This window comes from Hoeflea sp. BAL378, assembly GCF_000759435.1.
GTDB lineage: Bacteria > Pseudomonadota > Alphaproteobacteria > Rhizobiales > Rhizobiaceae > Hoeflea.
In genome coordinates this window covers 1-82,626 of sequence record NZ_JRJG01000002.1, presented here as the reverse complement: position 1 = coordinate 82,626, position 82,626 = coordinate 1, and the positions used below count along the sequence as shown (strand labels likewise).

Here is an 82,626-nt window from a genome sequence, read left to right as displayed (position 1 = left end):
GGCGGGGCGAGGTGGTGGACGATTCGGAACTCGCCCTCGAACCGGTCGGAGAGGCTTTTGGCAAAGGCCTTGTCGCCGTGCAGGCGCGCGACTTCATACTCGTCCTTGTAGGACATCAGCTTGAACAGCGACCGGGCGGCGGCCGAGGCCAGCAGATCGCGGTGCGCGGACGGCATCTTCTCGGCAAAGGCGGCGATGCCGGTCCGGTAGCGCTCCGCCCAGGCGGCATTCTGGTAGCTTGTCAGAAACTCAGCCCGCCGCGCGACGATGTCCGCGAGCGAGGTGGCGATGTCGGTCCTTGGCGAGAGATGGGGCGCGAGGATCTGCGCGTCCGCCGCCATCAGCCGTCCGAGCGCAAAGGCGCGCTTGTTGGCGTCGACGGCGACATTGTTGAGCTCGACCGCCCGCATCAAGGGCTCGAACGAGACCGGCACCAGCCCGCGCTGCCAGGCAAAGCCCAGCATCATCACATTGGCGAAGACCGCGTCGCCGAACAGCGCCTCGGAGGCGGCGTTGGCGTCGAAGGCCGCGACATTGTCCGCGCCGACGGCCGCCTCGATGGAGGATCTGCGGCCGTCGATTTTGAGGTCGGCGTCGCGCCGGAGTACCAGATCGCCGGTGGGCATCGGAGCCAGGTTCAGCGCCAGCCTTGTGCCGCGCCGGTAGGTGCCCGACGCCTTGGGCGAGGAGGAGACGACGACGTCGCAGCCGATCACGGCGTCGGCGGCGCCCGTATCGATGCGCACCTGGTTGATCTGATCGGGATCGGCGCCGACCCGCACGAAGCTCAGCACCGCGCCGAATTTCTGGGCAAAGCCGGTGAAATCCAGGAGGCTCACGCCCTTGCCCTCGAGATGCGCCGCCATCGAGATCAGCGCGCCGACCGTCACCACGCCGGTGCCGCCGACGCCGGTGACGAGCAGGTTGAACGGCCGTTCGAGCGGCGGCAGAGCGGGCAGGGGGACAGACGACATCAGCGCGTTCATGTCGAGGTCGGCCGGCTCGGGCTTGCGCCGCTCGCCGCCCTCGACGGTGACGAAGCTCGGGCAGAAGCCGCCGAGGCAGGAGAAATCCTTGTTGCAGTTGGACTGGTTGATCTGCCGCTTGCGGCCGAACTCGGTCTCTTTCGGCTCGATGCTGAGGCAGTTGGACTCTGTCGAACAGTCGCCGCAGCCCTCGCAGACGAGCTCGTTGATGACGACGAAGCGCTTCGGGTCGGTCATCTCGCCGCGCTTGCGGCGGCGGCGCTTCTCGGTGGCGCAGGCCTGCTCGTAGATCAGCACCGACACGCCCTCGACCTCGCGCATTTCCCGCTGCACCGCATCCATCTCGGCACGCGCGTGGATCGTGGTCCCGCGCGGCAAATCGGCGACACTGAACTTGTCGGGATCGTCGGAGACGAGGGCGATCCGCTCCACACCCTCGGCCCGGCAGATATGGGCGATGGCCTGAACGCTGACCGGCCCGTCGACCGGCTGGCCGCCGGTCATGGCGACCGCGTCGTTGTAGAGGATCTTGTAGGTGATGTTGGCCTTGGCCGCGATCGCCTGGCGGATCGCCATCGAGCCCGAATGATACCAGGTGCCTTCGCCGAGATTCTGGAAGATGTGGCCCTTGCCGGTGAAGCGCGAGGAGGCCGCCCAGTTGACGCCTTCGCCGCCCATCTGGATCAGCGACGAGGTCTCCCGATCCATCCAGCTCGCCATGAAATGACAGCCGATCCCGGCGAGCGCCTTCGAGCCTTCCGGCACCTTGGTCGAGGTGTTGTGCGGGCAGCCCGAGCAGAAATAGGGGGTGCGGGTGGCGCCCGGATCGGACAGCGCGATCGGCGGTTCGGCCCCGATCTCGGCGGCGCGGGCGGCAAACTCGGTGCCGCCGAAGACGCCGTCGAGCCGCCTGGCGATCAGCGGCGCCAGGTGCCGGGGCGAGAGCTCCCCGGTCCAGGGGATCAGCCGGCGGCCGGTCTCGTCGTTCTTGCCGACCATGCGCTGCGGCTTGTCGCCCGGCCAGTCGTAGAAATACTCCTTGAACTGGCTTTCGATGATGCCGCGCTTTTCCTCGACCACCACCACCTCGCGCTTGCCGCGGACGAAATCGAGCGCCGCCCGCCGCGCCAAGGGCCAGACCATGCCGACCTTGTAGATGTCGATGCCGAGCGCCCGACAGCGCGCCTCGTCGAGCCCCAGCAGCATGAGTGCTTCCATCAGGTCGAGATGCGCCTTGCCGGTGGTGACGAAGCCGAAGCGGGCGTCCTTGATGCCGTAGATCGCCCGGTCGATCGGGTTGGCTTCGGCGAAGGCCAGCACCGCGTGCTTCTTGGCCTCCATCCGCTCCTCGATCTGCGGTCCCGGCAGGTCGGGCCAGCGGTAGTGCAGGCCGGTTGCGGGGATGTCGAAATCGGGCGTCGTGAACGCGCGGTCGGGCTTGAGCAGGAAGGAGCTCGCGCCCTCGACCGTCTCGGAGATCGCCTTGAAGCCGACCCACATGCCGGAATAGCGCGACAGCGCGTAGCCGTATTCGCCGAACTCGAGATATTCGGCGACGCTCGCCGGATTGAGGGTCGGCATGAACCAGGCCATGAAGGCCACGTCCGACTGGTGCGGCATCGACGAGGAGACGCAGCCATGGTCGTCGCCCGCCACCACCAGCACGCCCCCGTGCGGCGATGAGCCATAGGCGTTGCCGTGCTTGAGCGCGTCGCCGGAGCGGTCGACGCCGGGGCCCTTGCCGTACCAGAGCCCGAAGACGCCGTCGACGGTGCGCTCAGGGTTGGTCTCCACCTGCTGCGAGCCCAGTACCGCGGTGGCGGCCAGGTCCTCGTTGACCGCCGGCAGGAACTCGATGTTGCCTTTCGCCAGCCGCGCCTTCTGCCGCCACAGCTCCATGTCGAGACCGCCGAGCGGCGAGCCGCGATAGCCCGAGACGAAGCCGCCGGTGTTCAGCCCCGCCGCGCGGTCGCGCCGGGCCTGGTCGAACAGCACCCGCACCAAGGCCTGGGTGCCGGTCATGAACACCCGGCCGGTTGCGAGCGCATAGCGGTCGGACAGGGCATAGGTCGATGTCGGGGGCGTGTGGGCGGTCATCGGGAATCCTCCTGCCGCAATGATAGCACTGGCGCGCTGACAGGACTTGCCAGAATGACCGCATGAGAGCACAGATGTGGACAGGTCTGCCGGAAAGAATGAAGTCTTCGAAAGGAGCTACCATATGGCCGAAAAATTCGACCTCCAGCCCGCCGATCGGCCCCTGCTCGAGGCGCTGCAGCAGGACGGCCGCATCTCCAACCAGGATCTGGCAGAGCGCGCGGCCATGTCGGCCTCGGCCTGCTGGCGGCGCGTCCGGGCGCTGGAGGAGGGCGGCGTCATCACCCGCTACACGGCGATCATCGATCCCGAGAAGGTCGGCCTGTCGTTCCACGCCATGGTCCATGTCGGGCTGTCGCGCCACCAGGCGCACCATGTCGAGAATTTCATCCGGTCGGTGACGGCCCGGCCGGAAGTGCTCGACTGCTTCGCCACCACCGGCGACGCCGACTATCATTTGCGCGTCCGCTGCCGCGACCTCGCAGCCTACAACGCCTTCCTCGAGGACTTCCTGTTCGCGCTCGAGGGCGTGTCGACCGTCAGGACCAACCTGATTCTCAGGCAGTTGAAGCACGAGACGCGGGTGGAGGTGTGAGGGAAGGGGCCGAGTAGATCGCGCCCCGTCATTGGGTGCGCCTCCTGCGCTGCGCCGGATCGCAGGTCGGATCCGGGGGCCTGTGCTGGAATGTGGCGATGAGAATGGCCTCGCGCAGGATCTCGAAAATGGTCATCATGGCGTGTTCTCCTTTGCCCCCACAAGGCGCTGCTTGCGGGCCTTTGACAAACGAGCTATTGGATGGGGTTAATTGACTTGAGGTTATGCGAATGAAGCGCGGCCGCCTGCCATTGACCGCCTTGCGCAGCTTCGAAGCCGCGGGACGCCTGGAAAGCGTCACGCTGGCGGCCGAGGAGCTGTTCGTGAGCCAGGCGGCAGTCAGCCGCCAGATCCGCGAGCTCGAGGCTATGCTCGGCCACCCGCTGTTCGAGCGCCAGCACCGCAAGATCAAACTGACCGCCGAAGGGGCCGATCTGCTTGCCGTCCTCACAAGCGCCTTCGACGCCATCGGCGACAGCCTCGACGCGATGTCGGAGCGGCGCTCGGCAGGCGAAGTGAGAATCAGCGCCGAACCCTCCTTCGCGACCGGATGGCTGGTCCATGCCCTCGCCGAGTTCCGCGACCTTCATCCGGAGATCGACGTCACCGTCGACTCGAGCGAGAAGCTCACCGAGTTCCGCTCGGGCGAGGCGGACATCGCCATCCGCTTCAGCCGCGAACACTCCGCCTGGCCGCGAACCGAGGCCAGGTGGCTCTATGATGTGGAGATGATCCCGGTGGCGGCGCCGGCCTTGTTCGAGGCTGGCGGCCTGCCGTCAGGCCCGGCCGATCTGAGCCGCTACAGCCTGTTGCACGAGGACAACCGGGCGGTCTGGGACATGTGGTTCTCGCAGGCGGGAGCCGAGCCGGGCCTGGTCCGGCGCGGACCGGTGTTCGCCGATGGCGGCTTGGTGCGGCAGGCGGCGCTCGGGGGACAGGGCGTCGGCCTGGTCGACACGAGGATGGTCGCTGACGATCTCCGCAAAGGCGCGCTGATCCGCCTGTTTGCGCAGTCGATCAGCTACGGCAGCTATTTCTTGGTGGCGCGGGATTTTTCAAGATTGCCGGCGCCCGCGCGGGCCTTTGCGGCATGGATCGAAGCGAAATTTGCAGGAGGCGCTCCGGAGGCGGGTTGAGCCGCTACCCCCGCACCACCACCGTCCCCAAGAGCCAGTCATGCACCGTCTGCTTGCGGTCGAGCACCAGCGTGGCGAGCAGGATGAAGGGGGTCAGCACCGCGTTCAGCGCCCAGAACAGCACGCCGTGGACGATGGCCAGCATGAAATCCACCGGGCGGCCGTCGAGGCGGGCGACGCGGATGCCCATCATCCGCATGCCGGGCGTGGCCTGGTTCGGCCCGCCCATCGACAGGCCGATATAGGGGATGGCGACCAGCAGGAACAGGATCGGGTAGAGGAAGAAGCCGAGCCCCAGCGTGAAGATGCCGATGAAGAAGATCAGCACCGCCACGGGCACGCACAGCGCCAGCACGATGGCATAGTCGATGAAGAACGCCAGCACGCGCTTGGTGCGCACGCCGTCATAGAGCGCGATATCGTCATAGGCGCCCATCGGCTGCTCGCGTGCATCTTCGGAATAGGGCTGGCTCATCGGTCTCTCCTGGCGTCTCGCGGACAGTTACGCCGCGTCGGGAAAGATGTAGGAAGCCGGGAGCCGCAGTTAAAGGGTTTGGCGCTGGATTGCGTCTGTTTTGGCAGGGTATTGGCCAGGTTTGACAGGCGCTGACCGCGCCGAAGTCCAATTGGTGTTGCCTCCAGACATCTCTCCGCTGCCCGCATCTCTCCCCCCGTCATCCCGGACTTGATCCGGGATCCAGCAGGCGAGCGTCCGCGAGCCGGAGGACTCATTCGTACTCAGATTTGACGGCGTGGCCTACAGAGTCTCTCACCGCGCCGACGCGCGGTGGCTGGACCCCGGATCAAGTCCGGGGCGACGGAGCCTGAGACATCGCCATTCATTCATCGGACTGCGCGATGACAGCTGTGCTGATCCATTCTGTGGCTCACCCCCCGCCCTTGGCGATAAGCCTTGCCGCCTCGGGGGCGAAATAGGTGAGGATGCCGTCGCAGCCGGCGCGTTTGAAGGCGAGCAGCTTTTCCATCATGATCCGCTCGCCGTCGATGTAGCCGGCGGCGGCGCCGGCCTTGATCATCGAATATTCGCCCGACACCTGGTAGGCGAAGGTGGGCAGGCCGTAGGTGTCCTTGAGCGCCCGGCAGATGTCGAGATAGGGCAGGCCGGGCTTGACCATCAGCATGTCGGCGCCTTCCTCGACGTCGAGGCCCGCATCGCGGATCGCCTCCATGGCGTTGGACGGATCGAGGTAATAGGTGCGCTTGTCGCCCTTCAAGAGCCCCGAGGTGCCGATCGCCTCGCGGTAGGGCCCGTAGCAGGCCGAGGCGAACTTGGTGGCGTAGGACATGATCGAGACATTGTGGTGCCCGGCCGCGTTCAGCGCCCGGCGGATCGCGCCGATGCGGCCGTCCATCATGTCGGACGGCGAGATGATGTCGGCGCCGGCGTCGGCCTGGTGCACGGCGGCGGCGGCGATCGCGCGCACCGTCTCGTCATTGACGATCTCGCCGTCGCGCAGGATGCCGTCATGGCCGTGATCGGTGAACGGGTCGAGCGCCACGTCGGTGATGACGCCAATATTGGACACCGCTTGCTTGATGGCGCGGGTCGCCTGGTTGATCAGGTTCTCGGGATCGAGCGCATGCGAGCCGGTCTGGTCGCGCTTTTCCATCTCCACATTGGGAAAGGTGGCGAGCGCCGGAATGCCGAGATCGGCCGCCATCCTGGCCGCCTCCACCGCCTTGTCGACGCTCATCCGGTTGACGCCGGGCATGGCGTCGATCGGCTCGCTGACATTGGTGCCGGGAACGAGGAAGATCGGCCAGATCAGGTCATCCACCGTGAGCCTTGTCTCGCGCACCAGCCGTCGCGACCAGTCGGCCACGCGGGTGCGCCGCATGCGCCGGTGCGCGGTGATTTCATCGATATCCGAGGCCGCCGCCGCCTTCAGGCCCGCCTCGGTGTCTTTCTTCCTGACCATGTACTCCATCCTTCGACCCTGGGTCCTGCAAGACCCCGCTTGCGCCGCGTCCAGCTATAAACGCGTCGCCGCCGGCCCGGTCAAGGCTGCAGCAGCCGGTCGGACATTTCGACACGGGGATGGCGACATCATTGCCGGCAAACTGGCATTTCGCAATTGCCGGTTCCCGTGCAATTCTTCCGGTGCAAAGGGAGGATCAGTTTCCGTCGGAAAGGAGATCGTCATGCCAACGGTCAAACCTGACATTGCGCCCGCCACCCTTGAAAAATGGCAGGGGGTCGTCAACCTCATTGCCGAACTCGCCGATGTGCCCGCAACGCTGATCATGAACACCGTCGGCAAGAGACATGCGGTCTTCGTCTCCAGCGAAGGCGACGGCAATCCCTATGCCCCGGGCCGCACCTACACGCTTCACGAGAAGCTCTACTGCTTCGGCGTGCTGCAGAAAGACGGCGAGCTGATCGTCGAGGAAGCCGCTTGCGACCCGCGCTGGGCCGACAACGAGGACCTGGAGCACCAGATGAGCTTCTATGTCGGACTGCCGCTGAAGTGGCCCGACGGCGAGATTTTCGGCACCATCTGCATGCTCGACCGCCGCCGCAACACGAGAGCGCTGAGGTTTCGCAAGGGGCTTGCGGAGTTCTGCCGCGTGGTCGAGGACGACCTGGCGCTGCTGATGGAGATCGAAACCCGCAGGCGCGCCGAGCGCCTCCTGCAGGAGGCGCTGGAAAACACCGAGCGCGAGGTGGTCGCCCGCACCCGCGAGCTCAAGGAAGCCAACACCGCGCTCAAGGTGGTCATCAGCAATGTCGAGGCGGCGAAAGCCGAATCCGAGGCCGCCGTTATGGCCCGGATCAAAACCCTTGTGCTGCCGCATGTGAGCAAGCTCAAGCATTTGGAGCTCGGACGCGAGCCGCAGTCCTCCTACATCGATCTCATCGAGACGAGTCTCGGCTCGATCACCCAGGCGCTCTCCAATCCGATGTCGAGAACCCTGGACCGGTTGACGCCGACCGAGGTCGAGATCGTGCAACTGGTGCTGATGGGCCGCTCGACCAAGGAGATCGCGCGCACGCTGTCGCGCGGCGAAAGCACCGTGGATTTCCACCGCAACAACATCCGCCGCAAGCTCGGCCTCAACAACCGCGCCCAGAACCTGCGCCAGCATCTCGCCTCGCTCGTCTGAGCGTGCGGCGATAGGGGGATTTCCCCCCTATTTCCCCCGCATTCTTCTGGGGCTGCAAAGCCCGCCCTTCCGCCTAGCATCGGATGAGCCGCACCAGATGCGGCGTCAAAAAAGGGAACAGCTCAGATGCAGAAATCAGATCTCTCGCCCACCTTGATTCGCGGGGACACGGACCAGATGGCCCCGGGTCTCTCCCGCCGGTCCTTCTTCATGGCCGCAGGCGCGGCCGGCGTCGGCACCGCGGCCCTGTTGCTTGATCCGCGCGAGGCGCGGGCCCAGTCGACCGATTGGACCCAGCCCGGCAACAACAATCATGTCATCGACCTGCAGGCGGCGGAGAGCTTCGCCGACGGCGCCGTCAGCATCGACTATTACGGCCATTGCGCCCTCAAGATCACCTCGCCCGGCGGCGCCTCGATCCTGTTCGATCCGTGGCGCGACGATCCCTCCGGTGCCTGGGGCCTCTGGTTCAAGTCCAAATTCCCCGAAACGGCGGTCGACATCACCATGTCCACCCACACCCATTTCGACCACGATGCGATCGACCGGCCGGTCTCGACCATGGTGCTTGACCGGATGGTGGGAAATTTCGAATTCGCGGATCTGAAGATCACCGGTTTCGCCGACAAGCATGCCTGCCTGGCGCCGGGCTGGTACAAATGGACCGATGCGCTGGCCGAATTCGGCGCCGAGGCATGCCCGCCCAACAATGTCGGCCACATGGACATGGTCACCTATCTCGTCGAGACCGGCGGCGTGCGCACCCTGATCTGGGGCGACAACCGGCCAGACCCGGGTCCCGGCTTCTGGGAGTCGGTCGGTCGCGTCGATGTCCTCACGTTGCCGGTCGACGGCTCGCAGCACATCCTGTCCTACGACCAGGGCAATGCGATTATCGAGCAGCTCAAGCCCAAGGTGATCATCCCGACGCATTACCTCAACGAGACCACCACCTACACGCTCTCCACGCTGCAGACCGCCGACGAATGGGTCAAGGGGCAGAAAAGCTTCAAGCTGCTCGACAGCGCCAGCCTCTCGCTGGCGGCCGCCGATATCGCCGGCATGGATCGGGAGTTCCTGTATTTCGGCTCGAACACGCTTACGGCATAGCCCCTCCGCGGGGCGGTGGAGATCCCGTTCGCGGGGTTGTCCGGCAGGGGAGGGCACGGTCAGCCTGGTTCCACCCCTGCCGGCCGCTCGCCCGCCTGCGGGGTTGCCCCTGACGACAGATTGGCTATGACTGGGGCCGAAGAAGGCTGGCCGCGAGGCGCGGGCCTGGTCAACCGAGGCATCAACGATGGCGATACTGCAGATCGGAACCGCACCCGAGGCCGGCACCGGCGCGCTGGAGGGAAGCTTCCGGCTGTTCATGCGGCTGGTGGCGGTGAGCTGCCTCGTCGCCGGCCTGCAGTATTGGGGGCGGCTGATCGGCTATTCCGATGGCGGCATGTCGCGCTTCGACCTGCTGCCGAATTACTGGCAGTTCGCCTCATCCGCGCTGGCGGTGCTGCTTCCGGTGGCGGCCGTGGGCCTGTGGATGCAGGTGTCCTGGGGACCGGTGATCTGGGTCGTCGCGGCCGGCTCCGAGATCATCATGCACAAGGGGTTTCCGCTGTGGTACGGCGAGCGCCCGGTGCTGGTCATCGCCCATGTCGTGGTGATCTCGGTCTATGTCGGCTTTCGCCTGGCGCTGTTCATCAAGCGGCGGCAGGATGCCAAGGTGGTAAGGACTGATTCACTGTGATCGGCGGTGGCGCGAAGGTAACACGCTGTTAAGCTTGCATTTTAAGTAGAGTTTTAGACGTATTCGATAGGGTCTGTCTCAAGGCGGGAACAATAGCCGCCACCACAAACAGTGAGGCAGTCATCATGTCATTTACAAACACCGCGCTTGCATCGGCACGAAAGCCAGCCCCCGCAAACGACGAGTCCGAGGGCCTGCGCGACCTCTATCTGGAATCGCTGCAGCTTGTCGAACGGCTTCACCGCCGCCTGCTCGACGTCATCAAGGACGAGTTCGACCGCGCCAACCGCACCGATATCAACGCCATCCAGGCATTGCTCCTGTTCAACATCGGCAATTCCGAGCTGACCGCGGGCGAACTGCGCAGCCGCGGCTATTATCTCGGCTCCAACGTCTCCTACAATCTCAAGAAGCTGGTCGACCTCGGCTACATCAACCACCAGCGCTCGCGGGTCGACCGCCGCGCGGTGCGCATCAGCCTGACCGAGCACGGCACAGAGATCGCCGAAACGGTGGCTGCGCTCTATGACCGGCACATCAATTCGATCGCCAAGGTCGGCGGCATCGGCGCCAGCGAGTTCGAGGAGTTGAACAAGCTGATGCAGCGCCTTGACCGGTTCTGGAACGACCAGATCCTCTACCGCCTGTAGGACCTCCGGCAGGCAACGCATGAAAAAGGCGGCGGGCCATGGCCCGGCCGCCTTTTCCGCTTCAAAACGGGACGGGCGGCTCCGGCTCTTCGTCCGGCCCTGCCTGGTGGCCTCCGCACCGGGGCAGGGGACCCGGGATCGAGTCCGTACAACAGCCCGACCGGAAACCGGCGCGAGACCGGGTTCGCGGCGCCGATCCAGAAGGCCGTCGCTGGCGGCGGACCATGAATTAGCCATATTGCCGTGAAAGCGAGTATGGTAAGCACAAGGCTCGCGGCAAGGAGCGGATCCGTGAGGTCGCTCCGGCGTCGAATGCTCGCGCGAAAGTGTCGCGTCAGCCTTGAAGGACCGGACTTGGTCCCAATATCTTAACGGTGGGCGTGGTATTCGATCTGGCCAGTCCCAACGTCGGAACAGAATGCATGGTGGATTACGCATGACAAAGCCAACCGGACTAGACAGAGTTACCCGCCGCCACTTCATGGCCCGGGCCGCTGGCGTGGCGGCTGCGGCGATCGTGGCCGGACCGGCCTTCGCGCAGACGACCATCGAGGCGATCATCTCGTCTCCGCAGCGCGGCGCCTGGGACGACCAGTTCGATGCGCAGAGCTCCCGCTCGGTGGCGCAGACGGCGACGCGGCATCCGATTGCCAGCGCCGATACGATCGGCTTCGTCGAGCGCGCGATTTTCGACTACCAGAATCTGGTGGCCCGCGGCGGCTGGCCGTTCGTGCCGGCGACCAAGAAACTGCGCATGGGCGTGTCCGAACCCGAGGTGCAGTTGCTGCGCCAGCGGCTGATCGCGTCGGGTGATCTGGACCGCGCGGCGGGACTGTCCAACGAATTCGATTCCTATGTCGACGGCGCCGTGAAGAAATTCCAGGCCCGCCACGGCCTGCCGCCGGATGGCGTGCTCGGCAGCTATTCCTACCAGGCGCTCAATGTGTCGGCCGATGTCCGGCTCGGCCAGCTCGAAACCAACCTGGTGCGGCTGCGCTCGATGTCGGGTTTCCTGGGCGACCGCTACGTGATGGTCAACATTCCCGCGGCCCAGATCGAGGCCGTGGAGAACGGCTCCGTCGTGCTGCGCCACACGGCCATCGTCGGCAAGATCGACCGCCAGACGCCGATCCTCAATTCCAAGATCCACGAGATCATCCTCAATCCCTACTGGACCTCGCCGCGCTCGATCATCGAGAAGGACATCGTGCCGCTGATGCGCAAGGATCCGACCTATCTGGCGCGCAACAACATCCGCCTGTTCGACGGCCAGGGCAATGAAGTGGCGCCCGAGATGGTCGACTGGAACGCCGAGAAGGCGCCGGAACTGATGTTCCGCCAGGATCCGGGCAAGGGCAACGCCATGTCGTCCACCAAGATCAATTTCCACAACCCGCATGCGGTCTACATGCACGATACGCCGCAGCAGGGCGTCTTCAACCAGTTGATGCGGTTCGAATCATCGGGCTGCGTTCGCGTCCAGAACGTGCGCGATCTCAACACCTGGCTGCTGCGCGACACGCCGGGCTGGGATCGCCAGACCATGGAAGCCACCATCGCCTCGCGCGAGAACACCGTGATCACCTTGACCGAGCCGGTGCCGGTGTATTTCACCTATTTCACCGCCTGGGCCTCGGAAGACGGCGTCGTGCAGTTCCGCGACGATGTCTACCAGCGCGACGGCGTGGACGAACTGGCGCTGCGCTGAGCCGCGCCGCCGTCAAACGACGGCTGACCGTACCCGCCTGATTCTCAGTCTCGCAATCGACCGCGGATAACTGCCCCGAGAGGGCGGTTATCCGTGCTTGACAGCATCATGCCTATCCCCGATGTTCGTTGGACGTATGCGTTCAGGGGGCTAACGTGTATTCAACACCCAGTATATTTATGAGTGTGCTTTTTTCACTCATCAATCTTTTCGTTTTGCTTGTTCTGGCAAGTTTGTTTTTCCGGATAGGTCTATTCCTTCTGCGCATTATCCTGCGTCGGCGGGAGTTTCGTGAAACTCTGCAGCCGGCTGGAGATCCCACTCGGTTTGCGCTGGCTTCGCTTTGGCTCGAGGGGGGGCGTTTCCGCCGGAGCGTGCTCGATCTCGACCGCGAATTGTGTCGTGCCCGAGCGCCGGAAATCGGCATCGATGTTGAGCTGGTCGTGTCCGCGTGCCGGAAGATTGATGCTTTCTGCACCCGAAGAAATGCGATCATCCTGCTCGCCCTGTTTCTTGCTGTGCCTGTGCTGATGACCGGAGGCTCGGTCCTTGGCCTGACGATGCTGTCGTCGCAGGTTCCGACGCTCGCTTTCGTTTCGTCAGTGGCGTTCCTGGCTCTCTGCGGATTCACGCTTTGGTCAATCTGGCGGGATGATTTCGTCCATGCACGCGAGTTTTCCCGCGAGCGCTTCGACAGGGATGAAGCGCGGCTGAAATATGTCGTCTCCGGCGCGGAGGGCATCGAGAGTTTTCCGCCTGGCGGGAACATCATTTGCTTTGGCTCCACGAACCCTTTTGTCGGATTCGGGTCCCCTGCCGGGGCCTGGCAGATGGCGACCAGCCTCGGTCCGGCTGGCGATGAAACGCCGCAGCCGCTCACCAGTGAGAGCCTGCACGAGGCGATTGCCCGGTCGGTGAAGACCGTTGGTGTGAAGAACCTGACCGCCAAGGACTTCGTGTTCATGAACGGCACCGAAGTGGCGCATGTTGCGAAGCAGGAAAATCTTCGAAAGGCCTTCCTGCCGGACCCCTTCGGCCGGCCGCGCACAGCCATTGCGGCGCAAGGGATCCACTACTTTCGCGCCAATCCCGATGATCGCGTGCGGCCCTATGCATGTTTTTCCATTGCCAACTGGGGCATGGAAGTCGTCACCAACTGTTTCGTCAGGGCGCTCGTGGAAGGCAATTCGGCATCCATCGAGATGGTGACGACCGTGCTTCTCCCTGTCGACCGGTCCTATCGCAAGATTGATGAACTATCCCGTCCCGGAAAACTCGGAGCCGTTCTCTGGTTTCTGCAAGTCTTGCCGAGAGTTCCCTTGTATTGGCTGGACGCCATCTATTCGATCGCCGTCTTCATCCGGCAGCGGATAAAGGACGGTTTCAAGCTTGACCAGTTCCGCACTCACCGGGAAATCCGATTGAACCCCGCCTACAATTACGGCGCGACCGATACGATTCGCGGCATGATTTCGAGCGACAGTCCGCATTTCTACTTTCAGCGCGCGGATATTCGGCGGGCGCGCGAGGTCATGGGAAAAGCCGTGCTCGAGGCCGTGATTGGCGCAATGCGCGACGCCGGCTATTCGACACGAGACTTCGAACTGCAAGCGCCGATGCTGATCGACAATTCAATTTACGTGAGCGCGGGGGGAGATCTGGACATATCCGGTGCAATCGGTCGTGGCGCGAGCGTGATGCGCCAAACTGCGGCAACCATCACGGAGAAACTACGGTAAGCCATGGCGAGCGATAACAGGATAACGATCAGCGGCGGCAGGGACGTCAGCATTTCCGGAGCCGTAGGGACGAATGCGAGCGTGCGCCGAACCGTGGCGCTGGGCGATGGCGCGGTCGAAGCGCTGGCGGGTCAATTCCGCCTTATCGAAGGGGAGATCGCCAAGGAAGCGACGCGCGGCCACCTTCCCGACCATGTTAAGACCAAGCTTATCGATGAGCTTGGCCAGATTGGAAACGTGATGGTCGACGGTGCCCAGGAGCCGGAGGTTCTCAAGGGCAGGTTGGTCAGCTTCATTGATAAGGTGAATTTCTGTTGCACGACGGCGGAATCAGTTTCCCTGATCACGAAGGCGATTACCAGTGCCGCGGCGCTGGTGGGGCTTGCCCTGTAGGCCCCTTCGACTCTCCCTTTCCGTTGGCGCGCCGCAATGACGCAATCGGGACGGCGGATATTGCCCTCGCCATGCGACATGGGTAAATAACCGCATCCGCTCCGCCACGCTGCGGACCGGATTCGCGCCGTCCTGCGGAGCGCCGCCGGACCCGCGCAGGTGCTTCGTCAGACCCGAGCCATACAAGGAACCTGGAACATGTCCAACGCGACTTCCGCCGCCCGCTTCGCGGACGCCTTCTTCAATCGGCCCCTGGCTGACGCCGATCCGGAAATCTTTGGCTCGATCGAGAGTGAACTGGGCCGCCAGCGCCACGAGATCGAACTGATCGCCTCGGAGAACATCGTCTCCCGCGCCGTGCTGGAGGCACAGGGCTCGATCATGACCAACAAATATGCCGAGGGCTATCCGGGCAAGCGCTATTACGGCGGCTGCCAGTTCGTCGACATCGCCGAGGAACTCGCCATCGAGCGCGCCAAGAAGCTGTTCGGCTGCAACTTCGCCAATGTCCAGCCCAATTCCGGCAGCCAGATGAACCAGGCCGTGTTCCTGGCGCTTCTGCAGCCCGGCGACACCTTCATGGGCCTGGACCTGAATTCGGGCGGACACCTGACGCACGGCTCGCCGGTCAACATGAGCGGCAAATGGTTCAACGTCGTCTCCTACGGCGTGCGCGAGGACGACAATCTGCTCGACATGGACGCCATCGAGAAGCAGGCCCACGAGACCCGGCCCAAGCTCATCCTCGCCGGCGGCACCGCCTATTCGCGCATCTGGGACTGGAAGCGCTTCCGCGAGATCGCCGACAGCGTCGGCGCCTGGCTGATGGTCGACATGGCTCATATCGCCGGCCTCGTCGCCGGCGGCGTGCACCCGTCGCCGGTGCCGCACGCCCATGTGGTGACCACCACCACCCACAAGTCGCTGCGCGGCCCGCGCGGCGGCATGATTCTCACCAATGACGAGGCGATGGCCAAGAAGATCAACTCGGCCGTCTTCCCCGGCCTGCAGGGAGGTCCGCTGATGCATGTCATCGCCGCCAAGGCGGTGGCCTTCGGCGAGGCGCTGACGCCCGAATTCAAGGCCTATGCCCAGGCCGTGGCCGACAACGCCAAGACGCTGGCCGCGAGCCTCAAGGCCACCGGCCTCGACATCGTCTCCGGCGGCACCGACAACCACCTGATGCTGGTCGACCTTCGTCCCAAGAACGCCACCGGCAAGAAGGCCGAGGCCGCCCTCGGCCGCGCCAACATCACCTGCAACAAGAACGGCATCCCGTTCGACCCGGAAAAGCCCTTCGTGACCTCCGGGATCCGGCTCGGAACGCCCGCCGGCACCACCCGCGGCTTCGGCGCCAGCGAGTTCACCGAGATCGGCAACCTGATCGCCGAAGTGCTCGACGGCCTGAAAGCCGCCAATTCGGAAGAGGGCAACGCCGCGGTCGAAGCTGCGGTGAAGAAGAAGGTGGTGGCGCTCACCGACCGGTTCCCGCTCTACCCGTATCTGGGATAGGGCAGATGAGGTGTCCCTATTGCGGTTCCGAAGACAGCCAGGTGAAGGATTCGCGGCCGGCCGAGGATGGCGCCGCGATTCGCCGCCGCCGCGTCTGTCCTGATTGCGGCGGCCGCTTCACCACCTTCGAGCGGGTCCAGTTGCGCGACCTGCAGGTGCTGAAGAAGACCGGCCGGCGGGTGCCGTTCGATCGCGACAAGCTGGCCAAGTCGTTTCAGATCGCGCTGCGCAAGCGGCCGATCGATCCCGAGCGCATCGACCGCGCGGTGTCGGGCATTGTCCGGCGGCTGGAAAGCTCGGGCGAAAGCGAAATCGCCACCGACGAGATCGGCCTGCTGGTGCTCGAGGCGCTCAAGGCGCTCGATGATGTCGGCTTCGTCCGCTATGCCTCGGTCTACCGGGATTTCTCCGGGCCCGAGGATTTCGAGCGCACCATCGCCGAACTCACCGCGCGGATTGCCGGCGACACCACCGTCGGAGATCTCTGACACCATGGCGGTGAGCGCGCTCGACCGTCGGTACATGGCGGCGGCGATCCGCCTTGCCCGCTGGCATGAGGGCCGCACCGGCTCCAATCCTTCCGTGGCGACGCTGATCGTGCGCGACATCGACGGCGCGCCGGCTATCGTCGGCCGCGGCGTCACCGCCATCGGCGGCCGCCCGCATGCCGAGCCGCAGGCGCTGGCCCAGGCGGGCGAACTCGCCCGCGGCGCCACGGCTTACGTCACGCTCGAGCCCTGCGCCCATCATGGCCGCACCCCGCCCTGCGCCGACGCGCTGGTCTCGGCCGGCGTCTCCCGCGTCGTCGCGGCCGCCACCGACCCCGACGAGCGCGTCTCCGGGCGCGGCTATGCGATCCTGCGCGCCGCCGGCATCGAGGTGGAGACCGGCGTGCTCGCGGCCGAGGCGGAATATGGCCTCGCCGGATATCTCACCCGCCGGACCCGGAACCGGGTTCACGTGACGCTGAAGCTCGCGGTCTCCGCCAATGGCAAGATCGGCCGGCGCGACGGCGCGCAGGTGCCGATCACAGGCGAGATCACGCGCCGCCAGGTCCATGCCCTGCGCGCCCTGTCCGATGTCATTCTCGTCGGCGTCGGCACCGCGATCAACGACGATCCGGAGCTGACCTGCCGGCTTCCGGGCCTTGAGGACCGCTCGCCGGCCCGCCTGGTGCTCGACACCGGGTTGAGGCTCCCAATCACTTCGCGCCTGGCGCTGTCGGCCCGCACTGTTCCCCTGTGGATCGCCACAGCGGCCGCGCAGGATCATCCGGCCCGCGCCGCGCTGGCCGCCGTCGGCGCGGAGTTCATCGCCTCCGACGCCCATGACGGCCGCCTGGCGCTGCCCGAACTGCTCGAGGACCTGGCGGCGCGCGGCCTCTCCACGGTCCTGGTCGAGGGCGGCGCCGAGGTTGCGCGCGCCTTTCTCGACGAGGATCTGGTCGACCGCATCGTCCTGTTCACGGGCGAGGGGACGATCGAGGGCGAGGCGGTTGACGCACCGGTCACGCCAGCGACCATGCCCGGGACTTTCCGTCCGGTGCTCGCCATGACATACGGTCCCGACCGGATGGATGAATACGAAAGGGCCTGAGACATGTTTACCGGCATCATCACCGATATCGGCCGCGTCGCCGCCGTTACTGCGCGCGACCAGGGCGTGGCGCTGCGCATCGAGACGGCCTACGACCCCGCCGGCATCGAGATCGGCGCCTCGATCGCCTGTTCCGGCGTCTGCCTGACGGTGACCGCGCTTCCCGGCCATGGCGACAATGCCCGCTGGTTCGAGGTCGAGGCCTGGGAGGAGGCGCTCCGGCTCACCACCATCGGCGCCTGGGCGGTGGGGACGCCGGTCAACCTTGAACGCTCGCTGAAGATCGGCGACGAGCTGGGCGGACACATGGTCTCCGGCCATGTCGATGGCCAGGCGGAGATCGTCGCCATCAGGGACGAGGGCGAGGCCCGCCGCTTCACGCTACGCGCGCCCGAGGCGCTGGCGCGGTTCATCGCCCCCAAGGGATCGGTGGCGCTGGACGGCACGTCGCTCACCGTCAACGCGGTCGACGGCACGGACTTCGATGTGCTGCTGATCCGCCACTCGCTCGCCGTCACCACCTGGGGCGCGCGGGCTCTGGGCGACCATGTCAATCTCGAGGTCGACCAGATGGCGCGCTACGCCGCGCGGCTCGCGGGCTACGACGCCGGACGGCCCTAGGCGGCCAGGGGCCGGCCGGGCGGCCCGCCCGGGGCGGTCGTGCCGGCATTGATGTCGAACCGCGCCAGCAGATGCAGCCCGAACACGGCGAAGATGTGCATCAGCCAGATCGGATCGTTGCGGGCCAGGAAGAACGTCTCGAGAAACGACAGCAGGCCCATGAACACAATGATCATGAAGAACATGTCGGCGAGCTTGCGGTTGCCCGGATTGCGCCGCGCCCGGGCGTAGTTGACCATCGGCGCGACAAACAGCACCCAGACCAGCACGCCGCCGCCCACTAGGCCCAGGTTGAGCACCATGTCGAGGTAGTTGTTGTGGCCGTGGATGATGTAGCGGTAGTCCCACGCCGCCTCGAACGGCTTGTCGAGCCCGAGCACGTTGCCGGTGCTCCAGAAATTGTAGAGGCCGAAGCCCAGCCACGGCTTTTCCGGGATCTTCGACAGGCTGAACTCCCACAATGTGGTGCGGCCGGTATAGGTCTGGTCGCCCAGGAAATCGAGGACCAGGTAGGAAATCCGCGGATGCGACAGCGAGCCGAGCGTGAACAGATAGGCCGCTGCAAGCGCCATCAGGTTGATGAGAATGGCCGCCGCCGTCCGCCCGAAGACACTCGCCGACAGGACGATCAGCACGGCGATCGGAAACAGGCCGCTGGTGGTCTTCGACCCCGTCTGGACCACGAACAGCGCGCCGGCGGCAAAGATGACCGCTCCGATCAGCCGCTGGCCCGACCGCATCAGGTAGATGCCGAAGATGGCGATGACGCACATCACCGGGCCGGCGATGTTCTTGTGGCTGAAATGGCCGCGCCACAGCCCGGAATGCTGCGGCTCGTAGGCGTCGTAGCCATGGGTGGCGAGGTTCGGAAAGACGATCAGGCCGCCATAGGACAAGGCCAGCGTCGCCAGCGTGGCGATGATCAGGGCGGTGCGGAAGTCCCTTTCGCCCCGCGGCAGTACGATCGACGAGAAGGCGATCAGCATGCCGATGGCGGTCAGCACCACCGCCCGGAACACCGGCGCCGGGGCGGGCGAGACGGCGATGTTGTAGGCAAGCACCAGCGCCAGCAGCAGGAAGCCCGGCGTGAGCAGGCTGAGCAGCACCTTGCGGTTCGTCAGGCACAGCATTGAGACCGCAAAGACCAGTCCCGCCGCCAGAAAGCCGAACTGGTTGATCGCACTGCCTTCGCTTACGCCGGATTCGCTGATCATGCTGGTGCCGACGAAGGGCTGCAGCGAAATCAGCATCAATGCCAGGCCGAGCGCCGACAGCAGGATCGCCGCGCCGCGGATGATGCCCTGCGACAGGATGTCCGGGCGGGCGAGCTCCAGGCTCGATTGCAGCGGCGACCACGCGAAACGGCCCGGTGATCCGGAGACGGAGGATGATGGCTGGCGCATGCCGGGGCCCCGGGCGAGAGGTGTCAGGCGGCGAGCATCGGCAATTATGGTTAATCAACGGTAAAGATCGGCGCACTCCGCCGCCAGCGCCCGCATTTGCCGCGCCTTGCGCGGGCGGGGAGGAATGCTCGCGGCGCCGGGCCGGTCAGGCGGGATCGCCGGAAACCGGCGGCGCGGCGCCGGCATCCGGGTCGCCCAGCAGCGCCAGCGCCTCGGCGCCCTTGGGACACAGCGCGTAGATGCCGGGCGCGACGCGTTCGAACCAGCCATAGTGATTGTCGGCCATCAGCGCCCGGGCCTTCTCGACGCCCGAGAGTTTCGACACCTGCGCCGCCTTGGTCGGTCCGAGCTCGAAAAGGATGCGGGCGCAGCGCAGCGCGTCCTGGCGGTAGGCGGTCATCAGGCCGCGCCGCGTCGCCCCGCCGGAATTGGGATCGCCGGTGCGCTTCAGGAACTCGCGCAGGAGCCTCGTCTTGCGGATCGGCGATTTGCGCGGCTTGTACGGGGCAGGGTCGGCGTGCACCTCCACCAGCCCGTCCTTGAGCCGCACCGTCATCAGGCCCAGCCCCAGCCGCCGGCACAGCGCGGTGTTGGCTGAGATCGCCCTCTGGAAGATCCGTCCTGCGCCGCGCGGCACGGCGATGTAGACCGCGTCGGTGATCGCCTGCCGCTCGATGCCCTGGTGAAACAGCGACAGAGAAAACCCGGTCTTGAGCTCCACCACCACGGGATCGTCGCCGTCGCGGACCGCGACGATGTCGGCCGCGCCGATCTCGCCCTTGACCGTGTAGCCCTGGCTTTCCAGCAGCGCCTTGACGGGCGGATAGAGGTCGGTTTCCTTGGGCCTGGATGTGCTCATGGCAGCGTGTGTAACGGAGTCGCGCCCGGGCGAAAAGCGGGGCGCTACGCAAGCCTCGGATCCTTTCGCCGACGGGCGACCGCCAAGCCGCGCCGGCTGTCCCGGACAACAAAAATCCCCGGCCGGCGGGCCCGCGGCCATTTGTGCTTGCCAAGCGGCGGACAAAGTGGTTTGACCGCCGCTCTGATCCGATCCAATGTCCGGTTCCGTTCTGGAGCCCTCGAGGCGCGCCCCCGCGGCCCGCAAGAAGGAAAGCCGTCATGGCGAAGACCAAGTCCCCGCATCTGTTGATTGTCGAAGCCCGGTTCTACGACGACATGGCCGACGCGCTGCTCGATGGCGCCACCTCGGCGCTCGACGCCGCCGGCGCCAGCTACGACGTGGTCACCGTCCCCGGCGCGCTGGAAATTCCGCCCGCCATCGCCATGGCGCTCGACGCGATGGACGAGGGCGGGACCGAATATGACGGCTTCGTCGCGCTCGGCGTCGTCATTCGCGGCGAGACCTATCACTTCGAGATCGTCTGCAACGAATCCGCGCGTGGCCTGATGACGCTGTCGGTGTCGGAATCGCTGGCCGTCGGCAATGGCATCATGACCACAGAGACCGCCGAGCAGGCCTGGGAACGGGTCAAGAAGGACAAGCTCGACAAGGGCGGCTTCGCCGCGCGCGCGGCGCTGACGATGATCGCGCTGAAAGACAATCTGGCGGGTTGATCGTGGTTCCTGAAAACACCCCAACGCCGTCCGCCACGCCGGAAGTCAAAGCCGCCAACCAGCGCGGCGCCGCCCGCCTGGCCGCGGTGCAGGCGCTCTACCAGATGGACATCGGCGGCGCCGGCGTGCTCGAGATCGTCGCCGAATACGAAGCCCACCGGCTGGGCGGCGAGATCGACGGCGAGCAGTACCGTCCCGCCGACGCGGCTTGGTTCCGCGCCGTCGTCTCGGGCGTGGTCGAGAACCAGCGGACGCTCGACCCGGCGATCCGCGCCAGCCTCACCGAGGACTGGCCGCTGTCGCGGCTCGACACCACGCTGAGGGCGATCCTCAGGGCAGGGGCCTGGGAGCTCTGGGCCAAGAAGGATGTGCCCGTGGCCGTGATCGTCAATGAATATGTCGACGTGGCGCGCGCCTTTTTCGAAGAGGACGAGCCCAGGATCGTCAACGCCGTTCTCGACCGGCTGGCGCGCAATTATCGCGGCGATCCGAAGCCCGGCAAGGACTGACGGCGATGACGTTTCTCGACCGGGTCGGACTGAACGGCACGACCGACGCCGAGAACCTGGCGCGCCGCAACGCGCTCCTGCTGTCGGCGTCGCAGGCCTTTGGCGGCGCGGCGGCCCCGATCGCCATTTCCATGGGCGGTCTCGCCGGCTTCTATCTTCTGGGCGCGGACAAGTCGCTCGCCACCGCCCCGGTCACCGGCTTCAATCTCGGCGTCGCCATCGGCGCGCTGCCCGCTGCCTGGCTGATGCGCCAGGTCGGCCGCCGCCATGGCTTCCTCTCGGGCATGGTCATGACCGCGCTCGGCGGAATCATCGCCGCCATCGCCCTGTTCCGGCACGAATTCTGGCTGTTCGCCTTCGGCATGGCCTTCATCGGCCTGGGCGGCTCCTTCGTGCAGCAGTACCGCTTCGCCGCCGCCGACGGCTCGCCCACCAATTTCAAGGCGCAGGCGATTTCATGGGTGCTCGCCGGCGGCGTCTTCGCCGCCATCATCGGGCCGCAGACGGTGATCTTCACGCGCGAACTGTTCGCGCCGGTGATGTTTGCCGGCTCCTTCCTGGCGCTGCTGCCCTTGGCGCTGATCACCATGGGCATCCTGTGGTTCCTGCGCATTCCCAACGACACCCGGCCCGGCGACCACGGCCATGACGAGACGCCGGCGCGGCCCTTGACCGCGATCATCCGCCAGCCGCGCTTCATCACGGCGATGGTGTGCGGCGTCGGCTCCTACGCGCTGATGACCTTCATGATGACTGGCGCGCCGCTCGCCATGGTCGGCTGCGGCTTCTCCCCGGAACTGGCCACGCTCGGCATCCAGTGGCATGTGATGGCGATGTTCGCGCCGAGCTTCTTCACCGGCAAGCTGATCGCCCGCTTCGGCCGCGACACCATCACCGCGACCGGCCTTTTCATCCTGCTCGGCTGCGCCGTGGTCGCCCATATGGGTCTGGAACTGTGGAACTTCTGGCTGGCGCTGGTTCTCCTCGGCATCGGCTGGAACTTCGGCTTCATCGGCGCCACCACCATGGTCACCTCGACCTACCGGCCGTCGGAGAAGAACAAGGTGCAGGGCTTCCACGATGTCACCCTGTTCGGCATCGTCGCCTTCTCCTCGCTGATGTCGGGCAAGGTGCTCAACGCCTGGGGCTGGGACGCGCTCAACAGCCTGTTCTGGCCGGTGGCGGCGTTCTGCCTGCTGGTTCTGGGCACCCAGGTGCTGTGGGAACGCCGCCGGTCCTTCCCCTAGGACTTTAGGCTAGGCTGTTCCGGACACGGTTCCAAATCCGTTGTTTCCCCATGTTTCCCAGCGCTTATTGGCCGTGCCCGGGCAATAAGGCAGCCTCTGCTCTTGACGTTGACCCGCCCGTGTCGCAATCATCCGCCGCGATGCGGCAGGGGGTGTGGGCATGTGGTTCGGGCTCCTTTCGCCGCAAGGGTACTTGGCCGGGGGGACATCCTCTGATTCCGGTCACATTGGAGGGAAATCAGCATGACAATTCTTTTTGCTGTGATCGCCTGTGGATTGCTGTCCGTTGTCTACGCCATCTGGGCCACAAGCTCAGTGATGGCTGCCGATCAGGGCAACGCACGCATGCAGGAGATCGCCGGCTATATTCGTGAGGGTGCTCAGGCCTACCTGAACCGTCAGTACACAACCATCGCCCTTGTCGGTGCGGTCGTTTTCGTCATCACCTGGCTCTTGCTCGGCGCCACCGCCGCGATCGGCTTCCTGATCGGCGCGGTGCTTTCCGGCGCCGCCGGTTACATCGGGATGCACGTGTCGGTCCGCGCCAATGTGCGCACGGCCCAGGCCTCCGCGGTCAATCTCGCCTCCGGCCTCGACATCGCCTTCAAGGCGGGCGCCATCACCGGCATGCTGGTGGCCGGCCTCGCGCTGCTCGGCGTCGCGGTCTACTACTGGGTTCTCACCGGCCCGATGGCGCTGGCCTCCGACAGCCGTCAGGTCATTGACGCTCTCGTCGCCCTCGGCTTCGGCGCATCGCTGATCTCCATCTTCGCCCGTCTCGGCGGCGGCATCTTCACCAAGGGCGCCGACGTGGGCGGCGACCTCGTGGGCAAGGTCGAAGCCGGCATTCCGGAAGACGACCCGCGCAACCCGGCCACGATCGCCGACAACGTCGGCGACAATGTCGGCGACTGCGCCGGCATGGCGGCCGACCTGTTCGAAACCTACGCGGTGACCGTCGTCGCCACCATGGTTCTCGCGGCCATCTTCTTCGGCGGCACGGACGTCCTCGGTTCGGCCATGCTCTATCCGCTGGCCATCTGCGGCGCCTCGATCATCACCTCGATCGTCGGCACCTTCTTCGTCAAGCTCGGCCAGAACGGCTCGATCATGGGCGCTCTCTACAAGGGCCTGATCGTCACCGGCCTGCTGTCGATCATCGGTCTGGGCGGCGCCACCTCGCTGACCATCGGTTGGGGCGAGATCGCCGTCATCGAAGGCATGTCGATCACCGGCACCGCGCTGTTCACCTGCGGCATCATCGGCCTGATCGTCACCGCGCTCATCGTGGTGATCACCGAGTACTACACCGGCACCAACAAGCGCCCGGTGAACTCGATCGCCCAGGCCTCGGTCACCGGTCACGGCACCAACGTGATCCAGGGTCTCGCCGTGTCGCTGGAATCGACGGCCCTGCCGGCGATCGTCATCGTTGGCGGCATCATCTCCACCTACCAGCTCGCAGGCCTGTTCGGCACCGGCATCGCCGTCACCGCCATGCTCGGCATCGCCGGCATGATCGTGGCGCTCGACGCCTTCGGCCCGGTCACCGACAACGCCGGCGGCATCGCCGAAATGTCGGGTCTTCCCCCGGAAGTCCGCCAGGCCACCGACGCGCTCGACGCGGTCGGCAACACCACCAAGGCCGTCACCAAGGGCTACGCCATCGGCTCCGCCGGTCTCGGCGCGCTGGTGCTGTTTGCGGCCTATTCGAACGACCTGAAGTTCTTTGCCGCCCGGGCAAACGCCGAAGGCTCGACCCTCTATCCTTACTTCAAGGACATGGGCGAGATCTCGTTCGATCTGTCCAACCCCTACGTGGTTGCCGGCCTGATCTTCGGCGGCCTCATCCCCTACCTGTTTGGCGGCATCGCCATGACAGCCGTGGGGCGGGCCGCAGGCTCGATCGTCGAAGAAGTGCGCGCCCAGTTCAAGGCCAAGCCCGGCATCATGGCGGGCACAGAGAAACCTGACTACGGCCGCGCCGTGGACATCCTGACCAAGGCCGCGATCCGCGAAATGATCGTGCCGTCGCTGCTGCCGGTTCTGGCTCCGCTGTTCGTCTACTTCGGCGTCCTGCTGATCTCCGGCTCCAAGGCCTCGGCCTTCGCGGCGCTTGGCGCCTCGCTGCTGGGCGTGATCGTCAACGGCCTGTTCGTCGCCATCTCGATGACCTCGGGCGGCGGCGCCTGGGACAACGCCAAGAAGTCCTTCGAGGACGGCTTCATCGACAAGGACGGCGTCAAGCACGTCAAGGGCTCCGACGCGCACAAGGCGTCGGTGACCGGCGACACCGTCGGCGATCCCTACAAGGACACCGCCGGCCCGGCCGTCAACCCGGCCATCAAGATCACCAACATCGTGGCCCTCCTGCTGCTGGCCGTGCTCGCGCACTAAGCCGGACAGGGCGTCAAGGCCCACATCGAAAGCCCCGCGGAGATGAGTTTCCGCGGGGCTTTTTTGCGTCTATGGTCGAGACCTTGGAGAGGGACCCGGGCGGAGGCGTCGCAATGATCACGGCCATGCTGGAAGGCACCGGTTTCATCGTCGGCACCGCGCTGCTGACGGTCCTCTGCTATCTGGCGGCGCGCTGGCTCGCCGGCGGCGATCCGGAGCCGCCGACCAAGGATCTGGCGGGGTCGGTGATCTTCCGGGTCTCGGCGCTGCACGGCCTGATCTTGGCGCTGGTCTTCGCGCAGGAGATGGTGGAGTACCAGTTGCTCAAGATCGACAGCACCATCGAGGCCAACGCCCTGGCCGATGTCTATTTCGATGCGCGGCGGTTCGACGCAGAGACGGCGTCGCAGGTCCAGGACCCGGTCAACGCCTATCTCGACCTGGTCGTGACCAGGGAATGGGATCACCTCGGCACGGAGCGCCGCCTGTTCGGCCCGGCCTGGGGGGAGTGGGACAAGGCCTACGAGGCCATCCTCAATCTCGAGCCGTCAGGCAAGCGCCAGGAGAGCCTGCGCGCCCACATGCTCGACCGCATCCATCTGGTCTCGGAAACCCGGGTCAAACGCGAGAACCATGCCGAGAACACGCTCAACGGCATCTTCTGGTTTGCGGCGCTGGCGGGCGTGGTGGTGATTGCGCTGGCCTATTATTCCTACCCGGTGACGCGGCACAACCTGGCCCTGATCGCCCTGTTCGGCGCCTTCACCGGCCTCATCCTGTTCTTTATCTTCGCCTTCTCCAATCCCTACCGCCCGCCCGGCGCCATCGGCACCGGGCCCTATCAGCGGCTGATGGAGCAGATTGCGCGGTCCTGACCGGACGAAGGAGCGGGTCTTATCCGCCGAAGATCGAGCGGGCGACCGCGGCGCCGGTGCCTTCCTGGCTTCCCGCGCCGGACAAGACCTGGGCCAGGAAGGACTGGTCGAGACCGCCGGTCGGCGTGGTCCGGGAAATCATGTCGAACACCCTGCCGTCCTTCAGCGTGTAGTTGGCAATCTGCTTGACCGTGTCGTCCTCGTCGAAATAGACCGCAAGCACCGACTGCTCGACCAGTCTCGGCTTCATGAAATTGGCGGCGCGCACGCGTTTCTGCGAGACGTAGTAAAAGACTTCATTGTCGAAGGTCGCCGTGGTCGACGGGGTGCCGAGCGACAAGAGCACCTGTTCGCGGCTCGAGCCGACGGGGGTCAGATCCAGCGCGGTCTGGTCGACCACGTAGCCCTGGTTGAACACTTCGCTGGTCGAGCAGCCGCTGAGCGCGATCATGGAGACGACCGCAACTGCGGCTCCGAGACGCAAGCTCCGTCCGGTTGCCTTGAAATCTCTTATCGTCAACGACATCTCCCTTTGGCGAGCGTGCTTACCTGCCGCAGCCATTGCGTTTTGCGTTTCATTCGGTAAACCAGCTTCCGCACGGATGCAACATCCCAGTCTCCCGCAGTCGCGATGATATCCAACGGCCATTGAAGGCAATTTCATGATCTGGAACCTGTTCAAGCGAAAAAAAGCCAATCAGGCTCTGGTTGGGCTGCAATATGAACATCTTACCGCGGCTGCGCGGTCTCCGGCCTTCTACCGTTCCATGGATGTGCCCGACACGGTCATGGGCCGGTTCGAGATGATATCGGTGCATCTGCTGCTGTATTTGCGCCGGACCAGCGGGTCTGGCCCGGCGGCGCAGGGAATTGCCCAGGAGATCGTCGACGCCTTTTTCGAGGATGTCGACCATTCGATCCGCGAACTGGGCGTGGGCGACGTGGGCGTGCCCAAGCGTATGAAAAAATTCGCCCGCATGTTCTACGGCCGCGCCAAATCCTATGGCGACGCACTCGATGCCGGCGACGAGGTTGGCCTGGCTGCGGCCCTGCGCCGCAACATCCATCCCGATGCGCCCGGCGACGCGCCCTCGATGCAGCCGCTGGCCGCCTGGATGGCGCGGACCGCGCGGCAGCTCGAGGCCGTGGAAGAGGAAGCGCTGGCCGCCGGCCGGCTGGTGTTCCCCGCCGTTGATTTAGAGAGGTCAGACCATGACGCACCCAGGTGACGACGAATTCTCCTATCCGGTCAAGGTCGGCCACATCTCGGCCAACCCGTTCACGGTCCGCATTTCCGCCGATCCCGCCGACCTGGCGCGGCTCGCGGCGCAATGGGGCGTGCGCGACGTGCGCTCCTTCGAGTCCGAGATCGTGCTGGGGCGCTGGAAGCGCGACGGGGTGCGGGTGAAGGGGCATGTCAGCGTGTCCATCGAGCAGGACTGCGTCGTCACGCTCGAACCGGTCGCCCAGCAGATCGAGGAGGACTTCGAGGCGCTTTACCTTCCCGAGAACTCGCGGCTCGCCAAACGCGCCCATGACGGCAGCGCCGAGATGTTCCTCGATCCGGAGGGGCCGGACGCGCCCGAGACGTTTTCCGGCGATTCGATCGACGTCGGCGCGGCGGCGGCCGAGTTCGCGGCCCTTGCGATCGATCCCTATCCGCGTAAACCGGGGGTCGAGTTTTCCGACCGGATCGAAAGCGACCCGGAAACGGACAAAAAACCGTCACCTTTTGCCGTTTTGCATGGCCTGAAGCGAGATGATTCCGCCAGTTAGCGGCCTGTGCGGCGACAAAGCAGTTGTGCCCGGATCGAAAACGGGTATTTTCTGCCCACAAATTCGGCCCGAAGAGCCGAGGATTAAGGACGGGGCGTGATTAGGATAGCGGTTGATCTGATGGGGGGCGATCATGGCCCCAAGGTGGTCGTACCCGGTGTCGCCAAGGCGTTGGAGCGCCACCCGGACATCCGTTTCACCCTGTTCGGCCTGGAAGCCGAAAGCCTTGCCGTGCTGGAGCGGTTCCCCGCCCTTCGCCAGGCGTCGACCTTCGTTCCCTGCGAGATCGCCGTCAGCATGGACGACAAGCCGAGCCAGGCGCTCCGGCATGGGCGCTACCGCTCGTCGATGTGGCGCGCCATCGAGGCGGTCAAGACCGGCGAGGCCGACGTCTGCGTCTCGGCCGGCAACACCGGCGCGCTGATGGCGATGTCGCGGTTCTGCCTGCGCACCATGGCCAATATCGACAGGCCGGCGATTGCCGCCATCTGGCCCACCGCGCGCGGCGAAAGCATCGTGCTCGATGTCGGCGCCACGATCGGCGCCGACGCGCAGCAGCTCATCGATTTCACCATGATGGGGGCCGCCATGGCGCGCGCCCTGTTCGAGATCGACAAGCCTACCGTAGGGCTGCTCAATATCGGCGTCGAGGAGATCAAGGGCCAGGAGGAGGTCAAGGAGGCCGGCCGCCTGATCCGCGAGGCGGCGATGCCGAGTTTCGACTATTACGGCTTCGTCGAGGGCGACGATCTGGGCAAGGGCACCGTCGATGTCGTCGTCACCGAGGGCTTCGTCGGCAATGTCGCCCTCAAGACCGCCGAGGGCACCGCCCGCCAGATCGCCGGCTATCTGCGGGCCGCGATGTCGCGGACCCTGATGGCCCGCATCGGCTATGTCTTCGCCAAGGGCGCCTTCGACCTGCTGCGGGAGAAGATGGATCCGGGCAAGGTCAATGGCGGCGTGTTTCTCGGATTGAACGGTATCGTCATCAAGAGCCATGGCGGCGCCGATGTCGAGGGCTTCGCCGCGGCGGTGGATGTCGGCTACGACATGGTCCGCAATGGCCTCAAGGCCAAGATCGAACACGACCTCAATCTCTATCACACGCGCCGGGCATCGCTTTCCGTTCCCGCCGTGGACAGCTCTTCCAGCTAGGATGTCAGAATGATCCGTTCAGTAGTCCGTGGTTTCGGGGCTCATCTCCCCGAGCGCATCATGAAAAACATTGATCTGGAAGGCGTGGTCGAAACCAGCGACGACTGGATCGTGCAGCGCACCGGCATCCGCCAGCGCCACATCGCAGGCGAGGGCGAAACCACCGCCTCGCTCGGCGAAATGGCCGCGCGCGCTGCGCTCGCCCGCGCCAACATGACGCCGGCCGATATCGATCTCATCATCTGCGCCACCTCGACGCCCGACAACACCTTCCCGGCGACCGCGGTCAACATCCAGAACCGGCTCGGCATGCACCATGGCGCGGCCTTCGACCTGCAGGCCGTCTGCTCGGGCTTCGTCTTCGCCATGACCACCGCCGACACCTATATCCGGACCGGCATGGCCCGCCGGGTGCTGGTCATCGGCGCGGAAACCTTCTCGCGCATCCTCGACTGGAGCGACCGCACCACCTGCGTGCTGTTCGGCGACGGCGCCGGCGCGGTCGTGCTCGAGGCCGAGGAAGGCCAGGGCACGATGGCCGACCGCGGCATCCTGACGGCGCATCTGCGCTCCGACGGCGCCCACCGCGAGAAGCTCTATGTCGATGGCGGCCCCTCGACCACGGGCACGGTCGGGCACCTGCGCATGGAAGGGCGGGAAGTTTTCAAGCATGCCGTCGGCATGATCACCGACGTGATCGAGGCGGCCTACGCCGCCACCGGGCTCGGCTCGGCCGACATCGACTGGTTCGTTCCCCACCAGGCCAACAAGCGGATCATCGACGCCTCGGCGCGCAAGCTCGGCATTGATGACTCCAAGGTGGTCATCACCGTCGACCATCACGGCAACACCTCCGCCGCGTCGATCCCGCTGGCGCTTGCCGAAGCCGCGGCGGACGGCAGGATCAAGCCGGGCGACCTCGTCCTGCTCGAGGCCATGGGCGGCGGCTTCACCTGGGGATCGGTGCTTTTGCGCTGGTGAGACAGGCCTGCAAACGGAACATTAACCCCCACACAGGCCTTTTTCGCCATTTGCGGAGCAATACACTGCCACGCCATGGAGTTGCTTGACGTTGAGCGGCATGATCCATAAAGTTAATACAATTCATTTACGGGCGGCGGGGAAGCTGACCAGTCTGGTTGGGAATTATGAGCGGCAAAACGATCACCAGGGCTGATCTCGCAGAAGCGGTGTTCCGCAAGGTGGGGCTTTCGCGAACCGAGTCCGCAGAGCTTGTCGAAATGGTCATCGATGAAGTGTGTTGCGCCATTGTCCGCGGCGACAGCGTCAAGCTTTCCTCCTTCGCAACCTTTCAGGTGCGCGAGAAAAAAGAGCGGATCGGCCGCAACCCGAAGACCGGCGAGGAAGTGCCGATCAGCCCGCGCCGGGTGATGACCTTCAAGGCCTCCAACGTGCTCAAGAACCGGGTCCTCAAGGGCCATGTCAGCCGCAAGGTGAAGGGCAAAGCCAAGCCCTGAGCAGGCGCCACGGCGGGTCCCGCCACGTGTGTCTCCATTGGAAAACCGGGCCGGCATCCGCAATCGCCTTCCGCCGCACTTGATCTTTCGTCCGCAAGCCCCTGAAATGGAAACGGCATCGGCGCCATCGGCGGCGATTCGCAATGCCCTGGCTTTGGTGACGGTTTGCAAAGCCGTCGGGCCGGTCGGGCTGGGAAGAGAACATCTGGTGCGCGCAAAGCCTGTCGTGCGGCGCTGACAAGGACGGAGTGGGACATTGGACAAGAGCCCTGACGCGTTCCGGACGATATCGGAAGTGGCCGACGACCTCGACCTGCCGCAGCATGTGCTGCGCTTCTGGGAAACCCGCTTCACCCAGATCAAGCCGATGAAGCGCGGTGGCGGCCGGCGTTATTACCGGCCCGACGACATCGATCTGCTCAAGGGCATCCGCAATCTTCTCTATGACCAGGGCTACACGATCAAGGGCGTGCAGAAGCTTCTCAAGCAGAACGGCAACAAGTTCGTCATCGCCATCGGCGCCGGAGACATGGCCGCTGTCGAGGCCCTGTCGGCGGGCATGGCCGAGGACAAGCCGGCGCCGCAGCCGGCGCCGCCCGCCATGGACGACGACCAGTTGGTGGGCAAGGCGCGGCGGCCGTCCACCCGTCGTTTCTTCGGCCTTGGAGGCGAGGGCGGCAAGCCCGATCACGAGGCGTCCGACGGCGCCATCGGACCGGCCGTGGGCGGGCTTTCGCGCGACGACCGCGCGCTTCTCCAGGAAGCACTCTACGACCTGCTCGAATGCAAGCGGTTGCTCGACCAGGTCCGCTGACCGCGACCGGGATCGTGCGCCGGATCGGGGCTCCGGTCGACAAGGCGGAGCGGCCTAGTTGAGCAGCGACTGGCGCACGCTGCGGGCTTCCTCGAGGGCGGCTTCGAGATGCGCCTCGACCTCGATCAGGCGTTTCTCGCGGGCGAGCGCCAGCGCCATGTCGAGCTGCATCATCACCATGGCGAGACGGTCGAGCTCGTTCTGCGTTTCCAGCGTGACGATTTCGGGGGGAGGGGGCGAGCGACGGCGCGTTGTCATGAGCGTGCTGTGAACCCCTCGAAATAGGATTGGAGATCCTTGCGCGAAAACCGTTCCTCGATCTCTTCCGGTGACAGCGAGTCCGGTCCGAACCACGGGAACTTCCGCTCGTCGAAACTGTCGGTGAGAAAGTCGATGAACGCGCGGTGCCTGGCGCTCTTGGCGACTTCGGGATGGGTCGCGAGCCAGATGTCGACCCGGAAATCGAAGCCCAGATCGATGTGCTCGACATCGCCGCCGATGGCGCGAGCGTAGCTCGGCATCAGCCCGATGCCTGCGCCCTTGGCGATCGCCCAGTAATGCGCGGAGGAGAAATTGGTCTTCATCCGCACCATGCGGTCGGCGATCTGCGGGCCGAAGATCTTGTCGAGTTCATAGCCCCGGAGCTGATCGGTCTGCTGTTCGACCACGCGGTGGTTGACCATGTCGGCGACGGTCTTCGGGCGGCCGAATTTCTCGAGATAGCTCAGGCTGGCGAAGGGTTTGAGATGCAGGTAGCCGAGCCGCTTGACGATGAGCTCGGGCCTGTTGGGCTTTTCGAGCTGCACCGAGATGTCGGCTTCCATGCGCAGCACGTCGACCGAACGCATGGCGCATTGCAGTTCGATCCGGTTCTGCGCGCCGGTCTCGTTGATGTAGTCGACGATGCGCGGGGTCAGCCAGAAGGACCCCAGCCCCTCGGTGATGGCGAGCCGGATCGGGCCGCTGGCCTCGCGCTCGGCCAGCGCCGCCACGCGCCACATGTCCGACACCGAGCTTTCCACATCGCGCGCGGCGAGCACCACCCGGCGGCCCTCGTCGGTCAGCCGGGCGCCTTCGGATTCGCGGTAGAGCAGCGGGTAGCCGAGCTGGTCCTCGAGCCGGGAAATCGTCCGGCGTGCGGTGTTGACGGAAATGCCCAGCTCCTCAGCCGCCTTGCGGAAGCTGTAGAGCCTCGCTACGGCGAGGAAAACCCGGATGCTGTTCCAATCGGCGTTGCGCCATTGGTGTTCCATGGGTGGAACTCTCTGTAACACTATTTGCCAAAGTCAAACCGCCGGAACCCGGCTACGCTTCCCTCAAGCTAAATAAGGGGGCTGCAACCATGTCTGCCACACCACAAAATAGTTTTTTACCTGCAAATGCAAGCGGGTTGACCGCGGAAGCGGCCCTGGAGGCCGAACGCATGCACCGCGCCGCCGCGCTGGTCACCGTCACCAACCGGCTCGATCCCGCAGACGTGCCGCGGCTGCTCGAGGCCGCCGGCAGGGTGATCGGCCGCCTGGCCACGCCCGAGACCGTCATTCGCGTGGGCGAGAAGAACCCCGACGCGATCTGGCTGTTCGCGCGACGCGGCCGCTCCCGGCCCGAGGGCTTCATGTCGGCGCTCCTGCTCAACGAGGCGGGACGTTCGGCGCTGCTCGACGGCACGCTGAACCTGCTCGACCCGCAGACCGACTATCTCGTCAGCCAGCACGAGCGCCCGGCCGCCATCTATGTCTGGGCCAGCTTCACGCCGGGCGTGCTGGCGGCCGGCATCAACCGCGTCATGGACCGGTTCGATTCCCCCCATTACGCCGAGGCCGACGTCATCTCCACCTCGCTCACCCTCCGCGGTCACCGCGCCATGGTGCGCCGCGGGTTCGAGCACGGCGTCTGGCACGAAGGCCGTTTCCTCGAGGATTTCTACATGATCCCGCGCCGGCCGAAGACGCTGCGCGAGCGCCTGCCGAGCTACGCCACCCATGATCCGGTGATCCGCCCGACCGGCATCCGCGTCGTCAACGGCTTCGACGACATGATGCGCGTGGCCGCCGTCCGTTCGGCGGTCTATATCGGCGAACAGGCCTGCCCCTATGACGAGGAGTTCGACGGCAACGATCTGGCGGCGACCCATCTTCTGGCGCTGATCGACAACGAACCTGCGGGCTGCATGCGGCTGCGGTTCTTTGGCGAGTTCGCCAAGCTGGAACGGCTCGCCGTGCGCAAGGAATTCCGCAAGTCGCGGACCGCCTTCGAGCTGGTCCGCGCCAGCGTCGCCCTGTGCAGGGAAAAGGGCTACAGCCGCCTCTATGGCCATGCCCGCGAGGACTATCTGCCCTTCTGGCAGCATTTCGGCTTCAAGCTCAAGGAAAACGGCGCGCCCTTTGCCTTCTCCGACCATGTCTTCGTCGAAATGCTCGACACGATCGAGCCCTCGCCGACCGCGTTGTCGTTGAGGGACGATCCCTACCGCCTGATCCGGCCGGAAGGCGCCTGGCATGTGCCCGGGCCGCTCGAACTGTCGGCCGCGCGGCAGGCGCATCTTCCCAGTCCGCAGATCTGAAAGGCGTCCATCATGCATTCAGCCGACGCAACCTCCTATGCGTGGATCATTCGTACCCTTGTGACCTGCAGGGAGGAGGCGGATCGTCTCAAGCTGGGCGATCTGAGCAACCTCATCAACATGGCGGTGCTGCAGACGGCGCTCGACTGGGAGGGCGAGGAACCTTCCAATGGAAACGAAACCAGCCTTGACGCGTTGTTGAGACTGAAAATGAAACTCGCGTTTTCGGAACGGAGCGACAATGTCGTCCTTCTGAACTCGAAAACCGCCGGGGAAGCCTAACGACCTGCGGTTTGCCGGGCGGGCGCAAGGGTTGACGCCACCGTTCGCGGCGCGCCTGTCCGGTTTTTTCAAGCGGCCCCGGGAGATCTTCCCGGGGCCGTTTTGGCGAGGCTGACGTGATGGCAGGCGCAGGGCACTTGGACGAGGATCAGGATGTCAGCCGCAGCTTCACCACACCCTTCCTGATGGTTTCGAAGATCGGCGCAAGCTGGGTTCGCGACGGCGCATCGAAGAAATGGGCCTTTGTCGTGGCGCATTCCGCTAGCAGGGTGCCGGTGCTGACATCGGGCTCCTCGAGCCGGATCGTGTAGATCTCGATGCCGTCCTTCTTGGCGTTGGTGCAGGCGGAGAGCGTCTTGCTGTCGAGGGCGTCGTTGGTCTGGCCGGTGGAGGCCGAGGTCAGGTTGTCCAGCCGCCCGTCCACCAGATAGCCCATGCTGGTGTAACCCGAGCCCAGATCGTTGTTCAGGTTGCCGAAGGAATTCTGCCCGTCCGTCAGGAAGATCATGATCTTCTCCACCGAACTGTCGCTCTCATCGGCGCCATCGGAGAACGGCTCGCGGCTCGACAGCGCCCGCCAGCCCCACATCACCCCTTCGAGCATGTTGGTCGAGCCGTTGGCCTTGAGCTTCTTCACCGTCGACGTGACCGTCGCGAAATCAGTGGTCAGCGGCACCACCGGCTCGATCTCGCAGCCGAAGCCGGGCCCTTTCGGGTCGGATTTGTTGGAATAGAACTTGGACGGCGAGAAATCGGGCTTGGGCTTGCTCCACTTCATGACCAGGGCCATGGCGTCCTCGGCATTTTTCGGCTTCTTGTAAGTGCCGGTTTTGCCGTAGCGCTCGAGGCGTTGGACCGAGGGATCCGACGCGTCCTCGCCGTTGTCAGCGCCGGATTTGGCGCCCTTGCCCTTGCCGGCGATGGGCACCCCGGCATCCGGCAGGTAGGAATTCGGGTAGGACCAGGGGTCGTCCGGCTCGTCGGGCGCGAAGAAGGGAACGAAGAGCGACTGCTTGTCCGCCGCGTCGGGCGCGATGTCGCTGACATCGTAGTGCTTCTTTCCGTTCGGCACGCGTGTTTCGACGCATCCCGGCCACTTGACGCCAAGATGCTTGAACATGGCGAAGCGGCTGAAGCCCGGGGGCAGGTCCGATTGCGGGATCGGCGCTTCCGCATCCTGGTCAAGCCAGCGCGCCGCCGCTTTCGTCACCTTTCCCGCGCCGTTGATCTCGGGGCCGTGGTCGGCGCCGACATTGACGAAGCCGGCATAGGGCACCAGCGCGAATTTCAACTGTTCTTTCTCGAGGCCCAGAGCCGCCATGTCGGTGACAAGGCCGATCACCGCGTTCTGCAGCGAAACCAGCTTGCCGCCCGCCATGGAGCCGGTGGTGTCGAGCACCAGCGCGATTTCGTATTTGGTGTAGGCGACGGTCGCTTCCGCGTCGACGTTCACCGGCATGCTCTTCCTGCCCATGAAGCCGCCGAACACGAGCGGCACGTCGATGCCGGCCTGGACTGCCGCCACGCCATTCGTCATGCTGACGCTGACCTGGGCGGCGCTGAAGCCGTAATTGCCGGCGACGGTCTGCTGCGCTATCGCAAGCGCTTTGTCCTGGGTGATCTTGCCTTCGCCGGCGACCGCCAGCACCGCGGCATCCGCCGCGTTCTGCAGTTCGCTCCTCTGCACGCTCAAGCCGACATAATCCACGGCCAATCCGCCCGCGAGCATGGCCGGCACCGCGAGAATGGCGAAAGCCATTCCGAAATTGCCTGAGGTGTCGGTAAGGATGTGATTGAGCCTGCCCATCGATGAAAACCTTTTCCTGCTGCAGTCGCTACCGCTGATGACGACCATTCTTGCAGTGTAGTCTCTCGTCACGGCGGCCCCGAAGATGTCGGATTCAGACTAGGTTCTATGGCTAAACAATTTGTTGCTAAAATAGCCTCATATGTCTGCTTTGCGATGTTTCTGGACGGGTGCAAGGCTTTCATCGCAAATGCGGTGGAAACCGAGACAGGCGCGGACGTCTGCGTCCCGCGCCGCAACCGGAGACGGACGGGGCAGGGGTCACGGCGGCAGGCGCGGGGAACGCGCTTTCCTAGGTTTTTATCCCGCTCCGGCCATTTTGCCCTTGCCCGCAAAATCCCGATGTTCTAAGGCCTTCCCCAGTCGGAGCGTAGCGCAGCCCGGTAGCGCACTTGTCTGGGGGGCGGTATCCCCTGATCCGATTTACTCAACAATCATTTGTGTTTAGCCAGCCCGGCCTCGCCGTCGGTGGGCTTTCGCGTGGGCATTTCGGCCGCGCCCATGGCATCCATCCGGCGCTTGGCATCGGCTGCTGTGACGTGGGCGTAGCGCATCGTTGTCTCGATGCTTGAGTGGCCCAGGATGATCTGCAGGGCGCGCATATCGCCGGTGGCGCGCAGGAACCGGGTGGCGAAGGTGTGGCGCAGATCGTGAAACCGGAAGTTCACCACACCGGCCTTCTTGCACACCCGCGCGAAGTGGCTGTTGAGCGCTTCCTCCTCCACCGGGGCGATGTCACCGCGCTTGTGGTGGATCGAACCGCGGCGGATCCGGTGAGTAAAGACTCGCGCGTGAGCGCGAGGCAGCGGCCAGAGCATGGCGCGCAGCGCCGACGACAGCGGGACGTGCCGGGTCTTCTCGCCCTTGCCGGTGATGACGATATACTCGCCATGCCAGTCGATCAGCCGCCATTCGAGATCCAGGCATTCGGCCAAGCGACAGCCCGACAGCATCGAGAAGCGGCAGAGCTCGGCATAGCCGGGCGCGAGGTGGGCAAACAGAGCAGCCTCCTCTTCGGCGGACAACTCGCGCATCACCTCCTGCCGCTCGCGCAGCATGTGGTTCTTCCAGGTGATGTGCGGCGCCTCCACCTTCCACACGTCGCGGGCGCGGGTGATGACGGCGCGCAGCCGGGCGGTGGCGGTGCGGTTGACCGTGGCCGGCGAGATGCCGTCGCCCCGACGGGCGGCCACCATGGCGGCCACGTCCTGGTCAGTCACCGATGCCAGTAGCCGGGTCTTGCCGAAATGCCGCTCGAGCCACGCGAGATCGTAAAGGGTGGAATCGGAGTTCGTGTGGTGCTCGCCCACCTCGAGCCAGTAGCGCGAGATGGCCGCGCCCAGCGTCAGGCCTTGCGCTGGCTGTCCGGCGCGCTTCCGCGCTTCGGTGCGGGCTTCGTCCTTGAGCCGGGCTTCGGTGCGTTCCGCCTCGCGGCGCGTCGTTGCGCCAGTATTTCCTGAATATCTGTGACCCCGGACCGTGAAGTCGTAGGACCATGTGTCTTGCCCCGGGCGTTTCCAGATCGACATTTGCGCTCTCCCACATAGGCCTCAAGGTCTGCCGGGTCGAACCGCCGGCGCGGCCGCCTGTCGCCGGCGCCGACCTCGACGTAGGGCAGATCTCCGCGCGCCACGATCGCGGCGAGCGTGTCGACCGATATCGAAAGAAAGGCCGCTGCCTTCGCCGGTGTCAAGAGCGGGGTCATGGTCACACCCTCATCGGCATCAGGACAAAGGTCATCTCGATCGCCTCGTGCTCCTGGTGCACGGGCGCGAAGCGGGCGGGGGCGCCGGGGCCAGCCATGGTCACGGTGGCGCGGCCGGTCATGTGGGCCAGCATCTGGGCCAGGTACTTGGCATTGAAGCCGATCTCCACGTCCTCGCCGTCTTCGGCCTCGACGCTCATGTCCTCGCGGCCGTCGCCGGCGTCCGGGTTGACGACCGTCAGGTCGAGCGTGTCGCGGCCCCAGCCCATCTTCACCGCGCGGCCGCGCTCGGACGAGATGGTGGAGACGCGGTCAACGGCTTCGCCGAGCGCCGCCACATCGAAGCGCCAGCGGTTGGCGCCGCCCTCGGGGATGACCCTTGGGTAATCGGGAAAGGTGCCGTCGATCAGCTTGGAGGCGATGCGGACCGCACCGGTCTCGAAGGTCACCCGGTTCTCGCTCACCGCGATGTCAAGCACCGCGTCCTTCGGCGCCGCCGCCAGCGCCTTGGAGACGAGATCCACGGTCCTGGCGGGGATGATCACGCCGGGCATGCCCTCGGCATCCGCCACGCCCGCCAGCACGGCGCGCGCCAGGCGGTGGCCGTCGGTCGCCACCGTGATCAGGCTGCCGCCCAGCTCGTGCATGTAGACGCCGTTGAGATAGTACCGCGTCTCCTCGGTGGAGATGGCGAAATCGACGCCGGCCAGCATCGCGGCGAAGCGGGCGGCGGTGAGGGAGAACCGGGTCTCGAGCGCGCCGGACTTGTCCTCGAGCTTCGGCCAGTCGGCAGCGGGCAGGGTGGAAAGCTGGAAGCGCGAGCGGCCGGCCGTGAGCGTCATCTGGCCGTTCTTGCCCTCGGCCAGCGTCACCTCGCAGCCCTGCGGGATCTTGCGCAGGATGTCGTGGGTCAGCGCTGCCGGAACGGTGATGCCGGCATGCGCCTTCGGCTGGCAGCCGAGGCCGGTCGCCACCGTGGTCATCACGTCGAGATTGGTGCCGGACACGGTGAGGCCCGTCTCGCACGACTCCAGCAGCAGGTTGGCCAGCACCGGAATCGTGTTGCGCCGCTCGACGGCGCCGAACGCCGTCTGTACCGCAGCCAGCAGCGCCTCGCGCGGCGCGGTGAGGGTGAAGGGGGCGGTCATTCTGGGTAGCCGTTGTGATTGGTTACGATGTTGCGTGCCTGGGCCTCGGGAACGTTGGTGGCGATCACGCAATCGACGTCCTCGCAGATGATGTTCCGCTGATCATCGCGTCCACTGTCAGCGCGCCACGTCTTCCACGGGTACGCGCTGGGGCAGGGGAGGTCTGGGTCCTGTTTGTTTATCGGCATTTCGGATCTCCTGTCTCAAGTGAACTCGTGCGGAGGTGGGTCTTGTTGCTCGTCCCATCTGTCCAGGGTCTCTCGCATGGCCTTGCGGGCATCTTCTCGAGCGGTGTTCGATATGTATTGGCAGCGCTGCCCGCCCCACGTGTAGAGGCTCCATGGCTGTCGCGGCAGGCCGGCATCGGCAATCATCTTCTCGATGGTTTTCGCGATCTCTGGCAGGGTCTTCGAAAGGATGACCTGCTCGGCAAACTTATCCACGCGATTGGTCTCCTCGCGCTGCTAGACGAAGGTTCTCCTTCTGCATGGCTTTCGCCTTGCGGCGCTCGTGCCGGTTGCCGTGCTCGCGCAGGCCGGTTTCCTCGTAGGAATTGCCCACGAAAGTCTCTTTGCCTTCCGCGTTAGTGATGTGGAGTCTGCCTTTGTCGTCCATGGGTAGTTTCCTCTCAAATCAGGGGTCGCCCGGCGCGGCTTGGGAGATCGCGCCGGGCAGGGGCCGGTTCAGCGGGTGGCTTCGGGCTTGCCGATGTAGCCGGGCAGCCTGGTCTTCTCGACGGCGGTCTCGAAGTCCTCGGTCACCCTCTCGGTCACCGCCACGTCCGGCCGCCAGATCTGATAGAACCAGACGACGGCGCCATCGCGCATGCGGTAGCGCAGCCGCACCGGCACCCGCTGCGTCTCGCCCATGTGGAACAGCGGAATCTGCAGCATGAACAGGCCCGGCACCTTGAGCCTGTTGCCGTCGGCGCCCTGGTGCACCTCGTCCCAGACGATCTCGCCCTCGCCGGACTGCAGCGTGACGGCCGATTTGGCCTTGGAAGAGACATGCACGGCAAGGCCGCGCGACAGCGTCACCAGCGCCGAAGGCGTGGCGATGGTGGTGGCGAACTTGGCCTCGTAATCGGTCACCTCCAGCGCCTCGGGCGAGGAGAGGTCGGCAATGTTGTCCTCGATGAAGGCGGCGAAATCGCCCTGGTCCATCGGCTTGCCGTTCATCCCCACCCAGATCTTCCACTGTTCGGACAGCGGAAACGGGTAGTGGATGCGGTGGCCGAGATTGCCGGCGTAGCCTTCGCCGGAATTGAGGCAGTGATAATCGATCACGGCGGTGAGCGACGGCGCTTTCCAGTCGGTGCCGGCGAAGATCACGCTGTCTTCGGTGGCGTGGCGGCTGGTGAGGTCGATGAAGGAGGTGAGCGTGTCGACGATCGCCGTGCCGGTCTTGCGCTCGGGGAACAGCCGCCATTCCTCCGCCAGCTGCTTGAGGCTGTCGAATTCCGGGCTCTCGCCGTGCAGCCTGGCGATCGGCACGCGCTCGGGCAAGCCCTTGACCGCGAGGTTGAGAGTGACGATGTCGATGCCGGCGGCTTCGCGCGCCAGCTTGGCGATCTGCTCGATGCTGTCGGCGATCGCGACCGGTTCGAGCATGGGTATGTCAGTCTTGGCCATGGTCATGGTCCTTTCCGGGAGTGGGAGGGGTTAAACGGCAGGCTCCGCCGTCCGCGCCTTGGTGTCGCGCGGGCCGGAGAACATGTCGGTCTGCTGGGGGTGCTCGGTCGACAGCGCACCCTGTTCGGTGATCCAGTAGAAGGTGCGGGCGCGCGGGCGCTTGGGCGTCTTCGACTTGATGTCGGCCGAGATCTGCACGGTGCCGTTTTCGGCGGCGAGCGAAATGGTGAGGCTCACCTCGCCCTTGTGCGATTTCTTCACGTCCTCGGTCGAAAGCGTGTGGAGCTCCTGGAGCACCTTGGCCATCTCGGCGGAGAAGGACTGGTTCAGTTCGCCGCCTTCGAGCGCACCGATCAGGATGCTGGCGTCACGGATCTGCATGGGGATTTCCTTTCGGGGTTAAAGCTCGACGCCGAGTGCGGCGAGGCTTGCGTCGATCTCGGTGATGGCCTCGCCAAGGTGGTTCGCTGCCTCGCGCTTGATGCGGGCCATGGCCTGGTCGGAGAGCACCACCTCGATCTCTCCGGAGCCCTTGCCGAGCACCAGGCGCAGCGGCTCCTCGACGATGCGCCGCCGCATGGTGTTCAGCGCGGCGCGGCGCTCGGAAAACGGCACAGCCTTGCTGATGTCCTCAATCCTCAAAGCCGGCCCTCCGCGTGCTGCTTCGCAAGCAGCCGCCGGGTCTTGGCGAGCGTGCTGGTCGCGCCGCGCGGGCGCGCGCGCTTGGCGCCGTATTTGATCGAGCCCAGCCCCCTGGGCCTGTGGGTATGGCGGGCGTACTTGCGCTCGAGCTTCTTCTCGCCGGCGCTGTGGAGCGGAGCCCCGAGTGGCACGACCGCGGCCAGCCGAGCGAGAGCGGAGCCGAGCGACAGAATGAGGCGGAGACCGTTGGGCCTGTGCATGGTGTGTCCTTTCAGGAGGTGAGGGCGACGTGGGCGGCGTGAAGGGCGCGTTGCTCGAGCATCCGCTCCTCGCCGATCAGCCGCTGGGCGGCCTCGACGAAGCGCTCCTCGGCCTTCATCGCCGCCCAGGGCTTGATGCCGCCCTTGAGGCGGAGCGGGCGCTTGTGGGCGACGGGAATGGCCTGCGCCCGGGCGGACGGGCCGAACAGAGCCACCATCTCGGCGTTGCACATGCGGCGGTCGAAGTCGTTGAGATGATCCTGCTCGAAGGCGTTGGGCAGGATCAGGCCGGCGGCCAACCATCCGGCTTCGCGCCAGGCAAATTTGATGGCGTCCCATGAGAAGTGCGCCAAAGCCCCGGCTTCCTCCGCCTGCTGCCGCGTAATCGTCATGAATTTAGGGGCAGACCGTCTTGCGGTGTGGGTTGAGGCGCTGATAGTCGCGTTGAGCAGCCGCTGCGCCGGCGTCGGCTTGTCGCCGACAAGATGCTCCTCGCCGTCATGGAGCAGGAACAGCGCCGCCAGCCTCGCGTCGCCGGTCTCGTTGAGAATCGCGTCTGCGCCCATCACCGAGTGCTGCGCCACCGAATAGGCCACGCCGGGGTTGGACCCGTTGAAGCGGGCGATCTTCGACAGGGCGTTTGCCATGGCGTAGAAATCGATTTCGGCAGGATCGGGTGCTGCGAGATCGCGCACCGAGCCATCCGGACGGAACGACCAGACGGGCTCGGGAGCAAGGCGGAGGATGGCGGTCATGACGCACCGCCTTCTGCGGCCTTCTCGGCCAGCGTCAGGCGCGGGCCGTCGGCGTGGTAGGTTGCCACCAGCGGGGTTTTGTTGTGGTTGCCGAAAACCACCCAGACGCTGTCATAGCCCCCGTCAGGATCGCTTTCATTCTGCATCCAGTCGTGGATGCCTTCGGAAACCCGTGTTCCCGAAAGAATGTCCTCGACAAACCAGTTCTCGCAGCCCTCGCCATCGACGATCGCTGCGAAATCGTGCTCGGGTTCGCCAGCGGGGGGCGACCATGCGCCGTCCTCGCCGCGCGTGTATTCGCGCCAGCAGGTCAGCTCGAGCGTCGATGCGCTGAAGGTCGTCCCGTCCGCGGGCACTTCCACGGGCCAGCCCTCGTCCCCACCGCGCGCCAGCCACCTGGCCCAGCTATCGAGGTCCGGATCGCAAGGCACGATCTCGTCGGCGAAATCATCGAGATAGATGAACATCTCACGACCCCATGCAGATGGCGACGAGGCCGGCCGCGATGCAGAACAGGGTGATGACCGCCGCTGCCGCCAGCGCGGGGGCGTCGGTGCCGCGGGCGGCGCGAGCGCGCTCCTGGGTCAGCCGCGTGCCGTCGATGATCGTGATCGTGGCGGGGATCATGACAGCCTCCGCACGCTCTCGCGCCGCGCCTGGGTGATGGCGGCGGGCGACAGGCGCTTGACCGTGTCGGCGGTCCATCCGCGCTGGATCAGGGTTTCCGGGCTCACCGTCTGCCCGGAAAAGGCCATCTCGCGCATGTCGCTGGCCATGCGCCCTGTCAGGGCGTCGCGGCAGGAGGCGGCTGGTGCGGACTGGAGCTGTGGTTCCCTTGGGTGAAAACGGATCATCGGCGGTCTCCGGAAGGAAGCAGGGCGCATTCGCGCTCCCGGCAAGCGGGGAGGTTCAAAGCCACTGGGAGGTGACGCGGACAAAGATATGCGGAAAATGTTCCGTGTCAACAGAAAAAGCGGAAACAATTCCGCTTGCCGCAGGTCGGCGCCATCGCACGGCCTGCTTCGCTTCTGAATTGACGTGGGGCAGAATAGTTGCAACCTACTCGTTAGATGTCTGCGAGGAGGGTGCTTTCATGAATGTAAGGGTTGCTGTTGCGCTTTTTGCTATGAGTTGCGGCTCCGCACATGCCGGCTTCGATCAGTGGACCTACGAGAAAACCAGCGATCCCTTTTCTGGCGGTGAGAAGGTCGAGGTGGATTACTCGACGAGCATGCGATCCGGAATATTCATCACTTGCGATACTGCGGGGAACGGGCTCGACGTGCGCGCTATCGCGGGTTGGGAATACGATCCTGCGCTCAAGGCGATGAAGCCGGCTGGGAAGTTCGCATTTGACGGTGAAGTGCTTTTCGGTGCCGAAGGCGTGACGGGTGCATTTGGACCCAATATCGCCGGCGTGCAGTTCGACCTCGCCGCCAAGGACGCGGCGGCTTTCTCCGCCGCTATGAAGTCGGCCCGGTCGCAAATTGCGGTGCAGGACGGAATAAGCAATAAGCCGCACTTGTTGACGGCGCGGGGCAGCACGAAGGCAGGGGATGAACTTCTGAAGTGCTTGTCAACTCAACGGAAAGATGAAGCTGCAGCGGCAAGCGCCGATGAAGGTGACACGACAGCAGTGACTGCAGGCATCAATATGGCCGTCTTCCTGGGTTATCTGGTTGCTCTTGAGAAGAAATGCCCAGAGTATCGAATCCGCCCGGAACTGACTGAATTCAAGGGCGTGGATCCGGCAATACTTGAGACGGCGGCGCTCCATTTGGCGGGTGAAACCGTGGATGCTCAAGCTGAGATTGCGAATATCAGCTGCGAGTCGGTCGCCGCGAAAATCGTTGAGACCTCAGGCCTTAGTTCCGATGAGCTGTGGAGCATGCAATAGCTTGTGACAGATGCTTGCCCTGAATCTGGCTAAACGCCATACAGTTCGTTGACGGTCAACACCTTGTGGATTGCCGCAACCCTCTCGTGCGGAATGGATATCTCCGAATCGGGTGGATTGTGCTTCGACAGCACGATTGCGCCGCCGCCCCTTCGCCGCAGCACTCCGATCGATGCGGTTATTGCATGTGGGTCGCCATTGATCTCCTGCACGATCACAACGTCGCCGATGCGTGGCGGCTTGTGCGGATTGACGTAAACGAGATCCCCCGGAAAATACCGGGGCTCCATTGACGAGCCCTCGATGTAGAGTGCGTAGATGTCTCGGGCGCCGGAGAGCGCCGGCGGGCGGCGCACATAGTCGATCACGCCCTCAATCTGGAACGCGCCAGAAAGCAAGCTGCCGGCCGCCGTGCCCAAGACTTCGATATCGGCCGGCATGCTTGTCCTTGAGGGCGCAACGGGCGCTGTGGCGGGCCGCACCTCCAGTGTCGGGACGGCATCCTTCGCATCGGTCCCTGTAAGCAGCCACTGCTCCGTCACGCCCAGGACGCCCGCAAGCTTTGAAAGGGTTCTTGCTCCCGGCATCGCGTCCGGGTTCTTGAGAAGCTTGGGCAGTGTCTCGCGGCTGAGCCCCGCTTTTTCGCTGGCTCCGCTGGGGGAAAGGCCGAGTGCGGCAAGGCGCTCGCGGGCACGGTCCTGAAGGGTCTTTTTCATGTGCGGAATATTAGCCGTATTTGCGCAGGTAATCATTCTGAAATATTTCCGTTGACAATGCGGAATAAGTTCCGCAATTTACGCGCATGATCACTCTGCGAGAACAGTTCATCCGCACCTTCGACGCCTTCGTCGACGCCACAGGCGTGGGTGAGGGCACCTTGTCCGACCGTCTGCTTAATGGCGGCGGACGGATGAAGCGCATCCGCACTGGCTCCGACATTGCCACGGGCACTTTTGAGCGCGTCATGCAGTGGCTGTCCGATAATTGGCCCGACGGCGCCGAATGGCCCGAGGGCGTGGCGCGGCCAGGCTCCGCACCGGCCGAGGCGGAACACACAATTCCAGAGGCTGCCGAATGAGCGCTCGGACCACAGTTCACCGCAGGGTGGGGAAGCGGCCATCCCGCCGTTCGACTGCGGCTCACCATACCCAGGAGTTCGCAGGTTCGCTGGCGCGAGCCACGGGTCTCGCGCGGTCCTTCGGACCCCCTGCAACCGCATTTCAAGGAGGAACCCAGATGGCCCGCTTACTTCTCCGCCGTATCGACGATGCGCTGTGCGCCTTTGCCACCGGTCACAGCCGGCGGGACCGCGACCGGGCACGGCGGAAGCGGCTGGCGCTGCGGGCGCTGCGGACAGCGCGCGCCATGCGAGCCTATGTGGCGGCAAGCAGCGCACCGGCCTATCTGCAGGACTGGCTTGACGAGATGGATGCGGAAAAGCTGGCGTCAGCCTCCGCGTTTGACGATCTCGCGCACCGCCTCCTCGTAGGCCTCGAATGCGCGCCTGAGGCCTTGCTCCTGAACGAGCTCGATATCCACTCGGCTGCCCGTTATGCGCGGGCGCGGCGTGATCTTCTTGACATCGACGCTGCCAAGGGCCGCATGGACGTCGTGCCGGGCGAGGGCGAAGCCGCGGGGATCGCGCCGGGCGAAGGCAAGCGCAAGCTCCACAAACGCCTGACGAAACAGGCCTGCCTCGATTTCCTTCATCGCCAGTTCGGTCTCGGGGGTGGGAATGGGCATCCGTTTTCTCCTGGTCCGCGGTGGCCGCGCCACGTTGCAATTGAACCGATGTTCGCGCCGTGTGCAAGCGATCCTCTGGCATCCGCCGCTGCGGTGCAGGGCTGCGGTATCTGGGCACGGATGCAAGACGAGGCGGCTCCGTTGGCCTTGCAGCGGTGAATGTCTTCATCATCGGATCGGCTTTCGTTTCTGACCCGATGATCTGACCAGTTTCGACCACTTCCCACCACGGGAAACGCAACCGGGATTTCCCGGAGCGGGAAAGCTTTGTGCTCGCGTGAGGCGGGCGGACAAGAGGACAGGCCATGTCAGCAACGATCTCCACTGAAGCCCATTGCCGGATCAAGGCAGCGCAGAAGGATCTGGTCCAGCGCTGTGGTGGTGGCGACCGCGCCGGGTCTATCGCCAATTACAGCGGCTCGCAGATGGGGCGCTTCGCGGACACCCGCACCGCGCCCGACCTGATGCCGCTGCATGTGGTGCTGATCCTCGAGGCGGAATGCGGCATGCCCTATGTCACCTCCGCCATGGCCGAGATCAACGGCCACCGGCTGGCCGGCCCGGAGGGCGGCGAGACGAAGTGCGCGGACCTGGAGCGCGAGATCTTCCACTGCAACACCGAGGTGATGCGCCAGGTGGGGGCGCTGTCGGTGTCGGTGGCCGAGGCGCTGGCCGACGGCCGGCTGACACCCGCCGAGATCGACAAGATCTCCCGCCAGACCGCGCCGCTGCGCGAACTCATGGCCAATCTTGACATGGCGCTGGCCAAGGGCCGCGCCAGCGGCGGCCAGGTGCTGAAATTCGGCGGGGAGGGCGCGTGATGCAGACGGTGCTCAAGGCGCAATCCTGCGGCAAGACCGTTAGCCGCCTCGGTCCGGTGGGAAGAGCCATAGAGCGGATGCTTGCAAGCGGCTGGGAGAATCACTTTGCAAGGGACGCGGTCGAGGGTCGCATTCCGTTTCGTCGCGTGGACATTCGTCGTGGGCAGGCTGCGTTAGATCCTCGGGGCAGGCCCGAGGATGACGCGGGGTGGGCGGAGGTGCCGGCCTCGGTGCTCGCTCTTTTGCCGCCATCTTTCGGCTCGTCATCCTCGGGCCTGTCCCGAGGATCTTCCAGCGGTGCGACATGAGCGGTCTCGCCAAGGTCATGAACGATCGCCAGCACCCGGCCGACAGCCTCGACTATTTTCCGACGCCGCCTTGGGCGACGCGGGCGTTGTTGCACGAGGTTCTTCCGCGCAGGGAGGACGGGGTTTCATTCTCGGAGTTGCGTGCGCTCGATCCGTGCGCCGGTGGTGGCCATATGCTGCTGCCGCTCAGTGAGGTCTTCGGTGCTGTCGACTTCTCCGATGTTCACGACTGGGGCATCGACCCGCCGATCCGGGATTTCACCTTCGAGACGGTCGAGACGCTTTTGGCGGATGGGCGGGTGCAGCCGGACTGGGTCTTCTGCAATCCGCCCTTCAACATAGCGACGGCTTTCTTCGATCGCGCGCGTGCGATCGCGCGGATGGGGGTGGCGTTCTTCGTGCGCTCGAGCTGGCTGTCTGGTCAGGAGCGTTTCGAACTGATCTATCGCCTGACCCCGCCGACTTTTGTCGTTCACTTCGCAGAACGGGTGGCCTTGATAGAAGGGGCTTGGGACCCACACGCGTCAAGCGCAACGGATTATGTCTGGTTGGTTTGGATCGCCGGCATGGCTCCCCGGCCTCCGATCTGGCTCCGCCCCGGCATGCAAGCCAAATACACGCGCGCGGTGGACATGGAGCTGGCGACGCCTGGCGAGGCCAAGCGCCGCGCGGCCAGGCGGAAGGCCAACCCATGACCCCGCTCCAGTCTCCCCGCCTCACCATCGTCACCAACCATCCCGTCCGCGCCGTCCCGGCCGTGCTGGGCGTCGAGGTGCGGCCGTCCTGGGTGGCGGTGGTGACCACGGTCGAGGGCGTGCGGGGGCTGGCGCCGGGCGCGCGGGTGATCGGCCAGTGGTTCGAGCCGCGCAAGTACCGCTCGGCGCTGGAATGGGCCTTCATCGACCGCCGGCTCGCCGGCGACCTCGTCGGCCTGTCGCTCGAGGATTGCGAGAAGCTGGCCGAGAGGGCGGATCGGGCCCGCGCCGAACGCCGGCGCGCAAGACGGGGAAGGCTCCAGCACGCAAGTAAGTTCCAGTCTGCTCGCCGCCTCCGGCGGCATGGTGATCAGCGAACGGAGGATCTCATGACAATCCATCTGCATGTCGGCAGGCCCAAGGCAGGGTTTCCGCCCGCCATCAAGCAGGAGGCCATCGTGGCCCTGTGGCAGGCGGGCTTCGACCATGAGGAGATCGGCGCGGCGGTGTCGGTGCATCCGGGCCGCGTGGCCTCGGTGCTCGACCTGGTGCGCGAACAGACCGGCGCCCTGCGCCCCGCCCCACCGGAGAAGATGCGATGATCGAGGATTCCGCCGTCACCTGCACATTCGGCGTGCGCCCGCGCATGGTCCGCCCTGTCGGGCAGGACGCATTCGGCACGCCGCGCGCCATCGGCCCACATTTCAAACTCTTGCCGCTAGCCGAGGCCAAGGCAGCACTCGCGATGATGGTGGAGCGGGGCTATCCGGCCGCCGACATGACCGAGGTTTGCGGCATCACCGAGGCGGATATGGCCCGGATCCGGCGCAGCGAGCCGAAGCCGCTTGCAGCGCCGGGTGGGAGCGACCGCGCCCCCGGGGGGCGCCAGGCGCAGCCGCGGGTGAGCCGGTTCCACGCGCTCAATGCCGTCGATCTCGACCGGGCGCTTGCCTTGGTGGCGGGCCTCGCCTTCGAGTGCGGGGCAGGGCTCGACACCCGCTTCTCCGTGTCGATGCACCAGTTGTCGATCGGCATGGCGATGAGCCTCGACGCCACGCGCCACCGTGTGCGCGGGCTTGAGGACGCCGGGCTGATCGACCGGCGCGCGCCGCTGGGCGCCACGCCGGGCAGCATCCTGGTGACGGCATTGGGGCGCGTGCGGCTCGAGCGGATGGGGTTTGACCACGCTGGCTTCGGAGACGCCCCGGCCGGGCACAGGGGGCCGTCGTCTGCAGGCCCGGCTTCGCCGCGGGTACCCCCGCAGGTCGACCACAAGGCTGTGCGGATGCTGGCAGTGCTCGATCGGCTGCGCCTGAACGGCGGCTTTGCGCCCGGCGCGGGCTTTCCTGCCTCGGTGACCACGGTGAGCGCCGCCGCGGCGCTGATCGACAAGACCGCGCGCAATCATCTCGACCTGGTGATCCGCCAGGGGCTGGTGGCGCGCGAGGCCAGCGCCGGCCGCTGCGCGACGCTCACCATCACACCAGCCGGCCGCGCCGTGCTCGACACGCTCGCCGATGATGCACCAGACACAGGGGAGGACGCGTGATGGTGCGCCTGAAACCCTTCGAGCGGCCGCTCTACATCATCGCGCCGGATCTCGCCCGGTGCCACAGCGCGGCACTCGCCAACGGCCTCAATCCGTCGGTGATGGAAAACGTGCGCTGCATCACCTCGGCCTATCAGTTGCGCGGCACGCGGCCGGGCACTCCCTTCATCACCCACGAGCGCCAAGCCTGGGTCCGGGCCATGCCGGGCGTGTTCGATCTCGATCTTGCGATCGACACGCTGATCCGCACCGGACGGCTGCGCGTGGCGGCCAGCGACGACATCAAGGCCGCCAGCACGGCGCGGGAGGCGGCGGAGTGAGAACCGAGTACTCGCCCTTGATGCTGCGATTGTTCCTGCAGGCGCGCTGCCTGCATGCGGTCAACACCGGGCTCTCGCGCGACATCAAGGCTGCCCGGGCCGGGCTGCGCAAGGCGGCGAAGGTGACGGCGGCGGCGTTCGACAGCGCCTGGAACGGGCGGCTCCACAGGGCGGAAACCAGACAGCGGCTGTGGGCGGCGCTTGACGTGGCGCCTGCCGACCACGGCGTGAATTTGACGGATGATGGAGGGCAGGAACATGCAGTCGGATAATCCGAAACTGGCGGGCTTTGACCGGCGCGCTTTCGCCGCCGCGCTTGAGCAAAAGCGGCGGGCCGAGAACCTGAGCGTGCGCGCGCTGGCAGCGCTCGTGGCCGTCACCGGCAAGGATGTTTCCATGGCCTGCGGCGGCCATGTGGTGGGCGTGGCCAAGGTCCATGCTCTGATCCGCTGGCTCGACTTGCCACTCGACCACTTCGACATCCCGCCAATGACGGATGCAACGGAAACAACGTGTTACGGCAGGCCAAACGTGGAACATTTCGGGAATGAGTTGGGGGAGGAGCAACGGCAGCGGACTATCGAGTATGACGTGAGCTGGGACATCAAATGGCCAGAGGCAAGCGCATGACCCGCCCGCTGATCATCGACTGTTTCGCGGGCGGCGGCGGGGCCTCGACGGGTATCGAGATGGCGCTCGGGCGCTCGCCGGACTACGCGATCAACCACGATCCGGTGGCCGTGGCGATGCATGCGGTCAACCATCCCGACAGCATCCATCTGTGCCAGAACGTCTACCAGGTCGACCCGCTCGACCATTTCGCCCGGGCCCATATCGGGTTTGCGTGGTTTTCGCCCGACTGCAAGCACTTCTCCAAGGCCAAGGGCGGCGCGCCGGTGCAGCGGAATATCCGCGATCTGGCGTGGATCATCCCGGGCTGGATCGAGCGGATCCAGAGATCGGGCGGCAAGGTCGACGTGGTGGCGATCGAGAACGTGGAGGAATTCCAGACCTGGGGTCCGCTGCTGATCACCGACAAGGGGCTGATGCCGGACCCGGAGCGGAAGGGCGAGACCTTCAAGGCGTGGTGCAGGAAGCTCAAGCAGCTCGGCGGCAAGATCGAATTGAAGGAGATGCGAGGCTGCGACTATGGCGCGCCGACCATCCGCAAGCGGGTGTTCATCCTGATCCGTTTCGATGGCAAGCCGATCGTCTGGCCGAAACCGACGCATGGAGACCCGAAAAGCGAGGCGGTGAAGGCTGGCAGGCTCAAGCCGTGGCTCACGGCCGGGCATGACGTGATCGACTGGGACATTGTCTGTCCGTCGATCTTCGACAGCCGCGCCGAGATCCTCGCGCGCCATGGCCTCCGGGCGGTGCGACCGTTGGCGGACAACACAATGGCGCGGGTGGCGCGGGGCATCAAGCGCTACGTGCTGGATGCGTCGCGGCCGTTCCTGGTGAACCTCACACACGGGGCGCGGCTGGAGGACATCGGCGATCCGCTGCGCACGGTGACCTGCGCAAATCGCGGCGAGAAGGCGGTGGTCGCGCCGTCGCTGACCCGGTTCAACGCCGGCGCGACGGGCGCGGCCATGGATGCGCCCGCGCCGACAGTGACGGCCAACAGCTTTCACAAGCGACCGGGCGGGGCCGCGCCGCTGGGCGTGGTGGCACCCGTGATCAATGCCTATTACGGCGAGGGCGGCGGCGGCAACGACCGCAGCGCCGACCCGGCCAATCCGCTGCAGACCGTGGTGACGGAGAACCGCCACGCGGTGGTGGCTCCGGTGATGACCTATGCCCAGCAGGGCGGTTCGGTTCGATCACCCGAGGACCCGCTGCACACGGTGACGGCCTCGACCAAGGACCAGAACGCGGTCGTAGCGCCGCACCTGATGACAATGCGCAATGCTGGCAAGCCGTTCCAGGGGGCCGATGAACCGGCTCACACGGTGACCGCCGGCGGGGCCGGGCTGACTTGCGTGGCGGCCTCGCTGGCGAGTTCACGCGGCACAACAAATGGCCGCCAAAACAATGAGGCCAAGCGCCAAGAGACCAACAAGCCCCTTACCTCGCAAGGTGATATGCCGAAATTTGAAACTGTACATCCAACAAGCCTCCCGGTGAGTGATGGCTCAAGTATTGATCAAGATTTTGGGTGTCGGTTTTTCCCCGCCATGCCGGCTGCTGGCTTTGTTGCCCAGCACAACAACGACATCCGCCGCATCGGCGGGGTGAACCCGGGAAGGGCGGCAGACGAGCCGGTTTCGACGGTGACCGCGTCGGGCGCGCAGCAGGGCGTGGTTGCGGCGCATGTGACGCGACAGTTCGGTGCTTCGACTGGCCATGGTGCCGGGGAGCCTACCGGCGCGGTGACGGCAGATGTCAACAAGACCGGCGTCGTGGCGGGCGCCCTGGTGAAATACTACGGAACCGGCGACGGGCAGGAGGCCATCGAGCCGCTGCACACCGTGACCACGAAGGACCGGTTCTGCCTGACCAGCGCCGCGCTGGCCGCGCCGCCCTTCGGGCCGGAGCACTATGCCCGCGCCCGCGAGGTGGCGGCGTTCCTGCGCGCCTATGGCTTCTGGGATGAGCGCGAGTTCGTCACGATCGACGTGCCCACCGAAGCAGGGATGGTGACGCTGGTGATGGTCGACATCGGCATGAGGATGCTGATCCCGCGCGAGCTGTTCAATGCGCAAGGGTTCCCCCACGGCTACCGGATCGACCGCGACCTCGAGGGCCGGGTGTTCTCCCAATCCGACCAGGTGGGCCGCGCCGGCAACAGCGTCTGCCCGCCGCTGGCGGCAGCGATCGCGGGCGCGAACGTGCCGCACCTGGCGGAGTTTGCGGAGGCTGCCGAGTGACCGAGATCATCGACGACTTCGTCGCCAAGGCCCGGGACGTGACGGTGGAGGCGGCGGCGCTGCGGCTCAAGCTGCCGCTTGACCCCAAGAAACGCGGTGACCAGTCGATGCCGTGCCCGGTCTGCGGCGGCACCGACCGTTTTGCGATCCACCCGGCGGAAAACGCCTGGAACTGCCGCGGCTGCGGCACGGGCGGGCGCGACGGCATCGGCCTTGTCGCCCACGCCAAAAGGCTCGATTTGAAACGGCGGGCGGAATTCCTCGAGGCCTGCGCGCTTTCCCTCGGGGAGGATGTGCCCGACGGGGCCGAAGAGATCAGCGACGAGCGGCGGGCCGAGATGAAGGCGGACGCAAAGGCCCGCGCGGAAGACGCGGCGCGCAAAGCCACGGAGCGCGACAGGACCTCCGGCGAGTTCCGGGAGAAGGAGCTGGCAAAATGCCGGGGGATCTATGCGGCGGCGGAGCCGGGGATCAGTGGCACCTTTGCGGCGGAGTATCTCTATAACCGCTCCGGCCTGCCCGTTGATGCCCGGGCGATGGTGCAGCCGGCGCGGTGCGTCGGAAAACTCACCTACTGGCACGGCCAGGACGAGCGCGGCAATCCTCGCGACATCTGGTGTGGCCCGGCGCTCGTGCTGCCCTTCGTCGATGGCGCCGGCGAGATGATCGGGATCCACCAGACATGGATCGATATGGACGTCGCCCCGAAGCGGCGCCCGGTGCTCTATGGCCTGTCCAAGGCGGGCGCAGGGGCGGGGCGCGAGGACCGGGCGGGCCCGCCGACATCTGCATGGCCCTCGGCCGAGGACCTGGCGGCCGGGTATTACGAGCGGCTGCCCACCAAGAAGATGCGCGGCACCAAGAAGGGCGGGCTGCTGCCGATCGCGGGCGACATGAGCGCCAGCCGCTGGGTGGTGGGCGAGGGCAGCGAGAATGTCTGCGCCTGGCTGGGCAAGGAGCTGCGCGAGGACTTCCAACTGGCGCTCTCGACCTTCTATGCCGCCGCCGGCGACATCGGCAACCTGGCGGGCGCGGCTGCCCGCACCGGACGCTGGAAACATCCCCTTGAGACCACGGTCAATGCCGCGGGCGCTGTCCGGCCGGTGATGCTGCCAAGCCCTGATCCGGACCCGGAGCGGCTCGACGAGGGCTTCCCGGTTCTTGCGCACATCACCGAGCTCGTGCTGCTCGGCGACGGCGATTCCGAACCCTACTGGACGGCCACCATGATGGCCCGGGCGCAGGCCCGCGCGCTGCTGCTGGCGCCCAAGGCCCGCGTGCCGGTGCTGTGGCCGCCGGCGGGGCAGGACTGGGCGGAGACGATATTGGAAGGCATGAGGGGTGATGCGGCGTGAGTGAAATATCAAGGCCCGTTCTGCGCTGGCATGGCGGAAAGTGGCTGCTGGCACCCTGGATCATTGGACACTTTCCCAGCCATCGGGTCTATGTCGAGCCTTATGGCGGCGCCGGCTCTGTCCTGTTGCGCAAGAAGCGCACCTATGCCGAGATCTACAACGATCTCGATGACGAAGTGGTCAATTTGTTCCGCATCCTGCGCGATAAAGCCGCCGCAGAGCGCCTGAGGTGTCTGCTTGAGCTGACGCCTTTCGCGCGCAGCGAGTTTGAACATGTCTGGGACATTTGCGAGGAGCCGGTGGAGAGGGCGCGAAGGCTAATTGCGCGCTCCTTTATGGGGTTCGGTAGTAATGCTCACTCGGACATGGGCCGGGGCCACAAGACCACCGGATTTCGGGCGTCTTCGATGCGCAGTGGCACCACGCCGGCGCGCGACTGGGAGAACTATCCGGCGGGCCTGCCAGCGATCGTCGAGCGTCTGCGCGGCGTCATCATCGAGCGCCGGCCGGCACGGCAGGTGATGGCGTGCCACGACAGCCGGGAGACCCTGCATTATGTCGATCCGCCATATCTGCCGGAAACGCGCAATCGACGGAATCCGCATGATCCCAAGCACCAGTACCGGCATGAGATGACCGTTGCAGATCACATGGATCTGCTCGAGGCGCTGCGCAGCCTGAGTGGCATGGTGGTGCTCTCCGGTTATCCCTCCGTGCTCTATGACGATGCGCTGGCCGACTGGCGGCGTGTCGAACGCATGGCGCTGGCCGATGGGGCGCGGGAACGCACCGAAGTGCTGTGGATCAACCCGCACTGTGCGGCGCGTCTGGATGCGCGCGCCGGCGGCGCGGGCTCGCCCCTGTTTGCGGAGGCGGCACAATGAACCAGCATATCCCGCCCGCCGTGCAGGCCCAGCTTGACGCCATGGGCCATGCACCGCCTCCAGAGACAGCCAAATCCCCGGACCCCTCTTTGGGCTCTGCGCGTGCTGGTGGAACTGGTGCAACCCGGAAAAAACCAGACAGCGGCAGGGGAAAGGGCGAAAATCAGCGTGAGCCGGATAAGCCGTCGCTCGGCGATGTCATCGCGGCCTGCGCGCTCCTTGATCATTCCGACACCGACAACGCCAAGCGGCTGCTCGCACATTTCGGATCAGACCTGCTGGTGGTCACCCAGTCCAAGGCCAAGAGCCCGTTTTACGCGGTGTGGACCGGGGCAAGCTGGGACACCGACAATGGCGGCCCGCGGGCGCTGGCGCTGGCGCAGCAGCTCGGCGACCTGATCATGATGGAGGTCGAGCATCTTGCGCCAACGCCGGACGAACTGGCGGCGCTAGATGCGGGCGGGCATTTCCTCGAAAAGGAGGATGAGCAGCTCGGCAAGGCCGAAATCAAGGCGAAACGACACGCCGAGGATGCTGCAAAGGCGTGGGCCAAGCGCCGCGCCAGCAGGGCATCCTTCGCGGTCGGCTCCAAGAACCTGGCCAAGATGAACGCGATGCTGGCCTGCGCCGCGCCGCACATCATGCGCGATCCGGACGATTTCAACGCCGATCGCTATTCCTTCGCCACGCTCAACCACACTATCAGGTTCGGCCGTGAAACGGTGATCGTGCCGGCGCAATCGGACGCCCAGGAGGATGCGGAGGAGATCCGCGCCGTGGTCGACGTGCGCGACGGCCACCAGCGCGCCGACCTGATCACCCAGCTCGTGCCGGTGGAGTATGACGCGGCGGCGACCTGCCCGAAATGGGAGGCGTTCCTGGCACGCATGCTGCCCGACCCGCTGGTGCGCAAGCTGGTGCAGATCGCCTTCTCGCTCGGCCTCGTTGGCGTGACGGTGCAGAAGCTGTTCTTCCACTACGGCTCGGGCGCCAACGGCAAATCGGTCGCCATGGAGGTGATTTGCCGGCTGCTGGGATCGGCCTCGGTCACGCTGCCCGCCACCTCCTTCATCGGCGAGAGCAACACCGGAGGCTCGGCCTCGCCCGATATCGCCCGGCTCTACGGAAGGCGATTCCTGCGGGTGAAGGAGCTGCCGGTGGGCGAGGACCTGAAGGAGAACCTGGTCAAGGAAGTCACCGGCGGGGAGGCGATCACCGCGCGCGACCTGCACCAGGGCTATTTCGACTTCGACCCGCTGTTTACCGCCCATATGAGCGGCAACGGCTATCCGCGCATTACCGGGATGGACAACGGCATCTGGCGACGCATGTGCGTGGTGCACTGGCCGGTGCAATTGAAGCCCGAGGAACAGCGGGACTTCGAGGAGGTGCTCGACGATTTCCGGCCCGAGTTCTCCGGCATCCTCAACTGGATGGTCGAGGGCGTGCGCATGTTCCTCGAGGAGGGGCTCGAGATCCCCGAAGCCGTGGCGCGCGCCACCCAGGACTATCGCGACGAGATGGACCCGACAGCCGCCTTCTGCGCGGCCTGCGTGCGGCCCGAGGCGGGCGCGCGGCTCACGGCCAAGGATTTCTACCACGCCTATGTGAACTACACTGTGGACCAGGGCGGCAAGCCGATATCGCTCACCCGCTTCGGGCTGATCATGAAGCGCAAGTTCGAGCGGGAGGAGGGGCGGACCAACTATTATCTTGGCATCTCGCTCGTCAATGTGCCGCGCGGCGAGGGTGACGCTGGCGGCTCTCCGCCCGGGCATTGGGACGATATCCCGCCGATTTAGCGTGAAATCTGCACCAGTTTGCACCAGTTGCGCACCAGTTCGCGATACTTGTCCAAGGGGGTTTGGGGGAATGAAATCAATGGGTTGCACCAGTCTGCACCAGTTTTGCCGCCCCTATACGCATGGGAGAAAACGGCGGGAAGAAAATACCATATGCGTATAGGCGTCAAAAACTGGTGCAAGTGGTGCAAAGCATTGAAATATATATAGAAAAACTATCGCTTAAACTATCGCAAACTGGTGAAAACTGGTGCAACGCTCAAAACAGGAAAACGCGCATGACAGAGGCCACAAAGCAGACGGGCATAATCGAGTGTCTCGAATGGGCCTATAGGCAGGAACTGCCCAAGGCGGAGCGGACAGTATCCGGCTGTGACACGGCATCTGCCGCATCGTCTTGGGGCATGGTCTATGATTTCGGCATTCTCGGCACGGTGATCGACGCGCCTCTCAACGCCCATGGCGTGGTGGCGGTCCATCTCGACGAGGGCGATGTGCACCCGGACGCGCTCACGATCGGCCGCGCCGTGGACGGGCTGGTCGGGCTCTCGGTGGAGATCGGGCCGGACTGGTCGCCTTTCTGCGACTGGGCGGATGAGGACGGGCTGGTGGCGGATGCCGTGCGCCGGCGTGTGCTGCGGCTGGCGGCCCTTACCGGCCGCGAGATCCGCACCATGGTGATCGCCCGCGCGGTGCTGGGCCGCAAGCCCGACTGGCGCGGGCAGGAGCCCGGGCGCACCATGGTGATGCGCGGTGGGCAGCCTGCCTGGTTCATGAGGCAGCAGCGCACCGATCCTTCATCGGGCGTGGCCTTCGACTGCGAGGTCGACGGGTTCAATTATCGCAGCCGGCGGCCAAGGGCCGGGGCCTATCGGAAGTTCGTTCTGTCCGATGAGGTGGGGGGGCTTGCCGAGGAGCGCTTCCGCCGATCGGTCTGGGCGCTGGCTGTGCGCCATGTGGCGGCCGAAGTGGCCGGGCGGCTGACCGGTCATGCGCTGACCGCCGAAGTGCCCACTGTGGCGCCGTGGGAGGCGGTGGCGGGGCTCGCCGCGCCAACCTCGGTAAAAATGGCCTTGAGGCTCAAATCTTGACAATGCGACGGAAAGTTGACAAAGCTCTTCTCACCCTGAAAAGGAAAAGTTCAACCCGCCCCGGCCTCCACGCCGGCTGGCGGGTTTTTTGATTGGAGATCGCGGCGTGAGCACGGCAGGTGTGAAGATCGATGCCAGCGACTTTCGCGCGCTCGGCGCGGCGATGCATCGGCTGCCGGCTGACATCAAGGCGAAAGCGTTTCGCTCGGCCACCAACCATGTGGGCAAGAAGGCGCGCACCCAGGTGGCGCGTCTGGCGGCCAAGTATTCGGGTCTGCCCTATCGCTTCACCCGCGATGCCACCCAGATGATGCTGACAGCCCAGAATGTGGAGATCAAGCTTCGATCTCGCTGGGTATCGCTGGCGCAGCTCGGGCCGCGACAGACGCGGAAGGGCGTGAGCGTGCGGGGGCGCGGGTCTTATGCGGGGGCGTTCATCGCTGCATCGAAGTATTCCGGCGGCCGCGCGGTGCTGATCCGCGAGGGCAAGAGCCGCACGCCGATCCGCGAACTCTATGCAGCCAACCCGGCTCACGCCATGGGTGCCGATCGGCACGGAGAATTCCAGAGGCTGGCGCAATCCATCATGGATCGCGACATCGCAGAGCGTCTGATCCACGAAGTGGGCCGCCTGCTCGACCGCGCGGCGCGCTAATCGCGCCCGATGAGTGTGCGACACAAGCCTCAAACCCCGCGGCAACCGCCCCGGAAAAAAAGGGACCGTATCCCCGATCCAACCCCCGCGGGGCGGGACGACCCCGAAAAACTGCCAGTTTTGCAAAGGTTTTGGTTGGGTTGTCAGGTTGTCAGTGGTGCTGATGGGGCGTTGTCAGGTTGTCAGTCGCCGGATTGCCGGGATCAAGGGATAGAATCAGGAAAGAGCGCGTGGTCATGGTCGAGACAGTGATGATGACGCTGTCGGAGATTGCCGAGCGTGACGGGATTTCGCGGCAGGCAATTTCGAAGACCGTGCGCGAGCTGGTCGAGAAGCACGAGATCCCGGTCGAGCGCGACGGGCGAGGGCGGATCGCCCGGGTGTCGGTAGGGCATATCGATCACTACCGCGACAAGTACCAGAACCCGGCCAAGGTGCTGGCGTCGAGGCCGGTCCCGCCCGAGGAAAAGCCAAGGCGTGACGAAGCGCCGTCCATCGTGACGGAAACCGACAGCTTCGAAGAGGCTCGCCGGCGCAACGAATGGCTGCGCTACAGCCGCCTGAAACTCGAGCATGACGAAGCCTGCGGACGGCTGATCAGCGCGGATCAGCAAGCGCAGGCGATGGACATACTGGGCCGCGAAACCCAAGCGATTATCGCCAGGCTGCCAAATTACGCCGACGACCTGGCGGGGCCGTTTGCCAAGGAAGGCGTTCACGGCTTGCGGGTCGCGCTGAGGGATGTGGCTCACCAGATCAATCTGGCGGTCTCAAAAAGGTACGCCGAGATTGCCGTTGCCGCGCCCGAGAAGGACGTGATCGAGGACGAAGAGGCGGGGCAGTGACGGTTCATCCTGGGGCGCTCAAGCTGGTAGCGTCGCGGCTGGCCGAAGCAATCCGGCCGCATCCGCCGACGCCCTTCGTCGAATGGTTGTCGGAGAACGTGGTGCTGGTCGATGGGCCACGAAAAGGCGAACTCTGGTCGCCCAGGGACGCGCCGTATCTGGTCGAGATCGCCGAATGCCTCAGCCAGGAGCACTCTGCCAACCTGGTCACCGTGCGCAAGGCGCAACAGACGGGCGTGTCGATCCTGGCACTTTCGTGGTGCCTCTACATCGCCGAGGTCTGCCCGGACAACATCCTGTACGGGGTGCCCGGGATCGACGCGCTGCAGGACATCAACGGGCAGAAACTGCAGCCGCTGATCGACGCATGGCAGGTCGAGACGGACAAGAAAATCATCCTGCCGGTGACCAGCCGGTCGGGGCGCAACTCGACGACCTACGAGAAACGGTTTCCGGGCGGGTACATCTCGCTCGCCAATGCGAACACAGTCATGGACCTGTCCATGAAAACCTGCAGGTTCGGGGTCAAGGACGAGGTCTCGAAGTGGGGCGAACTGCCAAATGGCGCGGATCCAGAGACGCTGTTCTTCGGCCGCTTCACAGCGTTCCGCAGGCAGCGGAGCTACAAGATCTTCGAGCTGTCGACGCCCGAGCTCGATTCTGGCGATGCGCTCGGCGACGATCCGGGCCATTGCCGCATTGACCGGTCGTTCAAGCGGTCCGACCAGAGGTTCTGGTATGTGGAATGCGTCGAGTGCAAGGAGCACTTCGTCCAGTCCGACGATCATTTCCATGTCGACCGGGTGCAGCCGCACAAGAGCGTGATGGTCTGTCCGTCCTGCGGGCACTGGATTTCGGAAGCGGAACGGGTCTCGATTGTCCGCGAGGGCGCTTACCGGCCGACCCAGACCGGCCCCGACAGGCACCCCGGCTTTCACGTCGACGCCTTCATGAGCCTGTTGATGAGCCTGGGGGATATCGCCGAGGACAAGCTCAAGGCCGAGAAACGCGGCGAGGCGGGGGCCAAAGACTATCACAACCTGGTGCTGGCGCTGCCCTACCAGTTGCGGGGAAATGCGCCGGACTGGCAGCGGCTGATGGAGCGCCGCGAGGATTATCCGGACGGCGTGATCCCGGCCGACGGACTGATCTTCGTCGCCGGCGCCGACGTGCAGCACAGCGGCATCTATGTCGAGTTTGCTGCCTTCGGCTCCGACAGGCAAAGCTGGTCGGTGCATGCGGAGTTTCTCGAAGGGGAAACCGACGACAAGAACGCCGGAGCGTGGGTGAAGCTTGACCGGCTTTACCAAACCGATTGGCAGGACGCCTACGGGCACACGCGCAGGGCCGGCGCCATGGCGGTGGACGCAGGCGACGGCAACCGGACCACACAGGTGCTGGAATGGTGCCGGGAGCGGCCAGACACCTACGCGATCGCAGGCAAGCACGGCCGCGGTGTCGCCGCCATCGGGCTGCCGAAAAAGACATCGGTGCGCAAGGGCGGCAAGCGCAAGCGTGTCGGATCGACCATGCTGTGGCCGGTCGGGACATGGTCGCTCAAGGGTGAGTTCTACGGAAACCTGCACCGGCTCGGGCTTCGTTCGGGCGAAGTGGCCGACCCGGCAGGCTACTGCCACTTCAACGAGGCGCGGAACGAAGAATTCTTCCGCCAGATCACGGCGGAATATTTCGACCAGAAGATGGTGCGCGGACGCCTGGTCGAGGAGTGGAAGAAGATCCGGCGCGACAACCACTTTCTCGACGCGCGGATCTACGCCATGGCCATGGCAGAGCATCTCGGCCTTTCGCGCCTGACGCCCGCGGGCTGGGCGGCGCTGCGGGCGCAACTGACGCCAGCCGCAGCCCAGACGCTGTTCACGCCGGTGTCGCAACAGATCGCTTCACGGGCCGAGCCGGACGCCTCGAGCGCCGGTCCTGCGCGGGGCGCGGCTTCGAAGACAACGCCGGCGGACGACGTGCTGGCCAAATGGAAAAGGCGAAAGTAATGCGGGTTCCGAGGATTGCACGTGCAGGCTCAGTGCAGTCGCGCGACGCCGTCGCCGGCCCCGTGGCCCGGCCGATGATGCGCATGCTGCGCGACAGCCCGTCGGGCGTGCTTGCGGCCCGGCTGACGCCTGTACCGGAAAGCCGCGACGAGATCCGCCGCTCCTGGCGCCGCGCGGCGGCCCTGGCGCTCGACTTCATTCACAACTCCGGCCGCCTCAAGGGCGCGGTCGACCAGGTGATTGCCGACACTGTGGGCTCCGAGCTGATCCTCAAGCCGACCCCGGACTATGACCGGCTTGGATGGAGCAAGGAACGAGCCGTCGCATGGTCCAAACTGGTCAAGGCCGAATGGAAGAGGGACTCCTGGAACCCGCGTGAATGCGATCATCGCGGCAAGTTCACGATCCCGCAACTGGTGGCGATTTCGCTCCGGTGGCACATCGCATTCGGCGAGACGACCGGGATCCTCACGCATTTCGACGCCGGTCAGCGCGCCCGCTACGGCATCCGCACAGGTACGAAGATGCTGCTGGTGCCGCCGCCCCGGCTGGTGCAGGACACCAACGATGCGCAGCGGTTGTTCCAGGGCGTCTATCACGACGAAAATAGCCGCGCCGAGGCCTATCTGTTCGAGGAAAAGCGCAACGGGTTTCCGTCGAAGGTGCGCTATCCGGCTTTTGATGCGAGCGGCCGACCGGTTGTCATGCACATCTTCGATCCGCTTGACGCGGATGACGTGCGCGGCATCTCGCAACTGACGCCGATCCTCAAGCAGCACGCCCAGACCGAAGTGGCGCGCGAGGCGACGCTGCAGACGCTGATCGTGCAGACGTTCTTCGCAGCGGTGCTGACCTCGAAGCTGCCTGCGGCCGAAGCCATTGAATCGCTGCGGGAACTGGCCGATAGCGGTGGCGAATCGGGCAAGGCAATCTATGACAATGTGCTGGGCTATCTCGGCAGCACGCTCGACCGGGCGGCCGAGGGCGGCGTCAGCCTGACGGGCGGCGCGCGCATCCCGGTTCTGGGGCCCGACGAGGACCTGCAGTTTCGTCAGGCGCAGGCGCCGGGCGACAATTACCTGCCGCTGACCCAGTCGCTCGACCGCGACATGGCGCGCGCGATCGGCGTCACCTATGGCGCCTACACGATGGACCATTCAAGCGCGACATATTCGTCGGTGCGGATGGAGAATGCGTCGATCTGGCCGGTGGTGATGCGCCGGCGCGAGCATGTTGCCGCGCCGATGTACCAGACATTCTACGAACAGTGGCTCGACGAGAAGATCGAAACAGGCGCGATTCCGTTTCCCGGGGGGCTCGCGAATTACCGCGCCAACCGCAGCGCCGCCAACTGGGCGCAATGGCAGGGTCCGGAGAAGCCCACGGCAGACGACCTGAAATCCGAGAAGGCCGCAAGCGAACGGATAGCCAACGGGACGTCGAGCATCCCGCGGGAGGCGGAACTGAAGGGGATCGACGCGGACGAGCTGTTCGACGAACGCAGCGCCGATCACCAGCGCTATGTCGAGGCCGGCATGCGCTCGCCCTATGACCGCGATGCGCCGGCTCCGGCGCAGCCGGTCGAAGTCCAAGGCAACACCTGAAGGGACCTGTCATGGCGACGGTGAAGATCGACGGCGCCACCGTCGACATGGACGACCCGTGCGCGCTGTACCAGGCGCTCTATGCGGTGAAGCTGAAACGCCTTGCCGGAGAAGCTGTCGAGGAGGGCGAGATTGCCTCTCCCGTGACACGGCGCCGGATGCGCTACGCCAGCGTTTCGCTGGCTGATCTCGAAGCCGAACTGGGCCGCCTTGCTGCGGCCTGCGACGCAAAAACGGGCAAGCGGCGCCGCGGCGCTGCCAGCTTCCACTTCTGAGGATATCGACATGGCAGCCATTCTTGACGGTCAGACGCTGACGCTTTCCGGGGCTGTCGGCGAAATCTGGTGGTTGGACAGTTGGTTCACCTACGATGCGGTCCTGATCGCTCTGGCATCCGTCGAGGATGACTCCGATCTTACTGTTGTGATCAATTCGGGTGGCGGATACGCGAGCGAGGCGGCAGCAATCCATGCATTGCTGGCCCGCCGCACCGGCACGACCAATGTCATCGTCGACGGCATCGCAGCTTCTGCAGCTTCGCTGATCGCCATGGCCGGGGCAACCCTGACCATGTCGGCCGGGTCGATCCTGATGATACACGACCCTGCGCTTCCCTTCACCGAAGGGGCAGGAACATCTGCGGATCACACGAAAACGATCGAGCAGCTCGAGGCGCTGGCGACTGCCTATTCCCGCGTCTATGCCGCCAAGTCCGGCAAGACCGCTGACGAATGCCGCGCGATCATGAAGGCCGAAACCTGGATGACGCCGGAACAGGCGATCGCCCAGGGCTTTGCCGATGCCGCCAACGACACCGAAGGCGCGGCTGTCGCCGCCTTCGACTATCGCGCTTATGCCCATGCGCCGGAGACGCTCCGCGCCGTGGCCAGCGCCAATGGATGGAGCCTGAAACAGGCGATCCGAAAGCCGCCGACGGCATCCGCCCCGGCACCCACCGGTCACCACAAGGAGAACCCCACCATGACCGACAAGACCAAGGCGGATGCAAACTCTGCCGACATCACCGCAGCCACAGCCACAGCGGCGCGCGAGGCCGTGAAGGCGGACCGCGAGCGCCACGCAGCGATCATGGCGCTTGACGAGGCCAAGGGCCGCGAAGCTCTGGCCCAGCACCTGCATTCCTCCACCGAAATGTCGGTCGACGAGGTCAAGGCGGCCCTTGCCGCCGCGCCCTTGGCCAGCACCGAACCCGAGCCGTCGCCCGCGGCCTATGACAAGTCCCGCGCCGCGGCTGGCGCCGGGCTCGCCACCCCCGGCGGCGGGCAGCCCGTCGAAAGCGGCCTGTCCAAGCTCATCACCGCGAGGGTCGAGCGCAACCGCGCCTGACGCCAAGTCCCCCACCCATCATCGCCCGCTTGCATTGATGAGGCGGGACAGAAGGAGAGACGTTCATGCTTCCCTATTATTCGCATACCGCGCCGGTGCGCGAGAGCCAGCTTCTCAAGCAGGAATATGATCCACAGTTCTGCCGCGAGTCCTACACGCTCAAGGCGGGTTCGGGCGCCGCTCGCATCGTTTTGTTGGGAACGCCGCTCGCTACCGTGATCGCGGCTGCCAATGTGGCAGTTGCGGCCGCGGCGGCGGCCGGCGGTACCGGCAACGGCACGCTTACCCTTGCTGACCCTGCCTTCACCTCTTCTGTCAAGGAAGGCCGCTACATCGTGACCTGCTCGACCGGCGGGGCCGATGGCACATCCAAGTTCCGCGTCGAGGGACCGGACGGCAAGGCCGTCGGCACGGCAACCGGCGGCACGGCCTTCGCCAAGGAGGTGAAGTTCACCATCGCCGGCGGCGGCACGGACTTTGCCGAGGGTGATACCTTCATGATCGATGTCGCCATCGACCAGGCCGCCGACACCAACGAGCGCGTTGCCTGGGTGCCCGGCGCCGCCGACGACACCGGCATCATCACCGGCCTGTCGCTGCGCGACACCACGGCCGCCGACGGCGTTTCGGCCGAGGGCCTGTCGCTCGACCGCGGTCCGGCCATCGTGTCGGTCACTGCAATTGCCTGGCCGGACGGCATCAGCGCCGCCAACAAGGCGATCGGCATCGAGATGCTCAAGAAGCTCGGAATCATCCAGCGCTGACGCGCCCCACTCGGCGCGGTCGGAACCGCGCCGGGTTTTTCCATCCATCCGACCATGCGCAGGCGAGGCCCGCGTCACCAGGAGATTTTCCATGTTCGACTTTCCCTACACCAGTGCGGATGTGACCCAGGAGGTCAACCGCCTGCCCAACGAGTTCGGCCTGATCAATTCGCTCGGGCTGTTCCCCATCGAAACGCTGGGCTCGCGCTATGTGCGCGTCGATTACAGCAATGGCCAAATCCACGTCCTGTCCGCCGAACAGCCCGGATCGCCCGGCAGTGTGGGCGGCGAAGTCGCAGAAGGCGGCGTGATCCTGCAAATCCCGCATTTCCCTCATCTGGAAAAGATCTCGGTCGGCGATGTCGACGGCCTGCTGCAGGTGTTCAACGGCCAGGTCGACCAGCGCTCTGTCGACCGCGAGACGGCCCGCAAGCTGGACATCATCCGTCGGAATCATTCGATCACGCTGGAGTATATCAGGCTCGGCGCGCTCAACGGCCTGATCAAGGACGGCAAGGGAACGACGCTGTACAATCTCTACACTGTCTTCGGCATCACCAAGCCTGAGGTGGACTTCGTGCTCGGCACGGCGGAAACCGATGTGCGCGCCAAGTGCGAAGCGGTTGTCGACCACATCATGACCAAGCTGCAGGGCGAGACGACCAGCGGGGTCGAGGCCGTGGTCGATTCGCTGTTCTTCAACAAGCTGATCACCCATGCCAAGGTCGAGAAGTTCTGGCTCAATGCCCAGAACTCCAGCGAGCACCGGATGCTCAACCGCGAAAGCCGCGCGGGCAACTGGGGCCGGACGTTCGAGTTCGGCGACATCATCTTCCGCGAATACAAGGGTGGCCTGCCGGTGCGCTCGACCTCGGGCGCTATCACCACGGCCAAGAATGTCGCCGACAATTCGGGCACAGCCTATCCGACCGGCACCCAGTCGATGATGCGCACCTTCGAAGCGCCGGTCTACCACATTGACCTGACCAACCAGGCGCCGGACGCGGACACGATCTACATCTCGGTCGAGCCGCTGAAGCACGGCCAGGGCGTGGAGATGCTGTCGCAGACCAACCGGCTCGCGGTCAACAAGCAGCCGGAATGCGCCGTCCAGATCCTGACGTCGAACTGACGCCAGGACAATGAACGCCTGGACAGACATGGAGCGCCGCCTCGAGACCGACGCGGCGGCGCTCTTCGACACTGTGGACGTGCAGGCCGTTCCGCGCAGGAACGGGGCCACCGTCAATCACCGGCGGGAAGCGGACCCGGAGCGGGCAGGGTTTGAGTTCATGGGCTCGCTCGAATTCAATCCGCCGCCGCTTCGCAACGAGCAATTCACGCAAACGGGCATGACTGCCCAGGCCAATGTGGCATTCGATGCGGTGATCACTGCTCATGACGACGGCACGTGGCCGTGGGCGCCAAGGCGCGGCGACCATTTGGTTGCCGACAGCGTGACCTACGATGTTGCCGACATTCATCGCGACGGATCGTCCCGGCGCGTGTTCTACGTCAACAAGGCAAAGCCATGACCCTGACAGCCGAAGCGGTAAGACTTGCGGCGATGGAGGTGCTTCGGCCGAGCGGGGCAACCACGCTCTTTCCGACGCTCGCGGGGCCCATGGTCTTCGACAGCCGGCAGGCAACCGTTTCGGATCTCGACGATGTTGCGGCCGGCGATATGCCTTACACGCCGGTGCTGGCTCTCTACACCGAGGATTCGACGGTTGACAGCCGTGGCGGAGCAGCAGACGCCCAAGACAATCAGTGCCAGACCACACTGGAGATTGTCGGGGAACTGGCCGTAGTGGTGCCCGGTGATGCAGAAGGCGGCGCCTATGTCGACGCCGTGGCAGGCAGCGACCCGGAAGCCCGTCTCGTGCTTGCCGCGCTGATGGCGCAGGTTCGCAAGGAGCTGCTCTATTCCGAGCGTGGCTATCTGTTCCGCAGGGTGGTGACGCATTGCGACAAGATCGAACAGCAGAGCCATGTCGTTCCGGAGATCGGCCTGCGCCTCCAGCGCGAATTCATGCGCATGACCCTGACGATCGCCGACGATGAACTGAGCGATGCGGCCGGTCTCACCGGGCGGATCAAGGTGCTTTACGACAGCCTGCCATCCGGATCCTACGCCAAGGCAAAGCTCTCGGTTCTCGCCGCGCATCTGGCGGGTGAGACCCGCTCTGATCTCGAGGAAATATCGCTTGATCCCGGCGCCGGGCCCATAGCCGGCACAACACTGGAGTGACCCCAATGCAGTTCCACAAACCCGCCGATGGCGCGCCGCAACTGCGCACCCCGGAAGGCGAAGCATTCCCGCTCAACGGCAAGATGATCGACCCGGCCAACCGCTATTACGCGCGGCTGATCGCGGAGGGCGCCCTGGAGCCGGCCGTGCAGCCGACACCGTCCGAACCTGAAACCCACCCCGATAAACCGGCGCACCCTGCCGCATCCAAGAAGGAGAAACGCACATGAGCGTACCCGCAAACCTCGTTGCGCCGCTGTTCGCATTTTCGGTCGAGAGCGGCGGCCAGTTCGAAGATCTGGCGCCGGTGGTCATCTATGGCCACAAGACCGATGCCGGATCGATGTCAGACAACGTCAAGACGTCCTGCGCAACCCGCAGCCAGGCCCGGGCGCTTGCCGGCAAGGGCTCGATGCTCGAGCAGATGGTGACCGTTTTCCGCAAGAACGCGCCGACGCATCCGCTGTTCATCGTCTCTATCGCGGCTTCCGGCACGGCCGAGATCCGCACGCTCACCGTGGGCAGCCCGCCCGCGGGCGGCGGCACCGGCGTGATCAGCATCATGGGGGAACTCGTCTCCATCTCCATTGCCGCCGGCGACAACGCCGCGACGGTGGCGGCGGCGATCAATGCCGCGATCAATGCCTATGACAATCCGCAGACCGGACACGCACTGCCCTACACTTCGTCCGTCTCGACGAATGTGGTGACCATCACGGCCCGCCATGCCGGCGCCTATGCGGCCGAGATCGGCGTGACCGTGCCGGTGCTCGACGGGGCGAATGCCCTGACCGGCGTGCTCACCATCGAAGAGGCCACGGCGGGCGCCGGTACGCCCGACACGTCGAGCGCCAACGCGGCGATCGAGGAGGACGACTGGTCGTTCCTGATCTCGGCCTTCGGCGACGCCACCAATGTGGGGCGGTACGACGCTCTGCTTTCGGAGGTCTCCGGGCGGTGGAGCTATGCCAACCAGAAGTTCGGCATCGCCTATTATCCGAAGCGCGACAGCCAGGCGAACCTGATCTCCTATGGCGAGGGCAAGGACACCTGGAAGCTCTGCGCCGTGCCGACCTTCACTTCGGGCCTCCACGCCGAGCCCGGCTACCTGTGGGTCGCGGCGATGATCGGCCGCGTGGCCCCATGGCTCGCCGGTGGCTCGACCGGCGATGTCAACCGCAACCAGACCGGGCTCGTGGTGGAAGGGATTTCCGCGCCCGGCGCGGCTGCCTACTGGCCGGACCTGGCCACGCGCAATGCCTTTCTCGCGGCGGGGATGTCGTCGTGGAGCGTCAACGGCAATGGCCGGGTGGCGGTGGACAAGATCGTCACCCATGCGCGCACCACCGCGGGCGTTCCGGACACGACCTTCCGCGACATCCAGAAGCCGCATGCGCTGATGTATTCGCTGCGCTACATCCTGGCGCAACTGGCGTTCGAGCATTCCAACAAGGTGATCGCCGACGACAACCCGGGCAACGTGATCACCGTCTCGACGCCGAAGGACATCGAGGCCACCTGCTATCACGCCTATGTCGGGCTTGAGCTGCGCGGGGTGCTCGAGAACTCGGCGACCGCGTTGCGTGACCTGGTCGTGACGCGCAATCTCGACAATCCCAACCGTGTCGATGCCGTGGTCCCGATGGATTTCACCAACCCGCTCGACATCTTCTCCGGTCTGGCGCGGGTCTACTCGCAGTTCCGCTGAGGCGGGCTCTCTGGTCACAGGCGGCGCACAGTTCCGTGCGCCGCGCATGAATCCTCATCCAAAAAAGGACCTTTCCCATGGCTGGCAAAGATTATGGCGGGCTGATCCGCTTCCGTCTGTCGAGCGGAGCGACGTTCTCGCTGCGCGGCACCATCAACCTCAAGACCGCAGGCCGGTCGATCGAGGCGATCGTGAACCAGGACCGGTCGACCGACCGTGTCGAGACGCTCACCCCATACGCCTTTGAAATCTCCTTCGCCGATCGCGGCGATGATCTCGAGGCGCTGATGAAGGCCGATCGCTTCGACGCGACCTTCATCGAGGACGACACGGGCGTGTCGCACTACTACACGCGCTCCTTTTTTGTCGGCGAACCGTCCAGCAACCGGATGAACGGCGAGGTCACCGGCGTGTCGGGCGCCGCGGAAGCCTATGTGAGGAAGGGCTGAGATGGCCGGCGAAAAGACGGTCCGGTTGTCGCAGGGGTATGAGGCGCACGGGCGGAGTTTCAGCAGCCTCACCTTCCGCGAGCCGAAGATGGTGGATTTCGAAGAGATCGGAGAGATCGCCGAATATCAGCCCGCGCCCAACGGCGGGACGATGTTGCTCCATCACGACGACCGGATATGGAAGTACCGGGATCGTCTGCTCAAGCGCGGCGACGGGCTGCCCGACGCCGGCGACCTCGGCGAACTCACTCTCGCCGACGCGATCGCCGTGAAAGAGGCGATCAGCGATTTTTTTACACAGGCGCGGGCGAAGCTGCCCGGCAAGCCGCGGACCTCCTGATCTTTAGGTTCGGGTTTTCGTTCGAGAGCGTGATGGCGATGACGCCATCACAATGTCTGTCCTGGGCCGTGCGCGGTCTTGAAGCCGGAAAGAAACGATGAGCAACCGAGTTATCGAAGCCATCATCCGGCTGTCGGCGAAGCTCGGCCCAATGGCGGCTTTCGGGCAGTTGGGGTCCAAGCTCGCGGACGTCAACAACAAGGCCAGCGCGTTCAACAAGACGCAGGCCCTGGTGGCCCGGAGTTCGAATGCCGCCACAGCCGCGCTGATGCGGTATGCAGCGCCGGCCGCGCTTGCCTATGGTGCCCAGCGCGCTGTCACGGACTTCGCGCGGGTGGAGAGGACGCTGACCAGAATCGGCATCAATGCCGATGCCAGCCGCGAACAGATGGCAAAGGTGCGCATCGAGCTTGATCAGATCGCTCAAGCCACGGCCACGCCCGTGGACAATATCGTCGGCGGACTGGATTCGCTGATTGCGTCCGGCAAGTCTCTCGGCGAAGCGATGGCGCTCATCCGTTCGGTTTCGGCGACAGCCCAGGCCTCTGGCTCCGATTTTGGACAGATGGCGACGACGGCGGACGCGGTAGCCGGATCATTCAATATTGCCGGCGACCGGATGCAAGAGGCATTCGACATCCTGGCCATGGGCGGCAAGGCTGGGAAGTTCGAGCTTCGCGACATGGCGGCGGAACTGCCGTCGCTGGCGCCAGCCTTTGCCGCGCTCGGCTACGAAGGTGAGGAAGGTCTCAAGCGTCTGACAGCGGCGCTGCAGACCGTTCGCATGGAGACAGGCACGTCGGGCGAGGCCGCGACATCCTTCATGGATGTGATCTCAAAGATGAATTCGGTGACGGTTTCGAACAACTTCGCCAAGCAGTTCGGCATCGATATCCGAGAGGAAATGGAAAGGGCGAAGGCAGCAGGTGAGGACACGCTGGAGGCCTTTATCCGCCTCTCGAAGGAAGCCATCAACGGCGATATGTCGAAACTGCCCTTGCTGTTCACGGACAAGCAGATGCAGATCGGCATGCGCGCGCTGATGAACAATACGGGCGAGTTTACCGAACTGTTGAAAGAACTCGGCAGCGCCGCTGGAACGGTCGACGCCGATCTCCGGCGGGTGCTCGAGGACAAGCAGGCGTCGATCGACAGAATGGCCAATTCCTGGGAGAAGCTGAAGATCAGCCTTGGCGAAACCATCGCTCCCCCGGTTGCCGGGGCCATGGACTATGTGTCTGGAGGCCTTGATCGCGCGGCTGCCATCAATTCGGCTCTTGAACAGAACGGCGCCGCCAAAGGATGGTGGGCCCGCACGGGGTGGGGAGTGACTTCATCGGACGCTGAAAAGGATTCGATGGCCTGGCGGGGCGGTTACCGGAGCGAGGAAGATCGCAAGATAATCGGCGCCTATTCGGTCTATGGCGAGATGCGTGATGCTGCGTTGGGAACGGCGGTTCTCAACGGGCCTGCTCCTGATCGGTCGATGCCGGCGGCGGGTCCGTTGGTGACGACGCGCGACGGGGTCACGTACGCTGCGGCTGGATCAATGCAGACCGGGGCAGCCGTGCCCCTGCCGATGACAAGGCCTGACCCGGTGGATATCGCAATCGAGCGCAGAGACGCGGAGCGTATGGCGCTCGACACCGATATGCGGCGCGAGGGGATCAGCCTGCTGCGCGGCGCTCCGCCTGTGGTTGCCCAGTCGTCTGATGGAGTGTCCGCGCGTCCGGAGCAGAGCGTGAACGAATTGCAGGGCTTGCTTTCCCGACTTGAGCAGGCCGGCGCGGAGTCCGGTTCAGATCTGGCCAAAGGCGGTGATGATGCGGCCGATGCCATCGCGAGGGCCGCGCCTGAAGCCGGCAACGGCTTCGGAGATGCGGCGGCAGCGAAGATCAATGCCACAGCCGCCCAGGCCGGAGCGGCCTTCGGTGAGGCTGCTGCAGCGAGGATCCGGGCGGCCACAAGCGCGATACCCTCTGGCGGCGCGCAAGCGCCGGCGGTTTCCGGAAATCGCGGGCGGACAATGCCGTCCGCCGGACGGGTCGGGGCGCAATAGACATGGCAATGCGTGACTGGGCAAAGACATTGCGCCGGGCATCCTTCCGGGGCGTGCCGTTCTGGGTGGAGTCGGAATCTCCCGAGGTTGGCCGCCGGGTCGTGGTTCACGAGATCTCGGGCGGCGAGACCATCCTCACCGAAGACATGGGCGCGCGGTCCAAGAGCATCTTTGTTGACGCTTATGTGGCCGGCGATGCCGCCGACTTCGCGGGGCTGGCGCTCGAGCGCGCCTGTGGCGTGCCAGGCGCATCCTTGCTGATCCTGCCGATGGACGCAGGCGAGGCCGTGCACTGCATCGCCTGCGCGCGCACGCGCAGCAAGGACCAGAACGGCTTCGTCGCCTACCGGCTGGAGTTCATCCGGTCGGGGGGGCGCGCCTCATTCGCCGCAAGCGGGCTTGGCCAGTTGCGCACCGCCTTCAGCGCTGGCGTCGCCACGGTGGCGGCGCTGATCGCGGCCGGCGTCTGAGAGGAGACTAGCATGGACCGAATCGTGATTATTCTCGGCGGCTTGGCGCGCGAACTCATTCTCGACACCGATGACCTGACGGCCCTCGATGCGCTTGCGGTGGCAGCGCAGGCGGGCGGCGCGAGCGGGTTGGTGTCTCTTTTGGAAATGGCGCGGCTGATCGGCGAGGCGGCTGATGATGCGGGGGCGGTCGTGCCGGCGCTCGACCGCGTGCAGGAGGCGAGCGGCCTGTGGCGCATGGCTGACCTGGTTGCGGCCTGCTTCGCCGTGAGCCGGGCGAGCTATGCCTCGCGACAGGATGCGCAGGCGGCGCGCAGCGCCATCAACGCCAGGGCCGAGACGACCTATCAGCAAGCCGGGGTTTATGGACCGGAAGCCATCGAGTGGCTTGTCTCGCTTGCCGGCATCGCGGCGCTTCATCTTTCGCGGACGGCAGCGGAGCGGGCGCCGGCGGTGCTGGTAGAGACCGGGTTGTCCCTGCCTTCGACCCTGCTTGCCTATGACCTGTATGCCGACGCCGGCCGGGCCGGGGAACTGGTCGACCGCAACCGCATCGCCACGGCGCTGGTGATGCCGGTGGCGTTTGAAGCGGTGGCGCCGTGACGCTCGAAGTAATCGTGTTTTCGGTCAATGGCCGGACTCTCCCGCACAAGTCAGCAACGCTCGAGCAATCGGCGGAAGAGGCGGTCCGGACGGCTCTGTTCGACGTGGCCTGGACGGGCGCCGGCATCCCCTGTGCGCCCGATGACGAGGCCACCATCACGGTCTCGGGGGAGGTTTGGGGGACAGGATATGTGCGCGACGTGCGCGGCGCTCACGACACGGACGCCCGCAGCTATTCGGTGAGCTTCGTGTCGCGGACCTGCGACGCCACCGAGTGCTCCATCGATCACCCGACCGGCCTCAAGCGCGATGCCGATCTAGGCGACATCGCTAAGGAATTCGATGTTCTCGGGGTTGGGGTCGAGGTCAAGGCCAGGACGATCAAGAAGTCGGTGCACAAGGTGCGCCCAGGCGAGACGCTGTTCGATACGCTTGAAACGGATGCCAGGGCGCAAGGGGTGCTGATCCATGACAATCCCGAAGGCAAGCTGGTGCTGGCCGACAAGCCGGAAGGCCGCCACGCTGGCGCGCTCAAGCGTGGGCTCAATATCGAAAGCGCCAGCGGCAGCCTTTCCGGCGCCACCAGCTTTTCCAGCGTCAAGGTGCGCGGGCAGGCTTCGATCGGCGTGAACGCATCGGCGTTGCGGCCCGAAGGCGAGGCCAAGGGCACCAGCCGGAGACGCCGTCCGCTAATCGTGCCGTTCGAGGGCGAGGCCACCTCGGAGAGACTGAAGACGCGGGCGAAGTGGGAATCCCGGCGTGCGAGCGGCGAGGGTGTGGCCTGCCAGGTCGTTGTTCCGGGCTTCCGGGACGAGGGCGGGAACCTGTGGAAAGCCAACTGGCTGGTCGAGGTCGACGACGACTGGCTCGGCATCAACCAGGACATGGTGATCGCTTCCGTGACGCTGTCGCAGGACGGTTCGGACGGCACCGTGGCGCGGCTCAGTCTCAAGGATCCACGGGCGCTTGGCGGCGACAATCCGCGCGGCAGCTCCAACGCGGCATGGGGCGCGCCAAGCGCCGTGTCCGCCGAATACCGGGAAGGGTGAAGCATGTTTGATGGTCACCTGACCCGGTTCGAACTGGACGGCACGGTCGAGCACCGCGAGGGGCAACAATTCATCAACGGCAAGGGCTTTGCCGGCGACAGCTTCGAGCGGGTTCACCGGATCGAACCGCACGGGTTTGCCAGCCACCCTGTCAAGGGCGGGATCGGCGTGGCCATGTCGGCGCGGGGCAACCGCGATTCTGCCTATCTGTTCGGGGGCGAGAATCCGAGCATGCGGCCATCTGTCGATTTGGGCGGAACAGCGATCTACGATCACACCGGCAACATCGTCTCGGTGGTGCAGAGGCAGATGCGGTTCGTGCACTCGTCGAAGGTGCACATCGTCGCGCCGGAAATCATTCTTGAAGGGACTGTGCGGTTGGGCGGACCAGCGGCAGCGCGGCCGGTCTCGGCTCAGAACAGTGTCGACAGCGCCGGGCACCTGCAGACCAGCAACCTGGCCGAGGGAGTCTTCGTGCCATGAAGATCATCCCGCTGGCGCCGGCGGCAGAGCCGCTACTCGATCCGGACCTTGCCTGGGATGGGCGCGTCGGCGATCTGGTGACAACGCCGATCGACGATCCGGTCAACCCGGGCGGGCTGCGTGCGACGCAGGCTTTGGCGACCGCGATCCTGATCTGCCTGATGACGGATGCCCGCGCAGAGCCGACCGAACTGCGCGACGGCGACGTGAACCGGGGCTGGCCGGGCGACAGTTTCGACAGGGACGCGGACGAGTCTGCGCTGGGCTCGAAGCTGTGGCTGCTCCGGCGGCGGGTGCTGACAGCAGATGTGGAGATCCTGGCGTCCGATTATGCCCGCGCAGCCCTGCAAACCCTGATCGACCAGGGCGCGGTGTCGCGGTTCGACGTGGCGGCCGCAGCCGATCCAGCCAATGCGCGGCTTGTGCTCTCCATCGCCGGCTATGGCCGCGACGGTGCGCAGGTTCATGACCAGAAATACGCGGTTCTATGGGAGCAGTTGAATGGCATTTCCGATCCGCTCGCTTGACGAGATCTCCGCCTCGGTGCGGGGGGCCATGCGGCACTATCTCCCGGGCACCGACGCAAGCCTGAAACAGAATGTGCTGCGCGTCATCGGCAAGGTGATGGCGCTTTTGGCCCATGAATACGAGCTGCGGCTGGCCTGGATCTACAAGCAGCTTTACCTGACGACCGCCACAAGCGCGCCGATCATCCGGCTACATGCCGCGGAATATCGGATCCTTCAGAAGCCGGCCTCGGCCGCGTCGGGCGAGGTGGCCGGCATTGCTGCGCCGCATGCCACCTATCCGGCGGGGGTCCGCTTCATTTCGGGGGGAATCACCTATGTCACAACTTCGGCGTTCACCGCGAATGCGAGCGGCGGCTTCAGTGTGAAGGTGCAGGCGGAAACAGCCGGCATCGCTACCAACCGAGATTCCCAGGCGAAACTTCTTCTGGCCGACCCGGCGCTCTATCCGACGATGCCCGAGACCGTGACAGTCGGGGGAGGCGGCCTTGGCGGCGGCGCCGATACCGAAACCGTCGAAGACCTGCGCGTGAGGGCGCTCAAGCGCAAGGCTGCCCCGCCGCAGGGCGGAACCCTGCCAGACTACGAGAACTGGGCGCTCGAGGTTCCGGGCGTGGTACGTGCGTGGGCGGCCAATTTCGCCAACGGGTTCGGAACCGTCGGTGTCTGGGTCCTTGTTGAAGGTCGAGTGAACGGCATTCCCACCCCCTCCGACGTGGCCACGGTCGACGTCTATATCGAGAGCCTTCGGCTGGTGCGCGCCCGGTACTACACCCTCGTGCCCACTGCCAAGCCGGTCGATGTCACCGTGCAGCTTGCTCCGGATACGTCCGCCAACCGTGTTGCAGTCACAGCGGCGCTCACGACGTTCTTCGATGCGACCCGAGGCGACACAAGGGTGCGCCCGGGACTGCCGGAAGATCCGTTCACACTGCCGCTGGCATGGCTTTCCGAGGTCATTTCCACGGTACCGGGCGAGGCCAGCCACGTTCTGGTTGAGCCGACATCCGCACCAGTGTTCCAGCCCGGCGAACTGCCCGTGCTGGGCTCGATCAACTGGGTCTAGCATCATGTCCACATGGCATGTGAACAGGGATTGGCCAGATTTCTACGCGGCGGATCGCGGCCCCGTGTTCTGGGTGGACCCCGATGATAGTTTCGTTGATCCGGTGATCGATCCGCGAGACGTGTTGTCGGCGCCGCTGGTAGAATCCCTGCTGTTTTCCGGCCTTTCGCTCTGGCCACGAGGGTCCGCCTGGGGCACTCCTGACGGTGAGGCGCCTTCCACGGTGAGCCGTATCGCGGGACTGACGAGGGCACTGCTTTCGCCCTTCGTCGAACTCTACGCCAAGGCGTGGCGGTTGACGGAGGAATCCCGATCCGCCTCGCTGGTGGATAGTCTTGAAGATTGGGAACGGGATTTCGGCCTACCCGAGAACTGTTCAAGCGAAGGCCAGACGCTCGACGCCAGGCTGGCTATCCTGCGGGCGCGGGTGGCGCGGCTGGCGACGATCACACCCGCCGACGTGATCCGGCTCGCGGCGCGGCTCGGCTATGTGGTGGCGATCGAGGAGCCCGACGCGTTCCTTGCCGGCGAAAGCACATGCCTGGGGCTTGGAGAATTGTCCGCTGCCGGGCTGGAACGGCAATGGGTGGTGCTGGTGCGCTATGCTCCTTTTACGCAGTTCGAGACGGGCATCGGGGAAGCCGGCATAGACCGGCTGCTGGGTTTCGACCACGACGTGCTCGAGTGCGAGATCCGGCGGATCTCGCCGGGCTGGACCACGGTCATCTTCAACTACGCGGAGCAGCCGATTGCGTCGTTCCTAGTGACGGAAACCGGGGCGCGAATCGTGACCGAAAATGGCCACCCGCTGATCATGCGGCTGTTCGCCTCATCGCTTTGAACCAACGGAGAAACCCATGAAATATGTTCCACCCGCCGGCGAAGCCGCCGGCACGGCCTATGTGGACGGCAACCGCAGCGCAGGCACGAAGGGTTCGGTCGTGCCGGCCGGCGCCATCGAGTATCCGCAGCGCGAGATCGATCATGTCATCGAATTTTTTGGTCCAGCGGCTCCGTCGAACACCGACCTGCAGCAGTTGCGCAAGGCCATCGAGGCAGCCATAGCGGCGGCGACCGGCGGCGGCGACACGTCGCAGTTTCTGCTGGTGAGCCAGGCGCGGGCGCGACTGCCGATCTTCCCGGAGATCCTGAGCGCCGACGGAAAGATGATCGTCACCAGCCCCGCGGCCGGCACGGTACAGGTGCCGACGTCGGTCAACTTCCAGCATCGCGGCATCTATCCCGTTTCAACCAGCAGCTATATCGAGGACGACAGGACCTTCACGACGCTCTCCAACAAGACCTATCATTTGCGGTGGAATCCGACCGACGGGTTCCTCCTCAAGGACCTGGCAGACGGCAGCTACAATCCGGCCGGTCTTGCCGAAACCGACACCCTTTTCGACAGCACCTATGACGACATGCTGGTGGCGCGGGTTGCGACCAACGCGAGCAACATCGCCACGATAACGAATCTGGTCAACTCAAACAGATTGATCGTGTCCGCGGTGAAGAGCGGGGCGGCGTCGGCGCTTGATCCACTGTGGGCATCATCGTTCACAGGGAGTGAAACGCTGAACTGGTCGAGGACGCCGGTTGCCACGTTCCACGGACACGTGTCCACGACCGCAACGGGAAATTATGGCGCCCTGGAATTTTCCAACAACATCTCGGCAAGAGCGGTCACGCGGTATTCAGCCGGCGCCACGGTGACATCCAACTGGAACGAAACCGCTCCTACGGCTCCTGTCGGATTGACAGGCGCACTCGAAATCACCGCCTTTGCTTGAGGACTGATCATGGACATTGAAATCAACGAACTGCCGCCGGTCGGAAGCATCGAGATGGCAGATCTGTTTCCGGCGTCACGGGACGGAGAGGCGAAGAAGGTTACCGCCCAGCAGATTGCCGACTCGATCATAGCCATGCTGACGGACAGCGCGCCGGCCGCGCTCGACACACTGAACGAGCTGGCGGCGGCGCTGGGCGATGATGAAAATTTTGCGGCAACCATGCTGGCCGCGCTGAGTGGAAAACTGGCCATTGCGAGCAATCTTGCAGACCTCGACGACGCGGACGAGGCGCTCGGCAACCTCGGCGGCGGCGCGGCGGGAACGGCTGTCTTCAAGGCTCAAACGACTGGAGAGGTCCGCGATCAACTGAAGGTTGCCACGATCGCGGCGGCAATTGCCGACAATCCTGACGTCGACCCGGAATACTACGATATCGGCTACCGCGATACAAATTACATTGCCGGATCCGGCGGCAACTATCGTAAGCAGGCTTCGGAACCTTCTCACGCGCTCAAATTCCAGAACGCGAACAGCACCTGGTATGCCAAGGAAGGGCGCATTGTCTCGCTCGAGGAATGCGGCGGCTACTCCGGCGCGTCGGATCATTATGCCGCCTGGCAGATGGCCTATGATTACCTTGCCGCCGTGGGTGGCGGAACGCTCACGGTCGGCGATGGACTGTGGAATCTTCTGACGGCCCCGACCTGTTCGGCGGATGGCGTGCATACGGACATCCACCACGATGCGGTGATCAACCATGACACTGCCGATTACATGGCGCTCAAGATCACGGGCGCCCGTCACAAGGTGAGCGGCGGAAATTTCATCGGACCGGAAGAATGGGACCCGGCAACGGGCTCGGGAACGCCGGCCTATGGGGTTATCTGGGTGACTGGCGAGACCTTCACCGCCATCGGCGTGAAGATGTTGAACATCCGGCGGATCGGCATTGGCTGCAAGGATATCACCAATGTGCTTATCCAGGGCTGCGACATCAACGGCAACCAACCGCGCCCCACGTTTCCGTTGATTACTACTTTTCATTTCGGCATCTTCCTGGACGCCGGAAGCGCTGCCTCGCTTGGGAATTTTCAGGTTCTGGGAAACAAAATCCGCAACTGCACGACTGGCCTTTGTGTTGCCAACTATGGCAGCGGACCAGCGAATACCCGCTCTTTTATCTCTTCTGGAAATACATACGAGGGTATGTGGGACCACGGTGAATATTCGAACTATACGGGGGGCGCCCTGATCACCGGCAACACCTATCATCGCTGTCATGGGCCGATTGCTTGCTCAGGGCCGAACAACATCGTTTCAAACATCACGCATTACACCGAGGAAACCGTCTCGCCAGATGAACGCGATTGCGCGGCTACCGTCTCGATGCGAGATCCGGTCAACTGTCAAGTTCGCGGCATCACGATCCGGGGGCACGGCGACAGCATCAGCGGACAGACTGTCATCGGCGTGGATCTGATCAACGTGACCAGCACGGCGATGAATGGCAACATCGTTGATGGCGTCACTATGGCGGTGATGAGCGGACAGGCGCGTGCGGTTCGTGTTAACGCGACCGTCGCCTATAGCCATCTGAAGATTTGCAACGTCAATTTTGAAGGCCAGATCAAGAACGGAAGCGGCGCGGTTGAAATGACTGGCGCGGCCTGCACTTGCCCGCAGATCGACAACATCAATGTTCGCAACACAGGCGGAGCCGGCGCTTTCGGCGTATATATGGGGCGCATGAACGGCGGTCAGGTCGCACGGGTCAACTATGAAGTCGCCTTCAACGCCGGATCTGCAGATACGCAAATTGCGGTGGCCCTGGTTGATGGCAACGACAACTGGGTCAGTCAAGTCATGCCAAGATGCGCGGGGGGCTTGGGAACAAACATCACTCTGGTGGGCCTGAAAGAGTTTGACGCGGGGAACGGTAGCTGTTCGCGAAATGCCCTTTCCGGAATGAAAGACGTGGTGGGCGGAAACGCCACTTATGTTCCGGTTGTGCCGGTGAGTTCGACATCGGAACTGGCGGTTAATGACGTGGAGGTTACGGACGGGCCTTCCTTCGCGGCGCGGGCAGGCTCGATGGTTCGCAGGACTGTGGCCGGCGCGGGTGCGGGAAGTTCGCTCTATATCAACCAGGGCGATGGCAGCAACTGGGTCGGCTTTCTCAACGGCGTTTAAAAGACAGGTTGCACTCGACGCCTGGTTGGCGCGGATCAAAACATAAGGACATCACCATGACATTTGAACAGTGGCTGCAAAGCCGGCTGACGGCGCACGGCTATGCCTGCGGGCCGATCGATGGAGATATTGGCGACCTGACCCTCGCCGCGCTCAGGGCGTTCCAGCGGGGCAAGGGCCTGCCCGTTTCCGGCCAGGTTGACCCTTTGACCGAGGAGGCGCTGCGGCGCAGCTCCAGCAACGCACCCGGCCAGCAGGAGCGTCCGGCGAGCGCCGGGGCTGGCATTCCTGCCGGCGGCCTCCTGTGGCCGCACCAGGATGATGTGGCGGGGTTCTACGGGCCGGTCGGCACGTCGCAGGGGCGGCTCGAGCTTCCGTTCCCGATGAAGCTGGCTTGGGACAAGAGCCAGACCGTGACTCGCATCACGCTGCACACCAGGGTGATCGACAGCGCCGGCCGGGCCTTCGCCGAGATTGCAGAGACCTATTCGGACAAGGAACGCCGCGACCTCGGTCTCGACCTGTTCGGCGGCTCGCTCAATGTGCGGCGCATGCGCGGCGGATCGCGCTTTTCGATGCACGCCTACGGCATTGCCATCGACTTCGATCCGGAGCGCAATCAGCTCCGCTGGAAACGCCCGCAAGCGCGCCTGTCGCATCCCGACGCCCTGCCATTCTGGCATGCCTGGGCACGCGAGGGCTGGGTGTCGCTCGGTCGCGCGCGCGATTTCGACTGGATGCATGTCCAGGCGGCGAGGCTGTGATGAACCGCCCGCCTTGGAAAGCCCGCCGCCGCATCGTGCACGGCACCCTGCTGTTCTGCGCCGGCATGGTGATCTGGCTCATCTGGCGCGGCGAGGACAGCAACCTTGCCGCGGCGATCGCCAATGCCTGCTTCTTCCTCGCCGGCTCGGTGATCGGCGCCTATGTGTTCAGCGCCACCTGGGACGACAAGAACGTGATGCAGGCGATGGGCGCAAATGCCTATGAAGAAGAGGGGCCGCAGCCATGAGCGCGCTTCTCGCCACACCGCTGGTGAAGGGCGCACTGCGCATCCTCGGCTTCACCATCCCGATTCCGGTGATCATCCTCCTCGGCGCGCTGGCGTGGGTGCAGTTCGACAAGTCGAGCAGCATCCGCCAGGCCGTCAACGAGCGCGTCAAGGAGATGGTCGCCGGCGCCGAAATCGCGGCGCTCGAGACGCAGCTCGACGCCCAGGCCTGGATTGCCGCCCGTTCCACTGAAGCTGCCCGTGAGGCTGATCGGCGGCGGGTGGTGGAGGCCACGGCCCGGATCAACCTCGCGGCCCGCCTGGCCGCCATCCAGACAGAAAACGAGATCCTCAATGACGACCTGGCAGATCTGCTTTCGCGCCCTGTTGCTGGTGATTGCGCTGTTGACGCTGATGTTCTTGGCCGGCTGCGATCCAAATAGGTTCGAGCGCCTGGCCCGCGCCGAGGCGAGCGCCGCCCAGGTGCCCGCGGCGCTGGCCGTGGCCGACCAGGAGCGCGCGATCGGAAAGGCGTTGCCCGCCTATCCCGACGGCTGCCGAGCGACGCACCGGTCCGGCGTGGCTCAGGGCGACAGGCTCGACGCGGCGCTGGTGAAGACCGACCGGGCCCTATCGCGCGCCAACGGCCAGATCCGCGAATGCGCCGGCTGGTATGACGAGTTGCGAGGGGGAATCGCGCAATGATGGACTTCCTGCACATCTCCCGGTCGTTCCGGCAGACCTTCGCCGTGCGGGCTTCGGAATGGGCTCTGGCGCTGATGCTGCTCAACTGGTCGATCGTGCTGTCGGCCAGTCCCGAGCTGTTTCAGGCCAATGCCAATTACGCGCCGCTCAAAGCCATCATGGACCAGGAGACATTGGCGCTGGTGTGCTTTCTCGCAGGCACCGGCCGTCTGCTGGTGCTGATGATCAACGGCGCCTGGCGCAGGACGCCGCACTTGCGGGCCGCCGGCGCGTTCATCTCCTGCTTCTTCTGGTTCCAGATCACTCTCGGCTTCGCGCAGGCCGAGATATGGGGAACGGGCATGGCCGTCTATCCGGTCCTGCTGATGCTCGATGCCTACAACGTGATCCGGGCGATCACCGACGCCGCCATCATTGACAACCACTACAAAAGGGCAGCGTCGAATGGACCAGATAACCCCTGAGTTCCTCATGACGGTGCTGACCGGCGCTCTCTTCGGTCTCGCCGCCATTGGCCAATATGTGCGCACCAAGCGCCAGGCTCCGGACCATGCGATCACCAAGGACGTGCAGTTTCATGACGCGCGCCATGCCGAACAGACGTTGCGGTGTCTCGAGCGGATCGCGGTGGCGGTGGAGAAGATCGCAGCCTCGGCCGATACGATCGCCGACAAGCGCCAGACCGATATCCAGGAGACGCTGCACAAGATCGCCGAGCACATGAGGCAGGTTTGAAGAGCGGCGCCAGTGTTCGCCTTCGGAGCGGATTTCTCGAACCGACAAAGCAAAAGGCCCGCTCGATGGCGGGGCCTGGGTTTTGCAGCTCATAGACGCGCGTCGGCAATCTGAGTGTATTGAGCCAGTCACATCTGTCAAAGTATTCCGATGTCGCGAATTATTTGTGCCGCCCTTCGCTTGCCAGTTGCGGCATCTGTGCTAGAAGTCGCTTCATTAGAGGGAGCCTCATGAAGTACAGAGAACTTGGCAAGACCGGCATCAAAGTCTCCGAAATCGGTCTGGGCTGTTCCGGGTTTTGGGGTGACAAGCGCTTTCCCGACGGCAAAGCCATTGAGATAATCACGACCGCGTTCGAGCACGGCGTAAACTTTTTCGACACCGGCAGCAACTATTCGAATTTCAACGCTGAGCCACGGCTCGGCCGCGCGATTGAGCAAATACTGAGGATCGCTCCGCGGGACTCGATTGTCGTGTCAACGAAGGCAGGCAGCAATGTGGGTTACGCGCCGACTGTTGCCGATGACGACCTGTATCACTCTGATTTTTCGCCTGATGCGCTGTTTCGCACCTGCAAGAAATCGATCGAGAATCTGAAATGCGATTACATAGACGTGTTCCAGTTGCACGGCTTCAAGCCTGACCTCCTCAATGACGAGATGTTCCGCTGCCTGTCAGACCTGAAGACGAAGGGCATGGTGAGGGCTGTCGGCGTCAACACCC

General features: G+C 65.0%; 94 protein-coding genes. 72 read left to right on the top strand and 22 right to left on the bottom strand.

The features are described from left to right. Positions 1-3,083 (bottom strand): indolepyruvate ferredoxin oxidoreductase family protein (locus LL06_RS01080; RefSeq protein WP_035521155.1); only part of this gene is annotated, 3,083 nt, incomplete at its 3' end. A 124-nt stretch (positions 3,084-3,207) separates the two neighbouring features. Between LL06_RS01080 and LL06_RS01075 the strand changes: the two genes are divergently transcribed. Together LL06_RS01075 and LL06_RS01070 are read left to right on the top strand one after the other, a co-directional pair. Then, complete coding sequence (locus LL06_RS01075) at positions 3,208-3,678, top strand: Lrp/AsnC family transcriptional regulator (RefSeq protein WP_035521153.1); 471 nt, start codon at positions 3,208-3,210, stop codon at positions 3,676-3,678. Between the two features lie 230 nt (positions 3,679-3,908). After that, positions 3,909-4,814, top strand: coding sequence for a LysR substrate-binding domain-containing protein (locus LL06_RS01070; RefSeq protein ID WP_035521151.1), 906 nt, complete (start codon positions 3,909-3,911; stop codon positions 4,812-4,814). A gap of 4 nt (positions 4,815-4,818) precedes the next feature. Here the strand turns inward: LL06_RS01070 and LL06_RS01065 are convergent, their stop codons facing one another. Further along, positions 4,819-5,289: an RDD family protein gene (locus tag LL06_RS01065; RefSeq protein ID WP_052161079.1), complete on the bottom strand. Its 471-nt coding sequence runs from the start codon at positions 5,287-5,289 to the stop codon at positions 4,819-4,821. A 412-nt stretch (positions 5,290-5,701) separates the two neighbouring features. After that, the gene (gene hemB / locus LL06_RS01060) at positions 5,702-6,754 is read right to left on the bottom strand and encodes a porphobilinogen synthase (RefSeq protein ID WP_052161078.1); all 1,053 of its coding nucleotides are present in this window, start codon (positions 6,752-6,754) and stop codon (positions 5,702-5,704) included. A 223-nt stretch (positions 6,755-6,977) separates the two neighbouring features. Between hemB and LL06_RS01055 the strand changes: the two genes are divergently transcribed. The 11 genes from LL06_RS01055 to LL06_RS01005 all read left to right on the top strand — a co-directional run bounded on the left by LL06_RS01055 (position 6,978) and on the right by LL06_RS01005 (position 17,903). After that, positions 6,978-7,940 carry a LuxR C-terminal-related transcriptional regulator gene (locus LL06_RS01055; RefSeq protein ID WP_035521149.1) on the top strand — a complete coding sequence of 321 codons (963 nt, stop codon included), beginning with the start codon at positions 6,978-6,980 and terminating at the stop codon, positions 7,938-7,940. A gap of 126 nt (positions 7,941-8,066) precedes the next feature. Next, entirely contained in the window at positions 8,067-9,050 is a 984-nt protein-coding gene (locus LL06_RS01050; RefSeq protein WP_035521147.1) for an MBL fold metallo-hydrolase, read from the top strand. Between the two features lie 187 nt (positions 9,051-9,237). Continuing rightward, the gene (locus tag LL06_RS01045) at positions 9,238-9,684 is read left to right on the top strand and encodes a DUF6163 family protein (RefSeq protein WP_035521145.1); all 447 of its coding nucleotides are present in this window, start codon (positions 9,238-9,240) and stop codon (positions 9,682-9,684) included. A 125-nt stretch (positions 9,685-9,809) separates the two neighbouring features. Further along, positions 9,810-10,334: a MarR family winged helix-turn-helix transcriptional regulator gene (locus tag LL06_RS01040; protein ID WP_035521143.1), complete on the top strand. Its 525-nt coding sequence runs from the start codon at positions 9,810-9,812 to the stop codon at positions 10,332-10,334. A gap of 436 nt (positions 10,335-10,770) precedes the next feature. Then, the gene (locus tag LL06_RS01035) at positions 10,771-12,042 is read left to right on the top strand and encodes a L,D-transpeptidase family protein (RefSeq protein WP_052161077.1); all 1,272 of its coding nucleotides are present in this window, start codon (positions 10,771-10,773) and stop codon (positions 12,040-12,042) included. Positions 12,043-12,197: 155 nt separating this feature from the next. Continuing rightward, positions 12,198-13,781 (top strand): hypothetical protein, encoded by a 1,584-nt coding sequence (locus LL06_RS01030; RefSeq protein WP_152599442.1) that lies wholly within the window; start codon positions 12,198-12,200, stop codon positions 13,779-13,781. Positions 13,782-13,784: 3 nt separating this feature from the next. Next, positions 13,785-14,174, top strand: coding sequence for a hypothetical protein (locus LL06_RS01025; protein WP_035521139.1), 390 nt, complete (start codon positions 13,785-13,787; stop codon positions 14,172-14,174). Between the two features lie 198 nt (positions 14,175-14,372). Next, entirely contained in the window at positions 14,373-15,686 is a 1,314-nt protein-coding gene (gene glyA / locus LL06_RS01020; RefSeq protein ID WP_035521137.1) for a serine hydroxymethyltransferase, read from the top strand. A gap of 5 nt (positions 15,687-15,691) precedes the next feature. Further along, entirely contained in the window at positions 15,692-16,174 is a 483-nt protein-coding gene (gene nrdR / locus LL06_RS01015) for a transcriptional regulator NrdR (protein ID WP_035521135.1), read from the top strand. A 4-nt stretch (positions 16,175-16,178) separates the two neighbouring features. Then, the gene (gene ribD, locus LL06_RS01010; protein WP_035521134.1) at positions 16,179-17,282 is read left to right on the top strand and encodes a bifunctional diaminohydroxyphosphoribosylaminopyrimidine deaminase/5-amino-6-(5-phosphoribosylamino)uracil reductase RibD; all 1,104 of its coding nucleotides are present in this window, start codon (positions 16,179-16,181) and stop codon (positions 17,280-17,282) included. A gap of 3 nt (positions 17,283-17,285) precedes the next feature. Further along, complete coding sequence (locus tag LL06_RS01005; RefSeq protein WP_035521133.1) at positions 17,286-17,903, top strand: riboflavin synthase; 618 nt, start codon at positions 17,286-17,288, stop codon at positions 17,901-17,903. Here LL06_RS01005 and LL06_RS01000 read toward each other — a convergent pair. Then, positions 17,900-19,306, bottom strand: coding sequence for an O-antigen ligase (locus LL06_RS01000; protein WP_035521132.1), 1,407 nt, complete (start codon positions 19,304-19,306; stop codon positions 17,900-17,902). The genes LL06_RS01005 and LL06_RS01000 overlap by 4 nt on opposite strands. A 145-nt stretch (positions 19,307-19,451) precedes the next feature. Continuing rightward, a complete protein-coding gene (locus LL06_RS00995) occupies positions 19,452-20,165 on the bottom strand; it encodes a DUF2161 family putative PD-(D/E)XK-type phosphodiesterase (protein WP_035521131.1) in 714 nt (237 codons plus the stop codon). A gap of 260 nt (positions 20,166-20,425) precedes the next feature. Between LL06_RS00995 and ribH the strand changes: the two genes are divergently transcribed. From ribH to LL06_RS00970, 5 genes are all read left to right on the top strand, one after another. Then, positions 20,426-20,881 carry a 6,7-dimethyl-8-ribityllumazine synthase gene (ribH, locus tag LL06_RS00990; RefSeq protein WP_035521130.1) on the top strand — a complete coding sequence of 152 codons (456 nt, stop codon included), beginning with the start codon at positions 20,426-20,428 and terminating at the stop codon, positions 20,879-20,881. A gap of 2 nt (positions 20,882-20,883) precedes the next feature. Then, on the top strand, positions 20,884-21,390 hold the full coding sequence (gene nusB, locus LL06_RS00985) for a transcription antitermination factor NusB (protein ID WP_035521196.1): 507 nt from the start codon (positions 20,884-20,886) through the stop codon (positions 21,388-21,390). A 5-nt stretch (positions 21,391-21,395) separates the two neighbouring features. Continuing rightward, positions 21,396-22,637: an MFS transporter gene (locus LL06_RS00980; RefSeq protein WP_052161076.1), complete on the top strand. Its 1,242-nt coding sequence runs from the start codon at positions 21,396-21,398 to the stop codon at positions 22,635-22,637. Positions 22,638-22,880: 243 nt separating this feature from the next. After that, the gene (locus tag LL06_RS00975; RefSeq protein ID WP_035521129.1) at positions 22,881-25,034 is read left to right on the top strand and encodes a sodium-translocating pyrophosphatase; all 2,154 of its coding nucleotides are present in this window, start codon (positions 22,881-22,883) and stop codon (positions 25,032-25,034) included. A gap of 113 nt (positions 25,035-25,147) precedes the next feature. After that, positions 25,148-25,909 (top strand): DUF4239 domain-containing protein, encoded by a 762-nt coding sequence (locus tag LL06_RS00970; protein ID WP_035521192.1) that lies wholly within the window; start codon positions 25,148-25,150, stop codon positions 25,907-25,909. A 19-nt stretch (positions 25,910-25,928) separates the two neighbouring features. Here LL06_RS00970 and LL06_RS00965 read toward each other — a convergent pair whose 3' ends face one another. Next, the gene (locus LL06_RS00965) at positions 25,929-26,435 is read right to left on the bottom strand and encodes an outer membrane protein assembly factor BamE (RefSeq protein ID WP_052161074.1); all 507 of its coding nucleotides are present in this window, start codon (positions 26,433-26,435) and stop codon (positions 25,929-25,931) included. A 136-nt stretch (positions 26,436-26,571) separates the two neighbouring features. Between LL06_RS00965 and LL06_RS00960 the strand changes: the two genes are divergently transcribed. The 6 genes from LL06_RS00960 to LL06_RS00935 all read left to right on the top strand — a co-directional run bounded on the left by LL06_RS00960 (position 26,572) and on the right by LL06_RS00935 (position 31,132). Next, positions 26,572-27,138 carry a ubiquinol-cytochrome C chaperone family protein gene (locus tag LL06_RS00960; protein WP_035521127.1) on the top strand — a complete coding sequence of 189 codons (567 nt, stop codon included), beginning with the start codon at positions 26,572-26,574 and terminating at the stop codon, positions 27,136-27,138. After that, entirely contained in the window at positions 27,122-27,685 is a 564-nt protein-coding gene (locus tag LL06_RS00955) for a YceD family protein (protein ID WP_035521126.1), read from the top strand. Before LL06_RS00960 ends, LL06_RS00955 begins: the two co-directional genes overlap by 17 nt. A gap of 96 nt (positions 27,686-27,781) precedes the next feature. Continuing rightward, positions 27,782-28,840 carry a phosphate acyltransferase PlsX gene (plsX, locus tag LL06_RS00950; protein ID WP_035521125.1) on the top strand — a complete coding sequence of 353 codons (1,059 nt, stop codon included), beginning with the start codon at positions 27,782-27,784 and terminating at the stop codon, positions 28,838-28,840. A gap of 9 nt (positions 28,841-28,849) precedes the next feature. Continuing rightward, positions 28,850-29,821, top strand: coding sequence for a beta-ketoacyl-ACP synthase III (locus LL06_RS00945; protein WP_035521124.1), 972 nt, complete (start codon positions 28,850-28,852; stop codon positions 29,819-29,821). Positions 29,822-29,988: 167 nt separating this feature from the next. Continuing rightward, complete coding sequence (locus tag LL06_RS00940; RefSeq protein ID WP_035521123.1) at positions 29,989-30,318, top strand: integration host factor subunit alpha; 330 nt, start codon at positions 29,989-29,991, stop codon at positions 30,316-30,318. Between the two features lie 256 nt (positions 30,319-30,574). Continuing rightward, positions 30,575-31,132, top strand: coding sequence for a MerR family transcriptional regulator (locus LL06_RS00935; RefSeq protein WP_035521121.1), 558 nt, complete (start codon positions 30,575-30,577; stop codon positions 31,130-31,132). A gap of 54 nt (positions 31,133-31,186) precedes the next feature. Here LL06_RS00935 and LL06_RS00930 read toward each other — a convergent pair whose 3' ends face one another. Together LL06_RS00930 and LL06_RS00925 are read right to left on the bottom strand one after the other, a co-directional pair. Continuing rightward, the gene (locus LL06_RS00930) at positions 31,187-31,390 is read right to left on the bottom strand and encodes a hypothetical protein (RefSeq protein WP_035521120.1); all 204 of its coding nucleotides are present in this window, start codon (positions 31,388-31,390) and stop codon (positions 31,187-31,189) included. Continuing rightward, positions 31,387-32,385: a LysR family transcriptional regulator gene (locus tag LL06_RS00925; RefSeq protein WP_052161073.1), complete on the bottom strand. Its 999-nt coding sequence runs from the start codon at positions 32,383-32,385 to the stop codon at positions 31,387-31,389. The genes LL06_RS00930 and LL06_RS00925 overlap by 4 nt, the downstream gene beginning before the upstream one ends. Positions 32,386-32,555: 170 nt before the next feature. On the opposite strand from LL06_RS00925, the gene LL06_RS27140 reads away from it, so the two are divergent. Beyond that, positions 32,556-33,695: a GNAT family N-acetyltransferase gene (locus LL06_RS27140; RefSeq protein ID WP_152599441.1), complete on the top strand. Its 1,140-nt coding sequence runs from the start codon at positions 32,556-32,558 to the stop codon at positions 33,693-33,695. Between the two features lie 12 nt (positions 33,696-33,707). Then, on the top strand, positions 33,708-33,977 hold the full coding sequence (locus LL06_RS00915; protein WP_035521119.1) for a hypothetical protein: 270 nt from the start codon (positions 33,708-33,710) through the stop codon (positions 33,975-33,977). 148 nt (positions 33,978-34,125) lie between these two features. Here LL06_RS00915 and LL06_RS00910 read toward each other — a convergent pair whose 3' ends face one another. The 13 genes from LL06_RS00910 to LL06_RS00850 form a co-directional block, all read right to left on the bottom strand. Further along, the gene (locus LL06_RS00910) at positions 34,126-35,784 is read right to left on the bottom strand and encodes a pilus assembly protein (RefSeq protein WP_035521118.1); all 1,659 of its coding nucleotides are present in this window, start codon (positions 35,782-35,784) and stop codon (positions 34,126-34,128) included. Between the two features lie 434 nt (positions 35,785-36,218). Further along, positions 36,219-37,313 (bottom strand): site-specific integrase, encoded by a 1,095-nt coding sequence (locus LL06_RS00905; protein ID WP_035521117.1) that lies wholly within the window; start codon positions 37,311-37,313, stop codon positions 36,219-36,221. A gap of 178 nt (positions 37,314-37,491) precedes the next feature. Further along, positions 37,492-38,637: a DNA polymerase III subunit beta gene (gene dnaN, locus LL06_RS00900; protein WP_052161072.1), complete on the bottom strand. Its 1,146-nt coding sequence runs from the start codon at positions 38,635-38,637 to the stop codon at positions 37,492-37,494. 203 nt (positions 38,638-38,840) lie between these two features. After that, complete coding sequence (locus LL06_RS00890) at positions 38,841-39,080, bottom strand: hypothetical protein (RefSeq protein ID WP_035521115.1); 240 nt, start codon at positions 39,078-39,080, stop codon at positions 38,841-38,843. Further along, the gene (locus tag LL06_RS00885) at positions 39,073-39,252 is read right to left on the bottom strand and encodes a hypothetical protein (RefSeq protein ID WP_035521114.1); all 180 of its coding nucleotides are present in this window, start codon (positions 39,250-39,252) and stop codon (positions 39,073-39,075) included. The genes LL06_RS00890 and LL06_RS00885 overlap by 8 nt, the downstream gene beginning before the upstream one ends. 68 nt (positions 39,253-39,320) lie before the next feature. Next, entirely contained in the window at positions 39,321-40,268 is a 948-nt protein-coding gene (locus LL06_RS00880; RefSeq protein WP_035521183.1) for a DUF2303 family protein, read from the bottom strand. A gap of 30 nt (positions 40,269-40,298) precedes the next feature. After that, complete coding sequence (locus LL06_RS00875; RefSeq protein ID WP_035521113.1) at positions 40,299-40,649, bottom strand: hypothetical protein; 351 nt, start codon at positions 40,647-40,649, stop codon at positions 40,299-40,301. A gap of 18 nt (positions 40,650-40,667) precedes the next feature. Further along, the gene (locus LL06_RS00870; RefSeq protein WP_035521112.1) at positions 40,668-40,910 is read right to left on the bottom strand and encodes a hypothetical protein; all 243 of its coding nucleotides are present in this window, start codon (positions 40,908-40,910) and stop codon (positions 40,668-40,670) included. Beyond that, positions 40,907-41,170 carry a hypothetical protein gene (locus LL06_RS00865; RefSeq protein ID WP_035521111.1) on the bottom strand — a complete coding sequence of 88 codons (264 nt, stop codon included), beginning with the start codon at positions 41,168-41,170 and terminating at the stop codon, positions 40,907-40,909. The genes LL06_RS00870 and LL06_RS00865 overlap by 4 nt, the downstream gene beginning before the upstream one ends. 11 nt (positions 41,171-41,181) lie before the next feature. Beyond that, complete coding sequence (locus LL06_RS00860) at positions 41,182-41,925, bottom strand: hypothetical protein (RefSeq protein WP_035521110.1); 744 nt, start codon at positions 41,923-41,925, stop codon at positions 41,182-41,184. Continuing rightward, entirely contained in the window at positions 41,922-42,392 is a 471-nt protein-coding gene (locus LL06_RS00855; RefSeq protein ID WP_035521108.1) for a hypothetical protein, read from the bottom strand. The genes LL06_RS00860 and LL06_RS00855 overlap by 4 nt, the downstream gene beginning before the upstream one ends. A 1-nt stretch (position 42,393) precedes the next feature. Beyond that, positions 42,394-42,552, bottom strand: coding sequence for a hypothetical protein (locus LL06_RS27580; protein ID WP_161784910.1), 159 nt, complete (start codon positions 42,550-42,552; stop codon positions 42,394-42,396). Then, a complete protein-coding gene (locus LL06_RS00850) occupies positions 42,549-42,779 on the bottom strand; it encodes a hypothetical protein (RefSeq protein ID WP_035521107.1) in 231 nt (76 codons plus the stop codon). The genes LL06_RS27580 and LL06_RS00850 overlap by 4 nt, the downstream gene beginning before the upstream one ends. 104 nt (positions 42,780-42,883) lie before the next feature. Between LL06_RS00850 and LL06_RS00845 the strand changes: the two genes are divergently transcribed. Next, on the top strand, positions 42,884-43,822 hold the full coding sequence (locus tag LL06_RS00845; RefSeq protein WP_152599438.1) for a hypothetical protein: 939 nt from the start codon (positions 42,884-42,886) through the stop codon (positions 43,820-43,822). Between the two features lie 29 nt (positions 43,823-43,851). On the opposite strand, the gene LL06_RS00840 is transcribed toward LL06_RS00845, so the two are convergent. Then, complete coding sequence (locus LL06_RS00840; RefSeq protein WP_244446994.1) at positions 43,852-44,574, bottom strand: S24 family peptidase; 723 nt, start codon at positions 44,572-44,574, stop codon at positions 43,852-43,854. A gap of 50 nt (positions 44,575-44,624) precedes the next feature. Between LL06_RS00840 and LL06_RS00835 the strand changes: the two genes are divergently transcribed. From LL06_RS00835 to LL06_RS00615, 45 genes are all read left to right on the top strand, one after another. After that, a complete protein-coding gene (locus tag LL06_RS00835) occupies positions 44,625-44,900 on the top strand; it encodes a hypothetical protein (RefSeq protein ID WP_152599437.1) in 276 nt (91 codons plus the stop codon). A gap of 158 nt (positions 44,901-45,058) precedes the next feature. Further along, positions 45,059-45,724, top strand: coding sequence for a hypothetical protein (locus LL06_RS27135; protein WP_152599436.1), 666 nt, complete (start codon positions 45,059-45,061; stop codon positions 45,722-45,724). A 146-nt stretch (positions 45,725-45,870) separates the two neighbouring features. Then, positions 45,871-46,386: a hypothetical protein gene (locus LL06_RS00825; RefSeq protein WP_035521099.1), complete on the top strand. Its 516-nt coding sequence runs from the start codon at positions 45,871-45,873 to the stop codon at positions 46,384-46,386. Between the two features lie 304 nt (positions 46,387-46,690). Continuing rightward, positions 46,691-47,389, top strand: coding sequence for an SAM-dependent DNA methyltransferase (locus tag LL06_RS00820; RefSeq protein WP_152599435.1), 699 nt, complete (start codon positions 46,691-46,693; stop codon positions 47,387-47,389). Beyond that, positions 47,386-47,991 carry a hypothetical protein gene (locus LL06_RS00815; RefSeq protein ID WP_035521097.1) on the top strand — a complete coding sequence of 202 codons (606 nt, stop codon included), beginning with the start codon at positions 47,386-47,388 and terminating at the stop codon, positions 47,989-47,991. Before LL06_RS00820 ends, LL06_RS00815 begins: the two co-directional genes overlap by 4 nt. After that, a complete protein-coding gene (locus LL06_RS00810) occupies positions 47,988-48,938 on the top strand; it encodes a hypothetical protein (RefSeq protein WP_035521096.1) in 951 nt (316 codons plus the stop codon). The genes LL06_RS00815 and LL06_RS00810 overlap by 4 nt, the downstream gene beginning before the upstream one ends. Further along, complete coding sequence (locus LL06_RS00805) at positions 48,938-49,258, top strand: hypothetical protein (protein WP_035521094.1); 321 nt, start codon at positions 48,938-48,940, stop codon at positions 49,256-49,258. Before LL06_RS00810 ends, LL06_RS00805 begins: the two co-directional genes overlap by 1 nt. After that, on the top strand, positions 49,255-49,530 hold the full coding sequence (locus LL06_RS00800; RefSeq protein WP_152599434.1) for a hypothetical protein: 276 nt from the start codon (positions 49,255-49,257) through the stop codon (positions 49,528-49,530). Before LL06_RS00805 ends, LL06_RS00800 begins: the two co-directional genes overlap by 4 nt. Then, on the top strand, positions 49,517-49,888 hold the full coding sequence (locus LL06_RS00795; protein WP_035521089.1) for a hypothetical protein: 372 nt from the start codon (positions 49,517-49,519) through the stop codon (positions 49,886-49,888). The genes LL06_RS00800 and LL06_RS00795 overlap by 14 nt, the downstream gene beginning before the upstream one ends. Beyond that, on the top strand, positions 49,867-52,131 hold the full coding sequence (locus tag LL06_RS00790; protein WP_244446993.1) for a DNA cytosine methyltransferase: 2,265 nt from the start codon (positions 49,867-49,869) through the stop codon (positions 52,129-52,131). The genes LL06_RS00795 and LL06_RS00790 overlap by 22 nt, the downstream gene beginning before the upstream one ends. Beyond that, positions 52,128-53,486 carry a primase-helicase zinc-binding domain-containing protein gene (locus LL06_RS00785; RefSeq protein WP_035521085.1) on the top strand — a complete coding sequence of 453 codons (1,359 nt, stop codon included), beginning with the start codon at positions 52,128-52,130 and terminating at the stop codon, positions 53,484-53,486. Before LL06_RS00790 ends, LL06_RS00785 begins: the two co-directional genes overlap by 4 nt. Then, complete coding sequence (locus tag LL06_RS00780; RefSeq protein ID WP_035521083.1) at positions 53,483-54,370, top strand: DNA adenine methylase; 888 nt, start codon at positions 53,483-53,485, stop codon at positions 54,368-54,370. Before LL06_RS00785 ends, LL06_RS00780 begins: the two co-directional genes overlap by 4 nt. Next, complete coding sequence (locus LL06_RS00775; RefSeq protein WP_035521080.1) at positions 54,367-56,172, top strand: DNA primase family protein; 1,806 nt, start codon at positions 54,367-54,369, stop codon at positions 56,170-56,172. Before LL06_RS00780 ends, LL06_RS00775 begins: the two co-directional genes overlap by 4 nt. A gap of 278 nt (positions 56,173-56,450) precedes the next feature. Beyond that, positions 56,451-57,263 carry a hypothetical protein gene (locus LL06_RS00770; protein ID WP_152599433.1) on the top strand — a complete coding sequence of 271 codons (813 nt, stop codon included), beginning with the start codon at positions 56,451-56,453 and terminating at the stop codon, positions 57,261-57,263. A 106-nt stretch (positions 57,264-57,369) separates the two neighbouring features. Next, positions 57,370-57,918: a hypothetical protein gene (locus LL06_RS00765; RefSeq protein WP_152599432.1), complete on the top strand. Its 549-nt coding sequence runs from the start codon at positions 57,370-57,372 to the stop codon at positions 57,916-57,918. A gap of 230 nt (positions 57,919-58,148) precedes the next feature. Further along, the gene (locus LL06_RS00760; protein ID WP_035521076.1) at positions 58,149-58,763 is read left to right on the top strand and encodes a MarR family transcriptional regulator; all 615 of its coding nucleotides are present in this window, start codon (positions 58,149-58,151) and stop codon (positions 58,761-58,763) included. After that, complete coding sequence (locus LL06_RS00755; protein ID WP_052161068.1) at positions 58,760-60,769, top strand: terminase gpA endonuclease subunit; 2,010 nt, start codon at positions 58,760-58,762, stop codon at positions 60,767-60,769. The genes LL06_RS00760 and LL06_RS00755 overlap by 4 nt, the downstream gene beginning before the upstream one ends. 32 nt (positions 60,770-60,801) lie before the next feature. Continuing rightward, positions 60,802-62,373 carry a phage portal protein gene (locus tag LL06_RS00750; RefSeq protein ID WP_161784909.1) on the top strand — a complete coding sequence of 524 codons (1,572 nt, stop codon included), beginning with the start codon at positions 60,802-60,804 and terminating at the stop codon, positions 62,371-62,373. An 11-nt stretch (positions 62,374-62,384) separates the two neighbouring features. Further along, complete coding sequence (locus LL06_RS00745; protein WP_035521072.1) at positions 62,385-62,648, top strand: hypothetical protein; 264 nt, start codon at positions 62,385-62,387, stop codon at positions 62,646-62,648. A 10-nt stretch (positions 62,649-62,658) separates the two neighbouring features. Continuing rightward, complete coding sequence (locus LL06_RS00740) at positions 62,659-63,720, top strand: head maturation protease, ClpP-related (RefSeq protein ID WP_035521070.1); 1,062 nt, start codon at positions 62,659-62,661, stop codon at positions 63,718-63,720. A gap of 65 nt (positions 63,721-63,785) precedes the next feature. After that, entirely contained in the window at positions 63,786-64,484 is a 699-nt protein-coding gene (locus tag LL06_RS26220; protein ID WP_052161067.1) for a head decoration protein, read from the top strand. A gap of 91 nt (positions 64,485-64,575) precedes the next feature. Then, the gene (locus LL06_RS00730; RefSeq protein ID WP_035521068.1) at positions 64,576-65,616 is read left to right on the top strand and encodes a major capsid protein; all 1,041 of its coding nucleotides are present in this window, start codon (positions 64,576-64,578) and stop codon (positions 65,614-65,616) included. 10 nt (positions 65,617-65,626) lie between these two features. Further along, the gene (locus tag LL06_RS00725; protein ID WP_035521067.1) at positions 65,627-66,019 is read left to right on the top strand and encodes a hypothetical protein; all 393 of its coding nucleotides are present in this window, start codon (positions 65,627-65,629) and stop codon (positions 66,017-66,019) included. After that, complete coding sequence (locus LL06_RS00720; RefSeq protein ID WP_152599430.1) at positions 66,016-66,735, top strand: hypothetical protein; 720 nt, start codon at positions 66,016-66,018, stop codon at positions 66,733-66,735. The genes LL06_RS00725 and LL06_RS00720 overlap by 4 nt, the downstream gene beginning before the upstream one ends. 5 nt (positions 66,736-66,740) lie before the next feature. Then, positions 66,741-66,965: a hypothetical protein gene (locus LL06_RS00715; RefSeq protein ID WP_035521065.1), complete on the top strand. Its 225-nt coding sequence runs from the start codon at positions 66,741-66,743 to the stop codon at positions 66,963-66,965. Next, positions 66,962-68,443, top strand: a complete 1,482-nt coding sequence (locus tag LL06_RS00710) for a hypothetical protein (RefSeq protein ID WP_035521063.1) — start codon at positions 66,962-66,964, stop codon at positions 68,441-68,443. Before LL06_RS00715 ends, LL06_RS00710 begins: the two co-directional genes overlap by 4 nt. 77 nt (positions 68,444-68,520) lie before the next feature. Then, on the top strand, positions 68,521-68,892 hold the full coding sequence (locus LL06_RS00705; protein ID WP_052161065.1) for a phage tail tube protein: 372 nt from the start codon (positions 68,521-68,523) through the stop codon (positions 68,890-68,892). A gap of 1 nt (position 68,893) precedes the next feature. Next, positions 68,894-69,232: a hypothetical protein gene (locus LL06_RS00700; RefSeq protein WP_035521061.1), complete on the top strand. Its 339-nt coding sequence runs from the start codon at positions 68,894-68,896 to the stop codon at positions 69,230-69,232. Positions 69,233-69,329: 97 nt separating this feature from the next. Beyond that, on the top strand, positions 69,330-71,291 hold the full coding sequence (locus LL06_RS00695; RefSeq protein ID WP_052161064.1) for a phage tail tape measure protein: 1,962 nt from the start codon (positions 69,330-69,332) through the stop codon (positions 71,289-71,291). Between the two features lie 8 nt (positions 71,292-71,299). Next, positions 71,300-71,761 (top strand): DNA circularization N-terminal domain-containing protein, encoded by a 462-nt coding sequence (locus LL06_RS00690; RefSeq protein ID WP_161784908.1) that lies wholly within the window; start codon positions 71,300-71,302, stop codon positions 71,759-71,761. A 12-nt stretch (positions 71,762-71,773) separates the two neighbouring features. Next, positions 71,774-72,364 carry a hypothetical protein gene (locus LL06_RS00685; RefSeq protein WP_035521057.1) on the top strand — a complete coding sequence of 197 codons (591 nt, stop codon included), beginning with the start codon at positions 71,774-71,776 and terminating at the stop codon, positions 72,362-72,364. After that, positions 72,361-73,413 (top strand): hypothetical protein, encoded by a 1,053-nt coding sequence (locus LL06_RS00680; RefSeq protein WP_052161063.1) that lies wholly within the window; start codon positions 72,361-72,363, stop codon positions 73,411-73,413. Before LL06_RS00685 ends, LL06_RS00680 begins: the two co-directional genes overlap by 4 nt. Before the next feature lie 3 nt (positions 73,414-73,416). Beyond that, a complete protein-coding gene (locus LL06_RS26215) occupies positions 73,417-73,896 on the top strand; it encodes a phage baseplate assembly protein (RefSeq protein ID WP_052161062.1) in 480 nt (159 codons plus the stop codon). Then, complete coding sequence (locus LL06_RS00670) at positions 73,893-74,423, top strand: phage GP46 family protein (RefSeq protein ID WP_035521055.1); 531 nt, start codon at positions 73,893-73,895, stop codon at positions 74,421-74,423. Before LL06_RS26215 ends, LL06_RS00670 begins: the two co-directional genes overlap by 4 nt. After that, on the top strand, positions 74,398-75,489 hold the full coding sequence (locus LL06_RS00665) for a baseplate J/gp47 family protein (RefSeq protein WP_035521053.1): 1,092 nt from the start codon (positions 74,398-74,400) through the stop codon (positions 75,487-75,489). Before LL06_RS00670 ends, LL06_RS00665 begins: the two co-directional genes overlap by 26 nt. Positions 75,490-75,493: 4 nt before the next feature. Next, positions 75,494-76,330 carry a putative phage tail protein gene (locus LL06_RS00660; RefSeq protein WP_052161061.1) on the top strand — a complete coding sequence of 279 codons (837 nt, stop codon included), beginning with the start codon at positions 75,494-75,496 and terminating at the stop codon, positions 76,328-76,330. Positions 76,331-76,346: 16 nt separating this feature from the next. After that, complete coding sequence (locus LL06_RS00655; RefSeq protein WP_035521051.1) at positions 76,347-77,279, top strand: hypothetical protein; 933 nt, start codon at positions 76,347-76,349, stop codon at positions 77,277-77,279. A 9-nt stretch (positions 77,280-77,288) separates the two neighbouring features. After that, positions 77,289-79,472, top strand: coding sequence for a right-handed parallel beta-helix repeat-containing protein (locus LL06_RS26210; protein WP_052161060.1), 2,184 nt, complete (start codon positions 77,289-77,291; stop codon positions 79,470-79,472). Positions 79,473-79,528: 56 nt separating this feature from the next. Next, the gene (locus tag LL06_RS00645; protein WP_035521049.1) at positions 79,529-80,236 is read left to right on the top strand and encodes a peptidoglycan-binding protein; all 708 of its coding nucleotides are present in this window, start codon (positions 79,529-79,531) and stop codon (positions 80,234-80,236) included. Further along, on the top strand, positions 80,236-80,484 hold the full coding sequence (locus tag LL06_RS00640; protein WP_035521047.1) for a hypothetical protein: 249 nt from the start codon (positions 80,236-80,238) through the stop codon (positions 80,482-80,484). The genes LL06_RS00645 and LL06_RS00640 overlap by 1 nt, the downstream gene beginning before the upstream one ends. Continuing rightward, complete coding sequence (locus LL06_RS00635; protein WP_035521045.1) at positions 80,481-80,906, top strand: hypothetical protein; 426 nt, start codon at positions 80,481-80,483, stop codon at positions 80,904-80,906. The genes LL06_RS00640 and LL06_RS00635 overlap by 4 nt, the downstream gene beginning before the upstream one ends. Continuing rightward, positions 80,869-81,168: a hypothetical protein gene (locus tag LL06_RS00630; protein ID WP_161784907.1), complete on the top strand. Its 300-nt coding sequence runs from the start codon at positions 80,869-80,871 to the stop codon at positions 81,166-81,168. Before LL06_RS00635 ends, LL06_RS00630 begins: the two co-directional genes overlap by 38 nt. Beyond that, on the top strand, positions 81,165-81,632 hold the full coding sequence (locus LL06_RS00625) for a hypothetical protein (protein ID WP_035521041.1): 468 nt from the start codon (positions 81,165-81,167) through the stop codon (positions 81,630-81,632). Before LL06_RS00630 ends, LL06_RS00625 begins: the two co-directional genes overlap by 4 nt. Further along, entirely contained in the window at positions 81,613-81,903 is a 291-nt protein-coding gene (locus LL06_RS00620; protein ID WP_152599428.1) for a hypothetical protein, read from the top strand. Before LL06_RS00625 ends, LL06_RS00620 begins: the two co-directional genes overlap by 20 nt. A 230-nt stretch (positions 81,904-82,133) precedes the next feature. After that, on the top strand, positions 82,134-82,626 hold a 493-nt coding region (locus LL06_RS00615; protein WP_035521037.1), incomplete at its 3' end, for an aldo/keto reductase.

Excerpts from the sequence above, each read along its gene's own strand:
- LL06_RS26215 (WP_052161062.1), top strand. The coding sequence starts at position 73,417 with ATGTTTGATGGTCACCTGACCCGGTTCGAACTGGACGGCACGGTCGAG.
- LL06_RS00915 (WP_035521119.1), top strand. The coding sequence starts at position 33,708 with ATGCATTCAGCCGACGCAACCTCCTATGCGTGGATCATTCGTACCCTT.
- LL06_RS00670 (WP_035521055.1), top strand. The coding sequence starts at position 73,893 with ATGAAGATCATCCCGCTGGCGCCGGCGGCAGAGCCGCTACTCGATCCG.
- LL06_RS27580 (WP_161784910.1), bottom strand. The coding sequence starts at position 42,552 with ATGATCCCCGCCACGATCACGATCATCGACGGCACGCGGCTGACCCAG.
- nrdR (WP_035521135.1), top strand. The coding sequence starts at position 15,692 with ATGAGGTGTCCCTATTGCGGTTCCGAAGACAGCCAGGTGAAGGATTCG.
- LL06_RS00905 (WP_035521117.1), bottom strand. The coding sequence starts at position 37,313 with ATGTCGATCTGGAAACGCCCGGGGCAAGACACATGGTCCTACGACTTC.
- glyA (WP_035521137.1), top strand. The coding sequence starts at position 14,373 with ATGTCCAACGCGACTTCCGCCGCCCGCTTCGCGGACGCCTTCTTCAAT.
- LL06_RS00885 (WP_035521114.1), bottom strand. The coding sequence starts at position 39,252 with ATGGACGACAAAGGCAGACTCCACATCACTAACGCGGAAGGCAAAGAG.
- LL06_RS00620 (WP_152599428.1), top strand. The coding sequence starts at position 81,613 with ATGGACCAGATAACCCCTGAGTTCCTCATGACGGTGCTGACCGGCGCT.
- LL06_RS00960 (WP_035521127.1), top strand. The coding sequence starts at position 26,572 with ATGATCTGGAACCTGTTCAAGCGAAAAAAAGCCAATCAGGCTCTGGTT.
- hemB (WP_052161078.1), bottom strand. The coding sequence starts at position 6,754 with ATGGTCAGGAAGAAAGACACCGAGGCGGGCCTGAAGGCGGCGGCGGCC.
- LL06_RS00695 (WP_052161064.1), top strand. The coding sequence starts at position 69,330 with ATGAGCAACCGAGTTATCGAAGCCATCATCCGGCTGTCGGCGAAGCTC.
- LL06_RS00970 (WP_035521192.1), top strand. The coding sequence starts at position 25,148 with ATGATCACGGCCATGCTGGAAGGCACCGGTTTCATCGTCGGCACCGCG.
- LL06_RS27135 (WP_152599436.1), top strand. The coding sequence starts at position 45,059 with ATGGCCCGCTTACTTCTCCGCCGTATCGACGATGCGCTGTGCGCCTTT.
- LL06_RS00715 (WP_035521065.1), top strand. The coding sequence starts at position 66,741 with ATGCAGTTCCACAAACCCGCCGATGGCGCGCCGCAACTGCGCACCCCG.
- LL06_RS00980 (WP_052161076.1), top strand. The coding sequence starts at position 21,396 with ATGACGTTTCTCGACCGGGTCGGACTGAACGGCACGACCGACGCCGAG.
- LL06_RS01040 (WP_035521143.1), top strand. The coding sequence starts at position 9,810 with ATGTCATTTACAAACACCGCGCTTGCATCGGCACGAAAGCCAGCCCCC.
- LL06_RS00975 (WP_035521129.1), top strand. The coding sequence starts at position 22,881 with ATGACAATTCTTTTTGCTGTGATCGCCTGTGGATTGCTGTCCGTTGTC.
- LL06_RS00775 (WP_035521080.1), top strand. The coding sequence starts at position 54,367 with ATGAACCAGCATATCCCGCCCGCCGTGCAGGCCCAGCTTGACGCCATG.
- LL06_RS00860 (WP_035521110.1), bottom strand. The coding sequence starts at position 41,925 with ATGACCGCCATCCTCCGCCTTGCTCCCGAGCCCGTCTGGTCGTTCCGT.
- LL06_RS00685 (WP_035521057.1), top strand. The coding sequence starts at position 71,774 with ATGGACCGAATCGTGATTATTCTCGGCGGCTTGGCGCGCGAACTCATT.
- LL06_RS00795 (WP_035521089.1), top strand. The coding sequence starts at position 49,517 with ATGCAGTCGGATAATCCGAAACTGGCGGGCTTTGACCGGCGCGCTTTC.
- LL06_RS00660 (WP_052161061.1), top strand. The coding sequence starts at position 75,494 with ATGTCCACATGGCATGTGAACAGGGATTGGCCAGATTTCTACGCGGCG.
- LL06_RS01065 (WP_052161079.1), bottom strand. The coding sequence starts at position 5,289 with ATGAGCCAGCCCTATTCCGAAGATGCACGCGAGCAGCCGATGGGCGCC.
- LL06_RS00880 (WP_035521183.1), bottom strand. The coding sequence starts at position 40,268 with ATGGCCAAGACTGACATACCCATGCTCGAACCGGTCGCGATCGCCGAC.
- LL06_RS00635 (WP_035521045.1), top strand. The coding sequence starts at position 80,481 with ATGAGCGCGCTTCTCGCCACACCGCTGGTGAAGGGCGCACTGCGCATC.
- LL06_RS01000 (WP_035521132.1), bottom strand. The coding sequence starts at position 19,306 with ATGCGCCAGCCATCATCCTCCGTCTCCGGATCACCGGGCCGTTTCGCG.
- LL06_RS01055 (WP_035521149.1), top strand. The coding sequence starts at position 6,978 with ATGCCAACGGTCAAACCTGACATTGCGCCCGCCACCCTTGAAAAATGG.
- LL06_RS01045 (WP_035521145.1), top strand. The coding sequence starts at position 9,238 with ATGGCGATACTGCAGATCGGAACCGCACCCGAGGCCGGCACCGGCGCG.
- LL06_RS00700 (WP_035521061.1), top strand. The coding sequence starts at position 68,894 with ATGGCCGGCGAAAAGACGGTCCGGTTGTCGCAGGGGTATGAGGCGCAC.
- LL06_RS01035 (WP_052161077.1), top strand. The coding sequence starts at position 10,771 with ATGACAAAGCCAACCGGACTAGACAGAGTTACCCGCCGCCACTTCATG.
- LL06_RS01070 (WP_035521151.1), top strand. The coding sequence starts at position 3,909 with ATGAAGCGCGGCCGCCTGCCATTGACCGCCTTGCGCAGCTTCGAAGCC.
- LL06_RS00855 (WP_035521108.1), bottom strand. The coding sequence starts at position 42,392 with ATGTTCATCTATCTCGATGATTTCGCCGACGAGATCGTGCCTTGCGAT.
- ribH (WP_035521130.1), top strand. The coding sequence starts at position 20,426 with ATGGCGAAGACCAAGTCCCCGCATCTGTTGATTGTCGAAGCCCGGTTC.
- LL06_RS00940 (WP_035521123.1), top strand. The coding sequence starts at position 29,989 with ATGAGCGGCAAAACGATCACCAGGGCTGATCTCGCAGAAGCGGTGTTC.
- LL06_RS00995 (WP_035521131.1), bottom strand. The coding sequence starts at position 20,165 with ATGAGCACATCCAGGCCCAAGGAAACCGACCTCTATCCGCCCGTCAAG.
- LL06_RS00840 (WP_244446994.1), bottom strand. The coding sequence starts at position 44,574 with ATGATTACCTGCGCAAATACGGCTAATATTCCGCACATGAAAAAGACC.
- LL06_RS00810 (WP_035521096.1), top strand. The coding sequence starts at position 47,988 with ATGATCGAGGATTCCGCCGTCACCTGCACATTCGGCGTGCGCCCGCGC.
- LL06_RS01075 (WP_035521153.1), top strand. The coding sequence starts at position 3,208 with ATGGCCGAAAAATTCGACCTCCAGCCCGCCGATCGGCCCCTGCTCGAG.
- LL06_RS00825 (WP_035521099.1), top strand. The coding sequence starts at position 45,871 with ATGTCAGCAACGATCTCCACTGAAGCCCATTGCCGGATCAAGGCAGCG.
- LL06_RS00835 (WP_152599437.1), top strand. The coding sequence starts at position 44,625 with ATGATCACTCTGCGAGAACAGTTCATCCGCACCTTCGACGCCTTCGTC.
- LL06_RS00665 (WP_035521053.1), top strand. The coding sequence starts at position 74,398 with ATGGCATTTCCGATCCGCTCGCTTGACGAGATCTCCGCCTCGGTGCGG.
- LL06_RS26210 (WP_052161060.1), top strand. The coding sequence starts at position 77,289 with ATGGACATTGAAATCAACGAACTGCCGCCGGTCGGAAGCATCGAGATG.
- LL06_RS00770 (WP_152599433.1), top strand. The coding sequence starts at position 56,451 with ATGACAGAGGCCACAAAGCAGACGGGCATAATCGAGTGTCTCGAATGG.
- LL06_RS00875 (WP_035521113.1), bottom strand. The coding sequence starts at position 40,649 with ATGCAGATCCGTGACGCCAGCATCCTGATCGGTGCGCTCGAAGGCGGC.
- dnaN (WP_052161072.1), bottom strand. The coding sequence starts at position 38,637 with ATGACCGCCCCCTTCACCCTCACCGCGCCGCGCGAGGCGCTGCTGGCT.
- LL06_RS00945 (WP_035521124.1), top strand. The coding sequence starts at position 28,850 with ATGATCCGTTCAGTAGTCCGTGGTTTCGGGGCTCATCTCCCCGAGCGC.
- LL06_RS00925 (WP_052161073.1), bottom strand. The coding sequence starts at position 32,385 with ATGGAACACCAATGGCGCAACGCCGATTGGAACAGCATCCGGGTTTTC.
- LL06_RS27140 (WP_152599441.1), top strand. The coding sequence starts at position 32,556 with ATGCACCGCGCCGCCGCGCTGGTCACCGTCACCAACCGGCTCGATCCC.
- LL06_RS00790 (WP_244446993.1), top strand. The coding sequence starts at position 49,867 with ATGGCCAGAGGCAAGCGCATGACCCGCCCGCTGATCATCGACTGTTTC.
- LL06_RS00640 (WP_035521047.1), top strand. The coding sequence starts at position 80,236 with ATGAACCGCCCGCCTTGGAAAGCCCGCCGCCGCATCGTGCACGGCACC.
- LL06_RS00930 (WP_035521120.1), bottom strand. The coding sequence starts at position 31,390 with ATGACAACGCGCCGTCGCTCGCCCCCTCCCCCCGAAATCGTCACGCTG.
- LL06_RS00745 (WP_035521072.1), top strand. The coding sequence starts at position 62,385 with ATGGCGACGGTGAAGATCGACGGCGCCACCGTCGACATGGACGACCCG.
- ribD (WP_035521134.1), top strand. The coding sequence starts at position 16,179 with ATGGCGGTGAGCGCGCTCGACCGTCGGTACATGGCGGCGGCGATCCGC.
- LL06_RS00725 (WP_035521067.1), top strand. The coding sequence starts at position 65,627 with ATGAACGCCTGGACAGACATGGAGCGCCGCCTCGAGACCGACGCGGCG.
- LL06_RS01005 (WP_035521133.1), top strand. The coding sequence starts at position 17,286 with ATGTTTACCGGCATCATCACCGATATCGGCCGCGTCGCCGCCGTTACT.
- LL06_RS00690 (WP_161784908.1), top strand. The coding sequence starts at position 71,300 with ATGCGTGACTGGGCAAAGACATTGCGCCGGGCATCCTTCCGGGGCGTG.
- LL06_RS00710 (WP_035521063.1), top strand. The coding sequence starts at position 66,962 with ATGAGCGTACCCGCAAACCTCGTTGCGCCGCTGTTCGCATTTTCGGTC.
- LL06_RS01050 (WP_035521147.1), top strand. The coding sequence starts at position 8,067 with ATGCAGAAATCAGATCTCTCGCCCACCTTGATTCGCGGGGACACGGAC.
- LL06_RS26220 (WP_052161067.1), top strand. The coding sequence starts at position 63,786 with ATGCTTCCCTATTATTCGCATACCGCGCCGGTGCGCGAGAGCCAGCTT.
- LL06_RS00625 (WP_035521041.1), top strand. The coding sequence starts at position 81,165 with ATGATGGACTTCCTGCACATCTCCCGGTCGTTCCGGCAGACCTTCGCC.
- LL06_RS00955 (WP_035521126.1), top strand. The coding sequence starts at position 27,122 with ATGACGCACCCAGGTGACGACGAATTCTCCTATCCGGTCAAGGTCGGC.
- LL06_RS00720 (WP_152599430.1), top strand. The coding sequence starts at position 66,016 with ATGACCCTGACAGCCGAAGCGGTAAGACTTGCGGCGATGGAGGTGCTT.
- LL06_RS00910 (WP_035521118.1), bottom strand. The coding sequence starts at position 35,784 with ATGGGCAGGCTCAATCACATCCTTACCGACACCTCAGGCAATTTCGGA.
- LL06_RS00740 (WP_035521070.1), top strand. The coding sequence starts at position 62,659 with ATGGCAGCCATTCTTGACGGTCAGACGCTGACGCTTTCCGGGGCTGTC.
- LL06_RS00805 (WP_035521094.1), top strand. The coding sequence starts at position 48,938 with ATGGTGCGCCTGAAACCCTTCGAGCGGCCGCTCTACATCATCGCGCCG.
- LL06_RS00645 (WP_035521049.1), top strand. The coding sequence starts at position 79,529 with ATGACATTTGAACAGTGGCTGCAAAGCCGGCTGACGGCGCACGGCTAT.
- LL06_RS00865 (WP_035521111.1), bottom strand. The coding sequence starts at position 41,170 with ATGCACAGGCCCAACGGTCTCCGCCTCATTCTGTCGCTCGGCTCCGCT.
- LL06_RS00655 (WP_035521051.1), top strand. The coding sequence starts at position 76,347 with ATGAAATATGTTCCACCCGCCGGCGAAGCCGCCGGCACGGCCTATGTG.
- LL06_RS00965 (WP_052161074.1), bottom strand. The coding sequence starts at position 26,435 with ATGTCGTTGACGATAAGAGATTTCAAGGCAACCGGACGGAGCTTGCGT.
- LL06_RS01025 (WP_035521139.1), top strand. The coding sequence starts at position 13,785 with ATGGCGAGCGATAACAGGATAACGATCAGCGGCGGCAGGGACGTCAGC.
- LL06_RS00815 (WP_035521097.1), top strand. The coding sequence starts at position 47,386 with ATGACCCCGCTCCAGTCTCCCCGCCTCACCATCGTCACCAACCATCCC.
- LL06_RS00705 (WP_052161065.1), top strand. The coding sequence starts at position 68,521 with ATGGCTGGCAAAGATTATGGCGGGCTGATCCGCTTCCGTCTGTCGAGC.
- LL06_RS00820 (WP_152599435.1), top strand. The coding sequence starts at position 46,691 with ATGAGCGGTCTCGCCAAGGTCATGAACGATCGCCAGCACCCGGCCGAC.
- LL06_RS00850 (WP_035521107.1), bottom strand. The coding sequence starts at position 42,779 with ATGATCCGTTTTCACCCAAGGGAACCACAGCTCCAGTCCGCACCAGCC.
- LL06_RS00730 (WP_035521068.1), top strand. The coding sequence starts at position 64,576 with ATGTTCGACTTTCCCTACACCAGTGCGGATGTGACCCAGGAGGTCAAC.